The following is a 115,343-nucleotide window of genomic DNA, read 5'->3' as shown; positions in this document are numbered from 1 at the left end:
TGCGTATAGGCTGTTCAGGTAAAATATCTGGTCTTGATTGCCATTAGGCGCTTTTGATAAGGCAAGGTTAGCTTTATCCAGGTAATAATGTGCCGAATCCGGTTGGTCCAATAGGGTGTATAGTTCCCCCATGTTAATTTCGATACTTATATTGAAATAATCGTATTTGAATTTGTTTGATATCTTATAGGCTTCCTGAAAGCATTTGAGCGATTCATTATAATCTTCCCGCAGATAGAGACTGTTGCCTTTATTGTTATAGAAGAATACCTGTTCTTGTGCCAGTGCGCTGGCAATGGATTTCTCTGCGAGTTGAAAATAACGGTCGGCTTGTGGATAGTTGTTCAAGTAGGTGTATGTTTGCGCCAGCCCGGTATATATAGAGAAATATTCTCTTGGTGAATGGAGTGAATCTGCTACGGCGAGTGCTTTTAGATAGAAGTCGGCTGATTTAGGAAGATTGCCGTTGATGTTGTACATATCGGCGATATTGATACAGACGCTTATTAATTCGCCATGGTTATTTGCAAATTGCAGGGCATCGTAAGCGTGATGCAAACAAATCAGTGCGGAATCTATTTTGCTTTCAAACTGCAGGAGCATGGCATGATGATTCCAACACATGGCTTCCAATTCTTTCGCTTCCGGAGTTCGTTCACAAAAGCTCAAAACCCGCTGTTGGATAGGCCGGATACTTTCCGGCTTTCCTTCATAGTATAGACAAAAGCCGATAAACAGTTCAAGTTTATAGTAAGCTATGCTGTCCGTCAAGTGCTGTTGTGTGTGTGCGAATAGCTCTCTTATCTTTTGTGGATGGGTATAAATGGAATCGATTCGTGAGAGTACAATGCTGTCCACTGTTATCCTGTCTGTCGGTTCTATATTTCTTTTTTGTTCTGAAGTACATGCTAGAAATAAAAGTGCACAAATTCCTCCCACTATCATGTTCTTCATTGATTTGCTATTTTTCATGTTTTGAATTCCCTTATCTATTTGTTTACTGCAAAAGTAAACTAAAATTTTGTCTTTTATGCGGACGGTTGTTTGTGAAAACAATGAAATGCTGCTTATTTGGCTGGATTTAACGCTTAGTCGGTGAATAATAATGTTCGTTTTCCAGCTTATTTTTATATATACAAAGGTGATATGGAAGGTTTCTGTTAATAATGGGGGGATTCGGCAGGGTAGGTGTCTCGTGGTTCATATTTGCCCGAAATAAATAACAAAAGACTGCGCCAAACGTTTGTATCTGTTTTGAGATTGAGATACACGGATGACACAGTCTTATTGTGTGTGGAGACTTATTCTATAATCTGTCCTTTATAGAAATCCAGGATTTTAGTACAGAACAGATAATCATATTTGGCTTGCAGCCTGTCGGAAAGTGCTTTAGTCAAGTTCAACTTTGATTCATTGTATTCTACAAATGTAGCTTTACCATTGTTGAACTTTTCACTCATAAGGCGGAAAGACTCTTCATTGGCTTTCACTGCCACTTCACTGGAATTATATTTACTTTCTGCAGCCAAAGCGTTATACCAAGATTGTTGAATTTCCTTGTAGAGCGTTTTTTTAGCATTGTCAAGTTGCAGTGTAAGATTATTCTGCTGTAAGCGGGCTGTCCGTACTTTATTACGTGTAGAAAAACGGTTGAAGAGCGGAACACTGAGATTGAATCCTACATATTTATTCAGATTGTTTTTCATCTGATTGCCGAAACTTCCTTCCGATCTTCCGCTGACTGTATAATAATTACTTCCCAGACCGGCGCTGAAAGATAACTGCGGGTAGAAGCTGCTTTGGGCAATACGGATACTGTTGATACTACCTTGTAACCTGTATTCTGCGGATTTAATACTTGGCTTGTAGGCAAGTGCCTGTGTATAAATATCATCCGGTGGGGTGAGAGGAGAAAAATCCAATTCTTCTTTTGGATTTTCAAGGACGAATCCTTCCGGTGTCGGCAATTCCAAGAGTTGGCTGAGATCCAGCAATGATAATTTGTATTTATTGTCAGACTGTACGGCAGTCATTTCATCTTGTGCTACACGAGCTTGTGCTTCAGCTACTTCGGACGGAGATGCTTTGCCTACTCCGAAAAGTCCCTGAATACGTTTCAGTTGGTCTTTGCTCAGATTTACTTGATTATAAGCTACTTTACTTAATTCCAAGTTGAACAGTACCTGCAAATAGGCAGAGGTGACATTGATGGCAATATCTTCTTTGGCTTTGTTGAGGTCTTCAATAGTTGCTTTCAAGTCTAGTTTGGCTAGTGAATATTGGTTGGATAATTGCAAACCGGTAAATATAGGTATGTTTGTACCTAAGCTAAGGCTCGTGTTAGCACTGTTAATATCACTATATGAATTGTCTACCGGAGAAGCTGTACGTCCCCAACTCCAATTCTGACTGGCACTACCACTCAGATTCGGAAGACGTGCCCACTTGCTAGTATGTACATCTACCTTACTTATTTCGGCATCGTTAGCGGATTTGCGAATCCCTATATTATGCTCGATGGCGTAGTCGATACATTGCCGCAATGTCCATGCTTGCGGCGAGTTGTTGTCCTGTGCCTGAATGGAAGTTATTCCTATTCCTGAGAGCAGGAGCACTGATATGGTTTTACGGATTGTTTTCATAGAAGTCTATTATTTGTCTTTTTTCTCTGCGCCACGTATTTTGTCCTGTGCAGTTATTCCTTTCTTTATTTCTATCTTGATACCGTCGCTCATGCCGGCAGTCACCTGCGTGCGCTGGAACTTTTGTTGGGGTACGGAATCCGTCATGAGATATACAAAGGTAGAGTCTCCGCTAAATTCAATCGTACTTTCGGGCACGGCCAATACCTGATTGGCGCGTTGCAGCACGATTTCTGCATTGGCAGAGTAACCGGAACGAATCTGTACGGAATCCGGTACGGAAATAGCCGCCTTGATTTCAAACTGATTGGCTCCGTTTGTTTCTACTCCTTTCGGAGAGATATATTCCAAAATAGCGTTGAAAGTCAGATTCTGTAAAGCACCGATTGTAAGTTTTATCGGCATTTGTTCGTGGATACGTCCTACTTCGGTTTCATCAATGTTACCACGGAAAATCAGGTCATTCATATTGGCTACCGTCGCGATAGTCGTTCCGTCATTAAAAGTATTACTCATAATAACCGAGTTTCCCGCTTTTACAGGTACATCCAGTATCAACCCGTCAATCGTAGAACGAATCATGGTACTACTGAAAGATGCGCTGTTCTTGGTAATTCCTTCCTTTACGATTTCCAAATTATCTTTGGCAGTCTGTTTTTCTTCACGTGCCTGCTTTACGGCAACTTCACTTTTCTCGTACTCTTCCCGGCTGATTAATTGATCCTCATACAGCTTTTTAATACGGTTAAAGTCAGTCTCAGCCTGTGCCGCATTAATCTCTGCCAACCGTACACGGCTTTCAGCCGAGTTCAATTGCCCGAGTTCGGGGATAACTTTAACTTTGGCAATCACTTCACCTTTCTTTACGCTTTGTCCTGCTTCTTTGTACAATTCGTCGATGATACCGGAAATTTGCGGCTTGATTAAGATTTCGTCTCTCGGTTCTACCTTTCCGGTAGCTACGGTAGTCTTTTGCAAGTCTGTTATTTCCGCCTTCACTGTTTCATAAACAGTAATTTTAGGCTGCGATTTCTGATACAGGAATACGAACGTTCCAATAAGGATTACGGCAATGATTACCAATAATGCGATTTTCAGATACTTTTTCATGATTTTATTTATGATTTTATTATTTACAATTGAACTCCCTCACATTTCTGAACATCTGAACAACTTCCGGTTTACAATGATTTTCCAATCGTAAATCGTAAATTTTCCAATCGTCCAATCCCTCTACTCGTCGCGGATGGCCTCGATCGGCTTGATAGCCATAGCCCGATAAGCGGGTGCCAGTCCTGCCAGCATTCCTAGTGCAATCAACAAGGCACAAGTACCGATTGCCAGTCCGAAGCTGACTTGAAAATGAGAGTCACTACCGCCTGAGTTTACTCCCATTTCCAACAGTTGCAGTATCATGACGGCAAAGGAGATTCCACACATCCCCGCAATGGTTGTCAGCACCATACTCTCAGAGAGAATTTGCTGCATGATGTCTCTCGGTCGTGCTCCGATAGCCCGGCGGATACCAATCTCAGTAGTACGCTCTTTCACCGTTACCATCATGATATTCGATACGCCGATAGCACCGGCGAGCAAAGTTCCCAAACCGACCATCCAGACCAGTATATTGATGCCCGTAAATAAGTTATCAACCATGGAAAACATAGCTTCCGCATTCAGGTACATGACGGCCTGTTTGTCATTGGGAGCAATATAATGTGCCGCTTTGATAATCTCTTCCATTTTCGGTTGCAGGTCAGACACTTTGACTCCATGCTTTGCGGTAAAACAGATAACATCAATTCTTCCGCCCAAGTTGTACGTTTGCTGCATGGTGGTGAAAGGTAGGGTGACAGCTTCCGAAGCCCGTCCCTGTATGTTCATATCCCCTTCGGAAGAAGACATGCCGATGATCCGGTAATAAATTCCGTCTACACGTATGTATTTCCCGCACGGGTCTTCTCCTGCTTTGAAAAGACTTTCATAAACCCGTTTTCCGATGACACACACTTTGCGCGCTTCCTTGATATCTACATCATTGATAAATCTGCCATAAGCCATTTCCTGTGATTCGATGTGAAGGTAGTCGGGATACAGTCCTTTTACGCTGCAATCATATTTTTTATCTTCATATACGGCTTTCGACCCCCAACGGGCGATAGAAGGAGTAATGACTTCCACATCTTTGACTTGCGAACGCAGGCGTTCAATGTCGACAGCTTCCAAGTCCCACCATCTTCCTTTACGGAAACCTTTGTACGCCTCACCCGTTCTTTGTGAAGCAAGGAAACCGGAATTGGTGGCGAATCCTTCAAAGTTCTTTTTCATCATATCTTCCAATCCCTGCCCGCCGCCGATAAGGGCGACAAGCATGAAAATTCCCCAAAACACACCGAATGCGGTCAGCAGACTTCTTGTTTTATTTCTTGTGATGGTTATGAGGATTTCCTCACAGGTATCCATGTCTATTCTCATACTCTTAATCTGCTCTAAGTGCTTCGATCGGTCGGATGCTGACTGCTTTGCGGGCAGGGAACAATCCGGCTAACGTACCAGCTATTACTAATGTGAGTGTAGCCTGTATGGCAATTCTTATATCGACGGTAGGATTCAGGAAAACCGTTTCTGTCCACATTCCGGTATCCATAGTCTGATTTCCGAAAGCATTGTTCATCCATTCGGTCACCCCAATACCGGCTACCATGCCGATATATCCGAATATAGTAGTGATGGTGACACTTTCTACGATAATCAGCCAAAGGATAGAAAGAGGCTTGGCTCCCAGAGCCTTGCGGATACCAAATTCGCGGGTACGTTCTTTTACGGTAATCAGCATGATATTGGAAACCCCGACAATCCCGCTCAGCAACGTGAAGATACCAATTACCCAAATCGCTATGCGAAGCATACCCGAGCCCTTCTGCTGTTGCAAATAGTTGGTAAAACGATTCCATATCCAGATAGCGCTGTGGTCGGTCGGGTCAAAACGATGATTGGCTCCTATTACCTTGCGATAATGAGCTTCGAATGCTTCATTCGCTTCTATTGTCTCCAGATTTTTGGTTGTCATGATAAGGTTATTCAGCTTATCTCCTTTATTATAAATCGTTTGCAGGGTGGTAAAAGGAATATATGCATCGCTGTCTCCGCTGTCTCCCTTATCATTATAGAGCCCTACTACCTGATACACGACATTGCCTGCATTCACAAACTGTCCGATAGGCTCCGTGTGGGTTTTATCGAAAAGGATTTCCGCTGTTTTCTTGTGAAGTACGATTACTTTGCGCCGTTCCTTAATGTCAATCTCGTTGATGAAACGCCCTTTGAAGAGTTTCACAACTTCCACTTCCGTATGATTGGGGTATACGCCGGAAAGGCTCAGACTCACATACTCCTGTCCGAAACTGAGGTTTACTCCGCCTTGCCAGACAGTTGCTCCGGCTTTAATTACATGGTCGGGGAAATAACGGTCGGTGGCGTCCACATCTTTATTGTCCAACTGTACCCGTCTTCCTTCTTTCAGGCCATCATAAGACTTGCTCGTCCATCCCGGAAAAATCTTGATGGAGTTCATAGCCCGCTCGGAAGCCGATTCTTCGAATGCATGAATCAGCCCGTTGCCTGCACCCAGCAGGACGATAAGCATAAAGATACCCCATGCTACGGCAAATCCGGTGAGAAAAGTCCTCAGCTTGTTACGTTTGATGGTACTGTATATTTCTTGCCAAATATCAATCATGATAATGTTTGTATAGTAGGTGGTGGATTTTGATTTATTTCATAATGCCGTCCTTGCCGAAAGGAGAAGCGTCGTGGTCGATGTTATCCTCGATTCGTTCGATAATGCCATCTTTGATATGTATAATCTTGTCTGTTTGGTTGGCAACACCACTCTCATGGGTGACGACTATAATTGTCATACCCATCCGGTGCAAATCTTTCAGAATCTGCATCACTTCCACAGACGTCTTGCTGTCCAATGCTCCGGTCGGTTCGTCCGCCAGGATAATTTGTGGCTGGGTGATGAGTGCACGTGCGATGGCTACACGTTGTTTCTGACCGCCGCTCATTTCGTTGGGCATATGATGTGCCCAGTCTTTCAAACCCAGCCGGTTGAGATATTCCAGTGCAAGTGCATTTCTCTTTTTGCGACTTACCCCCTGGTAGAATAAAGGAAGTGCTACATTTTCTACGGCATCTTTAAAGGAAATCAGGTTGAATGACTGGAAAATAAATCCTATCATACGGTTCCGGTATTCGGCAGCTTTGGTCTCGCTCAGATTTTTGATAAGTACATTATTCAGATAATAATCTCCGGTATCGTAATTATCAAGGATACCTAATATATTAAGTAAGGTTGATTTGCCCGAACCTGACGCTCCCATGATGGAAACAAACTCGCCCCGTTCTATTTTGAGATTGATGCCTTTGAGCACATGGAGCGGTGCTCCGTTGTTGTAAGTCTTGTTGACGTTTGTAAGTTGTATCACAATTTCCTTTATTTAGTTTCTGTTTTCTTATGATTTTCTACTATTAGACGGCTGCAAGATACGAAAAGTTGCAAAGAGGGTGAACTTTTTTTGAAAAACATTTTGTAGACTCAATCTTCTTTACGTAATTTGTGTGCAGTAAACTTAATGATTAACTAACCCTTTTAAATAAAAGTATCATGAATTCAAACATGGAAAGACCCTACGTAGTAGGTATCGACATCGGCGGAACGAACACCGTCTTTGGAATTGTTGACGCACGCGGAACTATTATTGCCAGTAGCTCAATCAAAACTGCCGGTTATCCTACTGCCGAAGAGTATGCTGACGAAGTTTGCAAGAACTTGCTACCGTTGATTATCGCTAATGGTGGTGTTGATAAAATCAGAGGTATCGGTGTCGGTGCTCCGAATGGTAACTACTATACGGGAACTATTGAATTTGCTCCGAACTTGCCATGGAAAGGAATCCTTCCGTTGGCTGCTATGTTTGAAGAAAGACTGGGCATCCCTACTGCTTTGACAAACGACGCTAATGCTGCCGCTATCGGTGAAATGACTTACGGTGCTGCCCGTGGTATGAAAGACTTTATCATGATTACACTGGGTACCGGTGTAGGTAGCGGTATCGTTATCAACGGTCAGATGGTGTATGGACATGATGGTTTTGCAGGTGAATTAGGTCACGTGATTGCTCGTCGTGACGGTCGTATCTGCGGTTGCGGTCGTAAAGGTTGTCTGGAAACTTACTGCTCGGCTACCGGTGTAGCCCGTACTGCACGTGAATTCTTGGCTGCTCGTACAGACGGCAGCTTACTTCGTAACATTCCTGCAGAAAACATCACTTCAAAAGATGTATATGACGCAGCCGTACAAGGAGATAAACTTGCACAGGAAATCTTTGAATTTACAGGTAACATTTTGGGTGAGGCATTAGCAGATGCTATCGCGTTCTCCAGCCCCGAAGCTATCGTATTATTCGGTGGTTTGGCTAAATCGGGTGATTATATCATGAAGCCGATTCTGAAGTCAATCGACGATAACGTGCTGAATATCTATAAAGGCAAAACAAAATTACTTGTTTCCGAACTGAAAGACTCTGATGCTGCCGTATTGGGTGCCAGTGCTTTGGCTTGGGAACTGAAAGATATTAAGGAATAATATCAATTTTATAATAAAGGTAATGAAAATCCCTGGGAGCTATTGCTTTCGGGGATTTTTTTTGTCTCTGCCGGAAGAAGGTGTAGTGTACTGTATAAAGGGCTTGAGATGAAGATGAGTTTCGGCACCGAGAAACAACAGTTTCCACACCGAGGAAACAACAGTTTCTCACCGAGGAACAACTCCTTGGTCGGTGAGGTAAAAGCGCTGGGGTTAAATAGCCAATAAAAAAGGGAACTTCATATTGAATGAAGCTCCCTTTTTTATTTCGAATCTTAGAGTAACGCTTAGTTATTAACTCTTTTTTCTTTGATTCTAGCTTTCTTACCAGTAAGAGCACGCAGGTAGTACAATTTAGCGCGACGAACTTTACCTACCTTGTTCACTTCGATGCTGTCGATAGCCGGTGATTCGATTGGGAAAATTCTTTCTACACCGATAGTACCTGACATTTTACGTACAGTAAAACGTTTCTTGTCTCCATGACCGGCGATTTTGATAACAACACCACGGTACAACTGTACACGTTCTTTGTTACCTTCAATAATACGATATGCTACTGTTACAGTGTCTCCTGCTTTGAAGCTCGGGTGCTGTTTACCGGTAGCGAATGCTTCTTCTGCAATTTTAATTAAATCCATTGTTGTTATTATTAAATTGTTTCATCGTTACAACGCAACATACCAAGTATCTCGTCTCTTGACAGCGATTGCGCGAAAGCGGTGCAAAGTAACGAATTATTTGGCAGATAGCCAAATGTTTTTTGTATATTTGTAGCATATATAAAAATAACGAACATGAAACAGACTTATGTAAAGTATCTGATTGTGGCAGCATTGGCAGGTGGTATCCTGTTCACATCCTGCCGCACGACACGAGAGGCTACGGCTCACTATCAAGTGACGAAAGTAGAAGGTAGTATGATTAAGATTGACTCTGCCTGGGACGCTAATCCCGACAAAAAAACTACCGAGGTATTGAAACCTTATAAGGATAAAGTTGACGGGATGATGTATGAAGTCATCGGTACCAGCGAAATGAAAATGGATAAGGGCGGGCCTGAAAGTCTGCTTTCCAATCTCGTTGCAAGTGTCTTGCAGCAGGCTGCCACACCGACATTGGGGAAACCTGCCGATATGGGACTGGTGAATATGGGCGGATTGCGTAATATCCTGCCGAAAGGTGAAATCACTGTAAGTGAAATCTTTGAAATACTTCCTTTTGAGAACTCCCTTTGCATCCTGACAATGAAAGGCTCGGACATGAAACGGCTTTTTAAAGCGATTGCTTCTTTGCGCGGAGAAGGAGTGAGCGGTATCCGTTTGGAAATCACGAAGAAAGGAGAACTGCTGAATGCAACAATCGGCGGTAAACCCGTAGACGACAACCAGCTCTATACGGTAGCCACTATCGACTATCTGGCAGACGGCAACGGGCGAATGGATGCTTTCCTGCAAGCGGAGAAACGGGAATGTCCGGACGGCGCTACCCTGCGCGGATTATTCCTCGACTATGTCCGTAAGCAGACTGCCGAAGGCAAAATGATTACTTCCAAACTGGATGGACGCATTACCATAAAATAAAAAGGAGAATCTAAAAACATTGAATATGAAAAGAATTCAAATATCATTCCTGCTATGCCTTGCATTGAGCTTTGCTTTTTCCCTATTTGCGCAGGATACCAAAGAGCTTATACTTTTACAGACCAGCGACGTACATAGCCGCATCGAACCTATCAACCAGAAAGGTGACCGCAACTACGATGAAGGCGGATTTGTCCGCCGGGCTACTTTCCTCGACCAGTTCCGCAAGGAACATAAGAATGTCCTGTTGTTCGATTGCGGAGATATTTCCCAAGGTACACCTTATTATAATATGTTCCAGGGAGAAGTGGAAGTGAAATTAATGAATGAAATGGGCTACGAAGCCATGACTATCGGCAACCATGAATTTGATTTCGGCATGGATAATATGGCACGCCTTTTCAAAATGGCGAAGTTCCCGGTCGTTTGTGCCAACTACAACCTGGACGCCACTCCCTTGAAAGACATCGTAAAGCCTTATGTAATCCTCGAAAAATATGGCTTGAAGATTGGCGTATTCGGCTTGGGGGCTAAGCCCGAAGGTCTGATTCAGGCAAACAAATGCGAAGGAGTCGTTTATGAAAACCCTATCGAAGTATCGAATGAAATAGCAGCCTTGCTGAAAAAGAAAGGATGCGACGTAATAGTATGCCTGTCTCATCTGGGTATTCAGATGGACGAACGCCTGGTTGCGAAAACACGCAATATCGACGTGATTCTGGGCGGACATTCACATACCTTTATGAAAGGCCCGAAAACTTATTTGAATATGGACGGAAAAGAGGTGTCCATCATGCATACCGGCAAAAGCGGTGTGCGTGTAGGTCGTCTCGATTTGACTTTGAAACGTAAATGAAGATAATTCCCTCAATTTTAGCGATTTTATTTCTACTCTCAGCCGGACAGGTCACAAGTTCGGCTCAGAATACTAACACTGCCACTGTCGAACCACTGCTAGTTTATAAAGCTCTTCAGGATGAAGATTGCCGTCACTGGGTAGACTCGGTGATGAACAAACTCTCCTTTAAAGAAAAGGTGGGACAGTTATTTATCTACACCATTGCTCCGGTAGATACCAAGCGAAACCTGGAACTGCTGCGCGAAGCCGTCGATACCTATAAGGTGGGCGGACTTCTCTTCTCCGGTGGAAAGATGCAAACCCAGGTCGACTTGACAAACCGGGCGCAAAAAATGGCGAAAGTACCTATAATGATAACCTTCGACGGAGAATGGGGCTTGGCGATGCGTTTGCGCGGAACACCTGTTTTTCCGAGAAATATGGTACTGGGATGTATCCGTGACAATCAACTGATTTATGAATATGGGAGTGAAGTAGCCCGTCAATGCCGGCAGATTGGTGTACAGGTCAATTTTGCTCCGGTGGCGGATGTGAATATCAATCCCAAGAATCCGGTCATCAACACCCGTTCCTTCGGAGAAGACCCGATACAGGTAGCAGACAAAGTAATCGCTTACGCTTCCGGTCTGGAAGGTGGGGGAGTATTATCCGTATGCAAACATTTTCCCGGTCATGGCGATACTGATGTCGATTCGCATAAAGCACTTCCGGTGCTTCCTTTCACCCGCGAACGCCTGGACAGCGTAGAACTTTACCCTTTTAAGAAAGCAATTCGTGCCGGACTGGGCGGCATGATGGTGGGGCATCTGCAAGTGCCTGTTATCGAGCCGATAGGCGGACTGCCTTCTTCCTTATCCCGCAATGTCGTGTACGATTTGCTGACGGACGAGTTAGCTTTCAAAGGATTGATATTCACCGACGCACTTGCCATGAAAGGAGTAGCGGGCAACGGCAATGTCAGCTTGCAAGCACTGAAAGCAGGCAATGATATGGTACTGGCTCCGCGCAATCTGAAAGTAGAGGTTCCTGCCGTGCTCGAAGCCGTTGAAAAAGGAGAACTAAGTAAAGAGGATATTGAAAATAAATGTCGTAAAGTACTGACTTATAAATATGTATTAGGACTCAGGAAAAAGCCGCACATACAATTATCCGGTCTGGAACAGCGAGTCAACAGCCCTCAGGCACGTGATTTGATTCGTCGGCTGAACCAGGCGGCAATTACAGTTCTGAACAATAAGAATCATATCCTGCCACTTCATGCCGACAAGGCGCAGACGATTGCACTGCTCGAAGTGGGAAAACCGGGTGAAACGGAAGCATTAGCTAAGCAAATGTCCCGCTATACATCACTGGCGCGTTTTCGTCTCCGTCCCAATCAGACAGAAGAAGAAAATAAACGATTGCGTGATTCACTGGCTACTTATAAACGAATAGTCATAGCCGTAAGCGAGCAGCGGCTGTCTCCTTATCACCCGTTCTTTGCTAAGTTCGCTCCCGAAAGTCCGGCTATCTACCTGTTCTTCACTCCTGGCAAAATGATGTTGCAGATTCACCGTGCGGTGTCTCACGCTTCTGCCGTAGTGCTGGGACATAGCCACAATAGCGACGTACAGCGTCAGACAGCCGATATCTTATTTGCCAAAGCTACTGCCGACGGACGATTATCAGCAAGCGTGGGCGGATTATTCCCGACAGGTGCGGGAGTGACTATCACGCCAAAAACTCCTTTGCACTTCATCCCGGAAGAATACGGCCTTTCATCCGCTCTTCTTAAAAAGATTGACACCATTGCATTGGACGGTATTCAGCAGGGAGCCTATCCCGGTTGTCAGATAGTAGTCCTGAAAAACGGGCATGTCATGGTTGATAAGTCGTTCGGCACTTATACTGGAAAAGGAAGTCCCCGTGTCGAATCTACGGACATCTATGACTTGGCTTCCCTCTCCAAGACAACGGGCACTCTGCTTGCCGTCATGAAACTCTACGATAAGGGACGTTTCAATCTGGCCGATAAGATTTCCGATTATCTGCCGTTCCTGCAACGTACTGATAAAAAAGATATAACGATTCAGGAAATACTGTACCACCAGTCCGGGCTGCCGTCCTGGCTTCCTTTCTATCAAGAGGTTATTGATAAGGACAGTTACGATGGAAGGTTGTTCAGCGCACGCAAAGATGCGCAGCATCCGGTGCGGATTGGAACAACTACATGGGCGAATCCGAAATTCAAGTTTAAAAGCGAATACATCTCTCCTGTCAAAACCGGCGACTATACAATTCAGATTTGCGACAGCCTGTGGTTGAACCGTTCTTTCCGGAAAGTGATAGAAGAAAAAATAGTGGAAGCTCCGCTGAAACAGAAACGCTACGTATATAGCGATATAGGATTTATTCTGTTGGGAATGTTGGTAGAGCAACTGGCAGGTATGCCTATGGAAGCCTACTTGCAACGTGAATTTTACGAACCGATGGGGCTGGAACGTACAGGCTACCTGCCTTTGCGCCGTTTCGCCAAATCAGAAATTGTCCCTTCCAACAAAGACCGTTTTTTACGGAAAGAGACTTTACAGGGATTCGTTCATGATGAGGCTTCCGCTTTCTTCGGCGGACTTGCCGGAAATGCCGGACTTTTCTCTACTGCCCGAGAAGTGGCGCGTGTCTATCAGATGTTGCTGAATGGGGGAGAGATAGGCGGACAACGCTATCTGAGCAAAGAAACCTGCCAACTGTTTACGACAGAAGTGTCGAAGATAAGCCGTCGTGGTTTAGGATTTGATAAACCGGATATGGAAGACTCGAAGAAAGGAAACTGCGCGTCCGAAGCTCCTGCCGGAACCTACGGTCATACAGGCTTTACCGGTACGTGTGCTTGGGCAGACCCGGTGAACGAATTAGTCTATGTCTTTCTGAGCAACCGTATTTATCCCAATGTCACCAACCGAAAGCTGAACCAACTGCATATTCGTGAACGGATACAGGAAGCGATTTATGGTGCGATGAAGAAAAAGTAAGCAAGAAAAATAGGCACGGATTACACGGATAACACGGTTTCTAATTAATTGGAACCGTGAAATCCGCGTAATCCGCGCCTAAATATTTAAAAAAAGAAAGTAAAAGGCGGCTATATTAAAAAGTCACCTTTTACTTTTTTATTATTAACGTAATATTCTGATAGTTGCAATTCTTTTTTAGAACGATACACCCAGGCGGAAGCCGAAGTTGCTCAATCCGTCTACACTGTAATGCAGTACGTCAGCCTTGTTGGTACCATAGCTGTAGTACAAAGCAAAGTGCAAGCCCGGACCGTACACCCAAGGGAATACGTTGATACCCACTTCAGGAGAAGCATAGAAGCCCCAACTGTTTTCTCTTGCTTCAAGCATATTGAAGTTAGAGCGTACTTTCGCATATTCAGCACCGAGTTTAGCGCTGACATAAGGTTGGAAAGAACCGCCGCGGTTCCATTGGTAGCGTGCAGCAGCACCGAAAGGCAACTGGAAAATAGTATGTTGCTGGTCGGTAGTGACATCACCGTTTGCCATTTTGAATGTTTCACGACCTACATATTCGTGGTTGCTGTGGTAGTTGAGGAAAAGTCCCAAACCGATGTTCGGAGTTACGAAATAACCACCTTCGAAGTTCATACCCCAGCCACTTGCCTTGTCGGCAAAATGATTGCTTAGCGGAGCATTGAACTGCCAGTCGATATTGGCATATCCATTGTCTGATAACTGTGCCTTAGCCGGCATGGCGAAGGCGATGGCAATAGCCGCCAAGGCTACCACCTTGAAGTATATATTTTTTCTTGTTTTCATAACAGTTGTAGTTGATTATTTGTTAGTAAGATAAGGTGACTGAACGAATGACTGGTTGACAGCTTCCACAGCAAGAGTGCGGTTGATAGCTTTGGATCCAGTGTCAAATCCGGTCAGGTAGCTTGTCCATACAACAGGCAGTTTTTTGCTTTCACCTTGGTCGGCATTCAAGTTCACCATTTCTGTCAGGAATGAGTTGGTACTATAACTGTAAGTCACAGCATACGGGTAGTACCATCCGCCACCCCAGTTTCCGCCCCAGTAGTTCGGACCCCAGTAACCGGGATAACCCCACCACCATTCAGGTTGAGCGTAGCTGGTGAAATAATAAGTACTTGCGATGTAGCTTACTTGGATACCAAGGTCAGCATCTTCTTTCGTATCAGCGACTGCATACCCTCTGGCTTCCATGTTTTCCGTGTAAGCAGCCAGAATTTGTTCAGCGCCTTCTCCTTCGAGATATTCCGGTTCTTTACTATCACTGATCACCAGGATTTGAGGTGCCAGAAAGAATGTAGGAACTTTGAAGTCAGCTTTCTCGTCGTGGTTAGTGTACACCAGATAGTTGTCATCCAGCTTACCCATGTCCGGGTCTTTTTCGCAAGAAGCGAGTGCAAAGACCGCCAATAAAATAGGAATTAATTTCTTCATATCTTTATAATGTTTAGGTTATATAAAAATCATGCCCTGGTACCTTGGGGCTTTTGCAAGAAACAACAAGAAAAAAATAAAAAGGTTCGCTTGAAAAATAGTTTTGCCGGAAAATTAACATCTTTCTTTTCGCTCCCGCCATCAAAAAAGATGAGCAATCTGCCGATGGTTAGGCGGATTGCTCATCTTTTTATTGTTTACTGAAATTTGTTTGAAAATCTCTTGTTAAAACAGAGGTTTTAATAATTCCGGTATCTCCACTTTATCAAGTTCCAGTTCATTCACCCGTTGTTTGCCTGCCGGGGACAGGTGAAAATACATTTGCCGGCGGTCTTCGTTTCCGAGTGTCCGGACAATCAGTTCTTTTTCTTCCAGTATCCGAAGCATCTTCGATGTATGTGACGGGCTCAAGTCCGTTTGTTTTGACAGGTTAGTAGCCGTCATTCTCTCCGTAGAGCATTTGAGAGTACACAATATCATGGCCTCGTTCAGTGATATCCGGTAGACTTTTTCAAATGCAGATTCAAAGCTTGTCATGGCTCTGAATACATCTCGCATTGCACATATTGTTTTCATATCTTATTTGAATAAATTTTATTAGTTACTTCCGTTAAATAAACAGATTAACGTTGGCATTATCCGCTCGTTCCATATACGTTGCAACACCGCCGATGGTCACATCGTCCAGGAGTTCTTCTTGTTTTACTCCCATCACGTCCATCGACATCTGGCAAGCAATAAATTCCACTCCGTTCTCCAGAGCTTGTTGACGCAGCGATTCAAGTGAGTCGATTCCCTTCTCCTTCATGATATACCGCATCATTTTTCCACCTATTCCGCCCATGCTCATCTTCGAAAGTTTTAGCTTCTTAGAGCTTGACGGCAGCATCATACCAAACATTTTTCCAAAAATATCTTTTTCTACTTTCGGCTTTTGCAACTTCTTGATAACGTTCAATCCCCAAAAGGTAAAGAAGATTGTAACTTTCTGTCCCGTGGCTGCTGCGCCGTTAGCGAGTACAAAGGTAGCTAAAGCTTTATCTAAATCATCACTGAACATGATAAAAGTTTTTCCTTTGCCCTCACAAGTAGTAACAATATTGCATGATTTTGGTTCTCCTTTTTCAATAATAACGACAGATTTTCCACCGGATGCTTCTTTAGAAATCAGTTGATTACCAGTCGAACTGCACCATGCGGCGGCATCGCGCGGGAATCCCGGGTCGGTTGCCGTAATCTCCACCCGTTCGCCCGAAGCCAATCCGTCCATTGTTTTCTTCATTTTCAGAATTGGGCCGGGACATTGCAATCCGCAGGCATCTACCCGGATGGTTTTGGCGGCGGTGACGGTAGCGGCAGAAGTCTCTATTTCGCTTCCATTATCTTCGTGTATAATAATAGGAGCTGTGGCAGCACGATATGTCTTGAGCCCGCCCGAAAGATTACGTACCTTCTCAAATCCGTGTTGTATCAAGATGCGGTAAGCAAGATATCCCCGCAGTCCGACAGCACAGAACGTATAAATCATCCGGTCTTTCGGCAGTTCCGTCAGTCGGTCGCGCAGCTCATCCAACGGAATATTCACCGCTCCCGGCAAAGTACCTAAAGCAAATTCGTCCGAAGTACGGACATCCAGCAGGAATTTATTCTCCATCTCAATGTCTCGCAGTTCTCTCCAATAGACAGGGTTCGTTTTACCGGTGATAATATCCTCTGCCACATATCCCGCAAGGGCTACCGGATCTTTGGCGGAAGAGAACGGCGGTGCGTAAGCCTGCTCTACTTTCATCAAGTCATAGATTGTTCCCTCATGTTTGATGACAAGCGCGAGCTCGTCAATCCGCTTGTCCACTCCGTCATAGCCCACAATCTGTCCGCCATATAGCCGTCCCGTCTGTTTGTCGAAAGTAATTTTGATACTCATCGGCATGGCATCCGGGTAATATCCGGCATGGGAAGACGGATGAATGGTAGACGACATATAATCAATCCCTTCCACCCGCAGCCGCTTTCCGGGTAATCCGGTAGAAGCTACCGTCATATCGAAAACCTTGGCGATGGAAGTACCGATAGAGCCTTCATAAGGAATCTTCGATCCCAGTATATTATCCGCAGCGATACGTCCCTGACGATTGGCAGGCCCGGCAAGATAGTTAAGCCAGGGCTTTCCTGTAATCGGATGGCGATATTCAATCGCGTCGCCGATAGCATAAATAGATTCATCGGACGTCTGCAAATAATCGTTTACGGCAATACCGCCGGCAGGGCCGATAGTCAGTTCGGCAGCCCGTGCCAGATTCGTTTCCGGGCGTACACCGATAGATAAAATAACAATATCGGCAGCAATGGACTGACCATTCTTAAAGTTGACCTTCAATCCTTTTCCGTCCCGTTCGAAAGAAGCTACTGCCTGCTCCAAATACAGGTTGACTCCCTTATCCATCAAATGCTGATGTACCAGTGAAGCCATTGAGAAGTCAATAGGCGCCATCACTTGATTGCCCATTTCCACAATCGACACCTTCGCCCCCTGTGCATGCAGGTTCTCCGCCATTTCGAGTCCGATAAATCCGGCTCCTACCACTACCGCTTGCCGCGGAGCATGGCTGTCGATATATGCTTTGATTTTGTCCGTATCCGCAACGTTTCTTAGCGTGAAGATTCCGCTCAGGTCTATTCCCGGCAGGGGCGGGCGTACAGGAGAAGCCCCGGTTGATATTAACAACTTGTCGTAACTTTCCTCATACGTATCTTCACTGCTTTGCCGCACTGTGACCGTCTTTCTTTTCCGGTCGATAAAAATCACTTCATTCTCCGTCCGGACATCAACGCGGAAGCGTGTAGAAAATGCTTCGGGAGTCTGAACGAACAGTTTTTCACGTTCTTCGATGACTCCACCTATATAATAAGGTAAGCCGCAATTGGCATACGATATATACTTTCCTTTTTCCAAAAGGATGATTTCTGCTGACTCGTCTACTCGTCTGATTCGGGCAGCAGTGGTAGCTCCGCCTGCAACGCCTCCGATGATGATTATTTTCATATATTTATTAGTGTAAATAGTTTCCTAAGGAAATAACGAACTACGTAAGCAAAATGTTCATGGATTCATTGAAAAAACTTATATTTGCACACCCTGTTTTTCATTCTTCTATTTAATATAGACAAAATTGTATGAGTAAAATTCTTATTATTGACGATGAAGTCCAGATTCGCAGCCTTCTGGCTCGTATGTTGGGGCTCGAAGGGTATGAAGTATGTCAGGCAGGTGACTGTAAAACTGCTATCAAACAATTGGAAGCCCAGTCGCCCGACGTGGCTTTGTGCGATGTTTTTCTTCCGGACGGAAATGGTGTAGACCTGGTGTTGAACATTAAAAAGACAGCTCCCAATGTTGAAGTGATTCTTCTCACTGCCCATGGCAATATCCCCGACGGCGTGCAGGCTATCAAGAACGGTGCGTTTGATTATATAACGAAAGGAGACGATAACAATAAGATTATCCCCCTGATTAGCCGTGCCGTAGAAAAGGCGAAGATGAACGTCCGTCTGGAGAAACTGGAAAAGAAAGTCGGGCAGATGTATTCGTTCGATTCTATTTTGGGAGAGTCGAAAACATTGAAAGACGCAGTCCTGCTGGCGCAAAAGGTATCCGTGACAGATGTACCTGTATTGCTGACCGGAGAAACCGGAACGGGAAAAGAAGTATTTGCGCAAGCCATACATTATAATAGCAAACGGAGCAAACAGAATTTTGTGGCAGTCAACTGTTCCTCTTTCAGTAAGGAATTGCTGGAAAGCGAAATGTTCGGGCATAGAGCCGGTTCGTTCACCGGCGCATTGAAAGACAAGAAGGGACTTTTTGAAGAAGCCAACAACGGCACCATCTTTCTGGATGAAATCGGCGAGATGGCTTTCGAACTGCAAGCCAAGTTATTGCGTATTCTCGAAACGGGCGAATATATAAAGATAGGCGACACCAAACCGACACGGGTCAATGTACGTATCATTGCCGCCACCAATCGCAACTTGCAGGAAGAAATCAAGGCAGGGCGATTCCGTGAAGACCTGTTCTACCGCCTTTCCGTATTCCAGGTACATCTTCCTGCACTGCGCGAACGTGCGGGAGATATTAAAATCCTTGCCACCGCTTTCGCCAAAAGTTTCTCTGAAAAGCTCTCGTACGCAATCAATGAAATGACTCCCGCCTTTCTTCAAGCGTTGGAGCAACAACCCTGGAAAGGAAATATCCGCGAACTGAGAAACGTCATCGAACGCAGCCTGATCGTTTGTGAAGGCGGACGATTGGACGTCTGCGACCTTCCTTTGGAGATTCAGAACACTCACTATGAATGTTCGGACGATACGGCGGGCAGCTTTGAATTGGCTGCGATGGAGCGTCGGCATATTGCCCGTGTGTTGGAATATACAAAAGGGAATAAGACAGAGGCAGCCCGCTTGTTGAAAATAGGGCTTACTACACTGTATCGGAAGATAGAAGAATATAAGATATAGGTAAAATAAATGAATGCCCCGCGCTTCACAGCGCAGGGCATTAGCATACAAACAAACAAAAATAAAACACAGTGTGGTATTAGGGGTGACAGCTTCCTGATAGCTAAAGTGGGAATCCCTGAACTCTTTCTTGGGAATTAGCTATTGGTATACCGTCCCACACCATGTAGTTTGCGTGTATCCTTGATTTACATACAAGAAATCTCTTTGTGGCACATAGCAACTCAGTCCGCTATGTGTATGTATCGTAAAGCCGTATGCCAGTCCCGGAAGGAAGCTCGGCGTGGCGGCAGAATAAGTAACAATGTTCTTCCATAAGCCGTCCACATAGGTCTTTAATGCCGGATTGGCAGTCAGCAATGCTTCTTTAAGGTCGAAAAACAAGTGCCATTCGTTGCGGTTAAAACACTGCAAGGCGGAAATTGTTCCGGCGTCCGGCTCCCAACGTAGAAAAGCGGCACGCGCAAGCAGTGCCAGTTCTTCCAAATGTCCGGTTCGGACAACGCTGATAGTGGCTGAGCGGTAATCTCCCGTTTTGCCGTCCCATGCATTGAAATAGGCTTGGGCAAATTTTTCCAGTTCGGGTGTCGGCTGAAAGAGAAAAGGTAAGGCGGACGGATACACTTCCGTCATTCCCGGACTGACAATCTCCGTAGGCGAAGCGATGATAGCTTCCGTCTTGTCTTTCAGTTCATAAGCCACTTCCACACTTCCCATGTAGCAACCCTCGAAAAGGATAAAATCCCATTTCTTGTTGCCGGGCAGGGGCAGGGCAGAAGCAAAATCCGCTAATTCCATCTCATCCTCTCCGTCGGTGCCGACACTACGCGTCCCGGGTCGGTAGTCATAAGGCTCTTCCAAACCGCCTGCCGGCAACCATGCAGTTCCATGCGAAAACAGGATAAGCCCGTAGCTTGGGGCGGAATAGTTTTTCAAAATATCGTTCAACACTTGCTCCATCACTTCTGCTGAGGCGGAGTTTTGCGTCGTATAAGTTTTCAATACCTGTCGTGGATTCTCAGTGGCGGCACTGATTTCCAGCAGTTGGGGTGATACATTTCTGCGGTCATAATAGACAAACAGACGGTTTTGCGAATAATCGGCAGAGAGAAAACCGGCTGTAAGCGCTGTGATTTTTTGCTCTATTTCCGAAGATAAACTGTTGTCTCCGGCAAGATAGGCGATAATAATCCGTTGCGTGTCTTTTTCCTGCCGGGGATTGATAGGGTAGAGATACCCTTCGTCGTTGCACGAACTGAACAGCAGGCAGCAACAGCAAAAGAAAAATAACCGGTAACGGATAATAAACAATATGTGAAGTAAATATTTCACAAAGTAAGAGTTTGTTTGTAGCTTGAATTTGAAAAGATAAGAATATATAGCCGGGTAAGGCTATAATAGGACAATACCCGGCTATGGTTGTTGAGATAAAAAAGTGGGAATAATTAATTAGGAATAATGCTGCTCCAGTTGCTTCCTTCCATACCGGAATAAAGATCCTTGATGTCCTGGCTGGCATATACCAGTTTGCAATCAGCACCTGATGTTGCGAATAAAGGACCGAATGCGCTGCCAGTCTTGTTGATTGTCAGCGTCTTGCCGTTATTCATAATCAATTGGTACTTCGGCAGTCCGTTTGCATTTACATAAGGCAATGAACCGCCGTTTACTGTAGTGTTTACACTCGATTTGAAGTTGTTGTTGAATGTACCGCCGGTAATCAATGCTGCCGGGCTTGTTGCGTCCGTAGCGCCGATTACTGCAACTTCAGAGTTGTATGAACCACCGTTGAATGTAGCAGTTTCTTCTACAATAATGTCAACAGAATTGTAAGTTGTACCTGCGAATGTTACGTTTTTAGCAGTAATTTTTGTCGGCCAGCCGTTAGATACCACTTTCTCAATAGTAACATTAGCGCTGCTGGTTACTTCAAATTTCTGGATACTGGGCAAATCTAAAGTGATGTTGTTTGCCAGGCCTTCTAATACAACGTCTTCTCCGTCTTTCGTCAATGTCAGTTTGATGTCATTGGTTACATTACCTTTAAGAGGTGAGAAATCTGCCGGGTTGGGCACGTCCGTACCGCTCATGTTGATGACAGGTTTTGTTGCGTCAGCAGCAGAAGCCAGGTTCTTCATGTCAACGAGGTCTTGGATAACGAGGTCGAAGTTATCTTTGTTGATACCTGTAATGTCGATTGAGATTGCTTTACCGTCATCACCGCGTACCACTTTGACGTATGCGCCGTTTTGGTCACCTTCAGGGATGAAGTGCTCGTCAGTGCTTTGCTTCTTGTCGTCGTCAGTGATAACTACATTTTCAGTACCGCCGGTGAACTCGTCAACGATAGTAACTGTGCAGCTATATGCCTTGTACAGGTTCATCTTGATGATAGTGTGCGCGTTTGTTCTTACAGGAACGTTGCTTGCGTTGCGGATAGCTACCAGTTTGTAACCGTCTGCTTCGTCATTGATTGTAGTCAATGCGGCAGCGTCGGCAGTAAAGTCCGGAGTGCTTTCTACGTTGTAACCTTTGAAGCTCAAAGAGTAGGTAGCGTCTTTGCCGGCCGTTGCAGGGATAACGTAGTTCAGGTCGAAGATAGGATAATACTTATCGCCGTCTTTGTACCATTTTACGCCGTTTACGTCGTCAGAAGTGCTGGTAGCGGAAGCTACGTCGAACGGACGGTGGAAATAACTCTTGGTAGTCGGAGTTGCCGATACCGGAGCCTGTGTCAAAGCGTTGTAGCCGGTCGACAAGTTAGTCACTTCCATACCCAGGTATTCGAGGATATTTTCTTCACCAATGTTGTTCAAAGCGTCAGCCCATTCAGTCTTGTTGTCGTAGTCGGTCAAAATCAAGCTGATTTTAGCGAACTTACGGGTAGCTGTGATAGGAATTGCAGTTGAAATACTGTTATTTTCTGCTCCGTCTGCAATATTGTAAGTACCGTCTGCGTTCACGGTGAACTTGATAAGTCCGGTGTAAGCGTCGCGCGCTTCAGGAGTTTCAACGATAGGCATCAATCCGTCAGTGAATTCCAGTTCCGACACGCTGGCAAGGTTTTCAGTCTTCCAGTAGTAGTCGTTACGGTTCTCAGTGCTTGAAGAAGTCACCGATTTCGGAACGAAGTCTACCCATACCACAGCGGTATAGCTGTTTCCTGCCGCCAGGCGGAATTCAGGAAGATCAATATCGTTGCCGCTGGGAGCTTCTGTCAATACAGTTCTCACCTGAGTGTATGGAGAGGTTCCACCATTGGCGAATATCTGCAAAGTTGCACGTACATTCACCATGTCAATCATTTCAGTATCGGAGTCTTTCCAGTTAGACCATCCACCTTTTGAGAAATCCGTACCCGCATAAGTACTGATCGCATTCCCCATGTTAATTTTGAACGCTACAGGAGTCTGCTCACCTGTCACAACCTGCTGGTTGTCAACAAATGCATCGTCACCGCACGCCGTCATCATAGCTGTTGCAGCTATTAACGACCAGAATAAACTTTTTTTCATGCTTTAAAAAAAATTGGTTAATAATAAAAATGTATCACTGTTTGTAATAGTAAAGAGAATCTTTATGGGATATACTCTTTGAATGTCAATGGGTATATAGTCGCACCATCTTCCGGTTCTCCTGTCGCTCCTTTGATTAGCAGCATATAATTCGGGTTAGGCAGATTGATTGAGATAGAAGAATAATCCGCCGCATTGCTTCCGTAACGTTTGAATGTGACCGTCTCGCCTTCTGTCGCTGTTTCCGCTTCGATATGGAAAGATAAAGGAATCACGTCCGGCATCGGTACGGGCACCAATAGATAGTCGTGCAGCGCAAACGTCTTGTTAAAGGCGGAAACCTCTTTGGGATAAAGCGACATGGAGTTTGTCCTTGCTCCCGAAGCCGTTCCGGCCCATACGCTGAATCGGGTATATAGTGTATTCCCCGTTTCATATACAATCCGGATATTCTTCAGGCTTTCCGTCCATGCGCTACCGCTTGCGTCAGTCAGCTTCACCCACGGGAGAGACACTTTCACGAACGGACGTCTCAGCTTGATGGAAGTCAGCTTGTCTTCGTCTCCCTCCTTGATGTCCCCGTTCGCTTCGATGGTAAACGGTTCGGATTGTCCGGCATAAGCATCCTCTATGTTCGTGCCGTTGGCGGCTGCTTCTGCGTGCGCTGCTCCGATCACTTCGATGAGGCGTATATCATTCAATCCGTTCGATGTATTGTAAATCAAGTCCGTATCCGTTCCTGCCGCGATATAGTCCGCCCAGCAGATAGCCTTGTACGTGTCGTTGGGAGCCAGGCGCAAGTCGGGGAAAGTGATGGCGCCGGTCAGTCCGCTGTTGTCATCTATCAATTGGCGGGCTTGCGCCACGCGCAGGTTCGTAGTTGTTGAGTAAACCTCGATTTTGCAGCGCAGGCGATAACCCGCGGGCACTTGCTTGTCGCCGCCGGCACGGGTGACAATTCCGTAGTCCGTCGCTATTTCCGGTTCGTTCGCAGCCTTTGTGTCGACTGTTGCCTGTATCGAAATGCGGGTTTCCGGTGATTCGGACGGCTCTATATTCAAGGGCGATTCGTTGCTGCATGCCGCAGCGAGAAACGACAGCCCGAAACATACTGTCCGGAAATACTTCTGATGATTCATAAGCCTGTATTTTTTCATCTTATTCTATCCTTAAAATTATTCATTAATCAGGTATCACTATTTCTATTATTTCGTCGAAATCATCGTCGATACCCGGTGAACTGGGCTTGCGGACGGTCAGGAACGCGCCATATACCAATGTATGCTTGTTGCGTTGCATACGTATCTCCGCGTTGCCGCTCTTGTGTATGCTGCTTCCGTCTGCCGCGTGAGTTTCTACTATAATGTTATAATAGTTGTCCGTTCCGTCGCCCGGACCTATAAAGATGAGGTCTTCCGCCAGTTTGTATTCTTTCCCTTCCGTATGTATGCTTACGGGATGGTCGAATGCCGCGCCGGATTGCGAGCCGCTTGCCACTTGGCGGAACGTGTCGAACATCGGCGGTATCCACATCTGGTAATTCACTTTGGCAGTATGCGGCACAGGCGCGTCGGCTCCCTCTTTTTCAAAATACTCTTCCATATCGTTGGAAATCACCGTATATGTGCCGAAGGGGCGCAACAGTTCCAGTTCTTCCGTAAAGTCGAGGTCGTTTGCGTGAGAGTGCGGCACTCCGTATCCGCTGTAATCCCAAGTGGCGCTTCCGCTGAAAGCGTCTTTGGTGGCTCCCGCTCCGAACGGTTCCAGCATCTTGACGCTGCTGAGTGAAGCCACGTCGAAGTAAGGGTTCGAGGTTTGTCCGCTTGCCAATGGTTCAGCCCATGCCAACACGGCAATCTTTGTGGCAGGAAGGTCTACGTTCACTGTCTGGCTGTTGTTGCCTTCGTTCAGTGCGCCGCCGTTCACAATTTTGCGTTCCAGTTGCGTTTCCAGTCTGCCGTCATCGCCCATTGTCCAGAATTCCAGTACATAGCGCACCGATACATTGCTCGCGGTGCGTGTGTAGTTCGAATAAATAGGTTCGTTATCCCACGCCGTGTTGAATTTGAGCGTCAGTCGGGTGTGGCAGACGTGCGGATGCGCATCCAGGTAACAAAGGTCTTTCTTCTCACACGAACTCAGCAGTAGCAGGGAAAGTATCAACAGTGCCGCCGCAGATGCGGAAATCATTGTTGTTAACCTTTTACGTCGTATCGTCTCTTTCCGGTTTCCCCATTCAGACACGTTATATTTGTTATATAAATCCATAGTTTCAGTATCTTTTTCTATTCTCATAATCAGGTCCTCCTATGATTTAAAATCTCCAGACGAGTGAAGCCTTGATTTTGCTTGGTCCCCAATAGTTCTTGCCTTTATGCTCCTTGTACGCGTTGCATGGGTCGTACCAGAAATACTTGTCATATTTGAGACGGTTGTATCCGGCAGAGATGCCGAGGTCGAAATAGAGGCAGTCGAAACGGTTGAATTTGAAGATGTATCCGTAAGAGACACCCATTCCGCGGATGTTTCCCTGGCGTCCCGTGCTTCCGAATTTCACGTCATATTCACCGTAGAGTCCGTACAGTCCCCAGTAAGAACCCTGGAAAGAACGGTCGTCGCGTATATACATGCGCACTTCCGGTGATACGGATGCCACGTTGTAGCTGTTTCCTTTCGCTTTGCTGTCTTTCAGCCAGCGGTATGCACCTTCTACGGCGATAGAGTAGCGGTTGCCCAGGTATGCTTCCAGTTCGATGTTCGGGGTGATAAGCGCAGCCCACGAAGCGAGATTCGTTTTGATAGCCATAAACGGCGGGTCGCACCGGCAAGGTTCCGGTTCTTGTACTACCGGTTTCTGCGGGGTTCTTTTCACCGTATCCACCTCTACCACTTTTATCTCTTCCTTCACCACGGGCGGAGCAACCACAGGCACAATTTTTAGTAACTGTACACTGCTTGCGCTTCTCAGCTTCGGATAGAAAGTGTTCAGCATATAGCGGTAAGCGCCGCCGGGCAATTTCTTGAGGGCGATTTCCGGATCCGTTCCTTCGGGCGTATTGTTGAGAATATCCAGTATGCGGGCTTTCTCCTTCATATCACTCTTTTCGACCATGACACGCAGCTCGTTCCAGTTCTCCCCACCTGCCACTACTTCAAATAGTCCGGGCGCGAGTCCTGTCTTGGCTACCAGATAGTCTTTCAACACATCTGCTCTGGCTGCACTGAGCTTCATGTTCAGTGCCAGCGGACCTTCGGGGGATGCATATCCGATGATGCGGATGTGGTCGATGACGTACTCATTTTTGTCTATAATCTCTTGTACTCTGTCGATACATCGTTGTAGAGTACCTCTGTTGCCGTTGTATTCCAAATCAAGGTTACTTTTTCCTGTTTTGAAATGGATGTACCAGGCTTCCGGATCCTTTGTCAGCGAGTCGGCGGGGAGTATTTGTCCCCATGCGGCGCACGTCATCAGAATACTTCCGGCTAATAGGCATAGCTTTCGTCTTAAATATTCCATACTGGTTTTAAATTTTTGTTTCTCTGTGGTGTGCGCCGTTACTTTGTAGGTAACGGCACGTGCCGCCCCAGGCAGTCGGAAGCGTCCTCTGAGCGCGGTTGGCATGGATAAAAATACAAAAGGAGAGTCGCGCCACTGTGAGCACAGTTGCGTACGTTTAGTTTTCGTATCCAACACCCGGATACGACTGGAATATTTATGCGATAAAGTTGCTTGGTTTAGTTTAGGAAAGTTTTCATTTTAGCAAAATCTTTGCTTTTTTATAAAAACCTGCAAAAAAAATGTTAGTTTTGTTTTCTTATTTCAAATTCAATGCATATATTTGCCGAATCTTTCGTGTACCGTTACCTACAAAGTAATAGTCTATGTAAATAATTGAATTACAACAGTGTAGCTGTCGAATATTGATTTTTGCATCCTTTCTCGGCTTCTTTTTTAATGTAAGATATTATCATCCTGTTTGTCTTATCTATTTCCTTTTGCTCGAAGGCTTTTAAATACGTTTCCGTCACTTTCACGGACGAGTGTCCCAAGGCGTTGCAGATAACTCCTGTCGCACATTTCTTTTGATAGGCAGTTGTTGCCCATGTGTGGCGGGCTGTATAAGATGATAGCTTTTCTCCGAGATTCATTCTTCTTGAAAGCTCATTCAGCTTTCTGTTGAATCCTCTTAGTATAGCTTGATACAGTTTGTATTCTTCCTTACTTCCGAAGCCGTTTGTATTTTGCGTCTTCGGATTGTCCGGTAAGATAGATAATAGATAGGGTGACCTGGGATTCCGGTTGGCCAACTGGTTGATAAGCCGCATTGCTTCGGGAGTCACGTTCACGGTGATTACCCGTCCGGTCTTTTGTCTCTTATAGGTAAGGGTGTTCCCGTGCAGGTCGCATTTCCTCAGGCGGGCAAGGTCGATAAACGGCATTCCTCTTAATAAGAAAAGGAGTACGAACCATGACTGTGCTTCCCTTAGCGAGGGGAGTGTCTGGCGGGCAACAAGTATGTTTCCCATATGTCCGGGTGTCAGCGCGCGTTTCGTGTCTGCCCGTACACCGGTATATACACTGTCAAACAATCCCTGCTTCCATTTGAGCCGTCTCTCTTTGGTGGCTCTGTGATAAGTGGCGCGCAGCATACGCATATAGGTAGATACGGTATTCATGCTGAGCATGTTCTCAAATAGATACCTCTCGAAGCCCTGCAAAAGGACCGGAGTGAAAACTTTATCCAACTTCATTGTGCCTTTCTGTTTGCTACACCAATATTGCGATATAGCATTCAGGGTACTTTGATAAACGTGGGCTGTCCCATACCGCCCCTCGTTTTCCAGTCTTCGTATGACTGTCTCCATAAAACTTTTTAAATCATTCATAATTCCATTGTTTTTTCAATTAAAAACTGAAGGAACAATTGCAGACGTATGCTTCTTGTTTATTCGTTTGTGCAATCTTTGCATTTCAAAGTATTGTTTTAACCGTTATTTTTGTTTCTTGTATGCAAACCGTTATTCTTGTTTGTTCTTTTATCATACGCCCTTTTTTCCTTCGTTCCCCAAAGATAGGGATGGATTGGAAAAACGGAGTTTTCAATTTGGATTTTTGTATTTCTATCTGTATCATTCTGATTTGTAGGCTTTTTGTTTCTCGGCATACTATGGCTTTTAAATGTACTGAGAATCGTCCGGGCTTATGTTTCGAAATGATTTGTTTCGGCTTATGCAACATGATGCTTTACGTTCTTGCGGAAAGTGGAAGTCTTGTTTTAATATCGAATTATTACTTCTTTTGCTCTGTTGTATTTATAAAGTATGGGTTCGATGCCTTATCAAGTTATGTTAGTGCCCTTCTGTTGGCAGGCTCTTCCCATAAAAAGTTTTTTTGAGTTTTACCCTCATACTCTCATAAATCGTCTGAACCCCTTTATCCATCGTAGTTTCAGCTATGGGAGCAGGACTTTATATCTCCCTGATAGTAACTTTTACTCTCATACTGAATTTTTTACTTTTAATATATAATATATTTATAATCAGTATAATATGTATTTTCTTGTGATAAGTCAACATCTTCCATGTCGACTGCTTTTTGTGCTTTATTTGCTTCGTATAGCCTATAATTTTATGTTTGTCTCGGTTTCAAGTAGCTGTTTTTATCCTTTTTCTCCTATATATCATACGTTAACTCCTTATGTATTATATGTCGGTTCCTTATATATTATGTGTCAGCCTTTGTATATTGTATGTCAGCCCTTGTATATTGTATGTCAATCCTTAAGTATTCTTCTGTTTTCCCTGTAAGCATTCGGCCTTTTGCGTATTTCTCTCCAAGCTATAATAAAGTCAAAAGCCAGACATACTTCGTCTGGCTTTTGACTTTACTAAATTATCTTGTTTATCCTTTCCAATTAAATGGCAGTAAATCGGAGTAGTCGTTTTTCTCTTCTCTTTCTTTCTCCTGTACCCTGATCAACACGTCCTGCATCCATAGTTTTGGGTTCACCTTATTTTCCCTGCAACATCCCATCAGTGAAAAGAATATTGCCGCTGCATGTGCCGCCTCATGTGAACCGGAGAAAAGAGTGTTTTTTCTGTTCAAAGTCAATGGTCTTATAGAACGCTCCACCGGATTATTGTCAATGCAGAATTGTGCATCGTTGACATATCCGGACAGTTGTTCAAATCGTGTGTACATATAGAATATGGCCTTGGCAATAGGCGATTTCTCAACCGTATGTTCATATTCCTCCTTGCACCATTTTTCCAGTCCTTTGATAATAGGGTACGATTCTTCCCGGCGAAGCTTTACTACAGCCCCGCCTTCCAGATGTTCTATGCTGATTTTCTCCTCCACAGCATACAGTCTGCCTATTTGTTCAAGTGCATGCCTTGCTCTGGGAGGGTCATTTCCTTCCGCTTCCACAAACTTGCGCCTGACGTGTGCCCAGCAGCACAGGTGCAACTTTCCGGGTAGCGTGTCGAACTCGTCATATACTGCAAAACCGTCACTCTGTACCACCCGGACCTGTCCTGCCAGCAGTGTGTCTATTCCACTGCTGCCACGTCCCTTGTGATATTCAAAGAAGGGGGTATGGAACCGGGGCAGATAGAAGTTCCACATATACCCGCGGTGAAGGGCACCGGGACGGTCGCTTTCAAGTACGGGATGGGGCGTCTCATCGGCCATGACGTAATAACTGTCCTTGACCAGTTCACGAAGCTCATTATAGACCGGCTCCAGACGCTGTGCGGCGGCCATCATCCAGTTACTTACGGTGGAAGGACTCAGATGGATGCCTTCACGCTCAAAAATGTCCAGCTGTCTGTGCAGAGGCAGATGATCGTAATATTTGGCGGTAGCAATGTGGGACAGTATACTTTCCGACGCATTGCTGTGAGGGTGTGCCATTACGGGCATGGGAGCAGTCATGATACGACCGTCGGCAAGTCGGTATTTAGGGCGGATGATGCGTCTCACATAGAATCGCGCAGGGCTGACGGCATATTGTTCGCTCACTTCCTCCCCCAGCTTTGTCGCTCCCTCCAGGGAAAGACCTTCCGGCATGGGAATGATGATTTCCTCACGGGGAAGGGACGGGTCGATGGGCTTACGGGCGTGGGGAGTAATCTTTTGGGTGAAGCTCTTACGGAAACGGTTGTAACCATTCTCCGATTTGACAGATTTCTCAGCTATTTTCTGTTCTTCCGCTACCGGGTCATTGACATCGGACGGGGATTCGAAACAGATGCTCAATTGGCTGGCATCTTCGGGAAGATGACGTTTTTCACTGGATTTACCCCATAAACGGCGTGTCAAGTCAGCCAATTTCCATCTCAAGTCAGCTATGACGGCTGTACAGGCTGAGATTTCCCCGGCCTGGCGGGAATACTCCTGCAAAGAGGCTTCGTATTTTCTCTGAAGTTCCGCATGCTCCTTTTCAAGACGTTCACGTTCCTTGCGCAACTCTTCGTACTCTTCCAAAGTAAGGGTAATGACTGGTTCTTTCACTGTATATCCACTTTTTTATTATGTGGCAAAGTTATCAAAATAAAGCTGTACGGCTTATAGGACGGGAGATTACTTTTCAACTGTTTTCCGATACTTTTTAACAGTAAGCAGCTCATTCAGGCGATTCCAGGAAATTTGAAGAAAATCCCTCTTCCGTTCGTCCTTTTTCAAGAGGAAAGAACCGTGGTTCAGACGACGGCATTCCAGACGGTATTCATCGTCGCACCGATAAAGGATATGCAACCTGCTACGGGAACGGTCAAGAAAAATATGGCAGCTCTGCTCTGACACGTAAGAACCCGTGTGCCGGATGACCTCACCACAAAGACCGTCAATTCCTTTATGGAAATTACAACCTTGGGGATAAAGGTAATAAGACCAGAAAGGACTGCTACGGAAAAGACCAAGACCTAAAGGGAGAAGTAGGTCCTGAGGGGAATGGATACCAAGACTGGAAGCCGATACTTTATAACGACGACCACCATCAAATATGAAAAGAACAGAATCAAAATGATTAGACTCAGACAAGAGACTACGCAGCTTTTCACTTTCATTAGAAAATACTAAGACTGAACACATAATGGAGTAAGATAATTATGAAGTCACAAAGGTAGGAAGGAAAACAAGGGAAACAAACACGCACAAGGCCGAATACTTACTTTTCCCTTAATCATGTGAAAGGGCTCACAACTGTGAGCTTATATGTTCACAGTTGTAGACGTATTTATTTACAACTGTTAGCTTATTTGTTCACATCAGTGAGCCCTTGACAATGACTAAGGGAAGATATATAGATGCCTAAGGAAAGATGTCCGGATATTAGTGGGATGACCTCTTGATGTCTGCTTTGTGTGTTGTAAAGTACCGCTTGATACTATGTAATTAAGCGGTACATGACTTCATGTTTACCTTGAAATATGTTGCTGTTTAATGATTCTTTCGTTTCAGAAGTGTTACTTTTCTTATGAGAAATGCTTGATAAACGTATGAGAAATGCCCTGTTTTTAAGGTAAAATGGTGAAAAAAGTATGAGAAATACCGTATTTGATTTTATTTCTCATAGTGTTATCTGATTGATTAATATGTAATTATCCTGTAATTATGAGAATATGAGAAATGATTTTGCGAAATCATTTCTAGGAACCCCTAAGTTCAATTTATAAATGCGACAGCTGAGTGAGAATATAGTGTAGAAAAATATTTTTAGAGAGAAGCGGATGAAAAAACTCTTCATCTTGCTTCTCCCTTGGAATAAAGGTTGAGTTTAACTTATAAATGCGTTGCCTTTAAGCTGAAAAGGTTAATTGGGTGTATTTGAAAGTAGTTTGTGTATAACCAAAATAATTTTATGTCTCATGCTCATTTCTTTGTCAATATTGTTTGCTTGCTAAATATAAATTGCTACTTTTGTCGTAGTTTACTTTCTAGCGAAGAAAGTAAGTTTTTGATAGTTTTATTGAGAACGGTTATTTGTTACATTCATATATGAAAATCGGCTAATTTTTATTCGCGAATTGTAATAAGTGACGGGTCTCGCGCATCTTTTGTATATATAACCTTGTTATATACCCAATTGAGCGTGGGACTATCACTTATGTTCGCGAGGGGTCCTAGCCGATACCTATATATGACATGAGTAGATAGTTTCCACGTTCATTTTTTTATATATAAACCCTCGCACCATCGGGAACTGATGCGGCAACAAAACAAAAAGGCGATGGACATTGATTTTAAAGAAAACATCATCCGCTTGATGCAGCATCCCATCATGAGTAAACCCATTCATGAACTGACCAGTTCTGAACAGAGCCAGGCGTGTGAAATCCTTGAAAACCTGTATGAGTGCTCAATGGATGAAAACTGTACCCAGATAGACTATATCCAAATGTCCCGTCTGCGTTATGCCCTTGGTGAGCTGGCCTATGTTATGTGCAGTAATCCTGAACGTATAATTAGATATTTGCTTTTCTCTCTCCATTCCTTGGAGAAAGGTGGCATTGACTTGAGTCTAAACAAATGGGCAGAGCTGGTTAATTTGCGTCAATCTGCGGAGTAATGAAGTCAATCTTTGGAGCGATGAATACTTTGATTAGATTTGAATGAATTCAATAAAAACAATAAATTCAATAAATCCAATAATTTGAATAACTCTGAGTTGAATTGCGTAAATCGGATAAAATCATCCGTATGCGCCCGGATTCATAATTTTGTCGTACGTATGACATAATGATGAATCAGTTTTCGTAATCCTACCAGTGTATATGACGGAGGTCGCGAACCGGCAGACAGCTTGTGAAAGTAGTTTGTTTGGTTTGTCTCCTAGAGAGGATACCCAACTTTTCCCTTACGGGTATCCTCTTGTTTTTTATCCTAGCCTTTCTTGTCTGCAATAAATCTCCTTTGATTATAATAAGCCTTCTTAGTCTATTTTGTCTATAATAACTCTCCTTTGTCTACAATAATCTTTCTTTGTTTATGATAAATTCCTCTGGTATCTTTCTTTGTTTTTCTGTTTTCTAGTAGTCTTTTACTTCCCGCCATCTTTTTTCTCCTGCAATTTCCGTTCTTTTTTTTCTCCCCGGTCTTTATCTCTTCGCGCGCATTACGCGCACGTGTGAATATAATAAGGTGTACTTCCGTGTCCGTTCCCGCGCACACTCCGCCTTATATTAAAAAATATGTTCTACAACATCGTTATCAATCAGCCAGTTAGCATAAACATGCAAAAATAATTAGAAAAAAGCGTTGAATATATTTGGAGTATATCCCAAAACGGACTACTTTTGCACCCGCTTTCCAAGAGAAGAAAGCCTTGATAAAATGACTTAGTGATAAAGCGAAAGACAGCTTAAAAATAAGAACAAAAAACTTCCGATAAAGTTTGGAAGATATAACTTAAAGTTCTTATCTTTGCAGTCCGATTCGCAAAGAAAACGGTTTTAGCTTTTCTTTTATAATTATTCTTTCCCTTTCGCAAGAGAGCCTGAGAAACGAGTTAAAAAGAAAAACAAAAAAAACTTCCGAAAAAGTTTGGTAGTTAAAATTAAACCTCTTACCTTTGCACCCGCTTTTAAAACGAAAGCAACAAGTTCTTTGAAATATTGATAAACAATACAAGTAGTACAAGTTAAAAAATAGAACCGTCAATACTTGTTTCAAAAGTAGCAATACAAATGAAACACAGGCAATTGAAAAGAGTCAATAAATTTTGTACGGCATCCTGAACAGAGCAAAAACCTGCCTAACGGCAGATTAACAATACTTTTACAATGAAGAGTTTGATCCTGGCTCAGGATGAACGCTAGCTACAGGCTTAACACATGCAAGTCGAGGGGCAGCATTTTTCTAGCAATAGAAAAGATGGCGACCGGCGCACGGGTGAGTAACACGTATCCAACCTGCCTCATACTCGGGGATAGCCTTTCGAAAGAAAGATTAATACCCGATAGTATAGTTTCACCGCATGATGAGACTATTAAAGAATTTCGGTATGAGATGGGGATGCGTTCCATTAGATAGTTGGTGAGGTAACGGCTCACCAAGTCTTCGATGGATAGGGGTTCTGAGAGGAAGGTCCCCCACATTGGAACTGAGACACGGTCCAAACTCCTACGGGAGGCAGCAGTGAGGAATATTGGTCAATGGGCGATAGCCTGAACCAGCCAAGTAGCGTGAAGGATGAAGGCTCTATGGGTCGTAAACTTCTTTTATATGGGAATAAAGTTGAGTATGTATACTTTTTTGTATGTACCATATGAATAAGGATCGGCTAACTCCGTGCCAGCAGCCGCGGTAATACGGAGGATCCGAGCGTTATCCGGATTTATTGGGTTTAAAGGGAGCGTAGGTGGATTGTTAAGTCAGTTGTGAAAGTTTGCGGCTCAACCGTAAAATTGCAGTTGAAACTGGCAGTCTTGAGTACAGTAGAGGTGGGCGGAATTCGTGGTGTAGCGGTGAAATGCTTAGATATCACGAAGAACTCCGATTGCGAAGGCAGCTCACTAGACTGCAACTGACACTGAGGCTCGAAAGTGTGGGTATCAAACAGGATTAGATACCCTGGTAGTCCACACAGTAAACGATGAATACTCGCTGTTTGCGATATACAGCAAGCGGCCAAGCGAAAGCATTAAGTATTCCACCTGGGGAGTACGCCGGCAACGGTGAAACTCAAAGGAATTGACGGGGGCCCGCACAAGCGGAGGAACATGTGGTTTAATTCGATGATACGCGAGGAACCTTACCCGGGCTTAAATTGCACCTGAATATATTGGAAACATTATAGCCGCAAGGCAGGTGTGAAGGTGCTGCATGGTTGTCGTCAGCTCGTGCCGTGAGGTGTCGGCTTAAGTGCCATAACGAGCGCAACCCTTATCTTTAGTTACTAACAGGTCATGCTGAGGACTCTAGAGAGACTGCCGTCGTAAGATGTGAGGAAGGTGGGGATGACGTCAAATCAGCACGGCCCTTACGTCCGGGGCTACACACGTGTTACAATGGGGGGTACAGAAGGCAGCTACCTGGCGACAGGATGCTAATCCCAAAAACCTCTCTCAGTTCGGATCGAAGTCTGCAACCCGACTTCGTGAAGCTGGATTCGCTAGTAATCGCGCATCAGCCATGGCGCGGTGAATACGTTCCCGGGCCTTGTACACACCGCCCGTCAAGCCATGAAAGCCGGGGGTACCTGAAGTACGTAACCGCAAGGAGCGTCCTAGGGTAAAACTGGTAATTGGGGCTAAGTCGTAACAAGGTAGCCGTACCGGAAGGTGCGGCTGGAACACCTCCTTTCTGGAGCGATGTCGTTACAAATGACTTTCAGGTTCTGTTTTTATTGTACTACTGGTACTTGTTTATTTATAAAATATAGATCAACCATCTATAGATAATATAGATAGAGATAAACAAGAGAAAAACGAAGCCGAGTCTAACTAAGGTAGACAAGGTTGAACTAGTCCTATAGCTCAGTTGGTTAGAGCGCTACACTGATAATGTAGAGGTCGGCAGTTCAACTCTGCCTGGGACTACCAAGCTCAAGAATGAAGGAAAGCGAAAGCAAAAAGAAAAGCGAAAGCAAAAACAGAATTCTTGAATAACCTCTTGGGGGATTAGCTCAGCTGGCTAGAGCATCTGCCTTGCACGCAGAGGGTCAACGGTTCGAATCCGTTATTCTCCACTCTTTCTAGGAAACGGACACATAAGAACCGGAAACGGACAGGAAAAACGATCTTTGACATGATGATAACAAAAAAGTAAAATTTTAGTAAAGAGCTAAAAGTATATATCGAACCGTACGTAAGTTGCGTGTTTGTAGAATATCAGAGGTGGGATTCACTCTCAACTCTCCATTCTCAACTCTCAACTTGTAAACGTTTGAAAGAAAGTAAGCAAGGGCGCATGGCGGATGCCTTGGCTCTCGGAGGCGATGAAGGACGTGATAAGCTGCGATAAGCTTCGGGTAGGTGCAAATAACCTTTAATCCGAAGATTTCCGAATGGGACAACCCGGCATTCTGAAGGAATGTCATCCATCCTGGATGGAAGCTAACACAGGGAACTGAAACATCTTAGTACCTGTAGGAAAAGAAAATAATAATGATTCCCCTAGTAGTGGCGAGCGAACGGGGATTAGCCCAAACCATAGATGTTACGGCATTTATGGGGTTGTAGGACCACGATATCGCATGAAATTTAGTGAATAGAACGTTCTGGAAAGAACGGCCATAGACGGTGATAGCCCTGTATATGAAGCTAAACTAAGCGTAGTGGTATCCTGAGTAGCGCGGGACACGAGAAATCTTGCGTGAATCTGCCGGGACCATCCGGTAAGGCTAAATACTCCCGAGAGACCGATAGCGAACCAGTACTGTGAAGGAAAGGTGAAAAGAACTTCGAATAGAAGAGTGAAATAGTCCCTGAAACCATGCGCCTACAAGCGGTCGGAGCTTCGTAAGAAGTGACGGCGTGCCTTTTGCATAATGAACCTACGAGTTACTTTTTCCGGCAAGGTTAAGAATCTTGAGATTTGCAGCCGAAGCGAAAGCGAGTCTGAACAGGGCGATTAGTCGGAAGGAGTAGACGCGAAACCAAGTGATCTACCCTTGGGCAGGTTGAAGGTTAGGTAACACTAACTGGAGGACCGAACCGATAAGCGTTGAAAAGCTTCCGGATGACCTGAGGGTGGGGGTGAAAGGCTAATCAAACTTGGAGATAGCTCGTACTCCCCGAAATGCATTTAGGTGCAGCCTTGTGAGTTACTAATGTGAGGTAGAGCGACTGATAAGATGCGAGGGCTTCACCGCCTATCAAGTCTTGATAAACTCCGAATGCGCATTAGTTCTATCACAGGAGTGAGGGCATGGGTGCTAAGGTCCATGTCCGAAAGGAGAAGAATCCAGACCATCAGCTAAGGTCCCCAAATAATTGCTAAGTTGAACTAACGAAGTCAGATTGCTAAGACAGCTAGGATGTTGGCTTGGAAGCAGCCATTCATTTAAAGAGTGCGTAACAGCTCACTAGTCGAGGAGTTTGGCGTGGATAATAATCGGGCATCAAGCAATTTACCGAAGCTATGGGATCAGTAATGATCGGTAGGGGAGCATTCCACTCTGCGTCGAAGGTGAAGCGTGAGCTTTGCTGGAGCGTGTGGAAAAGCAAATGTAGGTATAAGTAACGATAAAGGGGGTGAGAAACCCCCTCGCCGAAAGACTAAGGTTTCCTGATCAACGCTAATCGGATCAGGGTTAGTCGGGTCCTAAGGCTCAGCCGAACGGTGAGGCCGATGGCAGAACAGGTTAATATTCCTGTACTACCTTAATGAGTGACGTGGAGACGGAGCAGTGATAGCGCCGCGGACTGACGGAATAGTCCGTTGAAGGGTGTAGACGTTGATTGTGGCAGGCAAATCCACCGCAAGAGTCGAACCTGATAGTATGGAGCGTTCTTCGGAACAATCCAATAGTGCGTGTAAGCATACTCCCAAGAAAATCCGCTAAACTTAATCATTAAGGTACCCGTACCGTAAACGGACACACGTAGTCGGGTTGAATATACTAAGGCGCTTGAGTGATTCACGGTTAAGGAACTAGGCAAATTGACCCTGTAACTTCGGGATAAAGGGTCCCTACGGCAACGTAGGGCGCAGAGAATAGGTCCAGGCAACTGTTTAACAAAAACACAGGGCTGTGCAAAATTGAAAGATTCGGTATACAGCCTGACACCTGCCCGGTGCTGGAAGGTTAAGAGGAGATGTCATCGCAAGAGAAGCATTGAATTGAAGCCCCAGTAAACGGCGGCCGTAACTATAACGGTCCTAAGGTAGCGAAATTCCTTGTCGGGTAAGTTCCGACCTGCACGAATGGTGTAATGATCTGGACACTGTCTCAACCGTGAGCTCAGTGAAATTGTAGTATCGGTGAAGATGCCGATTACCCGCGATGGGACGAAAAGACCCCGTGAACCTTTACTATAGCTTAACATTGAATTTGGGTAATTGATGTGTAGGATAGGCCGGAGACTTTGAAGCAGGTACGCCAGTATTTGTGGAGTCGCTGTTGAAATACGGCCCTTTGATTATTTGAGTTCTAACCCGTAGATGCGGGGACACTGTTTGGTGGGTAGTTTGACTGGGGTGGTCGCCTCCAAAAGTGTAACGGAGGCTTCTAAAGGTGCCCTCAGGACGATTGGTAACCGTCCGTAGAGTGTAATGGCATAAGGGCGCTTGACTGGGAGACATACAAGTCGATCAGGTAGGAAACTAGAGCATAGTGATCCGGTGTTTCCGTATGGAAGGGACATCGCTCAAAGGATAAAAGGTACTCCGGGGATAACAGGCTGATCCCTCCCAAGAGCTCATATCGACGGAGGGGTTTGGCACCTCGATGTCGGCTCGTCACATCCTGGGGCTGGAGAAGGTCCCAAGGGTTGGGCTGTTCGCCCATTAAAGTGGCACGCGAGCTGGGTTCAGAACGTCGTGAGACAGTTCGGTCTCTATCTATCGTGGGCGTATGAAATTTGCGTGGCTCTGACACTAGTACGAGAGGACCGTGTTGGACTGACCGCTGGTTTACCAGTTGTGCCGCCAGGTGCATCGCTGGGTATCTAAGTCGGGATTGGATAAGTGCTGAAAGCATCTAAGTACGAAGCCAGCCACAAGATTAGATTTCTTAGGGTCGTCAAAGACGATGACGTTGATAGGATGCAGGTGTAAAGGTGGTAACATCATAGCCGAGCATTACTAATTGCCCGTTCACTTTCTTTCGGACTTGTACGGGGCGCGATATATACGTTTAGCTATTGCTAATTTTACTTTTTCATCATGTCATAACCTTATTTAGGTGGTTATAGCACGAGGGTTCCACCTCTTCCCATTCCGAACAGAGAAGTTAAGCCTCGTCACGCCGATGGTACTGCGTAACAGTGGGAGAGTAGGTAGCCGCCATTTTTGAAGAAGCCCCTTGATTCATTAACGAATCAAGGGGCTTTCTGTATTTATACACTTCATGGTTCGCTAGATATACTTCGTATTTTCCTCTATATACTTTGTATTAGCACTGTTATGAATATATTTTTTAGACGCGGATGACACGGATTACGCGGATTATTTTATTGCGCAGCCTATTAAAATCCGTGTAATCCGCGTCATCCGCGTCAAAAGATATACCACAATAATTTATTCATTTCTGTACCGTATAACTTCTATATAACTTTTCAAAATAGCATAACCCTTCCAAAATGGTAGGGTATTTCTTTCCTTCTTATAACTATCTCTTCTTTTTATTATATTGTAAATCAATTCTTTACATCTATTTCCCATTTTCTGGCACACCTTTGGCATTATATCCGGCAAATAATTAGAATTATTAATCCATTTAAAAAGGTAAAAACATGGGAATAACATTATCATTTATTTTCTGCCTGTTGAGCGGCTTCGCTTGCTTTTGGCTATTTTGGAAATGTATAGATTGGTTTGAGAATATTTAAAAGAAAAGGAGAATTGACTTATGTACACAACACTATTTGTATTAGGCATTGTAATCTTCGGTTATTTGATGTATGTGCTCATCAAACCCGAAAAGTTTTAAGTTATACACAGTTTAAGGTAAAAGTATGAATACAGAAATTTTAGGTGTAGTTGCGCAGATTGCCTTGATGGTAATCCTTGCTTATCCACTGGGAAAATATATAGCCAAAGTCTACAAAGGAGAAAAGACTTGGTCGGATTTTATGGCTCCTATTGAAAGGGTGATTTACAAAGTATGTGGAATCAACCCTAATGAAGAAATGAACTGGAAGCAGTTCTTGAAAGCCCTGTTAATATTAAATGCTTTTTGGTTCTTTTGGGGGATGGTATTATTGGTTTCGCAAGGATGGTTACCTCTCAACCCGGATGGCAACGGACCACAGTCGCCGGACCAGGCATTCAATACATGTATCAGCTTTATGGTCAACTGTAACTTGCAGCATTATAGCGGTGAAAGCGGATTGACTTATTTTACACAATTGTTCGTTATCATGCTCTTCCAGTTTATTACTGCTGCAACAGGTATGGCGGCCATGGCAGGAATAATGAAGAGTATCGCCGCAAAGACGACAAAAACAATCGGTAACTTCTGGCAGTTCCTCGTAGTAAGTTGTACACGTATCTTGTTGCCGCTTTCTTTGATTGTAGGTTTTATCTTGATTCTTCAGGGAATGCCGATGGGATTTGACGGAAAGATGCAAGTAACCACTCTTGAAGGGCAGGAACAAATGATTTCTCAGGGACCTACGGCTGCAATTGTTCCTATTAAACAATTGGGTACGAACGGCGGCGGCTACTTCGGTGTAAACTCATCTCATCCGTTGGAAAATCCGACTTATCTTACGAATATGGTAGAGTGTTGGTCGATTCTCATTATTCCGATGGCGATGGTACTTGCGCTGGGCTTCTATACACGAAGAAGAAAATTGGGATATACTATTTTCGGAGTGATGCTTTTTGCCTATTTGGCAGGTGTCTGTATTAATGTGAATCAGGAGATGGGCGGCAATCCTCGTATTGATGCAATGGGAATCAGTCAGGATAATGGTGCGATGGAAGGAAAAGAAGTGCGGTTGGGAGCCGGAGCAACGGCTTTGTGGAGTGTGACTACTACTGTAACTTCCAATGGTTCAGTGAATGGTATGCATGATTCTACCATGCCGCTGTCAGGAATGGTTGAAATGCTGAATATGCAGATTAATACCTGGTTTGGCGGTGTCGGTGTAGGATGGATGAATTATTATACCTTTATCATTATAGCCGTCTTTATCAGTGGGCTGATGGTAGGGCGTACACCGGAATTTCTCGGAAAGAAAGTGGAAGCCCGCGAAATGAAAATCGCTACGATTGTCGCTTTGCTCCATCCGTTTGTAATATTGGTATTTACCGCTTTATCGTCTTATCTCTATACGCATCATCCCGATTTTGTACAAAGTGAGGGTGGTTGGCTGAACAACTTAGGTTTTCATGGATTGAGCGAGCAGCTTTATGAATATACTTCTTGTGCCGCTAATAACGGTTCGGGCTTTGAAGGCTTGGGAGACAATACGTATTTCTGGAATTATACTTGTGGTATTGTGTTGATTCTAAGTCGCTTTATACCTATCATCGGACAGGTTGCCATTGCCGGTTTGCTGGCTCAAAAGAAATTTATACCGGAAAGTGCCGGAACGTTGAAGACAGATACAGTGACTTTTGGAGTGATGACTTTTGCAGTTATCTTCATTATTGCCGCCCTGTCGTTCTTCCCGGTACACGCATTGAGTACGATTGCTGAACATTTAAGTTTGTAATTCTGAATTAGAGAAGATATGAAAAATAATAAATCAGCTTCTTTGTTTCCAAAGGAGCAAGTTATAGAAAGTCTGAAACAATCGTTCGTGAAACTGAATCCGCGAATGATGATAAAGAATCCGATTATGTTTACGGTAGAACTGGCTACGGCGGTGATGCTGTTCGTTACGCTCTACTCTATCGTAAATCCCTCGCAGGGGGCATTCGGTTATAACATTGCTGTATTTTTTATCCTGTTCATCACTTTGTTGTTTGCCAATTTTGCTGAAGCCATCGCCGAAGCGCGTGGTAAGGCACAAGCCGACAGCTTACGCAAGACTCGTGAAGAGACTCCGGCGAAGAAGGTGGAAGGAAGTAAAATCAGTATCGTAAGTTCTTCACAACTGAAGAAAGGCGATGTGTTTGTTTGCGAAGCCGGAGACGTAATCCCTTCGGATGGTGAAATCATCGAGGGGTTGGCTTCTATCGACGAGAGTGCCATCACCGGCGAATCCGCTCCGGTGATTCGTGAAGCAGGGGGAGACAAGAGTTCTGTTACGGGGGGTACGAAAGTGCTGTCCGACCATATAAAAGTAATGGTGACTACGCAGCCGGGAGAAAGTTTTCTGGATAAGATGATTGCATTGGTGGAAGGTGCATCCCGTCAGAAAACACCGAATGAGATAGCATTGACTATTCTGTTGGCAGGTTTCACACTCGTTTTCGTCATTGTGTGTGTGACGTTGAAGCCGTTTGCCGATTATAGCAATACTGTCATCACCATTGCTTCTTTGATATCTCTGTTTGTGTGTCTGATTCCGACAACTATCGGTGGACTCCTTTCCGCCATCGGTATTGCCGGAATGGATCGCGCACTTCGTGCGAACGTAATCACTAAATCCGGTAAAGCGGTAGAGACTGCTGGGGATATTGACACATTGCTGCTTGATAAAACGGGTACAATCACTATCGGTAACCGTAAAGCAACCCGTTTCCATACGGCTCCGAGTATCGAACTGCATGACTTTGTGGAAACCTGCCTGCTTTCTTCCCTCTCGGACGAAACGCCGGAAGGAAAATCAATCGTAGAACTGGGACGCGAATCGGGCATCCGTATGCGTAGCCTGAATACGGCAGGTGCACACATGATTAAGTTTACGGCGGAAACCAAATGTTCCGGTGTCAATTTGGCCGATGGCACTCAAATCCGTAAAGGTGCTTTCGATGCTATCCGTAAGATGGTGGAGAGTGCCGGAAATAAGTTCCCGAAGGAAGTGGAAGAGGTGATTTCTGCTATTTCAAACAACGGTGGTACTCCGCTGGTGGTGTGTGTAAATCATAAAGTAGTGGGTGTTATCGAATTGCAGGATATTATCAAACCGGGTATTCAGGAACGTTTCGAACGTCTGCGCAAGATGGGAGTGAAGACGGTGATGGTGACCGGTGACAACCCGCTGACTGCCAAATATATTGCAGAAAAAGCCGGAGTCGATGATTTTATCGCCGAAGCGAAGCCGGAAGATAAGATGGAATATATCAAGAAGGAACAGCAGGCGGGCAAACTGGTAGCAATGATGGGCGACGGTACGAATGATGCTCCGGCTTTGGCACAGGCCAATGTAGGAGTAGCTATGAACAGCGGTACGCAAGCTGCCAAGGAAGCTGGTAATATGGTCGATTTGGATAATGACCCGACGAAGCTGATTGAGATTGTGGAAATCGGCAAGCAGTTGTTAATGACGCGCGGCACACTGACTACATTTTCTATCGCCAATGATGTGGCTAAGTATTTCGCCATCGTCCCGGCCTTGTTTATGGTTGCCATTCCCGAATTGGCTGCTCTGAATATCATGCACTTGCACAGTCCTGAAAGTGCGATTCTTTCGGCCGTTATCTTTAACGCGATAATCATTCCGATTCTGATTCCGTTGGCTTTGAAGGGCGTGCAATACAAGCCGATAGGTGCAAGTGCCTTGCTGCGCCGCAATCTGTTGATTTACGGTGTGGGCGGCGTGATTGTTCCTTTTGTCGGAATCAAATTGATTGATTTATTGGTAGGTTTATTCTTTTAATAAAAAAACGATAGCAATGAAAACTTTATTGAAGTCATTAAAAATAACACTTGTTTTCTGTGTCTTTTTCTCTGTGTTCTATATCCTTGTTCTGTGGCTGTTTGCCCAGGTGGCAGGGCCTAATAAGGGAAATGCCGAAGTGGTTACATTGGACGGCAAAGTTGTGGGGGCTGCCAATGTCGGCCAGATGTTTACAAAGGATATTTATTTTTGGGGACGCCCTTCCTGTGCGGGCGACGGATATGATGCTACCAGCTCATCGGGTAGTAATAAGGGGGTGACGAATCCCGAATATCTGTCCGAAGTGGAAGCGCGTATAGATACTTTTCTGGTGCATCATCCTTATCTGAGCCGCCGGGAAGTGCCCGCCGAAATGGTAACGGCTAGTGCTTCCGGACTTGACCCGGATATAACTCCCGAATGTGCTTATGTACAAGTGAAGCGGGTGGCGCAGGCACGCGGGCTGACAGAGCACCAGGTGAAAGAGATTGTTGACAAGAGTGTGGAGAAACCATTTCTAGGTCTTTTTGGAACAGAGAAAGTGAATGTGCTGAAACTGAATATTGCACTTGAAGAAAGACATTGATAAGTGATGAACCATGAGCAGCGTTCCTGACCGAATCGTCCGGGTGCATTTCCGGCGATTCAAATAAAAACAGGGATGGACAGGGCGCTGCTCTTTTCTTAGAAACATAAAATAGAATTAGAAAAAAGAGTATGAAGAATTATTTAAGCAAAAAGTATTTTTCAGGAGCAGCCGTTGTGGCAGCTATATGTATGTTGACGGCAAATACGGCAAAAGCGCAAGAATTTACTGTACAGGGGGATATTGTCAGTTCCTATGTTTGGAGAGGGTATTATCAGGGCGGTGGTGCTGCCTTCCAGCCGACTTTAGGATTCGGTATCGGTAATTTCTATATCGGTGCCTGGGGTTCTACCAATTTCAATGGTGGTAAGAAAGAGCTGGATTTATCCGCTTCCTATACCTTCGGGGAGAATGGTCCCACGCTTTCTTTGACCGATTATTGGTGGAAAGGGGAAGCGGCTCCGTCAGATGAAAGGAATAAATATTTCAACTACAACGCGCACGAAACGAATCACTTCTTTGAAGCCGGATTATCTTATACCTTGCCGATAGAAAGATTCCCGTTATCTGTTGCCTGGTACACCATGTTTGCAGGTGCCGACAAGAGGTATGACGCGGAAGGGGAAGAGAAGAACAATTATTCTTCTTATGTCGAACTGAACTATCCGTTTGTGGTGAAATCCTGCAATCTGAATCTGACCTGTGGATTTTTACCTTATCAGACGAATACAATTTATAATCTTTCTAACAGTGGCTTCGCTGTCACGAACATAGCTTTAAAGGCCATGAAAGATATAAAGATTAACGATAAATTTTCATTACCTGTATTTGTCCAGGGTATTTGGAATCCACGATATGAAGATGTATATCTTGTATTTGGCCTGACTTTAAGGCCTTGAATTAAACTCATGAATTTTTAGTGTGTAGAGAACCCGTGGGAGTCGTGAAGATTGCCACGGGTTAGAATATAAAAAACAGATTAAAAAAATGGATGATAGAGAACAAAGTGTACAACATTTCCTCGATTTGATAAAAAAATCGCACCGGGGGAAGTTCAAGATTTACATCGGAATGATAGCCGGTGTAGGCAAGTCGTATCGTATGCTTCAGGAAGCGCATGAATTGTTGGAGAATGGGGTGGACGTTCAAATCGGCTATGTCGAAACTCATGGACGAGCCGGGACGGAAGCATTGCTGGAAGGATTACCTGTCATCCCACGGCGCAAAATCTTCTACAAGGGAAAGGAACTGGAAGAAATGGATCTGGACACAATCATCCGCGTGCATCCTGAAATCGTGATTGTGGACGAACTGGCACATACGAATGTGGAAGGAAGCCTGAATGAAAAACGGTGGCAGGACGTTATGGCTTTGCTGGACGAGGGTATCAACGTGATTTCGGCAATCAATATCCAGCACATCGAAAGTGTGAACGAAGAGGTGCAGGAGATTACGGGTATCGAGGTGAAAGAACGGGTGCCGGACAGCGTGCTTCAGGAAGCGGACGAAGTAGTGAATATCGACTTGACTGCCGAGGAACTGATTTCCCGCTTGAAAGCGGGAAAGATATATCGCCCGGAAAAGATTCTGATGGCGTTGAATAACTTCTTCCGCACGGAGAATATTCTTCAATTGCGGGAACTGGCGTTGAAGGAAGTGGCGCTACGGGTGGAGAAGAAGGTGGAAAATGAGGTGGTGATGGGAGTTGCCGTCGGTCTGCGGCATGAGAAGTTTATGGCTTGTATCAGCAGCCATGAAAGGACGCCCCGGCGGATTATCAGAAAGGCGGCGAAGTTGGCAACGCGGTATAATACTACTTTTATCGCCTTGTATGTCCAGACACCGAAAGAGAGCATGGACAGGATTGACCTGGCGCGTCAGCGTTATCTGCTGAATCATTTCAAACTGGTGGCAGAGCTTGGTGGGGAAGTGGTTCAGGTGCAGTCGAAGGATATTTTGGGGAGTATCGTCAAGGTTTGCAGGGAGAAGCAAATATCGACGGTCTGTATGGGAACTCCCAATCTGAGCTTGCCGTATGCCATCTGTTCTATACTGGGATACAGAAAGTTTTTAAATAATTTGTCGCAAGCTAATGTAGATTTGATTATACTTGCATAATATTAATCGCATGAACATTATGAATATTAAAACGAAACTGATTCTTGGCATCGGGATGCTGGCGGGAATGATTATTTTGCTGGTAACCCTTTCGGTTATTAATCTTCAAATTCTGACGGCAACGGAACCGGATAGCCCTGCTGCCATGCCCGGACTGGAACGTGCGTTACTATGGATTTCCATTACCGGCGGTATCTGTATCTTAACGGGACTTGCATTGCTCTATTGGCTTCCCCGCACCATCAGCAAACCGATTAAGGAACTGAAAGAGGGAATTCTTGAGATAGCCGATCATAATTATGAGAAGCGTCTGAATATGAGCGGTAATGAAGAGTTCCGTGAGGTAGCCGATAGCTTTAACCGGATGGCGGAACGCTTGGCTGAATACCGTGCCAGCACCTTGTCGGACATTCTTTCCGCGAAGAAATTCATAGAAGCGATTGTGAACAGTATAGACGATCCCGTCATCGGCTTGAATATGGAACGCGAAATTTTGTTTGTTAATGAGGAAGCCCTGAATGTGATGAACTTGAAACGTGAGAATGTAATCCGCAAATCGGCGGAAGAACTTGCCTTGAAGAACGATCTTCTCCGTCGTTTGATTCGCGAACTGGTGACGCCAAGCGAACAGAAAGAGCCTTTGAAGATATATGCGGATAATAAAGAGAGTTATTTTAAAGCGTCTTACGTTCCTATCATCAATACGGAAGCCGGGAAGGACGAACCGCGTAAACTGGGCGATGTCATATTACTGAAAAATATAACGGAGTTCAAGGAACTGGACTCAGCCAAGACTACCTTTATCTCCACCATCTCCCATGAACTGAAAACCCCGATTTCCGCTATCATGATGAGCCTTCAACTGTTGGAAGACAAGCGTGTAGGCGAATTGAACGAGGAACAGGAACAACTCTCAAAGAGCATCAAGGAGAGCAGCGAACGGTTACTTAGCATCACTGGCGAACTGCTGAACATGACTCAGGTGGAAGCCGGCAAACTGCAAATGATGCCGAAAATAACGAAACCGATTGAACTGATAGAATATGCCATCAAAGCCAACCAGGTGCAAGCGGATAAATTCAATATTCAAATCGAAGTGGAATATCCCGAAGAGAAAATAGGAAAGCTCTTCGTAGACAGCGAAAAGATTGCCTGGGTATTGACTAACTTATTAAGCAACGCCATCCGCTACTCCAAAGAAAACGGGCATGTTGTCATCGGAGCCAGACAGGAAGATACTGTCATCGAATTATATGTTCAGGACTTCGGCAAAGGTATCGACCCGCGCTATCACAAAAGCATCTTCGACCGTTATTTCCGTGTCCCCGGAACGAAAGTGCAGGGAAGCGGGCTCGGGCTGTCTATTTCGAGGGATTTTGTGGAAGCCCACGGTGGCACGTTGACGGTGGAAAGCGAACTGGGAAAGGGAAGCCGGTTTGTGATACGGTTGAAGGCGTAAGGTGAAACGCGTCGTTGGTGGTTTTATAAGAATAATAGGATAAAGGCTTTGTCTCCCAGTTCTTTTTTAAGAATCTGCTTGGCTCGCCGTTTATAGGCTTTTATCGCATCTTCCGTTGTGTCCATTGACAAGGCAATCTTGGCAATGGACTCTCCTTCCATGCTTTTGAGCATTACTTCCTTGTAATGTTCGGGCAATAAATCTATCGTTTGGTATAACTGTGAGATAACCTCTTCGTCAAGAATATATTCCTCGCCCGGCTCGACGGATTGCTCGACTTTATATTTCTCGAACTGCTGGTTGGTGCGTATTACGTTCAGGCACTTATTCTGAATACTGGTATATAGGTACGATTTCAAAGAGAGAATAGTATCAAAACTCTGTTTATTGTTCCAGATAGTCAGAAAAGTGTCTTGCACAATATCCTCTGCGAATTCAACTCCTATCATTTTCTCCGCAATACGCAATAAGGGCTTATAATAAGTGATGAAAAGCGCCCGGAATCCTTCAGGGAAGTCTGCCGCTATTTTTGAAATGATTACTTCATCGGGGTTAAGTCTTGCCATCTTTAAGTAAAAACCTTCTGTTATATCATACAGTGTTTATTCTCTTTTTTGCAAAGGTATAAGTATTATCCAACTTTGAACAAAATACATAAAAAATATTTTGATTCTATTCAAAAAAAAAGAAGTTACCGTTTTTTTTTGAAATAATGCGCCACTTTTCTTTCTCTTGTGTGTCTTTATTTATAGAAAGGAGACAAAATAATGAACAATCGTCATATTATTCATATCGCAGCATTAATCAGAAAAAGTATTTCGGGCGAAATTACTTTGGAAGAAAAGAGGCAGTTGGAAGACTGGTTGAATGAGTCTGCACGCCATCGTGAGCTGTTTGATAAATATAATAATCCTGATTTCCTGTCATCAATAGACTTTGGAAAAGATATGGTGGAATCTCAGGAAGCATATTCAAACTTTATGCAGCGCCTGAAACCTGCGAAACCGGTGCGTCGTATCGTCTGGAATAGATATGTTGCCGCAGCCGCATTGATAGCTTTTGTATGCGCGTCTGCCATATTCGTATATATGTATGACGGTGAAAAGCCACATTCTCCTTCGGAACTTGCTGTTGTAGACGTCCGACAAACGGATACCGTTCCGGCGGATTCGACAGACATACTCCTTATAACTGCCAGTGGAGAGAAAATTCCGGTGCAGAGTTCTCAAAAGATGTTGTCCGTGTCATCCGGGACTATAAGAATAGACGAACAGCCTATTGAAGAATATGCACAAATGAAGACCGCTCCTGCCGAAGTAGTATATAATACATTGAAGATATTGCGGGGAAAAAGATTCAAGATGCAGTTGAGTGACGGAACTCTCGTCTGGCTCAATGCAGATTCGGAAATCACCTTCCCAAGCAACTTTGACGAAAAAGAAAGAAAGGTATTGGCGAAAGGCGAACTCTTTTTTGATGTAACCGAAAACAAGTCGCAACCATTCATAGTGGAAACTCCTACCGGAAATATCCGTGTTTTAGGAACTGCTTTCAATATACATTGTTATGAGGATGAGGTGCCTATGACCACGTTGGTTCGCGGAAAGATAGCCTACTCTCTAGGGAAAGAATCAGTTATCCTGGCTCCCGGACAACAATGCAGGGTGGAAGATAATAAATTGTCTGTAAGAGAAGTGGACACCTACGAATATGTATCATGGATAGACGAAGTCCTTGTCTTTAAAGATAAGGAACTTGACGAAATACTGAGTACATTGAGCCGTTTGTATGATGTCGATATTTATTACGAAAATCCGGAACTGAAACGATTGCCGTTCACCGGTTCTTTCAAACAATATGAGCACTTGGATAAAATAATCCGAATGATAGAGGATTGTGGACTCATACGTATAAAACAGGATGGAAAGACGCTGACAATCAGTAAATAAACAGATAAGCAATCTTTTTACCATGCGATAAAACATCGTGTGGCGGGGACTAATATTCACTAAAAATAATACATTATGAAAATTTACTATCGAAACACCAACAAATGCAGGGACAACACCCGGGTTGAAATCTCTATGAAATTTACCAATTTCTTGTGCGATAAACACTATGAACTCACTATCATAAAACTGTAAATGAATATGAGCAATAAAATATCTTATGGTTTGAAATATCTGATAATAACCTTATTATTGTTCTGCAATGCTCCTTGGACAGCGGCGCAGCAACCTGCCCGGAAGGTGACCTTGAATTTGGAGAACGTATCTTTTGAAAATTGCCTGAAGGCAATAGAGAGACAAACACATTATACTTTCCTGTATAGGAAGGACTTGATAAATTTGTCAAAACCGGTCAGTTTCTCATGTAAGGATGAAGCTTTGACTGCCGTACTGGATAGTTTGCTTCCTTCACAAAATATTGCTTACCGGATTCAGGATCTTACTATCGTACTGACTCCCAAACAGGTAAGAAGCAAAAAGACCCCGACTCTTATACAGGGAAATATTGTCGATGAGAATAAAGAGCCGGTAATAGGTGCTTCTATCAAGATAAAAGGAACTACGCAGGGGACTATTACTGATATTGACGGAAACTTCAGCTTTGAAGCCTCTCTGGATGATAAGGTGATAATCTCTTATGTCGGATTGGAAACAATCGAACGGAAGATTGGCACGAAAGTCATGAATATCGTAATGAAGGATGATGCCGTGAGTCTTGGCGACGTGGTAGTCACAGGCTATCAGAAGATAAATCGCAAAATGTTCACCGGTTCTGCTTCAAAGGTCAATGCGGACGAAACTGTATTAAAGGGAAATCCCGATGTGACCAACTCCTTGCAAGGAAAAGTGGCAGGTGTGCAAATCACTAATGTTTCGAGCACTTTCGGTGCAAGCCCCGTACTTACTATCCGTGGAAACTCTTCTATCAACGGAACTAATAAGCCCCTGTGGGTAGTGGACGGCGTGATTCTGGAAGACTTGATGAGCGTAAGTGCTGAAGAACTGACATCCGGTAATCTTTCTACGTTATTGAGCTCGGGCGTGGCAGGTCTGAATCCCGAAGATATTGAAAGTTTCGAAATCCTGAAAGACGTATCCGCCACTTCTCTGTATGGTGCGCAAGCTATGAATGGAGTGATTGTCATCACTACCAAACAGGGCAAGAAAGACCGGTTGACTATCAACTATACCGGTAGTATCGCCTTGAAAGAGAAACCCGATTACCGTAATTTCAACATTATGAACTCCGATGATGAAATGTCAATCTATAAGGAGTTGGAACGTAAGGGTTGGATTGACATTACTACGGTGGCCCGCAGCGAAAACTTCGGTGCTATGGGGAAAATGTTTGATGAAATAACAAGGAAGAATATCAATTGGGGGCCGAATGGTTCTTTGAACGAAGATTTTCTGTCGGCTTATGCCAACAGTAATACAGACTGGTTCAATACCTTGTTTCATAATTCGCTGGTCAATCAGCATTCACTGAGCATATCCGGTGGTGGGGACAAGACTACTTTCTATGCTTCCCTGAGTTACTATACCGACAATGGAATGGCAGTCTCCTCTGATAAGGTGAACCGCTATACCGCTTCATTGCGCGGAACTTTCGCTGTATCTCCCAAACTGAATATAGGCTTGAAATTGTCTGCCAATATCCGTGACCAGAGAGTACCGGGAACGAAAGACCGTAACTTTGACACCTCTACGGGAGAATTCACCCGCGACTTTGACATCAACCCTTTCAACTATGCGCTCAACACCAGTCGTAGTATGCGTGCGTATGATTCAAACGGGAATCTTGAGTTTTTCCGCCGGAGCTTTGCTGATTTTAATATCTTGCATGAACTTCGTCACAATTTTGTTGACCTCACAGTGAAAGATATATCCACACAAATGGATTTGGAATACAAACCTCTGAAAGTACTGACCCTGAAAGGCTCTTTCCAATACCGTTCGGCAAATACATTGAGAGAACATAAAATCCATGAGTTCTCCAACCAGGCCGAGGCTTACAGGGCTGACTACTCACAAGCTATCATTGACAACAATCGTTTCCTGTTCCAAAATCCTTCTTTGCCTACCGCCAATCCGTATAGCATCCTGCCTGAAGGTGGATTCTACAATACCAATGAAGCGGATTTACGACATACTTACTTCAGAGCAACGGCGGACTACTCGCCGAAGTTAGGCTTGGATCATGTCGTGAATTTCTTTGCCGGATTTGAAGTCAATAAGGTGGACAGAAAAATGAGGCTGAACGAAGGCTGGGGATACCTATGGGATAAGGGCGGTGTCGTTGTGACTCATCCCGACCTGACTTATTATCTGAAAGAACAGGGGGAAGTCTATTATGATTATGCTGAAGGACGGGACAGAAGAATCTCTTCATTCATCAATTCCGCTTATTCCTTCAAAGGCAAATATATTGTAAACGCCGGATTCCGCTATGACGGCTCGAACCAGTTGGGTAGTTCGAGAGAAGCCCGCTACCTGCCTTCGTGGAATGTCAGCGCGGCATGGAATATGCACGATGAAGCCTTTATGAAAGGAATTTCGGAAGTGGTGAATACCCTGAAACCTAAAATCTCTTATGGTTATAACGGTATCATGGGGCCTTCTACTAGTGCGGAACTGGCTATTTATGCCAAACAAACGTTACGTCCTTCCGACAATGAAGTGTACAACGTCATAGAAGGCCTTAAAAACAAAGACCTCACTTGGGAGAAAATGTACGAGCTGAACCTTGGTTTCGAGGCCGGACTTTTCAACAATAGGATTATGATGGACTTTGCACACTATCGTCGTAAATCCATCGACTTGATTGATTATGTCAATACAGCCGGAATTGGCGGTCAGTCTATCAAACTCGGAAATATCGGCAACATGAAATCTTACGGTTTTGAATTTGCCATCAATTCAGTTAACATAAGTACGAAAGACTTTGACTGGAAAACGAGCCTGAACATCAACTTCCATAAGAGTAAGATTACCAAATTAAACAATTTCTCAAGAATGTCCACTGCCATTGCAAATACCGGTACGGCTATGTTGGGTTATCCTCAAAGAGGGTTATTCTCCGTTCGCTTTGCGGGGCTCGATGGTGAAGGTATCCCTACTTTCTACGGGGCAAACAATGAAATCGTTTATGATATGAATCTTCAGTCGCGCAACGATGTCGATAAAATACTGAAGTACGAAGGCCCGTTGGAACCTAAAGGTTATGGTGGCCTGACCAACACTTTCCGTTATAAAGACTGGACATTATCCTTCGGATTTGTTTATAAGTACGGTAATGTCATCCGTCTGGACGATGAGTTTTATCCGTTCTACGACGACTTCTCTTCTTTTCCGAAAGAGCTGAAAAACCGCTGGATTATGCCGGGCGACGAGAACCGGACTTCTGTTCCCGCCATTTTGGATAAACGGACTTATGACCGTATCGAAGGAAAATATACGTATCAAATGTATAACAAGAGCACCGAAAGAGTGGCGAAAGGTGATTTTATCCGTCTCAAAGACCTGAGCATCGGTTACCGATTCCCGAAAGAATGGCTCACAGGCACTTGCATACACAATGTGAACCTGTCGTTCCAGGCAACCAACCTGTGGCTTCTATACTCTGACAGCAAGTTGAACGGCATCGACCCCGAATTTTATCTTTCGGGCGGAGTATCTTCACCGGTATCGCGGATGTATACTTTTACAGTAAACTTAACCTTTTAAATAATAAACTCATGAAGTATTTATATATAAAAATAGCGGTCGTACTATCTGCTGTGGTGGCTCTTTCTTCGTGTGACTCCTTTCTGGATGAAACTCCCGATAACCGATTGCGCCTGAACAGCTACGAGACAATAGCGGAACTCGTTACCAATGCTTATCCCGAAGGAAGCGGCGTTTTCATGGAATGGATGAGCGACAATGTAGGGGCCGACCCTAAAAACATACAGCGTTCTGAAATGACACAGGCATACAACTGGCAGGACGTAGAACAGGAAGGGCAGGATACTCCTTCGTTCTACTGGAGCGGCAACTATAAAGCGATAGCACATGCCAATCAAGCCCTGGAGGCTTTGGAAGAAGTGAAAGAAAACAATCCCGGCTATAAGGACGCAATCCGTGGGGAAGCTTTGGCCTGCCGTGCTTTCGCGCATTTTATGCTGGTCAGTACCTTTGCAAAGAGTTACGACCCTGCAACAGCCGCGTCTGACAAAGGGATTGTCATAATGACGAAACCGGAAGAAAACCTGCTGGCTACCTACGAACGCAGTTCCGTACAGGAAGTTTACGACTTTGTAGAAAAAGACCTGCTCGAAGCCATCGAACTCATATCCGACCAGTATTATAAGAACTCCGGAAAGTACCACTTTAACCGTGCGGCATTGATGGCTTTCGCTTCGCGTTTTTTCCTTTTCAAGAAAGACTATGAAAAGGTCGAAAAGTACGCGACCGAACTTTTGGGTAACGACTATAATCCGCAGATGATACGTGATTACACGCAAGTCTATACCGGCACAACTTCCGAAATGATGGGACGAAAGTTTACGGCAGCTACTTTGCCGTCCAATTTGTTACTGATTCGTAAAGATGTACTCTATGGCTATAAGGGGTATGCGGGCTACCGCTTCAATCAGGATGTGTATAACAGTCTGGTGTTGTCGCAGAGAGATTTGCGGTTCTCCGTATCTTACAGCTATGGCGGAACTTCTTCATTTCTTCCCAAGTTCCAAAGGGATCTGATACGCAAGACTTCCCTGACGTCCTCTTCGGGGTATCCTTATGTCATCGAAGTTGCTTTCAGAGGTGAAGAAGTCTTTTTCAACCGTCTTGAAGCCTGGGCAATGATGGGAACAACCAAGTTGTCGCAATTTGAAAGCCAGTTCAGCAGATACCTGAAGGCCGTTTATGCCGGAACAGTGGATTATCCTATTCTATATCAGAATTACCAGCGATTCTATCCGGGAGTACCCGCAAACGAACTGCGTCTTAAAATGGTACTCGACGAGAAGCGTCGTGAGTTTGTGGAAGAAGGACTCAGGTGGTTTGACATTTGTCGTCATAAGTTGAGCGTCACGCATACTGACATAGCGGGGGGCACCCGTATTTTGCAACCCGATGATTCGAGGAAGGTTATTCAGATTCCCGAATCGGCGATTATCTATGGCGACTTGCAGCCTAATGAAAGAAAAAACATTTCCGAACCGGAAGCTCATTTAGTAATTCGTAACTAACATGCATATGAAAAGAAGTATATTATATATTTGTTGTTTGTCGCTCTGCTGTTTTATGTCGTGTTCCGATGACGAAAGTACGAACTATGTCCCCGAATCGAAAGAATTATCGACAGATGAAATCGATGTTTATTTTCAGGAGAACTTTCAGGAGAAATATGGCTCTACCGTTCGCTGGCAGTGGATTGATAAATATGTCGATATTAATTATATCGTCGCGCCGGCTATGCGCAAAGTGCTTATCCCGACAGGAGAAATGATTCGCCGTTTCTGGATAGAACCGTTTATTCTTGAATCGAAGGCGAGTGGCGAGTTTATCCGCAAGCATTTCCCGCCGGAGATTGTGTGCGTGGGCTCGGAACTGCGAAATGCCGACGGCACACGTACACTGGGTTATGCCGATGCCGGAGTACGCATTACCCTTACGGAACTGAATTATTTCGACCTGACAAACAGGGAATGGGTGATTCAGCAGTTGCATACCATGCATCATGAATTTTCGCACATCATCCATCAGACCTACAAGATGCCTAACGGTTTCAATAAAATCACCGAGGATACTTATACCGGGCAGGCATGGAAAGATATAAATACAAATGCGCAGGCCGAACTGATAGAAAAGGGCATCAGTTCTCCTACCACCCATGAGATAGATTCCGTAGCCCAAAATATGGCGATTCAGAGAGGAATGCTCACACCTTACGGAACTTCCTCGGAATTTGAGGATTTTGCAGAGTTCGTGTCGCTTTATTTATTGACGGAACCTGCCGTATTTGAGGAAACGTATATCGCGTCAGACCCCAAACGGACTTTCCTGGACGAAGGCAAAGCCAATATCGACAAGAAACTGGCTTTGGTGAAAGAGTATTACGTGAGTAACTTCTCGATAGACCTTACTCACTTGAGAGAAATCATCTTACAAAGGTTGAACGAAATAAACATGAAGTAAAATGAAGAATACAATGAAAAATATAATAGGTATTTTGTTACTTGCCGCAGGCTGTTACTCTTGTTCGGACAACGAGGTGGACAGCGTGTTCGACAAGACTCCCGAAGAAAGAATCGCGGCTGTGAAAGCAGAATACAAAAATATATTGGTTGAAGCGCCTCACGGTTGGAAAACCTATTTCGGAACCAGTGACAAATTGGGACGCTGGCTGATTCTCATGGATTTTGATGCCGATGGCAAGGTCACGATGAAATGTGATCCGGTCGACTATTATTATATAGGTGGTGTCAGTATTGAAGAGCCTGTGACGTATCGGGTCGATTACTCGCAGTTTCCCGAACTTGTATTCGAGTCTTTTTCGCAGTTCTCGGCTTGGAATGAGTTTTATGTAGATAGTGACGGTGACGGATATTTCGATAAATACGCCAGTCCCGAAACCCAGTTTATTTTTGATGCCTATCGGGATGGTAATCTCTATATGAAAGGAAAGACGAATATGGGAGTAGGAAAGAAACCGGAAGAGATAATGACTTTTGTTTTTGAACCGGCTTCGGAAGCGGACTGGACTCTCAATGGCATAGCCGACGTGAAGAAAGCGATAAACTACAACGAAAGTAAAGGTAAATATCAACGTTTGGAGTACAAAGGGGAGTTATTGGAAAGCCTGTTCCTTATCGACGCGGAATCGAGAGTGGTACTCTATATGTCAACGGAAATTGAGGGCAGCCAAATGCAGATTCTTCCTTTTTATATCACTCCGACGGGCTTTACACTCGTTTCGCCATTGAAGATAAAAGGCGTCGGGAATATACGGCAATTTGACGTGAGTCAGGATGGAACTGCCGTCACAGAGTCTACCCATCAGCAACTCCGCGTGGTATATACAGACAAAGTGCCGGCCGTGCAGCGGACTCCTTTCAGCATATTCGATAAACTTTATCTCGGTATTGAAGTCTACCACTCTACCGGTGACCCGATAGGACGCAACCTCAAAAAGTACTTCGATGACTTGCGACCGCCATATGCACCGATGGAACAGCACCTGAATGTGATTTACTTCGCTAAAAATATTGATAAGGATATGGGTAAGATTCCATTCAAATATGCGGAAGAGTTGACTATCATCTATGCCGACTCCGATCCAAGTTACTCGAGCAAGGACTTGTATGGCGACAATCCTACCTTTGTGCGCATCCCTGTTTCATTTGAAACATCTGCTGACAGAATGTGGATTATTTCATTGAAAGGCTCTGTTGAACAAGCGTTCCTGGACGCTTACCCCGATGATGCCGGGTATGCCAGAGACAAAGCGAAAGCAGCTCTACCTATGCTGTACAGATTGCTGAACGAGCGGGGATGGGGATTGTATGCGCAAGGTCTGGATACTAACAATCCAACCGTGAAAGTCGTTGACGAGGAAGATGTAGTGGGAAGTTTCTTTACTCTCTATCCGTATACGCAGACAGATGTAGATAGATAAATGTGGCACATCAGTAAAAAAGATAAAATATGAAGTATATAATATATAATTTGTGGATATTGATGTTTCTGTTTGCCTGTAGCGAATCGGAACAGGTGGAGTATTCAAAGCTCAGTGTCGGCTTTCAGAAAAGCAAGATTGATGTGGGCGAAAATACCGGTATACTTGAGATTCCCGTAGTCTTGTCGGGTGCTAATATGGATATGCCATTGCAAGTATCGGTTCAGGTGTCGGCAACCGATGGGGATGCCGTAGCGGGTGTTGACTATGAACTGATTGATACTCATCTGGCATTTGAAGTATGCGGACAGACTACATTGGAAGTCAAAATAATTGACAACGAAGAGGTGACGAATGACATCAAGACCTTTACGATAAGTCTTAAAGCTGACAATCCGGAAGTGAAATCCGAAATTTCCAGTATAAAAGTTTATATCATTAGTGATGATGTAGAGAAGGTTACCATGGCAGGGCATTACACACTTACAGTCCAAAGTTTTTTTGATGACAGCCAATTCTCATCTCTTCCGGGTGGGGTGGAAATAGTACAGGACTTGGATGACAGCAATAGGTATTACATGAAGAATATGGTCTTGGTTGCCGGAGATAATGTGTTGCCTTTAACACTGGCAGGTGATTTGTATTTTGTTGTTGGTAATGACGGGAATATATCAATACCCAGTCAGCAGAAAATTGGAGATTATGGAGCTGGCGAAGGATTTACCATTGGCCTGACGAGTGAAGGAGATCCAATCACTGACCCTATAAAAATAGAAAAGTCTGGTGACCGACTAGTCTTTAAAGTCGATGGATTTGCAGGTGCGTTCATTGATGATAATGACGAAATGGGTCTTTATTATGCCTTGAAAAATATAATTCTTGAGAAAGTAAACCATTAACGAATTCAGAAATATGAGATATAAAATTCTAAGATTAGCATCAGTGGCTTTCGCTATTCTATTGGTGGCGTGCCATGAACAAAGTGAATATCTTTTTGGAGCAGACTTCCCTTTGGTAGAGATAAGTGCCGATGCTGAAAATGAGGGTAACTTTACTCCGGAAGCTCAAACCGGTTATGGACTGCTCCGTTCCAACGCGCGTTGGAAAGCGGAGAGCCTGTCCGAATGGCTGACGTGTAATACGGTCACCGGAGAATATAATGATACGATTTATTTTTCCATCTCTGAGAATAAGGGAGATACACGTATTGGTCAGATTGTAGTCCGCAATACGATTGGTGAGGAGAGAGCGGATACATTGACTGTCAGGCAGCAGTGTGCTGTCAGCTTTATCCCTGATGGATATAAAATAAAGATTGAATCGGATGACCTGAAAGCACCTTTGTCCGGTGAATCTTTTGCCGAAGTAAAGTTTGAAGTGAACAGTCCTACCGCTTGGCGTGCATTTACCAAGGTAGCAGACGGATGGAGTACGGTAATGACGAAGAAAGGTGAAACATCGGGAAGCGGTTCGTTGATTGTGACTGAGAATGAAACAGTTGTTCCCCGTTCGATGTATATCTATGTCCAGTCAGTTGAGTTCCCGACACTGAAAGACAGTATTCTGCTTACACAATCCGCTCGTCCGTTGAAGTTGGAGATAATATCGCCTACAAATAAAAAAATCATGCTTGATGGTGCGGAATCACAATTCATATTCTCTGTCAACGGAGACGGAAAGTGGAAGATTGAAGACGCGCCGGGATGGGTTGAGCTGGAAAAAACAGAATATGAGGGTAATGCGAATGTATTTGTGAAAGTATCTGCCACTGGTACGGAACGCACGGCTCAATTGACTGTAAGGTCACTTGTACAAACCGATAAAACAGATGTACTGACCATAGAGCAGAAGAATATTCCTGATGGACGACTGAAAGACAGCTTGGCATTAGTTGCTATTTATCAGGCTACCAAAGGAGAAAACTGGAAATATACCTGGAAACCGGAACTGCCATTGTCTGATTCGAATTGGCCGGGAGTCTTTTTTGATACGATTGACGGTGAACTTCGTGTGGTGGATTTGAGTTTGTTGGATTATAATATGGAAGGAAGTCTGCCTAATGAAATCGGTTGGCTGACTGAAATCATCAAAATCAAGTTGCAACGGAATAAACTTTCAGGGCCGCTTCCTGCCAGCATCAACCGTCTGACAAACTTGACGCATCTTTATATCACCTCTAATCAGTTTAGCGGAGAGTTCCCGGATATTCCGAATCTGCAAAAGTTGACTTGGATAGAAATGGAATTTAATCGTTTCACGGGAGAATTTCCACCTGTATTCTCTTTATTACCCAAATTGTCAACCTTGAAGATGAAGTATAATAATTTCGACCCGAACACTTGTGTTCCTACTCGCTTCGGTGGTTGGAAGCTATCACTGTATATTAATCCGCAACGTGCTGTATATGGTGACGCAAAGACCGATTATAATTTGGTCGATTGTCCTAAGTAAAAAATAGCATTGTCTTATACTGGAATAGGCTTACACCGTTTTTCTTTAAGAAATGGTGTAAGCCTGTTCTATTTTTATTTATGTAAGTGGTATTAAGTTATATGTGCAGGAAAAGTAGTAACTTTGGTGCCTTATAAATGAAACACGATGAAAACAAAGACACTTGTATCCCCAATGATTGTCCTGTTGTTCTTTTATTGTTTGTTTTTTACAGCTTGTAAAAATAACACGGGCAAAGTTGCCACCGGGCAAACGGATATCTACGAATTGATGAAGAAGGCTGTCCGTGACAATGATACCAAAACATTTGATAGTCTGGTGAAATATATTCCTGACATTGATTCGTTGATGCCGATGGAAGGTGAAGATTTGGCTTATACCCTTCTTGGGTATGCTATCAAAAACAATAATTATGAGTTTACCGGGAAATTGATTGATGCGAAAGCCGATCTTGGCAAAGCATATGAAACGCTTTATTTTCTTAGGGATGCACTTTATCTTGCCATCGATTGTAAATCCGATTCTATTGTAGAATTGCTATTGGAGAAAGGTGCAGACCCGAATGAAAGGTATGATGAGAACGGAACAACGGCCCTTCTATTGAGTTGTAGTGATATGGAATGTAACAATATCTCTGAACTGTTGATAGACCATGGCGCATATATCAACGGATTGGCGGAAAAGGATAGTAGTTGGGTGAATGTCCCCAATGTCTATCCGCTTTTTGTCGCTATTAAAAGCTGCAATCTCGAAATTGCGGAATATCTTATAGGGAAAGGCTGCCGTCTCTCTTTGGGAGAAGTATCTGCTTTGGAACTTGCAGAAAACGAATGTCACGGTGAGCTTCTTGGTTTCATCAATCAATATATGTTGGATAACTACCGTTTGGAAGTGGATGAAAGTTGGTTTGGTGAATATGGATATACAAGCGATGCTGAGGGAGAGGACTGGCGGAATCAACATGCTTTTACGATAACTATTCGTCCAGATACTTGTATTTTTCAAGGAGCAGGCTATCAACTCTATTTTCAGGACTTATGTACTGTGGAGAATGCAAGGCAGGATACAATCGAACTCTACTATTATTATACGTTGGATGGGTCGAGTACAAACAGTCGTGAACCGTATCTCGGAAGGTTGTTTCGCAAGGATGGCAAGTATTATCTCAATAGTTCTGCATTGCGTGACGAAGCAATTAACAATACGGATGTAGAAATTGAAAAGGAAAAATGAAACTTTGTAGAAACCAAACATTATAACGTCTTTTAATTATCACATGGGCGTCAACTCTGCCAATTCCATGATGTCAAGCATTCTGAACCGACAGTTCTCGAATGTATCATGCCAGCTGCGATGAAAATGTCCGTAAAACCAATTTGTCACGTTGTGTCCGTTGGTAAATAGATAAGTGTGAAGTTTATCCATTGTCGCACGTTCTTCTGCAATGTCAACAAATAGAGTTTCGTCATTTTCTGACCATTTCTCCAACCCGATTTTGTTGATTGGCTCACAAAATATTGGTGCCGTATGGGTGATTACAGTATCAACAGAGTATCTTTTCGTTATTTCATTAAGAAGAATGTTATTATAAAACGGCTTTTCGTCAGCCCAATACAGATTGCGTGCAAATGGATTTGATGTTATATGTTGGTAGTTCGGGTTGCTCATCCGATAGGATCTGTCAATAGATATTGCTCCCCCTACACACAATATTGTGTGACCGCATGCTCGTATAATGGAGTAATCCGGAACGGTCATGAAACGGTTATGTGTTATCTGTTTGAAGGCAAAATATGCGGGGTTGTCATGATTCCCACGAACCAGAACAATCCAGTTATTGGATTTTGCAAGCCTTTCTCTGTTCTTTGTGTACGTATTCTCGTAAAAGTCCGGATGATTAAAACCGAATCCGCAGTCACCGGCCACAATAATGAGTGTATCGGTCATGCCGTATCTTACACAGCATTTGTGAATAAGCATATTAAAGTCACCGTGAATGTCACCCGACACCACAATGCTTTGAGCTTCAAGAAATGTGTATTCAGTTATCATACTGGCTTATGATTTAAATCCTTTTTCTCTCCAATATTTTATGAACATTTTTTCCAGACGTTCTTTAATTACATCCATTACTGTGGTAAATGGCGTTTGTTTTTCCCATTGAATTTTCTTCAGGAATGTCGTCCAACGGCTTAGCCTTGCTTTGTCTGTCACAAAATCTTCAGTAAATAGCTTTAAATCTGGGTTTGGTTGCAACTCGCGGTTGTCAAAAGTCGCTTTTATGGCATCATACAACACCGACTCATCAATTTCGCGTGTCGTCATAATCTGATAGCAATCAAAGAAATCCTTCATGCGACTGTTTGTTACATCTCGGTCAATCATCGTGTGAAACTTCTCGGCAATGACCGTTTCGATGGAATATGCCTGAATATTGATTGACGGCAGTGTTGGCAGAAGCAATGGAAAATCTATGGATGCAGGAGATGGTGTGACTACGTCACCGAAGCCAATATCCATTGTCATGTTATGTACAATAGTGTCCATGTGCGCTCTCACGTAAAAACGTGTGCCAGGATATTGCTTTTCTATCGTAATTGGTTCGGAAGTTAGGCTCTCGATATCAAAAGTTACACCATCTTCATCGCACTCTGTACTTAGAATTTCACAAAATACAGATTCAAGATGTTGACGGTCACGACTAATTTGCATTGCCATAAAGTCAATGTCAATGGTTGGACGTGTATCCAGACCATCCATAGCATAGAGCAGTGAACCGCCCTTTAACAAAAAATTGTCTTTATAACGACTCACTGATACTCTGTAAAGTAATCGCTCGTTAAAATACCGCGCGAGCAGATACATATATTGGTAACGGGTTTCGTTCATCAGATTGAGTAGCCTCGATTTAACCGATTTTGCATGATTCTTTGCCGATTTTTTCATTCCATTGCAATTTCAAGATAATTATTCAATACTTTAGCTACTCGAAGACGTTTTGCATAGTCGATAAGACGACTGAGATTACGTTCTTTCTTTCGGAGATAAGTTCTGATGATTTCAGCGCACAAGTCTGAACCAATTTTGTTCCGGTATTTTACCGCATCACATACGCTACGTTCAAGGTCAGTCATACGCACTTGGTAGTTGGACATTTCCACATTAACGATCCCAAATTTAAGGTTCTCGGCTTTCCAATAATACAGGCTTACCGGCAATATTGTAGGCAACACCACTTTTCGTTTGGCCTCGATTGCTATGCAAAACGATGGCGGCACGGTAGTTGTCAACTGGTAATGAGTCCATGCGCTATAAAGACATAGCACACCTTGTGGCACAATGCGCTCAACATCAATTATCGTATTAAGCATGGCTATCGGCACAGCATAGACACCTTGTCGTAATCTGACAAGTTCGCCACGTTCTACGGCACGCAATATCCGCTTGTACTCGGCGCGGTCGGTAATCTCATTCATCGTCACTACTCCGCCTTTGGTTGCCACTATCTCTGATATCTTCTGCATAGGCTTATTTACTGCACATTTATCGGCAAAGGTAATCATTTTATCAATGCTGGGTATAAATCTACGGATATTTTAAATATTATCCGTAGATTTATACCTACGGTGAATAACTTAGTGCAACCATATTAAAGGATTAGAAGGTAGGGAAGAAAAAAAATATATTGTTTGGCTCATTTTAGAACTAAGTTTTATTCATTTTTTGAATGAAAATGAAACTTTGTAGAGGTCAGACATTGTAACGTCTTTCAAAATATTTATATTTGCGGATAAGTTGAAACTAAAGAAACTATTGACAATAACATAATTAAAAAAACAGAATCAGATGAAACAGGACATGATTGTTATCCTTGACTTGGGTAGTCATGAGAATACGGTATTGGCTCGCGCCATCCGTGCGTTAGGAGTGTATAGTGAGATTTATCCTCATGACATCACAGTGGAAGAACTGAAAGCATTACCCAATGTAAAGGGTATTATAATCAATGGCGGACCGAACAATGTGATTGACGGTGTTGGCATTGATGTGAATCCGGCTATCTATACAATGGGCATTCCTGTCATGGCGGCCGGTCACGATAAAGCGGCTTGTGAAGTGAAACTGGCAGAATTTACGGACGATATTGAAGCTATTAAAAATGCTGTAAAATCGTTCGTTTTTGATACTTGCAAAGCTGAAGCTAACTGGAACATGACGAACTTTGTGAACGACCAGATAGAATTGGTTAAGCGTCAAGTAGGTGATAAGAAGGTGTTGCTGGCTCTGTCCGGTGGCGTGGACAGCTCTGTGGTAGCTGCTTTGCTTCTGAAAGCAATCGGTGATAATCTCGTATGCGTGCATGTGAATCATGGTCTGATGCGTAAAGGTGAATCGGAAGATGTAGTCGAGGTATTCAGCAACCAGTTGAAGGCAAATCTTATTTATGTAGATGTAACCGACCGTTTCTTGGATAAACTGGCAGGTGTGGAAGATCCCGAACAGAAACGTAAAATCATCGGTGGTGAATTTATCCGTGTGTTTGAAGAAGAAGCACGTAAGTTGGACGGTATCGACTTCTTAGCTCAGGGTACTATTTATCCGGATATTGTGGAAAGCGGAACAAAGACTGCTAAAATGGTGAAATCTCATCACAACGTAGGCGGTCTGCCCGACGACCTCAAATTCCAACTTGTAGAACCTTTGCGCCAACTGTTCAAGGATGAAGTTCGTGCCTGCGGCTTGGAACTGGGCTTACCTTATGAGATGGTTTACCGTCAGCCTTTCCCTGGTCCCGGTTTAGGTGTACGTTGTTTGGGTGCTATCACACGCGACCGTCTGGAAGCTGTACGTGAATCAGACGCTATCCTGCGTGAGGAATTCCAGATTGCCGGATTGGATAAAAAGGTATGGCAATACTTCACAGTAGTACCCGATTTCAAATCTGTTGGTGTACGTGATAATGCCCGCTCTTTCGATTGGCCGGTTATCATTCGTGCTGTCAATACGATAGATGCCATGACAGCCACTATCGAACCGGTTGAGTGGCCTGTCCTGATGAAAATCACAGATCGTATTCTGAAAGAAGTGAAGAATGTAAATCGTGTTTGCTATGATATGTCGCCGAAACCCAATGCGACTATAGAATGGGAATAAAAGAACTTTTTAAATGATATTTCGATAGCCTCAATTTTTTGTAAGTTGAGGCTATTTTTATTGTTCAACATTGGCTTCTGGTAGAAATGTAATTGAGGATTTCACTATGATTTCGCGAAGAAGTAAAAAAGAAAAAGGCACCCAAGAGTGGAAGCCTCTCAAATGCCTTATTCTTATCAAGTAGCGGGACCCGGGATTGAACCGGGGACCTCATGATTATGAATCATGCGCTCTAACCAGCTGAGCTATCCCGCCATCGTTTCTCGATTGCGGGTGCAAAGATAGATGTTTTTTCATAATCTCCAAAACAATTCAGTATTTTTTTTGTTTTTTTCTTTAGGAAAGGTTTTCATTTTCCCTATAAATAGGGAGTTTGAGGGCCAATAGTGAAAGAATAATTAAATAAAGTGTCTGATTTATACCGTGTATTCAGAAAAAAGTATTTATCTTGGCACACGTAAAAACAATTCGAAATTGCTATGAAAAAGGAAAAGATTCATTTGGAATATTTATTGAACGCAACTTCTAAAAATATTCTTTGGGGAGCCATTAGTACACCTACCGGGTTGGAGGACTGGTTTGCTGACAAAGTTATATCCGATGATAAGATAGTAGAGTTCCATTGGGGGAAGACTGAACAGAGAAAAGCTGAGATTACAGCTATTCGCGCTTTCTCTTTCATCCGTTTCCGTTGGCAGGATGATGAAAACGAACGCGATTACTTCGAAATCAAAATGACGTATAATGAACTGACAAGTGACTATGTATTAGAAATAACCGATTTCGCAGAGCCGGATGAGGTAAGCGATATGAAAGAATTATGGGAGTCACAAGTAGCTAAATTAAGAAGAACTTGTGGTTTTTAGTTAACTTTCAACTAAAAATTTTCGATGCTCCTTTTTTTGTGCTAATTTTGCGTCTTAAATGCACGAACCTATTAAGATGCTACGCATAAAGAAATTAGATATATTCATTGTAAAGAGCTTTTTCATGCTCTTTATAGGCACATTCTTCATTTGTCTGTTCATCTTTATGATGCAGTTCTTGTGGAGATATGTAGACGAATTGGTCGGAAAGGGATTGGAGATGAGCGTAATGGCTCAATTCTTCTTTTATTCCGCATTGACATTAGTGCCAGTATCGTTGCCGTTGGCAGTGCTACTGGCTTCTTTGATAACTTTCGGTAACTTCGGTGAGCGCTACGAATTGCTCGCAATGAAGGCTGCGGGTATCTCTCTGCTCAAAATCATGCGTCCGCTTGCCTTCTTTGTCTGCGGGCTGGTCGGTGTTTCATTCTATTTCCAAAATGTAGTTGGTCCTATTGCCCAGGCTAAACTGGGAACCCTGATTCTTTCGATGAAACAGAAATCCCCGGAACTGGATATTCCCGAAGGAGTATTCTATTCCGAGATAAAGGATTATAATCTGAAAGTTGCCAAGAAGAACCGGAAAACCGGTATGCTCTACGATGTCCTGATTTATAATATGAAGGACGGATTCGAAAATGCGCATATCATCTATGCGGATTCCGGACGTATGGAGATGACGGCTGACAAACAGCATCTCTGGTTGCATCTGTACAGCGGTGACTTATTTGAGAATCTGAAAGCACAGAGTATGAAATCGCAGAATGTACCCTATCGGCGTGAATCATTCAGGGAGAAACATACATTGATTGAATTTGACTCCGACTTTAATATGGCGGATGAAAGTATCATGAGTAATCAGTCCAGTGCCAAGAATATGACAATGTTACAGGCTTCCATCGACTCGATGAAAGTGCTGGGAGACAGCATCGGAAGGCAATATTACCGGGAAGTGGCCGAAGGAAATTTCCGCCCTTCTTACGGATTGAGCAAAGAAGATACGGTCAAAATCGAGAATGCGGATATTCAGGAGTATAATGTGGACAGTCTTTATGCTGCCGCATCGCTGACACAGAAGCAGAAGGTGTTATCTTCTGCCACTAGCCGTGCCGAAAATGTGTCCAGTGATCTTAGCTTCAAGAAATACACGATGGAAAATAATGACTATGCCATCCGGAAGCATAAGACGGAGTGGCATAAGAAGATTACGATTTCCCTTTCTTGTCTGCTATTCTTCTTTATCGGAGCACCCTTAGGCGGTATTATCCGTAAAGGTGGTTTGGGTATGCCGGTGATTGTATCGGTATTGGTGTTTATCATTTATTATATCATTGATAACACGGGTTATAAGATGGCGCGTGACGGTAAATGGATTGTGTGGATGGGGATGTGGACAAGTAGTGCGGTTCTCGCTCCGCTGGGTATCTTCCTTACTTACAAATCGAACAAGGACTCTGTGGTGCTGAATGCCGATGCGTATATTAACTGGTTTAAGAAGATTGCAGGAATCCGTAGCGTGCGTCATTTGTTCAAGAAAGAGGTTATCATTCATGACCCGGACTACGGACGCATACCGGGAGAACTGGAACAGCTTACGGCGGAATGTCAGGCATATGTTGCCCGTAATCAGTTGATGAAAGCACCGAACTACTTTAAGTTATGGATGGCAGGTGAGAAGGATGATGAAGTAATGGCTATCAACGATAGGCTGGAAGCATTGGTGGAAGAAATGTCCAATACCAAGTCGGCTACTTTGATAGGGGCATTAAACAATTATCCGGTGATTCCCGTTTCTGCTCATGTACGCCCGTTCCATATATATTGGCTGAATTTGGCTGCCGGGGTGATTTTCCCTATCGGGCTGTTTTTCTATTTCCGCATTTGGGCGTTCCGTATCCGCCTGGCGAAAGACATGGAACGAATTATAAAGAATAACGAACAAGTTCAATTCATCATACAGAAAATTAATAAATAATTGTTATGGAAGAGATTAAAATGGATAGAATAGAAGACGCGATTGCCGACTTCAAAGAAGGCAAGTTTGTCATAGTAGTAGATGATGAAGACCGCGAGAATGAAGGTGACCTGATTATTGCCGCTGAAAAGATAACTCCTGAAAATGTAAACTTCATGTTGAAACATGCACGTGGAGTGCTTTGCGCGCCTATCACTGTGTCCCGTTGCAAGGAACTGGATTTGCCGCACCAGGTGAGTGATAATACTTCCGTGCTGGGAACCCCTTTTACGGTTACTATTGATAAACTGGAAGGTTGTTCTACCGGAGTATCTGCTGCCGACCGTGCCGCTACCATTCAGGCATTGGCCGATCCTGCTTCCACACCGGCTACTTTCGGGCGTCCCGGACATGTCAATCCGTTGTATGCGCAGGAAAAAGGAGTACTCCGTCGTGCAGGACATACGGAAGCTACTGTTGACATGGCACGTTTGGCGGGACTTTATCCTGCCGGTGCTTTAATGGAAATCATGAGCGATGACGGTACGATGGCTCGTCTGCCCGAACTTCGCAAGATGGCGGACGAATATGACCTGAAACTGATTTCTATCCATGACTTGATTGCCTATCGCTTGAAGCAGGAATCAATCGTAGAAAAAGGTGTGGAAGTGAATATGCCTACCGAACATGGAATGTTCCACCTGATTCCTTTCCGTCAGAAATCGAACGGATTGGAACATATGGCTATATTTAAAGGTACGTGGAGCGAGGGCGAACCGATTCTGGTACGTGTTCATTCTTCTTGTGCTACCGGAGATATTCTCGGTTCACAGCGTTGTGACTGTGGAGAACAGTTGCATAAATCCATGGAAATGATTGAGAAAGAAGGAAAGGGCGTAGTTGTTTATCTGAACCAGGAAGGTCGAGGCATCGGTCTGATGGAAAAGATGAAAGCCTATAAACTTCAGGAAGACGGCATGGATACTGTTGACGCAAACATTTGCCTGGGACATCTTGCCGATGAACGCGACTATGGAGTAGGCGCACAGATTCTTCGCGAACTGGGAGTGCATAAAATGAGACTTTTGACAAATAATCCGGTGAAACGTGTCGGCTTAGAAGCCTATGGATTGGAAATAGTAGAAAATGTACCTGTTGAAACTGTTCCTAATCCGTACAACGAACGCTACCTGAGAACGAAGAAAGAAAGAATGGGGCATACTTTACATTTTAATAAGTAATTTGCCGATTTGTTTTCATATATCAAATATTATCGCTTATTTTGCAACGATTTTCACTCAACAACAATAAAATAGATACAAAATGAATCAATTATCAGATCGTTTGAACAGCTTGTCGCCGTCGGCGACGCTTGCCATGTCTCAGAAGAGCAACGAGCTTAAGGCACAAGGCGTTGATGTTATTAACCTAAGTGTAGGAGAACCGGATTTCAATACTCCTGACCACATCAAAGAAGCTGCGAAAAAAGCCATAGATGATAACTTCTCCCGTTACTCTCCAGTACCGGGTTATCCGGCTTTGCGCAATGCTATTGTTGAGAAACTGAAAAAAGAAAACGGTCTGGAATATACAGCCGCCCAGATTTCTTGTGCAAACGGTGCTAAACAATCTGTTTGTAATACGATCCTCGTATTGGTAAATCCGGGTGACGAAGTAATCGTGCCGGCTCCTTACTGGGTAAGCTACCCGGAAATGGTGAAAATGGCAGAAGGTACTCCTGTGATTGTTTCGGCGGGTATCGAACAGGATTTCAAGATTACTCCCGAACAACTGGAAGCTGCCATTACTCCGAAGACTAAAGCCTTGATTCTTTGCTCTCCGTCCAATCCGACGGGCTCTGTATATACGAAGGAAGAACTGGCAGGCTTGTCTGCCGTACTGGCTAAGTATCCGCAGGTAATCGTTATCGCTGACGAAATCTACGAACATATCAATTATATCGGCGCGCACCAGAGCATTGCCCAGTTCCCGGAAATGAAGGAACGCACAGTGATTGTGAACGGTGTATCAAAGGCTTACGCTATGACAGGATGGAGAATCGGTTTCATTGCCGGACCGGAATGGATTGTAAAGGCTTGTAATAAATTGCAGGGTCAGTACACTTCCGGACCTTGCTCTGTATCTCAGAAGGCTGCTGAGGCTGCATATGTAGGTACTCAGGAACCGGTGAAAGAAATGCAGAAAGCATTCGAACGCCGCCGTGACTTGATTGTGAAGTTGGCTAAGGAAGTTCCGGGATTTGAAGTAAACGTTCCACAAGGTGCTTTCTACCTGTTCCCGAAATGTGATGCTTTCTTCGGAAAGAGCAACGGCGACCGTAAGATTGCAGACTCGGACGACTTGGCAATGTACCTGCTCGAAGAAGCTCATGTAGCTTGTGTGGGCGGTGCTTCATTCGGCGCTCCTGAATGTATCCGTATGAGCTATGCTACAAGCGATGAGAATATCGTGGAAGCTATCCGTCGTATCAAAGAAGCATTGGCTAAATTGAAATAAGCGGTTTTTAGATAGAATAAAATAAGACAGTGGGCGGTTTCCGAGGAAGCCGCCCACTACTTTTTTGTCCGAGAGGAGAAAATAAAAAAAGGCTGCCTTCCGTGAAAAGCAGCCTATACTTTTTTGTAGATTGTATTATTCAGCCGGGTGAATAGCTTCAGACGGACAAACGTCTGCGCAAGTTCCACAGTCAGTACATACATCCGGGTTGATAGAATAGATATCACCTTCGGAGATAGCTTCTACCGGACACTCGTCGATACAAGTTCCGCAAGCAATACAATCGTCACTAATTACGTAAGCCATTTTTCTAAGATTTAAATTATTAGTACTAATTTCTTCCGCAAAAATAAGGCTTTTATTGATTGGTTGTTATGCTTCTATGATTAAATTGACTTAATTTGTACGTCTTCTAAATAAGCAACGTCCCTGTTATGTGCTATATTTTTCGTATTTTTGTGCTCAAATTACTAATATATAGCGATTATGCCTTTAAATTTACCCGATAAACTACCTGCGATAGAGCTATTGAAGGAAGAGAATATTTTCGTTATCGACACTTCCCGCGCTACGCAGCAGGACATTCGTCCGCTACGGATTGTGATTCTGAACCTGATGCCGTTGAAGATTACAACGGAAACGGACTTGGTGCGTTTGCTCTCGAACACTCCGCTTCAGGTGGAGATTTCCTTTATGAAGATTAAGAGCCACACGTCCAAGAATACGCCGATAGAACATATGAAGACGTTCTATACGGATTTCGACCAGATGCGTCACGAGAAGTACGACGGCATGATTATCACCGGAGCCCCTGTGGAACAGATGGACTTCGAGGAAGTGACTTATTGGGATGAGATTACGGAAATCTTTGACTGGGCACGTACGCATGTGACTTCTACCTTATATATATGCTGGGCAGCGCAAGCCGGATTGTATCATCATTACGGGATTCCCAAGTATCCGCTGGAAAAGAAGATGTTCGGCATCTTCGAGCATCGTGTATTGGAACCTTATCACTCCATTTTCCGTGGTTTTGATGATTGTTTCTATGTGCCCCACAGCCGCCACACGGAAGTGCGCCGGGAAGATATACTGAAAGTGCCGGAACTGACACTGCTTTCCGAATCAAAAGATGCGGGTGTATATATGGCGGTGGCGCGTGGCGGGCGTGAGTTCTTCGTTACCGGACATTCCGAATATTCTCCGTTGACGTTGGATACGGAATATCGTCGTGACGTGGATAAAGGCTTGCCGATAGACGTTCCCCGTAATTATTATGTGGACGATAACCCTGACAAAGGTCCGTTGGTGCGTTGGCGTGCTCATGCCAATCTGTTGTTCTCCAACTGGTTGAACTATTTTGTTTATCAGGAAACTCCTTACAATATTAATGACATTAAATGATAAAGCAGCGTAAAATAGAACTTCTCGCTCCGGCGAAAAATCTGGAATGTGGCATTGAAGCTATCAATCATGGTGCGGATGCCGTATATATCGGCGCTCCGAAATTCGGTGCCCGTGCGGCGGCAGTAAATTCCTTGGAAGATATCGCGGCATTGGTGCAGTATGCTCATTTGTATAACGTGCGTATCTATGTCACCGTCAATACAATTCTGAAAGAAGAGGAACTGAAAGAGACGGAAGAGATGATTCATGCCCTGTACAGGATTGGTGTGGATGCATTGATTGTGCAGGATATGGGGATTACGAAGCTGAATCTCCCGCCGATACCGCTTCATGCCAGTACGCAGATGGACAACCGCACTCCTGAGAAAGTGAAATTCCTTTGGGAAACAGGTTTCCGTCAGGTAGTGTTGGCGCGGGAGTTATCGTTGCGTGAGATAAAGAAGATACATGATACCTGCCCCGAAGTACCTTTGGAAGTGTTTGTGCATGGTGCGCTTTGCGTGAGTTATAGCGGGCAGTGCTACGTCAGCCAGGCTTGCTTCGGACGCAGCGCGAACCGGGGCGAATGTGCGCAATTCTGTCGCTTGCCTTTTAATCTGGTGGATTCGGACGGGAAAGTGATTGTGAAAGATAAACATCTGCTTTCTTTGAAAGATATGAATCAGAGTGACGAGTTGGAGCAGTTGCTGGACGCGGGAGCTTCTTCGTTCAAGATAGAGGGACGGTTGAAAGATGTGTCTTATGTGAAGAACGTCATGGCGGCCTATCGTCAGAAGCTGGATGCTATCTTTGCCCGTCGTCAGGAATATGTGCGGGCATCTTCGGGAACTTGCCGTTATGAGTTCAAGCCGCAATTGGACAAGAGTTTCAGCCGTGGATTTACGCATTATTTCCTGCATGGGCGTGATAAAGAGATTTTCTCTTTCGATACTCCCAAGTCATTGGGCGAGGAAATGGGAACGGTGAAAGAGATTCGCGGCAATTATCTGACAGTCGCCGGACTGAAATCCTTTAATAACGGTGACGGTGTTTGCTATATCGACGAACAGGGACGTTTGCAGGGATTTCGTATCAATCGTGTGGATAGTAATAAATTATATCCGCAGGAGATGCCTCGTATCAAACCCCGTACTACACTGTATCGCAATTTCGACCAGGAATTTGAACGTGTACTGTCACGGAAATCGGCTGAAAGAAAGATTGCTGTAAATATGTTGCTTGCCGATAATGAGTTCGGCTTTTCGCTGACATTGACCGATGAGGATGATAACAGCATCACGCTGGGGCTTCCTCTCGAAAAGGAATTGGCACGTACGCCGCAGACAGAGAACCTGAAAACACAGCTTGCCAAATTAGGGAATACACCTTTCGAAGCGAAAGAGATAGAAGTCTCATTTGCAGAAAACTGGTTTCTCCCCGCTTCGCTATTGGCTGATTTCCGCCGGTTGGCAATCGTTAAATTAATAGCTGCCCGCCAGATAAACTACCGCCAGGAGTTGGCAGTGTGGAAACAGACCAGTCATACTTTTCCTCAAACGTCATTGACTTATCTGGGAAATGTGATGAACAGCCGTGCGGCTTCTTTCTATGAAGAGCATGGAGTGCAGCGTGTTGCCATGGCTTATGAGAAAGAAGCGGTAGAAGATGCGGTACTGATGTTCTGCAAACATTGTTTGCGATATAGCATGGGATGGTGTCCTATCCACCAGCGGGTGCGTTCACCTTATAAAGAACCCTATTATTTGGTATCGAACGATGGCAAACGCTTCAGCCTTGAGTTCGATTGCAAGAATTGTCAAATGAAAGTAAAAGCGGCGCAATGAGAATAATTCATCGCAGAGGACGCGGAGGACACAGAGTTTCAGAGCTTTTTCCCGGAACCGGCTTTTTGAATGGTTGGTGGGAGAAGCTGTTTTCCTTTGTGTCCTTCGTACCCTCTGTGGTGATTCTGCTGTTTTTCTTCTCGTCTTGTTATTATGCTCGCCCCGACCTTTCTTCCGAAGAGATGTCGGAGAAAACAAAAGACTCTCTGAATTACCTTTATGAACGCCACTATACCTGGAACACGAATCTGGAATTAACGGAGGATTCCATCTCGTTGGAGTGCCTGCCTATCAAGGATACGTATATCAGGCTTTATCAGGGTGACCGTGTGGTCGTAGCCGAATTTGCCGTGCATCCTGCCGATAGTGTGGATAGTATTTGGGTGAAACTGGCACATACACAGGATGAACAGGGATGGATACGTGAGGTGGAACTGAAACAATCTTTTGTTCCTACGGATAGTATTTCGCAGGCTATCCATTTGTTCAGTGATACGCATGCTTCCTATTTTGTGGTTATCTTTGCGCTGTTTGTCGGTGTCTATCTGCTTCGCGCCTTCCGTCGGAAACAGTTGCAGATGGTGTATTTTAATGATATTGACAGTGCTTATCCGTTATTTCTCTGTCTGTTGATGGCTTTCAGTGCAACGGTATATGAGTCCATGCAGGTTTTTACACCGGAAACATGGGAGCATTTCTACTTCAATCCTACCTTGTCGCCTTTTAAAGTGCCTTTTATTCTTTCAGTCTTTTTGCTGAGTATATGGCTGTTTTTAATTGTCGCATTGGCAGTGCTTGATGATTTGTTCCGCCAGTTGACTCCGGCGGCGGCAATCTTTTATTTGTTGGGGCTGATGTCCTGTTGTATCTTCTGTTATTTCTTCTTTATTTTGATGGTTCATATCTATGTAGGTTATTTATTCCTTGCCTTTTTTGTTTTCGTTTTCGCGAAGAAAGTGCATCGGAATATCAGCTATAAGTATCGTTGCGGACATTGTGGGGAGAAGTTGAAGGAGAAGGGTGTGTGCCCGCATTGCGGTGCAATCAATGAATAATTCTATTATCTATTTCATTTCCGAATAACTTTTTATATGATGAATATCAGGGCTACTGAATTGAGAGATCTTCCTTCAGTAATGGAGATTTATGACTATGCCCGTGCTTTTATGCGTTCGACAGGGAATACAACTCAATGGATTGACGGCTATCCGTCCGAAGCATTTATCCGTCAGGAAATAGAAGACGGTCATAGCTTCGTATGCGCGGATGAGGAAGGCGGAATATTGGGAACTTTTTGTTTTATACTGGGGGATGACCCTACTTATCAGCATATTTATGAAGGAGCGTGGCTCAATGATGAACCTTACGGAGTAGTTCATCGGTTGGCGACGAACGGTTCAAGAAAAGGGGTGGCGGAAACCTGCCTGAACTGGTGCTTTGAACGTATGGCGAATATCCGGGTGGATACGCATCGGGATAATAAGGTCATGCAGCATATTTTGGAAAAGCATGGCTTCCAGCGTTGTGGTATCATTTATGTAAAGAACGGGACAGAACGTATTGCTTATCAGAAAATACGGACTATGGTTGTACGGGAATGAATGAATATTTGTTTTTCCCTACTGATTTGTATAAGTACCATCAACTTTTGATTCGTAAGTTCCACCGATTTCACTTTATAATTGAAATCCTTGTGAATAAGAAAGTTACGGGTGAAAGCGTGGGGTAAAATAAGGTGAAGCCTCTTGTTATTGCTTTCATCTATTGGAGTTGTTTATATCGGTTGTTGGGCATATAGCTCCAATGTGTCCGGCATATAGCTCCAACGTATTGGCCATATATGCCCAACGTGTTGAATCTATATATCCTGTAACTCAACTATTAATACCTTGCTATCAGATAGTTAATACTTGACGGCCAGGCTGTTAATATCTGACAGTTTATCTATTAATACCTGACGGTGAATTTGCTATAAGCATATTTCGATTAGCTATAAGCATATCCGGATTAGCTATAATGATATTTGTTTTAGCTCAAGGGATATTTTGAAAAATAAGGTGAAACCGATATTGAACGATTTCACCTTTACTTATTCCTCGCTTTCACCCGCTATCGCCTTATTCATCGGCATTTCAAGAACCAGGTGAAATCGATGAACCGCAGTCACACCTATGATGTTCGTGGAGTGCTGAGATATATTAGAACCGGCAGCGAAGGTCTACCCCGAACTGTACCGGACGTCCTTTCTGCATGAATCCTTTATTCATGGTTTCAAAATAGAAAGCGGCATAATCCTTATTCAAGAAATTGCGTGCCCAAAAGCTAATCATGGCATCGCCGATTTCGAGATTTGTTCTCCAGCTCAATGTGCCGTAGAAAGATTGGCTTACGTCATTCTGTTCTGTCCAGTAGATGCGTCCGGCAGCATTATAATTTGCCTGGAATACTACACGATCGAATATGGAGCGCGGACTACAAGTGATGGCATATTCTCCACTGATATTCAGGGTATGTTTGGGGACGAAAGGAACGTATTTACCATTGTAGTCGGCTTTTACTTTAAGGTTGCCTTCTTTGTCTTTTTCGTATTCTACATAATCTGTAAAGGTAGCATAAGTATATCCATAGCTTGCGTTCAAGCTTAATGCGTTAGTCAGGCTGGCACGGAGAGCGGCTTCGACGCCATAGCTACGGCTTTTTCCTGCATTGAGGGTCGTACGTCCTAATCCACTTTCTGCGAATTGGGAAATTTGTTGGTCATGCATATCCATGTAGAAAGCGGAAAGGTCTGCCCAAAGTTTGCCTTCCCAAAGAGTGAGGTGGCTTCCTACTTCGTAGTTCCATGAATATTCGGGTTTGTAGCGTGTCGCTTCTTTTACTTCGGGAACCTCGTCTTTAGTGGCATATTGGTCAATAATGGCGGCAAACCTAGAGAACTCATCGCTTTCTTTTATAGCATCTATCATCGAATTTTTTAAATCTCCACTGATTAGGTCAGAGAACATTTGTACGTTATAACCACCGGAACGATAACCTTTCGATACGGTTGCATATACATTATTCCCTTTTTTCCATTCGTATTGTAATGCGAACTTAGGGAGTAGTTGAACATAGTCATCTGATATTTTTCCGTCATAACCGGCATTTGCAAGCAGGTTTTTGGCTTCTATCGACACAGATGGCATCGGGGGGGGGAGTGCCATTTTCATACTGAAGTTGAAATCAGTAGGGTCGCTGACTGAAGTATACTTCATGCTCATTTTTTCGTAATCCAAGCGCAAACCAACAGTAAATGACAGCCCTTTCACGAAAAGGTCATTCAATGTCGACTGATGGAAAATTGCAGCATTCCAGACAGGAGTATCGAAGTCTCCGCCTACCAATATCGTAGGATTGTTAACTGTCAAATGTAAGTTTGGGGCTGTTGGACCCATATTGTCAAAAATACTGTTTACATTTCCTTCGATAACATTTTTCACTCCGTCTTCCCAAAATGTGACGGGCCCTTTGGTCGTTAATGTTTGATATAGACCGAAAGCTCCTGTTGCCCATTGCCACCTTTTGTTGGCTTTTGATTTGAACACAATTTCTTCGGAAATGGTATTTGATTTTTGCTTTTGTTCCAGTGTATAAATGGCCATTTCTGTGAAATCCTGGTCAAGGAACATACGGTCGTTCAGGTTTTGATAACCTGTGACAGCACTAAGAATAAAGTTTTTCGCTTGATATTCCAAATTAACTCCGGCATTCATTAATCCGCGGCGATAGCTGCTACGTTCGTTATATGAAATCTTGCCGATATAATCGGCCCGGTCTTCGGTCAATTCTTTACCTTTTTCTTTAGCGTTATCTATACCGTTCTGAGTGATTCCGGTGTAATAATAGGGATAGCCGCCCTGGTCGCTATACTCATAGCTAAGCGTCATGTCTATTTTCAGATTCGATGCCGGCAGATAGATACCACGGAAACGTCCGCCGCCGGCATTGCTTTTGTCGACCTTTTCGTTGTTTCGCGCTGAATTTTCAAAGAAGCCGCCCGTATGTTCGTAAAAGCCACCGGTAGAGAAAGCGAAACGGTCGGATATGCGGTGGTAATGCGTAAGTGAAACATTATAGTTGTTATAGGTTGCTGCTCCCATTCGTATATCGGTTCCCTGATAAGTGAAAGGAGATTTGGTGTGCACTTTGATAAGCCCGCCCATCGTGTTGCGACCATATAATGTTCCTTGCGGACCGCGAAGCACGTCGATACGTTCGATGTCGCAATAGTTGAAGTCGAATGCCGACTTGTCTATGTAGGGGATATTATCTACATAAAGTCCTACGGATGGGGTGTTGATACGTGAACCGATTCCACGGATATAGATGGAAGTGGTCAGTTTGGAACCATAGTCCGGGATAAATAAGTTGGGGACAATGCCCGTCAGGTTTTTTACGGAGTTGACCTGGTTGGCACGCATGTTCTCTTGCGATAAAACGGTGGCGGCTACAGGCAGGTCGCGCAGTTTACGGTTCTCTTTCGGAGTGGCGATTACTACCACTTCTTCTATGTCCACTACTTTCAGTGAGTCTTTTGGGAAATCTTCGGCCCATACAGTCCCTGTCGTCAGGAGAGCGAGGGCAAGCATCATATTCTTTGTCTTCATTCGCAGTTAATTTGTCTGGTGCAAAGTAACGGCAAATATATGAGTCGGGCAATCCTCATTTATTAGGATTATGACTTATTTTTTAAGGAATCAGATTCGGTCTGCTTCAATATACCCATTCATTACGGCGTAAATAGTCAATCCGGATACCGATTTGATTCCTAATTTCTCGGTGATATTCTTCCGGTGGGTGATGACGGTAGTCAGGCTGATATTCAGTTTGTCTGCTATTTCCTTGTTGATTAGTCCTTTGGTAATCAGTACAAGCACTTCTATCTCACGGGCAGATAAAATCTCTTGATGCGGTGTTACCGGGGGCATAGGCGGCATGTCTTTCATCGGATAACCGTCGTGGTGGGCGTGTTGATGGAGCTTTAATATGCTTTTCACCAATTCTTCTTCTGATTCGTGAATATTGAGTACAGGAACACCGGATAGTTGGAATTGCGGGCTGTCGCTTGCCAGTACGATGGTTTTCCGCTTCCGGGGAAGGAAGAAAGCGTTGTGCTCCACATAGATTTGTGCGGAAATAAAATAATGGGCATACATATCCGGAGTGTCATCCATTAGCTCGCTGAAACTATGGAAAGTACGTATGGTTGCCATGGGAATCATTTCCTCTAAAATACCTTTCAGACCAAGGCAAGTAAGGGTGTTTGATTCAACAATTGCTATTTCGGGTTGGGGCTTCATCAATTCGTGTGATTTTGATTAATGATTTAAATAATTAGCTGCCGCTTCCGCACATCGTTCGCCGTCTACTCCGGCAGAAACAATGCCGCCGGCATAGCCTGCACCTTCCCCGCAGGGGAATAGACCACGAACAGTTACGTGCTGCAATGTCTCTTTATCGCGTACGATGCGGACAGGAGAAGAAGTACGTGTCTCTACTCCAATCATCACCGCCTCATTGGTAAGGAAACCATGACTGCTACGCCCGAATTGCTGAAAACCGAGGGATAATCTCTTACTGATAAACTCCGGCATCCAGAAATGGAGTGGGGAAGAAATCAACCCCGGGGCATAAGAGGATTCGGGCAAGTCGTAACTTAATTTCTTACGGGTGAAATCCAGCATGCGTTGTGCCGGAGCCGTCTGTCGTCTGCCGCCTTGCAACCAGCACTGTCGTTCCAGTTCTTCCTGAAAGTGAAGGACGGGGAGAAGTTGAGAGTTGAGAGTTGAGAGTTGAGAGTGGTTGAGGGATGGGTTAAGGGCAAGTAGTTGCTCATTCTGTTGCGCAGCCAACTCTTCACTCTCCATTCTCCACTCTCCACTTATCAAATCTTCCGGTTGTATCTCTACAACCATTCCCGAGTTGCTCCAACGTGAACCACGGTTGGAAGGAGACATACCGTTTACTACTACTTGTTCCGGTCCGCTGGCGGCGGGGACAATGAATCCGCCGGGGCACATACAGAAGCTATACACTCCTCTGCCTTCCGCTTGGGTTACGAAACTGTATTCGGCAGCAGGCAGGTATTTTCCTCTTCCGTTCTTGTTATGATATTGTATTTGGTCAATTAGCATTGCCGGATGTTCCAGACGGACACCGACGGCAATTCCTTTTGCTTCAATTGTGACATCATTTGCTGCCAGCCAACGGTAAACATCTCTTGCCGAATGTCCTGTAGCCAGGATGACAGGGCCGAGAAATGTTTTTCCCGTATTCGTCTCGATGCCTTTAATTTCGTTGTTTCCGATGATTAGTGCATCCATTCGAGTTTCGAAATGGACTTCGCCACCACATTCGATGATTGTATTTCGCATATTCTCAATGACACGCGGCAGTTTGTCAGTCCCGATATGCGGATGCGCATCTGCCAATATCGCTGTGGATGCTCCATGTTGGGAAAATACATTGAATATCTTGTCTACATTTCCTCTTTTCTTGCTGCGGGTGTAGAGTTTTCCGTCCGAATAAGCTCCTGCTCCCCCTTCACCAAAGCTGTAATTCGATTCTGGGTTTATCGTATGCTCCCTGCTGATTTGTGCTAAATCCTTTTTCCGTTCGCGTACATCTTTTCCCCGTTCTACGATAATCGGGCGCAAACCGAGTTCGATAAGACGCAAGGCGGCGAATAATCCGCCGGGCCCTGCACCTACTACAATGACTTGCGGCTTTCCTTCTACATTATTATATATGGTATGTTCGTATTCGTCATCTTTGGGCATTTCATTGATGTAAACCTGTACCTTCAGATTGACAAATATAGTTCGTTGGCGTGCATCGATGCTCCGCTTCAGAATTCGGGTAGCATTGATATTGCGTGGGTTTATTCCTTTTTCTTCAGAAAGGTATTCTTTCAACCGTTGTTCGTTTGCTGCGATTTCGGGAAGGACGCGAAGTTGGTATTCTTGTATCATCTGATTCTTGTTGCTTTTGATTATAAAATGGATAAAACTGATATAGAATAAATCAATGTCTTATCCAAATAAGGCTCTGAACGCCTCTTCTACCTTTCTTACAGGTACTAACTCTATCTTTAACTTTTTCGTATCAATGCCCTGCAAATTGTATTTCGGCAACAGGAAACGTTTGAAACCTAATTTCTCCGCTTCTCCGATACGTTGCTCTATCCTGTTCACGGGGCGAATTTCGCCCGACAGTCCGATTTCTCCTGCCATACAGACTTCCGGTTCGATAGCCGCGTCCATATTTGAAGAAAGAATAGCGCTGATAACCGGTAGGTCGATAGCCGGGTCATTCACTTTCAGTCCGCCGGCTATATTCAGGAATACGTCTTTTTGTGCGAGCTTAAAACCGACACGTTTTTCGAGAACGGCCAGTAACATATTCATTCTTCTCAAATCGAAACCGGTTGCCGAACGCTGGGGATTTCCATAAACGGCGGAACTTACCAAAGCCTGTGTCTCAATCAGGAACGGGCGTATCCCTTCAATGGCAGAAGCGATAGCTACTCCACTCATTCCCTCGTGGTCTTGACTTAGCAATAGCTCCGAAGGATTGCTTACTTGACGTAATCCGTCCTGCCGCATTTCATAAATACCCAATTCTGCCGTACTACCGAAACGGTTCTTGATGCTGCGGAGAATACGATACATATAATGTTGGTCGCCTTCAAACTGGAGAACGGTATCAACGATATGCTCCAGCACCTTGGGGCCTGCGATGCTTCCTTCCTTATTAATGTGTCCGATAAGCAATACCGGTGTATGTGTCTCTTTGGCAAAACGGAGAATGGAAGCGGAGCACTCTCTAACTTGTGCAATACTTCCGGGAGACGATTCGATATTCTCTGTAGAAATAGTCTGTATAGAGTCGATGATGACCAAATCGGGATTCGTATTCTTGATGTGCACATAAATCTGTTCGAGTGAAGTCTCGCAGACGATAAGGCAATCACTGGAAACACCGGAAAGGCGGTCGGCACGAAGTTTCAGTTGGCGCGCGCTTTCTTCGCCGGATACATAGAGAATCCTTTTTTCCGGCATATGCAGTACGGTCTGCATGACAAGCGTCGATTTGCCGATTCCCGGCTCGCCGCCTATCAGGACTAGAGAACCCTGTACAAGTCCGCCACCCAACACACGGTTCAGTTCATCATCGTGCATGTCGATACGCGGTTCATCATCCGCTACTATTTCGCTGAGGATAACAGGCTTGGGTTTCTGTGTCTCAATGCCCGATACCGGTCGGCGGTTGGTCGGTTCTTTCCGTACGATTTCTTCTACATACGTATTCCATTCTCCACACGACGGACATTTACCCACCCATTTCGGTGAGTCTTGTCCGCAGTTACTGCATACATATACGGTCTTCTCTTTTGCCATTAGTCTCTTATTCCAGTAAAAATTGTACTATTAACCTGCTTTCGGAGCAAAAGTAAGTATAAATAGCCCAAAGCACAAAACAAATCTCATCGATTTTAATTCAATTATGTAAAGCAAATCACAATAATAACTATCTTTGTTGTGATAATCCACAAAATACCGTTCAATATGAATAGTTTGCATATAAAGAATTATAAGAACTTGGAAGATTTACAGATTAGTAAATTGGGACGTGTGAATTTGATAGCTGGTGAAAATAATGTAGGCAAATCTTCATTGTTAGAGGCTATTTCTATTCATCAATCTGGTGGTAGTCTTGAATGGATGAAACGATTGTTGGAGTTCCGTGGTGAAGCAGCAGATGAATATGTGGAGAATCATTTGCAAAAAGAAATGGATAGTTTTTTGTCTTTCCTTCCTAATTATGATGATGAACATAAGTTAGAACTACCTATCATATTATCGGATATGAAACAGAAGGTAGAAATTAGATTTGTGTATTATACCGAAACACGGGTAGTGGAAAATGGTTATGAGGGAGTAATACGTGCAGTTATTGAAAATTATAATCCTAAAAATTATTATGATAATATAGGTTTAGGGTTAGAGATTGCCACTTCCTTCGGACAAAAGATACTTTATACATTTAATGGGGTGGCTCCTCGTTTGCAAACAGAGCTATTGCAAAAGGTACAATATGTTCGGATGGGAGATCTTAATACAATTAATAATCCTTCTTTATTTGATAAATTAGCTCTTACTCCTTTGCAAAAAGAGGTTGTAAAAGCTCTGCGAATAATAGAATCCGATATTGCTGATTTGAATTTTTTGAAAGATGACAGACGGAAAAGTCGATTCACGCGAGAACGGAATGTGAATGCGGATGATCGTGTACCGTATGTTGTTTTTGAAGGCGAGTCAAAACCTCGTAGGTTGAGTTCTATGGGAGATGGGATAAATCGTATTTTGACAATCATTCTCGCCATGTTGAATGCTAAAGATGGAGTTTTGTTGATTGATGAATTTGAGAATGGACTGCATTATTCGATTCAGCAAAAATTGTGGAAGGTGATTTTTAGCTTATCTGCTTCACTCAATGTACAGGTCTTTGTAACAACCCATAGTCGTGATACGATTCGTGCTTTTGCTGCAGAAAATACAAAGAATGATGGAGCTTTTATTCGTTTGGAACGGCGTAAAGATAAAGTCGTGGCTGTGACTTATGACAATAATGAAGACTTAGATTTGGTATTGGAACAGAATATTGAAATCAGATAAAACGACAAAATGACTGACAGGCGAAGAGAAGAAGACTATACATTCAAGTTATTGGTGGAAGGTCCGGATGATTTGTTCGTAATAGCACGGTTAAGAGAATTGAATCATTTGGAGGATAATGTATTTATCAAACCATGTGGTTCAGTCGAGAAAGCGATAGAATTATTTCGAATTTTAATAGAAAAACAGGTTGCCGACAATCGGATATTAGGACTTGTGATTGATGCTGACTCAAATATAGCCGGGCGTTGGCAAAGAATCTCTCAAATATTGAATGAAAGCGGGAAATATAATGTGCCGGATGTACTTCCGGGTGATGGGTTAGTTCTTTCACCGAATGATTCGGAAGATACGAAAATTGGAGTTTGGGTGATGCCTGACAATCAATTAAACGGAATGTTGGAAGATTTTCTAGCTATGTTGGCTGTCAATGATAAGGATTTGTTGGATGAAGTCAATGCTACTTTGAGAATAATAGAAGAAAAAGGGGTAAGTAAATATAAATCAGTTCATAAGGCAAAAGCTCGTATTCACACGTTTTTAGCTTGGCAAGAAGAGCCGGGCGTTACTATGGGAAATGCGATTGCCAAAAGTTACCTGAGAGCTGATTCTGAACAGGCTGTTCTGTTTGTGACCTGGTTGAAATCGTTGTTTTCCTAGTTTATACATTATATATACAGACATAATTTGTTCAACGTACAAAACAAATTCATAGAAAATCTGTTCACTGCATAAAACAAATAAGGGGATTTACAGAGTAATCTCTCCCGCCATCGACCGGTTCATCCGGTCGCGCACCTCATCCGACGTATATCCGTGTCCCAACAAGAACATTAATTTAGTGACAGCCGACTCGGTCGTACTGTCATAACCGGAGACAACGCCTGCCTGCAACAACTGGTATCCCGTTTCGTAACGTTCCATCTCCACCATCCCTGCGCTGCATTGTGTCACATTGACAATCACAATCCCACGTGCGCTAGCTTGGCAAAGCCGTCGGATAAACCATTCTTTCCGGGGAGCATTGCCCGAACCGTACGTTTCGAGTATAACGGCTTTCAGTCCTTCTATATCTAAAGTAGCGGCTACCACATTCTCCTGAATTCCAGGGAATAGCTTCAATACCACCACGTTCGTATCCAATAAATAATGAGGTTTTAGTTCCCGTTCTTCCCCGTTCACATGAATCTGTACATTATTATATTTAATATGAATCCCCGCTTCCGCCAGTACCGGATAATTGAATGAGCGAAAAGCATTGAAGTTTTCGGCATTCATCTTTGTCGTGCGGTTGCCCCGCATCAAATGATTCTCAAAGAAAATGCAGACTTCCGGAACGAGCGCTTTTCCTTCTTTATTCTGAGCGATGGCAATCTCTATACTCGTCATCAGATTTTCCTTTCCATCCGTGCGAAGTACCCCGATAGGAAGTTGGGACCCCGTAAGAATAACAGGCTTGTCCAGTCCTTCCAGCATAAAGCTAAGTGCGGAAGCAGTGTATGCCATCGTGTCCGTACCATGCAGAATGACAAAGCCCTGATAACGGTCATAATTCTCATGGATGATGTGAACCAGCTTCCGCCACATATCCGGTTCCATGTCCGAAGAGTCCATAGGCGGGTCGAACTGATACGTATCAATCGGGAAATTGAATTTTTGCAATTCGGGGACATGCTTTTGGAGTTGTTCGAAATTGAAACTCTCCAATGCGCCTGTCACGGTGTTCTCAATCATTCCGATTGTTCCACCGGTGTATATTAACAATACGGAAGTATTTAATGGGCTCATAAGCTGATTTCTGCATTCGTTTTCGCAAATATAATAATATAAATGATATATTGATAGCAAAATGTCATAAAAGTGAAGAGGAATTACAAGGCGGAAAGAATGAGGAATATTCTTTTTATCAGAAAAAAACGGGAAAAAGTGATAGATTGAACGTTTTTATTATTACTTTTGCGACACTTATCAAAAACAAGAGTAGAAACAGGACTATGATGAAGTACTATCCACATACAGTCACATCGATGTGTACCATGACCCTTAGGGGTTGATGGATAGTTTTGTGTATCTACGTGATTCACGCCTGTATAAACAGGCAAAATTCAAATTCAATTTTATTCGTAAACAACCAATCGTTCTGTAAAATTATACACAGGGCATTGCATTTAAATAAGTATCTTCATGAAAGTAATGAAATTCGGCGGAACGTCCGTAGGTTCCGTGAACAGCATTTTAAGCGTAAAGAGAATCGTAGAGTCGGCCGACGAGCCGGTAATTGTAGTTGTTTCCGCATTGGGGGGCATCACTGACAAATTGATAAACACATCGAAGATGGCGGCAGTGGGAGATTCGGCCTATGAAGGCGAGTTCCGCGAAATCGTTTACCGCCATGTGGAAATGATTAAGGAAGTGATTCCTGCCGGAGAAAAACAAACTTCGTTGCAACGTCAGATTGGCGAACTGCTGAACGAGCTGAAAGACATTTTTCAGGGAATCTACTTGATTAAAGACCTTTCACCGAAGACATCGGATACAATCGTCAGCTATGGAGAGCGTCTCTCATCCATTATCGTTGCCGAACTGATTGAGGGGGCGGAATGGTTCGATTCGCGCACTTTTATCAAGACAGAAAAGAAACATAATAAACATACGCTGGATGCGGAACTGACTCATAAGCTGGTGAAAGAGGCTTTTGGGGCACTTCCGAAAGTGGCATTAGTGCCCGGATTCATCTCTTCTGACAAGATGTCGGGAGATGTAACGAACCTCGGTCGTGGCGGTTCCGACTATACGGCTGCCATTATTGCCGCAGCACTCGACGCTAATAGCCTGGAGATATGGACGGACGTAGACGGCTTTATGACCGCCGACCCGCGTGTCATCTCGACGGCCTACACGATTGCCGAACTGACTTACGTAGAAGCAACCGAACTTTGTAACTTCGGTGCGAAAGTGGTTTATCCGCCGACCATCTATCCGGTATGCCACAAGAATATACCTATTATAATAAAGAATACATTTAATCCCGACGGAGTAGGAACCATCATCAAACAGGAAGTTTCCAATCCGCACTGCAAAGCGATTAAGGGTATTTCTTCCATCAACGATACGAGCCTGATTACTGTTCAGGGACTCGGTATGGTAGGTGTAATCGGTGTCAATTACCGCATCTTTAAAGCACTGGCAAAGAACGGAATCAGTGTGTTCCTCGTATCTCAGGCTTCATCAGAAAACAGTACTTCCATCGGTGTCCGTAATGCCGATGCCGACTTGGCTTGCGAAGTGTTGAACGAAGAGTTTGCCAAAGAAATCGAAATGGGGGAAATCTCTCCGATTCTTGCGGAAAGAAACTTGGCTACGGTTGCTATCGTAGGTGAGAATATGAAGCATACACCGGGCATCGCAGGTAAACTCTTCGGTACACTGGGACGTAACGGTATCAACGTAATCGCCTGTGCACAGGGAGCTTCGGAAACAAATATCTCTTTTGTAGTCGATTCCAAATCCTTGCGCAAATCACTGAACGTCATCCATGACTCTTTCTTCCTGTCCGAATATCAGGTATTGAACCTTTTTATCTGCGGTATCGGTACGGTAGGCGGCAGCCTGGTAGAACAGATTCGTTGCCAGCAGCAAAAACTGATGATGGAGAACGGGCTGAAGCTTCATGTGGTAGGTATCATTGATGCAGCCAAAGCGATGTTCAGCCGTGAAGGTTTCGACCTTGCCAATTTCCGCGAAGAATTGCAGGAAAAGGGTAAGGACAGCAGTTTGCAGACTATCCGCGACGAAATAGTCGGCATGAACATCTTCAACTCCGTATTTGTAGACTGTACGGCTAGTCCCGATATTGCGTCACTTTACAAGGATTTGCTGGAGCACAATATCTCCGTGGTAGCCGCCAACAAGATTGCCGCTTCTTCGGCTTATGAGAACTACCGCGACCTGAAAACGATTGCCCGTCAACGTGGTGTGAAGTACCTGTTCGAAACAAACGTAGGTGCGGGACTTCCGATTATCAATACAATCAACGACTTGATTCATAGTGGCGACAAGATATTGAAGATTGAAGCCGTACTTTCGGGTACACTGAACTACATCTTTAATAAGATTAGTGCCGACATTCCTTTCAGCCGTACCATCAAGATGGCGCAGGAAGAACGTTATTCCGAACCGGACCCGCGTATCGACCTTAGCGGTAAAGACGTCATCCGTAAACTGGTGATTCTGGCACGCGAAGCCGGATACCGTATCGAACAGGAAGATGTAGAGAAGAACCTCTTTGTTCCGAACGATTTCTTCGAAGGTTCTCTGGATGACTTCTGGAAACGTGTGCCAAGCCTGGATGCTGACTTTGAAGCCCGTCGCCAAGTACTCGAAAAAGAGAATAAACACTGGCGTTTCGTTGCCAAACTGGAGAATGGGAAAGCCTCTGTCGGCCTGCAGGAAGTGGGAGCCAACCATCCGTTCTACGGCTTGGAAGGTAGCAACAATATCATCCTGCTGACTACAGAACGTTATAAAGAATATCCGATGATGATTCAGGGATACGGTGCCGGTGCCGGTGTGACTGCTGCCGGAGTATTTGCCGATATTATGAGCATCGCAAACGTTTAATGCCTTATGAAACATATTATCATATTGGGAGACGGAATGGCCGACTGGCCAGTGAAGTCATTAGGGGACAAGACGCTCCTGCAATATGCAAAAACGCCTTACATGGATAAATTAGCCCGCATGGGGCGTGTCGGACGGTTGAACACCGTAGCCGAAGGTTTTCATCCGGGTAGTGAGGTCGCCAATATGTCCGTATTGGGATATAATCTTCCGAAAGTGTACGAAGGCCGCGGACCGCTGGAAGCAGCGAGTATCGGTGTAGACCTGCAACCGGGAGAGATGGCGATGCGTTGTAACCTGATTTGCGTGGAAGGGGAGATTCTGAAGAATCACTCTTCGGGACATATCTCAACGGAAGAAGCAGACGTATTGATTCAATACCTGCAAGAGAAACTGGGCAACGACCGCGTGCGTTTTCATACGGGAGTCCAGTACCGCCATCTGTTGGTTATCAAAGGGGGAAACAAGGAACTGGACTGCACCCCGCCGCACGATGTGCCTTTGAAACCTTTCCGTCCGTTGATGGTGAAACCATTAGTGCCGGAAGCTCAAGAGACGGCAGACTTGATTAATGACCTGATTCTGAAATCACAGGAATTGCTGAAAGACCATCCGTTGAATCTGAAACGTATGGCCGAAGGCAAAGACCCTGCAAACAGCATTTGGCCTTGGAGTCCCGGTTACCGTCCGCAGATGCCTACCTTCTCCGAAACATTCCCGCAAGTGAAGAAAGGAGCGGTTATCTCGGCTGTAGACTTGATAAACGGAATCGGTTACTATGCAGGCTTACGCCGTATCGCGGTAGAGGGAGCCACCGGACTTTACAATACAAATTATGAAAACAAAGTAGCTGCCGCCTTGGAAGCCCTGAAAACGGATGACTTTGTTTATCTGCATATCGAAGCCAGCGATGAGGCGGGACATGAAGGAGACGTCGACCTGAAACTCCTGACTATCGAGAATCTCGATAAACGTGCCGTAGGCCCTATCTATGAAGCTGTGAAAGACTGGGACGAACCTGTAGCGATAGCCGTATTGCCCGACCATCCTACTCCTTGCGAACTTCGTACACATACTGCCGACCCTATCCCGTTCCTTATCTGGTATCCGGGTATCGAACCGGACGAAGTACAGACGTATGATGAAGTGGCGGCTTGTAGCGGTAGCTACGGTCTGCTGAAAGAAGACGAGTTTATAAAAGAGTTCATGAAATAACGCATCCGATTATGATTTATTATAGTACAAATAAGCAAGCGCCTAATGCTTCATTGCAAGAAGCAGTGGTGAAAGGGCTTGCTGCCGATAAAGGGCTGTTTATGCCTATGTCCATCAAACCGCTTCCACAAGATTTTTACGATTCGATTGAAAGCTTGTCCTTCCAGGAGATTGCTTATCGTGTAGCCGATGCTTTCTTCGGTGAGGATGTTCCTGCCGATACGTTGAAACAGATTGTGTATGACACTTTAAGTTTCGATGTGCCTTTGGTGAAAGTATCGGAGAATATCTACTCACTCGAACTTTTCCACGGTCCTACATTAGCTTTCAAAGACGTAGGCGGTCGTTTTATGGCGCGTCTGCTTGGTTACTTCATTAAGAAAGAAGGACAGAAGAATGTCAATGTGCTGGTAGCCACTTCCGGTGATACGGGAAGTGCGGTGGCTAACGGTTTCTTTGGTGTGGAAGGTATTCATGTATATGTACTTTATCCGAAAGGAAAAGTCAGTGAAATACAGGAAAAGCAATTCACCACATTAGGACAGAATATTACCGCCCTCGAAGTGGACGGAACATTTGATGATTGCCAGGCATTGGTGAAATCGGCTTTCATGGATAAGGAACTGAATGAACATCTTTCCCTGACTTCCGCCAATTCTATCAACGTTGCCCGTTTCCTGCCGCAAGCATTTTATTATTTCTATGCTTATGCCCAGTTGAAACATGCCGGAAAAGCTGATAATGTAGTAATCTGCGTTCCTAGCGGAAACTTCGGAAACATCACTGCCGGTCTGTTCGGTAAGAAAATGGGATTACCCGTGAAACGTTTCATTGCGGCTAACAACCGTAACGATATATTCTACCAATATCTGCAAACAGGCGAATACAACCCGCGTCCATCTATCGCAACCATCGCTAATGCCATGGACGTAGGCGACCCGAGCAACTTTGCCCGTGTACTCGATTTGTATAAAGGTTCTCATGCCGCTATCTCCGCCGAGATTTCGGGAACTACCTATACCGACGAACAAATCCGTGAAACTGTGAAAGAGACTTGGGAAGAACACCATTATCTGCTCGACCCTCATGGGGCATGTGGCTATCGTGCATTGGCAGAAGGTTTACAACCGGGCGAAACAGGTGTATTCCTCGAAACAGCCCATCCTGCCAAGTTCCTCGAAACGGTAGAAAGTATCATTGGTGAAACGGTAGAAATACCTGCCAAATTACAGGAATTTATGAAAGGTGAGAAGAAGAGCCTTCAGATGACAAAAGAGTTTTCAGATTTCAAGAGCTATTTGCTTTCACTATAGCCCATCTTAACAGACTGTTGCACAGAGTAATGTGAAGTATTGTCAGTCTATTGCAATGAAAGAATGATTCTCACCGCAATGAGAAAAAAATCTCATCACTATGAGTATTTTTTCTCATCGCAGTGAGAATTTTTTCTCATAGTGATGAGAATATCTTGAGAATAAATATCGGTTTACATAGAAGTTAGAAATACTAAATACTCTCCCGTGCACTGAATGGTAAAACGATTGTTTGTAGCCTCATTAAGAGTTCCTTGCCACCAATTCGTAAAGTCGCTAAGTGGATAAACCAATCCTTCCCCCTTTAATTCTTTTGCTCCGAAATTAATAATCGAAATCTGCTGTCCGGGATGCGACTCGAAAGTCTGCGTACCGTTTACAGGCATAAATACACCGTAGTCTGTAACTATCCTTACTTCCATGCCCTCTCTCATATACTCCATGAGCAGGCTGATATTTCCCAGCGTGTGGTCTTCCCGTTTTCCGGTAGCACCGACGATGGCAATCTTGCGGAATCCTTTCTCCTGCAGAAAGTGAACAGCTTTGGTTTGGTCATTCGTTTCCTGGTCGGCTATCTGATGTATAATAGGAGAGAAGCGTTCTTTATATTCCGGTGAAAGGGAGTCACCGTCACCGATAATTACGTCCGGTGTATGTCCACGGGAGATATATTCATTGGCTGCGCCGTCACAACAAGTTACGAATTTAGCTTCTTCCAACATTCGCAAAGGAAGAGGGTGAGTAGGATATTCACCGTTAGCCAATATCACGGCTTCGGGCGTATAGTGTTCGTTTATCATTGTATGCTCATTAATTTTTTCCATTTGAAGTAGCCAAAGATAGCTATAATGGAGTAAAGTCCGTATAAGGCAGAGGTAAAATAAAGGTCTTTATAAATATAAAGTCCGCAACAAACAATGTCTACAAGTATCCAAGCGAACCATTGCTCGATATATTTACGTGCCAGCATCCACATGCCGACAATGCTCAATGCCGTGGTGAAGCTATCCAGCCAGGGCACATTGCTGTCTGTGTATTCAATGAGTATCCAGGCAATGCCGATAAAGGCAACGATGAAGACCAGCAAAAGCGGAAGATAGCATTTCCACGGTGTATGCACGATAGGGAGAGCTTTCGGTTTATCATTGCCTGTTTCAGCATTGGCAGATTGATTCCGCTTTCCTTTCCGTTGTCCCCACATCCAAAAGAACCAGCCGTAGACGGCGGCAATCAGATAATAGATATTGATACCGAAATCTGCATACAATCCCGCTTCGTAATAGACGAAGATATAGATAGCAGGCATGATAATCCCCGCTATCCAAAGATAGATACTTGCCCGGTATTCCAACCAAAGGTAGACTAAACCGACAATCGTACCGAATATTTCAAGGAAATTCATTTCCATCATTCAAACCTGCTTAAAAACGGAAAGTAATATGTGCCAATATATTTGTGCCTGCCATCGGGTAGAAACGCGGGTCATGCTTTATCACATACGCCTTTGTCTTATCTCCGTTTTCGTAAAGGGCAACGCTTTGCGAGTATCCGTTCGTTTCATATTTTGTATCGAACAGGTTGTAAACGGTAGCTCCTATGGTAATTCCTTTTGTGTGACGGGTCTTAAAAGAATACGACGCACTGAGATGGTTAACAAAGTAGGCATCGAGCGAGTTTTCCTTTGTGCCGAAGTTGTCGAGATACTGGCGGCTGACATATTGAGACTGGAGAGAAATTTCCAGTCCGTTGCTGCCGAGAGTTATCAGGCTGTTTCCGATAAAAGAAGGAGAGAAGGCGATAGGAGAGTTTCCCCCTTTAATCGCAGTCTGCGTCCATAGATTATCAACGATTTCCCCATTCACCAGACTTTCATCATATACGTAACCCACATAATCCTTAATGCGGTTTTTACTCCATGTTCCGTTGATGTCCCAACGCAACCAGTCGTTGAATTTAGCGCCCAACGCCAACTCGATTCCCATTCGGTAACTGTCTTTCACGTTTTCCGCCATGGCTTCGCCTATATCATTGGTTTTCCCGTTTAATACTAATTGGTCGGTATAGTCCATATAATATAAATTGACACCTGCCGTAAACCATTCGTTGCGATAAGTGTATCCTAACTCATAATCCAGTAACTTTTCCGCTTTGGGATATTGGTCGAACATTCCGTCCGTATAGTTATTACGGGTAGGCTCTTTCTGTGCCACAGAAAAAGATGCGTAGGCACTGTGGTTGGAATTGATTTGCCAAAAAAGTCCGGCTTTCGGATTAAAGAAGCTGAAGTTCTCTCTGATGTCCAATCGTTGCAAGTGTTCAGGAGTTGCGGTATAGTCCCATTTATCATTATCTCCATCAATCGTATAATGAATATAGCGATATTGCAGGTCGGCATAAGCGCTTAATCCGCCGGTTAGCTGATAATTAGCTTTCAGATAAATGTTACCGTCTGTCTTTCCACCCTTATTACGATAATATTCATGTTCAGGGTCGAGCTGTTCAGTGTAGTTTTTCACCCATATCACTTTTCCATAGTGGTCGTTACTGTATCGGTTCAGACCACCACCGAAAGAAGCGTTTAGTTTCTCGTTCTGATAATTCAATGAGAAGATGCCGCCGCCGAAGTCGCTATCCACTAACTTTTGGCGGACAAGATTCGTTTTCTTCTGCGGCTCACTATTACTAGGGAGATAGAAAGGTTTCAATCCATATTCTTCAAGGCTGCGTCCGTTTTTGTATTCCTGATAATAGCCGAAACCATTGGTATAATGGAAAGCAATATTCAGGTTCCATGTCGGAGAGAAAATGTGATTAAGCAAAAGTTGATAGTGCGTCTGGCGGTAATTATCCATTTGGTCATCATAGAAACCGATGGGATTTCCTTTTCCTATATTGTCATCGAGGATGATTCCGTTCGGGTTGTATGTCCGGTTGTTCTCCAACTGCTCTTTGCTGATGCCGTCCCAGGCATGATAAGTCTTTTCTTTTCCACCGAAGGAAATAAACTTAACCGTTGTGTTTTCACCGAAATAACCGCCTTGTACGAAATACGATTTCAAGTCCGATGAGGCACGGTCGCGATAACCGTCACTCTGAATATTAGAGAGGCGTGCGTCGAATGCCCAGTATTTATTAATCAGCCCGGTTCCTACTTTTACCGTTTCCTTATGTGTATTGAACGAGCCATAAGAGCCGGAAACTTCCGCGTAAGGCTTGGAAGAGATACTCTGTGTACGCATATTGATGCTGGCACCGAATGCTCCCGAACCGTTGGTAGACGTTCCGGCACCCCGTTGAATCTGCATATCTTCCAGGGAAGAAGCGAAGTCGGGAGTGTTCACCCAGAAGATGGCGTGGCTTTCGGAGTCGTTCATCGGGATACCGTTGGCGGTGACATTGATGCGGGTAGCATCTGTTCCGCGTACGCGGATGGTGGTATATCCTACGCCTGCTCCCGCGTCCGAAGTGGTCAATACGGAAGGGGTGGTAGATAAAAGGAAAGGAATATCCTGTCCAAAGTTCTGTTTACTGATTTGCTCTCTTTTTACGTTGGTAAATGCCACCGGAGTTTTTGCCGTGGCACGGGTGGATACTACCTGCACTTCTTGCAGGTTTACAACTTTCATGCTATCTTTTGCACTCGTCTGTGCATAAACAGTGATGCCTGCACCTAATAAGGCGACGGCCATCAATCCAATTTTTTTCATCTTGCTTATTAATTAGTTCTCTACGCCGGCATTACCCGGTTCAGATTCTATGGGTATGTTCTCAGCCCGTCATGTTAAGGCACCCCTACCAGTGAATCGGTGACAAAATTACGGCTTTTGTAGGAGGAAAGCAAAAAAAACTTTTAGATTTACTAAAAACAATATAACTTTGCAGTTTGTTGAAATAACAAAACAACCGTTTATTCATTTAAATAACATATCAATTATGCTACTATTATTTCAAGCAACAGCAACACAAGTTGCGGACTCTACGCAAGTGGTCGCAGATAAATTAATGGAAGAAGCGATAGCTAATGCCGACGGCTTAGATAAATTATCGCTTATCACTCAACAGTTAATAGATTTTGGAATACGTGCCGGCGAACGTATCTTGATTGCGGTCATCGTTTTCATTGTAGGACGTTTCCTTATCTCGATGCTCAACAGGTTCATCGTGCGGCTGATGGATAAAAGAAAAGTCGATATAAGTATCAAGACTTTCGTCAAAAGTCTGGTAAATATTCTGTTGACTATCCTATTGATTATTTCCGTTGTCGGTGCGCTGGGTGTTGAAACGACTTCGTTTGCGGCTCTTTTGGCTTCTGCCGGTGTCGCTGTCGGTATGGCTTTGTCCGGCAACTTGCAGAACTTCGCAGGCGGACTGATTGTACTCTTATTCAAGCCTTACAAAGTAGGCGACTGGATTGAAAGCCAGGGAGTTTCGGGAACAGTGAAAGAGATTCAAATCTTCCATACTATTCTGACTACGGGAGATAACAAGGTGATTTATATACCGAACGGTGCAATGAGCAGCGGAGTAGTGACGAACTACAATACACAGACAACCCGCCGTGTAGAATGGATTGTCGGCATTGACTACGGAGAAGATTATAATAAGGTACAGCAAATTGTCCGTGACATACTGGCGGCTGATTCACGTATCCTGAACGAACCTGCACCGTTTATAGCTCTTCATGCGCTGGATGCCAGCAGTGTAAATGTAGTAGCTCGTGTGTGGGTGAACAGTGGAGATTATTGGGGAGTATATTTCGATATTAATAAGGCAATTTATGAAACCTTTAATGAGAAAGGCATCAATTTCCCATTCCCACAACTTACGGTACATCAGGGTAACTGATTATTGCATAGTATATAACCAAAAAGGAGAGGGCTTCACTGAAAGTGGGACTCTCTCCTTTTGGTTATAAAAAACTTGTCTGGTGTGATTAAATGGAATTTCTTTTATTTGATGCCGAAGTCCTCGACCAATTCGTATCTATCTTCTTTGATTCCCAGTACGTGGTTAATCTTTCTTCTCTTCTCAAGGTTTTTAAAGTAGTCTTCTACAACCTGATAGAGGTCAAAATTGGTAGTAGAACCGGCGGCTAAGTCGAGTGACTCCACCATCTTTTCTACGGCCTGATGGATTTTCTCTGCGTCTATCAGATGCAGTTCGTTGCTGTGTATTAAATATTTTTCCATGACTGCAATGTTTTAATGTTATATTGTTATAACGTTCCACAGTGACGGAAAGTTCATACACAAACCGCTGTATCTTAGATTTTGGCAAGTGCCTGTTCCAGGTCGGCAATCAAATCGTCAATATGCTCTGTTCCTATGGACAGGCGGACAGTGCCCGGATAGATTTCTTGCTCGACAAGTTCCTGCGCATTAAGCTGTGAATGGGTAGTACTTGCCGGATGAATCACGAGTGACTTAACGTCAGCAACATTGGCAAGCAATGAGAATATCTCCAGACTGTCAATGAAGCGGTGTGCCTCTTCCTGTCCGCCTTTCACTTCGAAGGTAAAGATGGAACTGGCGCCATTCGGGAAATAACGCTGATACAATGCGTGGTCGGGATGATTGGCCAATGACGGGTGGTTCACTTTCTTTACTTTTGGGTGATTGTTTAAGAAATTCACTACTTTCAGGGCGTTTTCCACATGACGTTCTACACGCAATGAAAGAGTTTCCAGTCCTTGCAGCAGGATGAAAGCATTGAATGGGCTGATAGTTGCCCCAGTATCACGCAGCAGAATGGCACGGATACGGATAGCGTAAGCGGCCGGCCCGGCAGCGTCTACAAAGCGTACTCCGTGATAGCAAGGGTCGGGTTCCGTGAGTTGCGGGAACTTGCCGGAAGCTACCCAGTCGAACTTACCGGAATCAACAATCACTCCACCTAATGAAGAACCATGTCCGCCAATGAATTTCGTTGCTGAATGTACTACGATATCTGCTCCATGTTCGATGGGGCGGATTAAATAAGGAGTGCCGAATGTATTGTCTATAATCAAAGGAATTTTGTGGCGGTGAGCTATTTCGGATACCGCTTCTATATCAATGATATTAGAATTCGGATTACCTAATGTCTCGATAAATACCGCTTTCGTATTCTCTTGGATAGCTTTTTCAAAGTTCGATAAATCGCTGGGGTCAACAAAAGTCGTTGTGATACCATAGCTGGGCAGGGTATGCGCCAGTAAATTATAACTCCCACCATAGATGGTCTTGGCTGCTACAATATGGTCGCCGGCACGAGTGATGTTCTCGAATGCATAAGTGATAGCGGCAGCACCGGAAGCGACAGCCAGACCCGCTACTCCACCTTCAAGGGCAGCTACGCGCTGTTCAAAAACTCCTTGGGTAGAGTTAGTCAGACGACCGTAGATATTTCCCGGGTCTTGCAGGCCGAAACGTGCGGCAGCGTGAGCCGAATTGTGGAATACATAAGAAGTAGTCTGATAAATAGGTACTGCACGGGCATCTGTTGCCGGGTCTGCCTGTTCTTGTCCTACATGTACCTGTAAAGTCTCGAAGTGTAAATTCTTTGTTGCCATAATCGTATGTTTTTGAGGTTTAATAATCTTCTTTATTTTCTTGCAAAGTTATGGATCGTGGGTTTATCAAACAATATATGATGAAAATATAGAAAATAATGCTATTTTTGTACGGTTGTGTAGAACGAATGATTTGCTTCATTCCTGAAATTTACCTTTTAGAAGAATATTATTCTATGAGTACATTAGAGAAACTGGATAAAGTAGATTTGCAAATACTCCGTACTTTGCAAGAGAATGCCCGTCTGACTACCAAAGAGCTGGCTGCGCGGGTGAGTTTGTCATCAACCCCTGTATTCGAACGTCTCAAACGTCTCGAAAGTGGCGGTTATATAAAGAAGTATATCGCCGTACTCGATGCGGAAAAGCTGAATCAGGGATTTGTGGTATTTTGCAGTGTGAAGCTCAGGCGGCTGAATCGGGATATTGCTGCCGAATTTACCCGAATCATACAGGATATTCCCGAAGTGACCGAATGCTATAACATATCGGGTAGCTATGATTACTTATTGAAGATTCATGCTCCCAATATGAAATATTATCAGGAGTTTATTCTGAATGTATTAGGCACGATTGATAGCCTGGGTTCGTTGGAAAGTACCTTTGTGATGGCCGAAGTGAAGCATCAATATGGGATACATATTTAGTGTCCCAAATTATGTTATACAGCAGACTTAACTTCTTTTTGCATATCCGTAGTTCCATTTAAGAGCAACATCCCTATTTTTAATCAAAAGCTGGAATGATATTTCAAATATGGAAAACATGTTGCCAAATATGGAAAATACAGAGCAAAGTCTGGAAAAAGCAGACGATAATTATAAAGTGCCTAATTTAGAAAAAGGCATTGCAGTGATTGAATACCTTTCTTCACGGGCGGAAGGGGAGACATTGCAGGAAATCAAGCAGGCGCTTGATATATCGCAGACTACTGCCTACCGCATCCTGAATACATTGGTACGTCTGGATTATCTTTCTTTTAGTGAAGATGCCAAGCGGTATAAGTTAACCCGGAAATTGCTGACACTGGGTTTCCGTGCGCTGAATGAACACAATTTGCTGGAAACAGTCCTGCCGCATCTGCGTGATTTGAGGGACAGGGTGAAAGAGACAGCCTGTTTCGGTGTATTGGGAGATGAAAAAGGTATTTTTATCGAACAGGCACGGGGACATCATGCGTTCTGCTTTGTATTGTCGCCGGGCAAACCTTTTGAGTTGCACTGCTCCGCACCGGGAAAAGCCATCATGGCTTATCTGCCCGTAACCGTCCGCAACCGTTATCTTTCTTATATGACTTTCCCCCGTTATAATTCCCGTACGATTACTTCACGGGAAGCTTACCTGGAAGAACTGGAAAAAGTTTATCAGCAGGGATATGCTTTGGATAACGAAGAAGAATTGAGCGGAGTGATTTGCGTGGGTGCACCTGTCCTCAATTATACGGGATACCCCTGTGGTTCTATTTGGATTTCAGGTCCCAAAGACCGTCTGACGGAAGAACAGTTGCGAAGCACCGTGCAGATTGTCAAGGAGATAGCCGGGCAGATTTCATCCGAACTGGGATACAGGAGAGTTTAAAAGATAACGTCCTAAAAACACAAGATACTATGATAAGGAACTTTTTACTAATTTGCTTGCTCGGCTGCGGCATATCTCTGGCAACGGCCGGAAATCCGCCTTTCTTTACCACGGGCACTGCCGTCAATGGAAAAGGAGAACTATTGATGACTCAAAAGGGAACAAAACGGCTGGATGTTTTTGCCGCTGACGGGAAAACTCTGCTCCGTTCGTATCCGTTCAAAGAGACTCCCACGGGGCTTTTACTCGATGGGGATATGGCATATGTAACTACTTTTGGGAAAACCGGACGGCTGGAAGTGCTGTCATTGAAGTCGGGACAAGTGGAAGCGGTGATTCCTACCGGTTCGGGAGCTTGCCATCCTGTATTTGATGCGGACAAGAAACATATATATGTATGCAATCAATTTGCCAATACTGTGAGTGAGATAGATGTTGTGTCGCGTAAAGTGGTGCGAAATGTGAAAGTCTTGCGTGAACCACTGTCTGCTATATTCAGTAAGGATGGACGATATATGTTTGTTGCAAACTTCTTGCCTGCGCAACGGGCAGACTTGGATGTAGTGGCAGCCTGTGTATCGGTAATCGATATGAAGAACTTCACCAAGGTGAAGGACATCCAACTGGCAAATGGTAGTAACGCTTTGAAGAATATGTGTATTACTCCTGATGGCAAGTATATTTATGTATCTCATAATTTAGGTCGTTTTATGGTACCTACTTCACAATTGCAGCAGGGATGGATGAATACAAGTGCCTTTAGTATCATCAATGTAGAAAAGCAGGAGTTTGAAGGAGCCGTATTGGTGGACGAGCCCGACCGGGGAGCTGCCGGTATATGGGGAATTGCTTGCGATGAGAAATATATCTATGCAACTCATAGCGGAACACACGAAGTCAGTGTCATCGACCATTCCCGGATGCTGAATAAATTTATGAGTTATGAGGATAAAAGTCGTTTGGACTACGACTTGACCTTTCTCTATGGCCTTCGCAAAAGGATTCCTTTGCAGGGCAACGGACCGCGCAATTTCCTGATTTCAAATAATAAACTGATTATTCCCACCTACTTTGCCGATATATTAAATATAGTGGATGTGAATACGCTGTCGGTAGCTGCCGTTAACATGAATATAGGACGTACCGAGACAAAAGAACAAAAAGGGGAGAAATACTTTAATGATGCCGGACATTGCTATCAAGGATGGCAAAGCTGTAACGGATGTCACCCCGGAGATGGTCGTACGGACGGTATGAACTGGGATTTAATGAATGACGGGGTGGGCAATCCGAAGAATTGTAAAAGTATGCTTTATAGTCATGTGACACCCCCAAATATGATTTCGGGTATTCGTGCCAAAGCCGAAATAGCGGTGCGGGCAGGTTTCCGCTATATCCAGTTTTATGAACCCGAAGAAGAAATGGCGGAATGTGTAGATGCTTATATGAAGTCTTTGCGTCCGGTTCCCAGTCCGTATCTGATAAACGGAGAACTGTCGGAGAAAGCTAAGGCGGGAAGGAAAGTCTTTGATAAGTTGAAGTGTGGCGAATGTCATAGCGGCCCTTTCTATACGGATATGAAAATGCACCGGATTGGTGAAGATATAGAATTTGAGAAAGGATGGGATACTCCTACGTTAGTGGAATGTTGGCGTACAGCTCCTTATCTGTTTGACGGGCGTGCTGCTACCATGCAGGAAGTGTTTGAAGTCCATAAACATGGAGTTGACAAAAAGGTTTCAAAGAAAGAAATAGAGGAATTGACCGAATACGTAAATTCCCTGTAAGAAGAAGGCTTATGAATTATTGCGATAAAATACATTACTCTCTGTATGTTGCTTCTGCCAATGATTTTTCGTCCATGATAGACGATTTATTATCGCAGTTGCCCGAAAAGGAGAGCATATTACGCCTGGTTTTGTTTGGTACGCCTGCTTTGGAAGAGGAATATGTCGCCTGGTGTCAGATTTTCAAGATGAAGGCACGCTGTTTTTTCGGAGATTGCGAGCCTGCACTTAGCTATGTCTCACAACCGGTACTGGATGCACCTTTAGTACTGGAAGTGCACAGTTACCGCCCCGATAGGAACGAACGGATTTCGTATCGTCGATATGAGGACATTTCTTATGTATTGGTAGAAAATGAATCGGGACGTTTCCTTTTTGCAGGCGGATTTCAAGGGGATGAATCCTGTACGGACAGAGAACAACAGTCGGCAGCAGCTTTCCGGCAGTTGAGAGGTGTGTTGGATAAGGAGTCATTTCCTGTCAGCAGTATTATTCGCCAATGGAATTATATAGAACAGATAACCGGATATGACGGAGCCGGTCAGCACTACCAGTCATTTAACAATGTGCGTACAGCGTTTTATGCGGAAAGCGACTGGTCGAAAGGGTATCCTGCCGCTACGGGAATCGGCATGAACCTGGGCGGCATTTTGATTGATGCAGATGCGGCGGTGTTTCATACGTCTGATGCTTTCGCCACTCCTATTGATAATAAATTGCAGGTTGCCGCCCATGCCTATTCTGAACAAGTGCTTGAAGAAGCCCGGCAGAAAAAGACTACTCCGAAGTTTGAACGTGCCAAGAGCATGACTTTTCATGACCGGCGTTTGGTCTATATTTCAGGAACAGCCGCTATACGCGGAGAAGAAAGTCTGAAAGGCGTCGGTCTGGAACGTCAGTTGCAGATTACGATGGAGAATATCGCCCAATTAATAGATGAAGCCCGTTTGGTGATGTTGCGTGTCTATCTGAAGAACAAGTCGGATTATGAGCTTGCAAGGAGGGGACTTGAAAGTTATGGACTGAATATTCCCGTATCCTATCTGCAAGCCGGCGTATGCAGGGAAGAACTATTGATTGAAATAGAAGGAATAGCGATAGAATAAATACGATACTAATATAAATAATAACAGATAAAAACGATGACTAATTTGAAAAAGTACACCAATGCCGATTTCTATAAGAATGGCGTGTTCCGGCAAGAGACTGCTATTGAAGCAATGAAGGAAATGTTTGTTCACTATAACATCCCTTTTACAGGATTTATGGCTGAGAATATGTGGGTAACGGACTTTGGCTTGGGAGATTTCGAAAATGTAGGTATGGGCGGTATCTTTTGGATAAACGACCCGACATACGGCTATTTCGCCCATGCCATTTATCTACTTCCGGGACAGATGATTCCTGAACATGCCCATGTGAAAACGGATTTCCCTGCCAAACATGAATCATGGATGGTAGAGAAAGGATGGGTTTACAACTTCTCTGAGATAGGAGAGACTACCCCGGACGCTCCGGCGGTTCCTGCCACGCATGGACCTGTTAAAAGCAAGAATTGTGTAAAACAGGAAGTAGGAGATATCTTGCGCTTGAAAGAAATGGAAACTTTTCACTTTATGATGGCAGGTCCGGAAGGAGCTGTTGTTTGTGAATGGGCCAACTACCATGATAATGCCGGACTGCGTTTCACTCATCCGACTGCTGCGTTATAAACTGAATATTTCGAATTAGCATAGATTCGACTGAAACAAACCACCATGAAAAACAAGTATCACACATTAGTGTTGTTTTTAGTATTTTCTCTACTGACTTCTGTGGCTGCGGCTCAACAGAAGAATACAGGAATAAATATTTCTGCAAAAGAAAAACAAGCGCAACGTATACACATGTTACAGAACGAACTGAAATGGCTGAATATGGAAGCCGTCCGGCTGGCATATGAGGATATGAAGCAGCTTGAAGGATTCGACGTTGTAAAATATCAGCCTGTCTTGACGGAGCTGGAACAACAAGTGAAGAAAGGATTCGGAAATATCTATAGCGGTGATGAGGCTGTTTTGGCAAATGCGGAAAAGGCGATAGCCAATAAGCGCACTATCTTGCTGGCTAATCCGTTACTGGATGGAGACAAAATTCTGACCGTCCGTTATAAATTAGGAAACAGAGACCGTCGGGCGATGGCTCCCGAACTTGGTACGCAGTCGAATAACTGGAGTAACCAGGAATCAGCCCGCCGTGCAGGCTTTGACGCAGATATTGTTGAATTGAGTAATTTGCGTAAGAATGTGCAGGTTCGTACGGTTTATAAACCTGCCAATACTTCCTCTATCGCTGATTTGAAATTGCATTGGGACGGGGAACGTGCGATGTTTACCCAAACCATGTCTGATAACCGCTGGAATGTATTTGAAGTGAAACTGAATGGTGGCGATTGTAAGAAACTGATTGATAATCCTGAACCGGATTTGGAGTTTTACGACGGTACTTATCTCCCGGATGGACGTATCATCGCCAATTCGAATATCGGTTATCAGGGAGTCCCTTGTGTCAATGGCAGTGACCCGGTAGGGAATATGGTGCTCTATACACCACAGAATAAAAATCTGCGTCGTCTGACATTCGACCAGGATGCCAACTGGAATCCGGTGATAATGAATAATGGGCGTGTGATGTACACCCGCTGGGAATACACAGACCTCACCCACTACTACACCCGTATCGTAATGAATATGAATCCTGACGGTACGGAACAAAAAGCACTGTACGGTAGTGGCTCGATGTTCCCCAACAGTACATTTGACGTGCAGCCCTTACCCGGTTATGGTTCCGCTTTTGTCGGTATTATTTCAGGGCATCACGGAGTGGCACGTTCCGGTCGTCTGATTCTGTTCGACCCGGCTAAAGCGCGTAAAGGAGCAGCCGGTATGTTACAGGAGATTCCTTACCGTAACCGGCCTGTCGTTGAAGAAGTGAAAGACAGGTTGGTAGATGGCGTGTGGCCACAGTTTATCAAGCCTTCCCCACTCAACGATACTTACTTCCTGGTCGCTGCAAAACTGGATAAGAATGATTTATGGGGAATCTATCTGGTGGATAAGTTCGATAACGTAACTTGCCTGCACAAGATGGACGGTGAAGGGTATATCAGTCCGATAGCCGTACGCAAAACTGTGACTCCGCCTGCCATCCCCGACCGGGTGAAGTTGGATGATAAGCAGGCAACCGTCTTTATACAGGACATTTATGAAGGCGAAGGTCTGAAGGGGATTCCGCGCGGAACAGTGAAGTCACTTCGTTTGCATGCTTATGAATATGCTTATGTACAGACACAATCCGACCATAACTGGCATGGTATCCAGTCGGGATGGGATATCAAGCGTATGCTGGGAACTGTTCCGGTAGAGGAAGACGGTTCGGTTATCTTTAAAATTCCTGCCAATACCCCTGTCTCCATCCAGCCTTTGGATAAGGACGGAGTAGCCGTACAGTGGATGCGCAGTTGGCTGACCGGACAACCGGGAGAGATTGTTTCCTGTGTAGGATGCCATGAAAACCAGAATCAGATTGTCATACCGAAACGTGTGATTGCTTCGCAAAAGGCACCGCAGGCTTTGACTCCCCCTGAAGGCGGTACCCGTTCGTTTACCTTTGACCTGGAAGTACAGCCGATTTTGGACCGTGCCTGCATCGCCTGTCATAACGGGGAAGGAAAAGCATTCGACCTGCGTGGCGGCAAGAAGGATAAGAAAGGATATGGAACATCTTACCTCAATCTTCATCCGTATGTACATCGTCAGGGTGGTGAAGGGGATATGGTAGTGCTTTATCCTTATGAATATCATCCGAATACCAGTGAACTGGTTCGTCTTTTAAAGAAAGGCCATTATAATGTGAAACTGACGGATGCGGAGTGGCGGAAAATTTATAACTGGATTGATTATAATGCCCCCGACAAAGGATATTTCAATGCCAATGTGCTGACGTCGTTCCCTTATCAGGGATACAATCAAATAGAACGCCGTAAACAACTGACCGATAAATATGCCGGTGGAGCCGGAGTGGATTGGAAAAAGGAAATAGCGGATTATGCCGGCCAACTGAAGAATAAAGGTGAAATACAACCGGTAATGCCGGAGAAAACCACCCCTGTGAAAGAGAAGGTACGGAAGGTAAAAGGATGGCCGTTTACTGCGGATAAAGTGAAGGAACTGTTAGCCGGTGAGAAAGAAACCGTCAAGGTATTGGAAATAGCGCCGGGTGTTCAAATTACATTTGTGCGTATTCCCGCCGGTGAGTTTGTTATGGGCAGTTACGAAGGTGAGCCGGATGCTTATCCTACCACTAAAGTGAAGATAGATAAAGCATTTTGGATGGGTGAACTGGAAGTGACCAATCAGCAGTATAACACTGTATTCCCGCAGCATGACAGTCGCTATGTAGACCAGCAATGGAAAGACCATGTAGTGCCGGGCTATCCTGCCAATAAACCGGAACAGCCTGTTATCCGGGTAAGTTATAATGATGCAATGGAATATTGCAGGATATTGAGTCAAAAGACAGGACTGAACATCACACTTCCAACCGAAGCACAATGGGAATGGGCTTGCCGTGGTGGTAGCGACCAGGACTTTTGGTTTGGTAATTTAAATGCTGATTTCGGTAAGAAAGATAATTTGGCCGATGTGACAACTAACAAGTTTGCTGTGATTGGAGTCGACCCGCAACCGATGTCGCCTGAATCATCCTGGTATAAGTATTATACCTTCCTTCCAAAGGCTGAGAATGTGGATGATGGCAGTTTGGTACAGGTAGGCGGAAAGAAATATGAAGCCAACCCATTCGGATTGTACTGCATGCATGGCAATGTTGCCGAATGGACGCGTTCGGATTATGTACCCTATCCGTATAAAGAGAATTCGAAAAAGGTTTCCGAATATAAAGTAGTTCGTGGCGGTTCGTATATTGAACGTCCGAAACATTCTACTGCCTACTCGCGTAAGGGATTCTATCCTTATCAATGCGTGTTCAATGTCGGTTTCCGTGTCATTATTGAAGATTAAGTGAGTATCTGAATGGGAAAAACAAATCTGAAAAGGCTGATTTCATCCTCAACAACTACGATTGTATTGTTGCTTGTTTATGGTACAGGTCTGGCAGCCGCCACTTTTATTGAAAAGTATCAAGGAAGTGAGGTAGCCAGGTCGATGGTATACTGTTCTCCTTTGTTTTTCCTTCTTCAATTTCTGTTGGTGCTCAATTGGCTGGCTGTCGCCATCCGGCAACATTCGCTGAAAATGCGAAAATGGGGAATGTTGGTGACTCATGGTGCTTTCATTATCATCCTGTTGGGAGCATTGGTTTCCCACCTTTACGGTGAAGAAGGTATTCTGCATTTGCGTGAGGGAGAGACGAGCAACCGCTTTGCCGTCCGTCATGCCGATGGAGTGACTTACCATACGCTTCCTTTTAGTATAGAACTGATGAATTTTACACTGACCCGCTATCCCGGTTCGTCCAGTCCGTCGGCCTATGAAAGCGAGTTGTTGGTACATATGGGGGAAGAGGTCATTTCTGAGCGGGTTTATATGAATAACGTGCTGGATGTGAAAGGTTATCGTTTCTTTCAGGCTTCTTATGACCAGGATGAACAGGGCACGGTGCTCTCTGTCAACCGTGATGTGGCAGGACGTACCATCACTTATACCGGATACGCTGTTCTGTTGCTTGGCTTGGTTTTATGCTTTGTGGATAAGCGTTCGCGGTTTATGCAGCTCGGTCGCAGACTGAAGGAATTACGTTGTTCTGTTCTCCTGATATTGTCAGTACTTTCTTCTTTATCAGTTTATGCCAACAATACTTCGACGCAAGCGACAGAAGTAGTCTTGAAGAACGTCATAAATGCCGGACATGCCGCCTGCTTCGGCGCATTGCCCCTTCAGTCGGGAAGAGGACGTGTACTTCCCGTCAACACTTTCTCGTCCGAAGTCTTACGGAAATTACATAAATCAGATACATTCGGTTCTTTAAATTCCGACCAGTTTCTGATTAGTGTCCTGGTAATGCCGGAGCTTTGGGCGCAAGTACCTTTTATTGCCGTTCCCGGAAAAGAATTGAGCGATTTCTATCATCTTCCCTCCGGGCAATGCGCCTATATGGATGTATTTGATGCCGATGGGAACTATAAATTGCAGGAAAAGCTTGAAGAAGCCTATGGCAGGATGTCTGCCGCGCGAACTCGTTTTGATAAAGAACTGATAAAGTTTGATGAACAAATCAATATCTTTCATCAGTTACTCGACTGGCAGTTATTAAATCTCTTTCCGAAAGAAGACGACCCGCAACATACATGGTATGCGCCGGGCGATGACTTGTCTGCGTTTTCGGGGAAAGATTCGATGTTCGTCTCCCGTATCCTGACCTGGTATGTCGAGGAAGTACAAACTTCTTTTCAGAGTGGCGACTGGACAAAACCGGATGAAATAGTAGGCATGATTTCTACTTATCAACAGGCAAAGAATAAGATAGAAGGTGTTACTCCCGAAAAGATGGAAGCAGAGATAAAGTATAACCGTTTGGATATATTCAGCCAGTGTAAGAAAGGATATTTGATTTTTGGCGGCTTGTTGCTGGTATCTGCTTTTGCTTCTTTATTCAAGCGTGTCCGTTGGATACGTTTGTCGGGTTGGGTGCTTTGTGTCGCTATTCTAGCCGTTTTCTTTTTCCATATGTACGGAATGGGAATGCGTTGGTATATCGCAGGGTATGCTCCGTGGAGCAATTCATATGAAACAATGGTGTATGTATCCTGGGCTACGGTTTTCGCAGGATTATTGTTTGCCCGGCGTAGTCTGCTGACCTTTGCCCTGGCTACACTGTTCGGTGGGACTATCCTATTTGTTTCGGGACTGAACTGGATGGACCCGCAAATCAATCCGCTCGTTCCTGTTCTGAAATCACCGTGGCTTATGTTTCATGTAGCCGTTATTGTGGGTGCGTACGGATTCTTTGGTATCAGTTGCCTGCTTGGATTAGTCAATCTGGTGATGATGAGTCTTAAAAAGTCGGTATTGATACAGCGAATAAAAGAATTAAGCATCATAAACGAAATCTCTCTCCTGATTGGGCTTGCCTTGATGACGATAGGAACATTTCTTGGAGCTATTTGGGCAAATGAATCATGGGGACGTTATTGGGGATGGGACCCGAAAGAGACTTGGGCACTGATTACAATGGTCGCTTACGCTATTGTCACCCATCTTCACTTGATGCCGTTCAGAAACAAGTTGTGGCTGTTCAATCTCTCTTCAGTGATTGCTTTCTATAGCGTGCTGATGACATTCTTCGGAGTGAATTATTTCTTGAGCGGTATGCATTCTTATGGTCAAAACGACCATGTAGGCGGCATATTTATCTATCTTTTAGCATCGGTATTTCTGGTGGTATTGCTTGGAATTCTATCTTTCATGGGAAAACAAAAACAGAATAATTAATCGAACGTAATGATGTATACTATGAAGAATCTCATATTATTATTTACTCTATTGTGTCTGTCACCGATTGTTCAGAGTAAGTCACCCAAACATTTGTTGTTGGGTGGCTCCGGTTGGAACAAAATTGCTATTATAAATAAAGAAACAAAAGAAATAGTATGGGAGTATCCTTTGGAAAAAGGATGGGAATGTAACTCGGTAGCAGCTACAAAAACAGGAGAAATCCTCTTTTCCTACTCCAAAGGAGCAAAAATGATAACCCGTGACGGACAGGAACTTTGGAACATTGCCGCTCCTTCGGGTTGTGAAATGCAGACTGCACGTATATTGCCTGACGGTAATGCGTTAATAGCCTGGTGTGGTCATCCGTCTACCATTTTAGAAGTAAATCCAAAAGGGGAAATTCTTTCGAAAACCGAATTTGAAACAGGTATCGAACGTCCCCATGCACAGTTCCGTCAAATAAATAAGAACAAAGAGGGAAATTATCTCGTTCCTTTATTTGCTACTTCTGAAGTGCGCGAAATTGCATCTGACGGTAAACTGCAGAATACTGTAAAACTCTCCGGTACTCCTTTCTCCACTGCTTTCCTGAAGAATGGCGACTATTTGGTAGCTTGTGGGGATGCTCACTGTTTCGTGCAACTGGATGCTACCTCGAACAAGATTATCCGTCAGGTAAATGCCAATGATATAGACGGGGTGCAACTATTTTTTGTAGCTCAACTCTTCCCCTTGAAAAAAGGCGGACTTTATATTTGCAACTGGCAAGGGCACGACCGTGAAGCCGATAAGGGTAAACATCCCCAATTGGTAGAGATTGATTCAAACGGTAAAGTGGTATGGCAACTGAATGATAGAGTTAAATTCGGTATGATTTCTTCAGTTTGTCCAATCAGAAGATAGAATTATTGCAACGCGAGCAGTGGTAAAGAAAGATGTTCTCCTTGATACGATAATGAACGTAGACTTTAAGCGGATTCGCTTAAAGTCTACCTATAAAATAAAGTCCAAATAATTATTTCTGTTTATTACTTCAAATGAAGCATCCGAATATGCGGTTGTGAAAGCGGCTGGTGCAGAAGGTTTCTTATCTCCCCATTTAAATTCAAATGCCGAAAGCTTTTCCGATGACTCTTCAATCAAATCAATTTCTTGATTGTCGTAAGTACGCCAGAAGTAGAACTCTTTTGCTTGAGTTCGGTTATAACGCATCTTGATTCGCTCGCTAATCAGATAATTCTCCCATAAAGCTCCAACATCCTGACGGACAGCTAACGGATTAAAATTGCCAATGATGGCATTTCGAATTCCATTATCATAGAAATACCACTTTCCTGCTTTTACCACTTCTTTCCTTAGATTCCGCGAATAGGCTCCCAAGCGGTAAATAACAAAAACTTTCGACAGTAGGTCCAGGTATTTCTCAACCGTATTCTTACTCATGCCTAATTGTCGTCCAAGTTCATCATACGAAACCTCGCTTCCCATTTGAAAGGCGATTAATCGCAGAAGTTCTCTCATTTTACCGGAATTCTTCAAGCCGTCAATTGCCAGAATATCTTTCAATAGATAAGCACCAACAATATCCCGGAGATAATCTGTTTTGCGTTCAAAACTTTCCAATGTTACTACTTCAGGATAAGAACCATATATGAGGCGGGATTCTAAATTGCGCTTTGTTTCCAGGGCATTTTCTATTTGATCTATTTCTTTCTGCGAAAAAGGATTCAAATGGAACTGCGTTGAACGTCCCACTAATGGCTCGCCTGCTTTGTTGAGCAGATCGAATGACGATGAGCCACTGGCAATTACCCTTATCCCGTCAATCTCATCTACAATCAATTTCAACTTAGAACCAATATCCGGAATGTTCTGAGCCTCATCAATAGCAAGTAAATCTATACCTTCAAGTAGATGTTTATAGTTGGATATACTACGTTCACCCAGCAAAGAGATTGTATCATAGTCCTCTCCGTTGAGCAGCATTGTTTTGCCTTTGAATGTTTTAATTAATTCGCGCATAAGAACGGTTTTACCAACTCGTCTTGCGCCAAAGAGCAGAATTACTTTACCTGATTCTATTCGCTCCGATATTTTATCCTGTAGAATTCGTTTGATTGTCTCCATATCTACTTGTTTTGCAGCAAAGGTAGTAAAAAGAATCTCCATACTGACGATTTTTCTATTAAATTCGTCAATAGAATGACGAATTTAATAGAAGGTAGCGGGTAGATTTTATTTTAACCTTTCTCCTTTTACCTGTTTTGTTGAGTAATAAACAGCGTATAGGGACGATTGATAGTCTGTTTTTTTGTGATGGCTGAGGTGAAATATCAGTATGGGGTACATATTTAGGCTATCCTGAATAACCATGATGATTTTTATATTCTTGTGATTGTGTATTCTAAGAATTATCACGTACATTTGTTCTGAGTTATAAACCTTATTCTTTGAATGTAATGAAACGGCAACTCTGTAAATAGCTTCGCCCATATGGATTGTGAACAATAGAAAAGTAAAAGTCTGTTGTCCCAACTCTTTGTGACTTCACATAAGTCACAAGTTATTTCATTATTCTATTTTGGAAATCCTATTAAAGAAGCTATTACACAATGAATACGAAAATATATCCCCGTACCAATGATTTTCAGACTATCTATCTGAATACAGTAATAAAGAACCCTGCTATTATTGTAGGTGATTATACGATATACAACGATTTCGTGAATGACCCGGTTCTTTTTGAGAAGAACAATGTTTTATATCATTATCCAATCAACAAAGACCGGTTGATAATAGGAAAATTCTGTTCCATTGCTTGTGGGGCTAAATTCCTTTTCAACAGTGCAAACCATACATTGAGCTCTTTATCCAACTATACATTTCCTATCTTCTTTGAAGAATGGAATTTAGATAAAAAAGAGGTTGTCTCAGCTTGGGACAATAAAGGCGATATAGTGATTGGTAATGATGTTTGGATAGGTTATGAGGCTGTTATTATGGCGGGAGTACATATTGGGAATGGAGCAATTATTGCATCAAGGGCAGTGGTAACGAAAGATGTTCCCCCTTATACGATAGTGGGCGGAACGCCCGCCAAAGAGATTCGGAAGCGTTTTGATACAAATACAATTGCTTTATTGCAGGAATTGCAATGGTGGGATTGGAGTTTTGAAAAGATATCCGAATGTTTACCTTATATAATGGGTGGGAAGATTGAAGAATTAATGCAAAAATAAACAATATATGAATTTAATAATAGAACTTGGAACCTCTGCTGATATAGATGAATTGGAAAGGCTATATGACGAGTTGAACGATTACTTGGCAACTACGGTTAACTACCCCGGATGGATAAAAGGAATCTATCCGGTTCGCGAAGATGCAGTTGCCGGTGTGAATGATAACAGCCTTTTTGTAGCAAGATGTGATGGCAAAATTGCGGGATCGGTCATTCTGAATCATCAGCCGGAAGAGGCTTATGAGAACATCAAATGGAAAATAGATGTAGATTATAGCCACATCTTTGTGGTACGTACTTTTGTTGTGCACCCTTCTTACTTGCAGAAAGGTGTTGGGCGTGCGTTAATGGAGTATTCATTGGACTTGGCTCGAAGTACGGACATGAAATCTATTCGGCTGGATGTCTATGAGAAGAATCTACCTGCTATCTCATTATATGAGAAATGCGGATTTGAGTATGTTGATACGGTAGATTTAGGATTGGGACATTACGGGTTGAATTGGTTCAAACTATATGAAAAGATGGTCTGAATCCTCTTTAGTGGAATTGACATATAGGTCTATTTCTTTTTTGATAAAACCTTTGATGATATAATAGAGTAGAAGCTCCAATGTTATCTATAGAATATAGATGCTGCCGGAGCTTCCATAGATTTCTTCTCTGGCAAATTAAATAATACTTTTCTTCATTTCAAAAACAATATCTTTGACACATACATTTTCCGATAGGCTTAATAAGTACCGGATGGAATTTAACAAATCACTGGGTTGCACCATTTCTTCATCTTTAAAAGGAGTTCCTGCCTTTTTCGCCATATCGGTATTGACCCATCCGGGACAAAGGGTAGTGACCCGTATTCCTAATGGGGGTAATTCACGATATAAAGATTCAGCCAATCCGAGGAAAGCAAATTTTGTAGAACCGTAAATACCACCATCAGCGAAACCGTATTTTGCTGCACGGGATGCGATATTAAATATATATCCGCTTTTCTGTACTTTCATTATCTCTGTCACAGTTTTCAGTATTCCATATTGGGCGATTACATTAATTTCCATAATCTTCCTAAAGTTATCAACGGGTTCACTTAAAGAACCATCCATGAACATTGCTGCTGCATTTACCAATATATCAATGGCACCGTATTTTTGATTGATACGTTTAATTTCGGTATCAACTTTCGTGCAATCTGTAATGTCTAGCGGCAATACGACAGGTTCTTGTATATTCCTGTCCGGTTGCATGATTTCATCATGTATCTTCTCTAAGTTCTGTTTGTTTCGGGCTACTAATACAACCCGATAGCCATCAGTTGCTAACCCCGCTGCAATAACAGCACCGATACCTTGACTTGCTCCTGTAATAATAGCTAATCCTTTTTGCTTTTCCATGACCTGAATTTAAATGAGTTTATTAATTATGATATAAGAAATAGAGTGACGATATGAGGATAAAAAAAGAAGCCTCGGAATATTCCAAGGCTTCTTGCTTATTATTTGTTTTTGCACATTCTGTTTGATATCTTCGTAACAGTCACAGTAGACAGGACTAATCTTTTTGATTTTAGCCTTTTCCTTATAAATACGTTGAAATATAGGGAAACTAAGGTAATACATGCATTCAGACTGTTTCATCAGTTGTAATTTCATGTGCAAAAGTAGGAATATATTGTTGAATGAGAAAATGTTTGAATTGATTTTTGCTTATTATATGTAACTTTGTAACTCTAAAAAATGTATGAATCTAAAAGTTTTATCGTAATGGATAAAAGTATATTCGGCTATAATATGAATAGAATAATTATTTTGTTGATTTCATTGATAATATCGTTACAAGGATTTTCACAAACAGAGTTTACTACCTGTCTGTTTGATGCTGAAAGAAGTAGAGTTATACCGATAGCTGTTTATCAGCCGCAGAAAGTAAATTCAAAAACAAAAGTTATTATATTCAGTCACGGTTATGACGGGAATAAAAACAGTAAGTCCAATCAATCTTATTCCTATCTGACACGTTTTCTTGCAGAAAAAGGTTTTTATGTGATTAGTGTACAACATGAGTTGCCTGATGACCCTCTTTTGGCAATGGAAGGTGATTTTATGCAAACTCGTATGCCGAATTGGGAACGGGGTACTGATAATATACTATTTACGATTCAGGAATTTAAAAAGCTAAAACCACAATTAAATTGGGATGACCTTGTATTAATAGGACATTCTAACGGTGGGGACATGACAATGTTGTTTGCAAGTAAATATCCACAATTGATAAGTAAAGCTATATCAATGGACCATCGTAGAATGATTATGCCAAGAACACAAAAACCTCAATTATATACATTAAGAGGTTGTGATTATGATGCGGATGCGGGAGTGCTGCCCACCGAACAAGAACAGCAACAATTCCATGTGAAAATTATCAAACTAGATGGAGTTACGCATAGTAATATGGGAGAGAATGGAACGGAAGAACAACATAACCTTATCAATTGGCATGTCTATGAATTCCTGACAAGGAAATAGCTAGAATAAAACAATAATATCTGCTTATGTTTAAACAATAAAACTAGTATTTCAAAAAGGTATTCATTGGAAAATACTTGATGGTATCCAACTTTTATCTGCCTGTCTTCAACCGGAAAGCCTGTTTTTCTTGTAACTTTGCAGCCGATTTTAGAAAAAGAAGTTTGGAATGATAAATAAATACGAGGAACGGCTGGGAACAGAACGTATGTTGCCGCTTGTTTTTAAGATGGCACTTCCAGCAGTAGCTGCGCAGTTCGTTAATTTGCTATATAGTATTGTCGACCGTGTATATATCGGACATATTCCGGGCATCGGAACCGATGCATTGGCTGGTGTAGGAGTAACTACTTCTCTCATTATTCTGATATCTTCTTTTTCAGCAATTGTAGGCGGTGGCGGTGCACCATTAGCTGCCATCGCACTCGGACAAGGGGACCGTTTGCGTGCCGGCAAAATATTGGGAAATGGTTTTGTCCTTTTAATAATATTCACCCTGCTTACTTCTTTCATCGCATATACATTTATGGAACCCATTCTCCTTTTCACGGGAGCTTCGGAAAATACATTGGAATATGCAGTGGATTATCTTTCCATTTATCTGTTGGGGACTATATTTGTAGAAATATCAACAGGATTGAACAGCTTTATTAATGCACAGGGGCGTCCTGCCATTGCTATGTTTTCGGTTCTAATCGGTGCTTTACTGAATATAATTCTTGACCCTATTTTCATCTTCTGGTTTGATATGGGGGTGAAAGGAGCGGCTCTGGCTACGGTGCTTTCACAGGCTTGCAGTGCTGCGTGGGTACTGACTTTCCTTTTTTCCAAACGTGCCTCTTTGCCTTTGGAAAAGCGTTATATGAAATTGGACAGGAAAATAATACTTGCTATATTGGCTTTAGGAGTATCTCCATTCATAATGGCTAGTACGGAGAGTTTAGTTGGTTTTGTACTTAATAGTAGCTTGAAAGAATTCGGCGACATCTACATTAGTGCATTGACAATTCTGCAAAGTGCGATGCAGTTTGCCAGTGTACCATTGACGGGATTCGCGCAAGGATTTGTACCGATAATAAGCTATAACTATGGACATGGTGACAAACAGCGTGTAAAAGACTGTTTCCGTATTGTATTGATAACCATGTTCTCTTTCAACTTGATATTAATGCTTTTCATGATTCTGTTCCCTTCAACGGTAGCTTCCGCTTTTACAAGTGATGAAAGGTTGATTGAGACTGTTCGTTGGACGATGCCTGTATTCTTGGGTGGCATGACTATTTTCGGATTACAGCGTGCCTGCCAGAATATGTTTGTAGCATTGGGACAGGCTCGGATTTCTATTTTTATTGCTTTGTTGCGTAAGGCAATTCTATTGATTCCACTAGCATTGATATTACCGCATTTCATGGGAGTGACAGGTGTATATGCGGCTGAGGCTATATCCGATGCGACAGCAGCAATATGCTGTACTCTGTTATTCTTTTGGCAGTTCCCCAAGATTCTAAGAAAAATTCAAAGGAATACTCAACGTGCAAATTAATACCGGATAAGATTCGAAAGAACTGTTATTTACTGAAAAAACGACCTTTCTTAAAAACGGAATATTTAAACTGCCAGGAAATCAATATAACCAATGGACTGATGGAAAAGAATAGAAAAACTCCGGCATTTACTAATACT

Annotated in this window: 83 protein-coding genes, 3 tRNA genes, 3 rRNA genes, 1 pseudogene and 1 riboswitch (1 of these 91 cut by a window edge); of the genes and pseudogenes, 53 read left to right on the top strand and 37 right to left on the bottom strand. The window is 43.8% G+C overall.

All coding sequences use genetic code 11. The annotated features are described in order from the left end of the window. The 6 genes from BacF7301_RS01375 to BacF7301_RS01350 form a co-directional block, all read right to left on the bottom strand. Positions 1-954 carry the 5' end (the start) of a tetratricopeptide repeat-containing sensor histidine kinase gene (locus BacF7301_RS01375; protein ID WP_167959633.1) on the bottom strand. The gene continues 1,059 nt to the left of window position 1, outside the view, so 954 of the gene's 2,013 nt are visible here — the first part of the coding sequence; it begins with the start codon at positions 952-954; its stop codon lies off the left edge, out of view. A 347-nt stretch (positions 955-1,301) separates the two neighbouring features. Then, positions 1,302-2,642, bottom strand: a complete 1,341-nt coding sequence (locus BacF7301_RS01370; protein ID WP_167959632.1) for a TolC family protein — start codon at positions 2,640-2,642, stop codon at positions 1,302-1,304. 9 nt (positions 2,643-2,651) lie between these two features. After that, entirely contained in the window at positions 2,652-3,752 is a 1,101-nt protein-coding gene (locus BacF7301_RS01365; RefSeq protein ID WP_167959631.1) for an efflux RND transporter periplasmic adaptor subunit, read from the bottom strand. Between the two features lie 123 nt (positions 3,753-3,875). Further along, positions 3,876-5,117 (bottom strand): ABC transporter permease, encoded by a 1,242-nt coding sequence (locus BacF7301_RS01360; protein ID WP_167959630.1) that lies wholly within the window; start codon positions 5,115-5,117, stop codon positions 3,876-3,878. Between the two features lie 4 nt (positions 5,118-5,121). Further along, positions 5,122-6,381, bottom strand: coding sequence for an ABC transporter permease (locus BacF7301_RS01355; RefSeq protein ID WP_167959629.1), 1,260 nt, complete (start codon positions 6,379-6,381; stop codon positions 5,122-5,124). A gap of 34 nt (positions 6,382-6,415) precedes the next feature. Beyond that, the gene (locus tag BacF7301_RS01350) at positions 6,416-7,132 is read right to left on the bottom strand and encodes an ABC transporter ATP-binding protein (RefSeq protein WP_167959628.1); all 717 of its coding nucleotides are present in this window, start codon (positions 7,130-7,132) and stop codon (positions 6,416-6,418) included. A 179-nt stretch (positions 7,133-7,311) separates the two neighbouring features. Here BacF7301_RS01350 and BacF7301_RS01345 point away from each other — a divergent pair, with 179 nt between their 5' ends. Then, a complete protein-coding gene (locus BacF7301_RS01345) occupies positions 7,312-8,292 on the top strand; it encodes an ROK family protein (RefSeq protein WP_167959627.1) in 981 nt (326 codons plus the stop codon). 287 nt (positions 8,293-8,579) lie between these two features. Here the strand turns inward: BacF7301_RS01345 and rplS are convergent, their stop codons facing one another. Beyond that, on the bottom strand, positions 8,580-8,933 hold the full coding sequence (gene rplS / locus BacF7301_RS01340) for a 50S ribosomal protein L19 (RefSeq protein WP_167959626.1): 354 nt from the start codon (positions 8,931-8,933) through the stop codon (positions 8,580-8,582). Between the two features lie 156 nt (positions 8,934-9,089). Between rplS and BacF7301_RS01335 the strand changes: the two genes are divergently transcribed. Genes BacF7301_RS01335 through BacF7301_RS01325 form a run of 3 tightly spaced genes read left to right on the top strand, consistent with a single transcriptional unit; the run spans position 9,090 to position 13,745 of the window. Continuing rightward, on the top strand, positions 9,090-9,875 hold the full coding sequence (locus BacF7301_RS01335) for a 5'-nucleotidase C-terminal domain-containing protein (protein ID WP_167959625.1): 786 nt from the start codon (positions 9,090-9,092) through the stop codon (positions 9,873-9,875). 25 nt (positions 9,876-9,900) lie between these two features. Next, positions 9,901-10,731, top strand: coding sequence for a bifunctional metallophosphatase/5'-nucleotidase (locus BacF7301_RS01330; protein ID WP_167959624.1), 831 nt, complete (start codon positions 9,901-9,903; stop codon positions 10,729-10,731). Further along, on the top strand, positions 10,728-13,745 hold the full coding sequence (locus BacF7301_RS01325; RefSeq protein WP_167959623.1) for a serine hydrolase domain-containing protein: 3,018 nt from the start codon (positions 10,728-10,730) through the stop codon (positions 13,743-13,745). Before BacF7301_RS01330 ends, BacF7301_RS01325 begins: the two co-directional genes overlap by 4 nt. Before the next feature lie 177 nt (positions 13,746-13,922). Here BacF7301_RS01325 and BacF7301_RS01320 read toward each other — a convergent pair whose 3' ends face one another. From BacF7301_RS01320 to BacF7301_RS01305, 4 genes are all read right to left on the bottom strand, one after another. After that, a complete protein-coding gene (locus BacF7301_RS01320) occupies positions 13,923-14,549 on the bottom strand; it encodes a porin family protein (RefSeq protein WP_022138548.1) in 627 nt (208 codons plus the stop codon). 15 nt (positions 14,550-14,564) lie between these two features. Next, positions 14,565-15,200 (bottom strand): DUF4136 domain-containing protein, encoded by a 636-nt coding sequence (locus BacF7301_RS01315; protein ID WP_167959622.1) that lies wholly within the window; start codon positions 15,198-15,200, stop codon positions 14,565-14,567. 225 nt (positions 15,201-15,425) lie between these two features. After that, on the bottom strand, positions 15,426-15,776 hold the full coding sequence (locus BacF7301_RS01310; protein ID WP_167959621.1) for a MarR family transcriptional regulator: 351 nt from the start codon (positions 15,774-15,776) through the stop codon (positions 15,426-15,428). A 34-nt stretch (positions 15,777-15,810) separates the two neighbouring features. Further along, a complete protein-coding gene (locus BacF7301_RS01305; protein WP_167959620.1) occupies positions 15,811-18,243 on the bottom strand; it encodes an FAD-dependent oxidoreductase in 2,433 nt (810 codons plus the stop codon). 131 nt (positions 18,244-18,374) lie between these two features. Here BacF7301_RS01305 and BacF7301_RS01300 point away from each other — a divergent pair, with 131 nt between their 5' ends. Next, entirely contained in the window at positions 18,375-19,715 is a 1,341-nt protein-coding gene (locus BacF7301_RS01300; RefSeq protein ID WP_167959619.1) for a sigma-54-dependent transcriptional regulator, read from the top strand. A gap of 141 nt (positions 19,716-19,856) precedes the next feature. Here the strand turns inward: BacF7301_RS01300 and BacF7301_RS01295 are convergent, their stop codons facing one another. The 8 genes from BacF7301_RS01295 to tnpB form a co-directional block, all read right to left on the bottom strand. Further along, complete coding sequence (locus tag BacF7301_RS01295; RefSeq protein ID WP_167959618.1) at positions 19,857-21,047, bottom strand: clostripain-related cysteine peptidase; 1,191 nt, start codon at positions 21,045-21,047, stop codon at positions 19,857-19,859. Positions 21,048-21,160: 113 nt separating this feature from the next. Further along, a complete protein-coding gene (locus BacF7301_RS01290; protein WP_167959617.1) occupies positions 21,161-23,230 on the bottom strand; it encodes a DUF6562 domain-containing protein in 2,070 nt (689 codons plus the stop codon). 62 nt (positions 23,231-23,292) lie between these two features. Beyond that, on the bottom strand, positions 23,293-24,369 hold the full coding sequence (locus BacF7301_RS01285) for a DUF6562 domain-containing protein (protein WP_245208307.1): 1,077 nt from the start codon (positions 24,367-24,369) through the stop codon (positions 23,293-23,295). A gap of 43 nt (positions 24,370-24,412) precedes the next feature. After that, entirely contained in the window at positions 24,413-25,525 is a 1,113-nt protein-coding gene (locus tag BacF7301_RS01280) for a DUF6562 domain-containing protein (protein ID WP_245208306.1), read from the bottom strand. A 19-nt stretch (positions 25,526-25,544) separates the two neighbouring features. Next, on the bottom strand, positions 25,545-26,750 hold the full coding sequence (locus BacF7301_RS01275) for a DUF3575 domain-containing protein (protein WP_167959615.1): 1,206 nt from the start codon (positions 26,748-26,750) through the stop codon (positions 25,545-25,547). A gap of 380 nt (positions 26,751-27,130) precedes the next feature. Beyond that, positions 27,131-28,120, bottom strand: a complete 990-nt coding sequence (locus BacF7301_RS01270; protein WP_167959614.1) for a tyrosine-type recombinase/integrase — start codon at positions 28,118-28,120, stop codon at positions 27,131-27,133. A 1,015-nt stretch (positions 28,121-29,135) separates the two neighbouring features. Further along, positions 29,136-30,749 carry an IS66 family transposase gene (gene tnpC, locus BacF7301_RS01265; protein ID WP_167959613.1) on the bottom strand — a complete coding sequence of 538 codons (1,614 nt, stop codon included), beginning with the start codon at positions 30,747-30,749 and terminating at the stop codon, positions 29,136-29,138. A 69-nt stretch (positions 30,750-30,818) separates the two neighbouring features. After that, positions 30,819-31,328, bottom strand: a complete 510-nt coding sequence (gene tnpB / locus BacF7301_RS01260; protein WP_073347688.1) for an IS66 family insertion sequence element accessory protein TnpB — start codon at positions 31,326-31,328, stop codon at positions 30,819-30,821. 1,138 nt (positions 31,329-32,466) lie between these two features. Here tnpB and BacF7301_RS01255 point away from each other — a divergent pair. From BacF7301_RS01255 to BacF7301_RS01195, 13 genes are all read left to right on the top strand, one after another. Then, a complete protein-coding gene (locus BacF7301_RS01255; RefSeq protein ID WP_167959612.1) occupies positions 32,467-32,805 on the top strand; it encodes a hypothetical protein in 339 nt (112 codons plus the stop codon). Positions 32,806-34,015: 1,210 nt separating this feature from the next. Continuing rightward, positions 34,016-35,540 (top strand): 16S ribosomal RNA (locus tag BacF7301_RS01250). Positions 35,541-35,702: 162 nt separating this feature from the next. Continuing rightward, positions 35,703-35,779: transfer RNA gene (locus BacF7301_RS01245), tRNA-Ile, on the top strand. 72 nt (positions 35,780-35,851) lie between these two features. Then, positions 35,852-35,925 (top strand) — tRNA-Ala (locus BacF7301_RS01240). Between the two features lie 201 nt (positions 35,926-36,126). Then, a 23S ribosomal RNA gene (locus BacF7301_RS01235) occupies positions 36,127-39,008 on the top strand. Positions 39,009-39,080: 72 nt separating this feature from the next. Then, positions 39,081-39,191, top strand: a 5S ribosomal RNA gene (gene rrf / locus BacF7301_RS01230). Together the 16S, 23S and 5S rRNA genes with 2 tRNA genes alongside form the textbook arrangement of a ribosomal RNA operon. Positions 39,192-39,750: 559 nt before the next feature. After that, on the top strand, positions 39,751-39,831 hold the full coding sequence (locus BacF7301_RS26080; RefSeq protein WP_167967072.1) for a potassium-transporting ATPase subunit F: 81 nt from the start codon (positions 39,751-39,753) through the stop codon (positions 39,829-39,831). 25 nt (positions 39,832-39,856) lie between these two features. Continuing rightward, a complete protein-coding gene (kdpA, locus tag BacF7301_RS01220; protein WP_167959611.1) occupies positions 39,857-41,563 on the top strand; it encodes a potassium-transporting ATPase subunit KdpA in 1,707 nt (568 codons plus the stop codon). Positions 41,564-41,581: 18 nt separating this feature from the next. Beyond that, positions 41,582-43,615 carry a potassium-transporting ATPase subunit KdpB gene (gene kdpB / locus BacF7301_RS01215; protein ID WP_167959610.1) on the top strand — a complete coding sequence of 678 codons (2,034 nt, stop codon included), beginning with the start codon at positions 41,582-41,584 and terminating at the stop codon, positions 43,613-43,615. A 16-nt stretch (positions 43,616-43,631) separates the two neighbouring features. Further along, on the top strand, positions 43,632-44,201 hold the full coding sequence (locus tag BacF7301_RS01210; protein ID WP_167959609.1) for a K(+)-transporting ATPase subunit C: 570 nt from the start codon (positions 43,632-43,634) through the stop codon (positions 44,199-44,201). Between the two features lie 131 nt (positions 44,202-44,332). Continuing rightward, entirely contained in the window at positions 44,333-45,100 is a 768-nt protein-coding gene (locus BacF7301_RS01205; protein ID WP_167959608.1) for a hypothetical protein, read from the top strand. Between the two features lie 88 nt (positions 45,101-45,188). Further along, complete coding sequence (locus BacF7301_RS01200; RefSeq protein ID WP_167959607.1) at positions 45,189-46,319, top strand: sensor protein KdpD; 1,131 nt, start codon at positions 45,189-45,191, stop codon at positions 46,317-46,319. A 19-nt stretch (positions 46,320-46,338) separates the two neighbouring features. Beyond that, on the top strand, positions 46,339-47,778 hold the full coding sequence (locus BacF7301_RS01195) for a sensor histidine kinase (RefSeq protein ID WP_167959606.1): 1,440 nt from the start codon (positions 46,339-46,341) through the stop codon (positions 47,776-47,778). A gap of 23 nt (positions 47,779-47,801) precedes the next feature. Here BacF7301_RS01195 and BacF7301_RS01190 read toward each other — a convergent pair whose 3' ends face one another. Then, the gene (locus tag BacF7301_RS01190; protein WP_167959605.1) at positions 47,802-48,344 is read right to left on the bottom strand and encodes an RNA polymerase sigma factor; all 543 of its coding nucleotides are present in this window, start codon (positions 48,342-48,344) and stop codon (positions 47,802-47,804) included. A 201-nt stretch (positions 48,345-48,545) separates the two neighbouring features. Here BacF7301_RS01190 and BacF7301_RS01185 point away from each other — a divergent pair, with 201 nt between their 5' ends. From BacF7301_RS01185 to BacF7301_RS01150, 8 genes are all read left to right on the top strand, one after another. Next, entirely contained in the window at positions 48,546-49,727 is a 1,182-nt protein-coding gene (locus tag BacF7301_RS01185; RefSeq protein WP_167959604.1) for a FecR family protein, read from the top strand. A 201-nt stretch (positions 49,728-49,928) separates the two neighbouring features. Continuing rightward, complete coding sequence (locus tag BacF7301_RS01180) at positions 49,929-53,513, top strand: SusC/RagA family TonB-linked outer membrane protein (RefSeq protein ID WP_167959603.1); 3,585 nt, start codon at positions 49,929-49,931, stop codon at positions 53,511-53,513. A gap of 11 nt (positions 53,514-53,524) precedes the next feature. Then, positions 53,525-55,021 carry a RagB/SusD family nutrient uptake outer membrane protein gene (locus BacF7301_RS01175; RefSeq protein ID WP_167959602.1) on the top strand — a complete coding sequence of 499 codons (1,497 nt, stop codon included), beginning with the start codon at positions 53,525-53,527 and terminating at the stop codon, positions 55,019-55,021. A gap of 7 nt (positions 55,022-55,028) precedes the next feature. After that, on the top strand, positions 55,029-55,970 hold the full coding sequence (locus BacF7301_RS01170) for a substrate import-associated zinc metallohydrolase lipoprotein (RefSeq protein WP_159436742.1): 942 nt from the start codon (positions 55,029-55,031) through the stop codon (positions 55,968-55,970). Positions 55,971-55,983: 13 nt separating this feature from the next. Continuing rightward, complete coding sequence (locus BacF7301_RS01165) at positions 55,984-57,450, top strand: DUF4302 domain-containing protein (protein ID WP_167959601.1); 1,467 nt, start codon at positions 55,984-55,986, stop codon at positions 57,448-57,450. 29 nt (positions 57,451-57,479) lie between these two features. Next, positions 57,480-58,349 (top strand): Calx-beta domain-containing protein, encoded by an 870-nt coding sequence (locus BacF7301_RS01160; RefSeq protein WP_167959600.1) that lies wholly within the window; start codon positions 57,480-57,482, stop codon positions 58,347-58,349. 13 nt (positions 58,350-58,362) lie between these two features. Further along, a complete protein-coding gene (locus BacF7301_RS01155) occupies positions 58,363-59,901 on the top strand; it encodes a BACON domain-containing protein (protein ID WP_167959599.1) in 1,539 nt (512 codons plus the stop codon). Positions 59,902-60,048: 147 nt separating this feature from the next. Further along, positions 60,049-61,134, top strand: coding sequence for an ankyrin repeat domain-containing protein (locus tag BacF7301_RS01150; RefSeq protein WP_167959598.1), 1,086 nt, complete (start codon positions 60,049-60,051; stop codon positions 61,132-61,134). A 39-nt stretch (positions 61,135-61,173) separates the two neighbouring features. On the opposite strand, the gene BacF7301_RS01145 is transcribed toward BacF7301_RS01150, so the two are convergent. From BacF7301_RS01145 to BacF7301_RS01135, 3 genes are read right to left on the bottom strand one after another with little or no spacing between them, the layout of a single operon-like run. After that, positions 61,174-61,953, bottom strand: coding sequence for a metallophosphoesterase (locus BacF7301_RS01145; RefSeq protein WP_167959597.1), 780 nt, complete (start codon positions 61,951-61,953; stop codon positions 61,174-61,176). A gap of 6 nt (positions 61,954-61,959) precedes the next feature. Beyond that, positions 61,960-62,847, bottom strand: coding sequence for a nucleotidyl transferase AbiEii/AbiGii toxin family protein (locus tag BacF7301_RS01140; protein ID WP_167959596.1), 888 nt, complete (start codon positions 62,845-62,847; stop codon positions 61,960-61,962). Then, a complete protein-coding gene (locus BacF7301_RS01135) occupies positions 62,844-63,425 on the bottom strand; it encodes a type IV toxin-antitoxin system AbiEi family antitoxin domain-containing protein (RefSeq protein ID WP_167959595.1) in 582 nt (193 codons plus the stop codon). Before BacF7301_RS01135 ends, BacF7301_RS01140 begins: the two co-directional genes overlap by 4 nt. A gap of 322 nt (positions 63,426-63,747) precedes the next feature. Between BacF7301_RS01135 and guaA the strand changes: the two genes are divergently transcribed. Continuing rightward, positions 63,748-65,055 (top strand): glutamine-hydrolyzing GMP synthase, encoded by a 1,308-nt coding sequence (gene guaA, locus BacF7301_RS01130; protein WP_167959594.1) that lies wholly within the window; start codon positions 63,748-63,750, stop codon positions 65,053-65,055. Positions 65,056-65,236: 181 nt separating this feature from the next. On the opposite strand, the gene BacF7301_RS01125 is transcribed toward guaA, so the two are convergent. After that, positions 65,237-65,310 (bottom strand) — tRNA-Met (locus BacF7301_RS01125). Positions 65,311-65,534: 224 nt separating this feature from the next. Here BacF7301_RS01125 and BacF7301_RS01120 point away from each other — a divergent pair. The 4 genes from BacF7301_RS01120 (at position 65,535) to BacF7301_RS01105 (ending at position 70,392) form a co-directional block, all read left to right on the top strand. Further along, positions 65,535-65,921, top strand: a complete 387-nt coding sequence (locus BacF7301_RS01120) for an START-like domain-containing protein (protein ID WP_167959593.1) — start codon at positions 65,535-65,537, stop codon at positions 65,919-65,921. Positions 65,922-65,997: 76 nt separating this feature from the next. Next, the gene (locus tag BacF7301_RS01115; protein ID WP_167967071.1) at positions 65,998-67,896 is read left to right on the top strand and encodes an LptF/LptG family permease; all 1,899 of its coding nucleotides are present in this window, start codon (positions 65,998-66,000) and stop codon (positions 67,894-67,896) included. Positions 67,897-67,901: 5 nt separating this feature from the next. Further along, positions 67,902-69,116, top strand: a complete 1,215-nt coding sequence (locus BacF7301_RS01110; RefSeq protein WP_167959592.1) for a bifunctional 3,4-dihydroxy-2-butanone-4-phosphate synthase/GTP cyclohydrolase II — start codon at positions 67,902-67,904, stop codon at positions 69,114-69,116. A gap of 82 nt (positions 69,117-69,198) precedes the next feature. Beyond that, positions 69,199-70,392: a pyridoxal phosphate-dependent aminotransferase gene (locus tag BacF7301_RS01105; protein WP_044653813.1), complete on the top strand. Its 1,194-nt coding sequence runs from the start codon at positions 69,199-69,201 to the stop codon at positions 70,390-70,392. 135 nt (positions 70,393-70,527) lie between these two features. Here BacF7301_RS01105 and fdxA read toward each other — a convergent pair whose 3' ends face one another. After that, entirely contained in the window at positions 70,528-70,698 is a 171-nt protein-coding gene (fdxA, locus tag BacF7301_RS01100) for a 4Fe-4S ferredoxin (RefSeq protein WP_002559159.1), read from the bottom strand. Positions 70,699-70,878: 180 nt separating this feature from the next. Here fdxA and metA point away from each other — a divergent pair, with 180 nt between their 5' ends. From metA to BacF7301_RS01080, 4 genes are read left to right on the top strand one after another with little or no spacing between them, the layout of a single operon-like run. Then, a complete protein-coding gene (gene metA, locus BacF7301_RS01095) occupies positions 70,879-71,796 on the top strand; it encodes a homoserine O-acetyltransferase MetA (RefSeq protein WP_167959591.1) in 918 nt (305 codons plus the stop codon). After that, positions 71,793-73,622, top strand: coding sequence for a peptidase U32 family protein (locus BacF7301_RS01090; RefSeq protein WP_167959590.1), 1,830 nt, complete (start codon positions 71,793-71,795; stop codon positions 73,620-73,622). The genes metA and BacF7301_RS01090 overlap by 4 nt, the downstream gene beginning before the upstream one ends. Continuing rightward, positions 73,619-74,677, top strand: a complete 1,059-nt coding sequence (locus BacF7301_RS01085) for a zinc ribbon domain-containing protein (protein ID WP_245208305.1) — start codon at positions 73,619-73,621, stop codon at positions 74,675-74,677. The genes BacF7301_RS01090 and BacF7301_RS01085 overlap by 4 nt, the downstream gene beginning before the upstream one ends. A gap of 36 nt (positions 74,678-74,713) precedes the next feature. Then, positions 74,714-75,223 carry a GNAT family N-acetyltransferase gene (locus tag BacF7301_RS01080; RefSeq protein ID WP_209319488.1) on the top strand — a complete coding sequence of 170 codons (510 nt, stop codon included), beginning with the start codon at positions 74,714-74,716 and terminating at the stop codon, positions 75,221-75,223. A 597-nt stretch (positions 75,224-75,820) separates the two neighbouring features. Here BacF7301_RS01080 and BacF7301_RS01075 read toward each other — a convergent pair. From BacF7301_RS01075 to radA, 4 genes are all read right to left on the bottom strand, one after another. Beyond that, positions 75,821-78,268 carry a TonB-dependent receptor gene (locus BacF7301_RS01075; protein WP_167959589.1) on the bottom strand — a complete coding sequence of 816 codons (2,448 nt, stop codon included), beginning with the start codon at positions 78,266-78,268 and terminating at the stop codon, positions 75,821-75,823. Between the two features lie 90 nt (positions 78,269-78,358). Next, positions 78,359-78,961 (bottom strand): response regulator transcription factor, encoded by a 603-nt coding sequence (locus BacF7301_RS01070; protein ID WP_167959588.1) that lies wholly within the window; start codon positions 78,959-78,961, stop codon positions 78,359-78,361. A gap of 18 nt (positions 78,962-78,979) precedes the next feature. After that, entirely contained in the window at positions 78,980-80,632 is a 1,653-nt protein-coding gene (locus tag BacF7301_RS01065; protein ID WP_167959587.1) for an NAD(P)/FAD-dependent oxidoreductase, read from the bottom strand. Positions 80,633-80,692: 60 nt separating this feature from the next. Continuing rightward, on the bottom strand, positions 80,693-82,060 hold the full coding sequence (radA, locus tag BacF7301_RS01060; protein WP_167959586.1) for a DNA repair protein RadA: 1,368 nt from the start codon (positions 82,058-82,060) through the stop codon (positions 80,693-80,695). Positions 82,061-82,228: 168 nt separating this feature from the next. Between radA and BacF7301_RS01055 the strand changes: the two genes are divergently transcribed. After that, entirely contained in the window at positions 82,229-83,338 is a 1,110-nt protein-coding gene (locus BacF7301_RS01055; RefSeq protein ID WP_167959585.1) for an AAA family ATPase, read from the top strand. 9 nt (positions 83,339-83,347) lie between these two features. Next, complete coding sequence (locus tag BacF7301_RS01050) at positions 83,348-83,998, top strand: DUF3226 domain-containing protein (protein ID WP_167959584.1); 651 nt, start codon at positions 83,348-83,350, stop codon at positions 83,996-83,998. A gap of 90 nt (positions 83,999-84,088) precedes the next feature. Here the strand turns inward: BacF7301_RS01050 and BacF7301_RS01045 are convergent, their stop codons facing one another. Then, positions 84,089-85,126 (bottom strand): asparaginase, encoded by a 1,038-nt coding sequence (locus tag BacF7301_RS01045; RefSeq protein WP_167959583.1) that lies wholly within the window; start codon positions 85,124-85,126, stop codon positions 84,089-84,091. A gap of 396 nt (positions 85,127-85,522) precedes the next feature. Here BacF7301_RS01045 and thrA point away from each other — a divergent pair, with 396 nt between their 5' ends. From thrA to thrC, 3 genes are read left to right on the top strand one after another with little or no spacing between them, the layout of a single operon-like run. Further along, a complete protein-coding gene (thrA, locus tag BacF7301_RS01040; protein ID WP_167959582.1) occupies positions 85,523-87,958 on the top strand; it encodes a bifunctional aspartate kinase/homoserine dehydrogenase I in 2,436 nt (811 codons plus the stop codon). A gap of 6 nt (positions 87,959-87,964) precedes the next feature. Further along, the gene (locus tag BacF7301_RS01035) at positions 87,965-89,173 is read left to right on the top strand and encodes a cofactor-independent phosphoglycerate mutase (protein WP_167959581.1); all 1,209 of its coding nucleotides are present in this window, start codon (positions 87,965-87,967) and stop codon (positions 89,171-89,173) included. Positions 89,174-89,184: 11 nt separating this feature from the next. Further along, positions 89,185-90,486 (top strand): threonine synthase, encoded by a 1,302-nt coding sequence (gene thrC / locus BacF7301_RS01030; RefSeq protein ID WP_167959580.1) that lies wholly within the window; start codon positions 89,185-89,187, stop codon positions 90,484-90,486. 173 nt (positions 90,487-90,659) lie between these two features. Here the strand turns inward: thrC and BacF7301_RS01025 are convergent, their stop codons facing one another. The 3 genes from BacF7301_RS01025 to BacF7301_RS01015 are packed head-to-tail and all read right to left on the bottom strand — an operon-like array spanning position 90,660 to position 94,193. After that, positions 90,660-91,286, bottom strand: coding sequence for a thiamine diphosphokinase (locus tag BacF7301_RS01025; RefSeq protein ID WP_167959579.1), 627 nt, complete (start codon positions 91,284-91,286; stop codon positions 90,660-90,662). Further along, on the bottom strand, positions 91,283-91,894 hold the full coding sequence (pnuC, locus tag BacF7301_RS01020) for a nicotinamide riboside transporter PnuC (RefSeq protein ID WP_167967068.1): 612 nt from the start codon (positions 91,892-91,894) through the stop codon (positions 91,283-91,285). Before pnuC ends, BacF7301_RS01025 begins: the two co-directional genes overlap by 4 nt. 13 nt (positions 91,895-91,907) lie before the next feature. Beyond that, the gene (locus tag BacF7301_RS01015; RefSeq protein WP_167959578.1) at positions 91,908-94,193 is read right to left on the bottom strand and encodes a TonB-dependent receptor; all 2,286 of its coding nucleotides are present in this window, start codon (positions 94,191-94,193) and stop codon (positions 91,908-91,910) included. Continuing rightward, positions 94,194-94,290: riboswitch (TPP riboswitch) on the bottom strand. It lies immediately after the preceding gene. A 129-nt stretch (positions 94,291-94,419) separates the two neighbouring features. Between BacF7301_RS01015 and BacF7301_RS01010 the strand changes: the two genes are divergently transcribed. Next, a complete protein-coding gene (locus BacF7301_RS01010) occupies positions 94,420-95,331 on the top strand; it encodes a mechanosensitive ion channel family protein (RefSeq protein WP_167959577.1) in 912 nt (303 codons plus the stop codon). A gap of 104 nt (positions 95,332-95,435) precedes the next feature. Here BacF7301_RS01010 and BacF7301_RS01005 read toward each other — a convergent pair whose 3' ends face one another. Next, entirely contained in the window at positions 95,436-95,675 is a 240-nt protein-coding gene (locus tag BacF7301_RS01005) for a hypothetical protein (protein WP_167959576.1), read from the bottom strand. Positions 95,676-95,749: 74 nt separating this feature from the next. Next, the gene (locus tag BacF7301_RS01000; RefSeq protein ID WP_167959575.1) at positions 95,750-97,036 is read right to left on the bottom strand and encodes an O-acetylhomoserine aminocarboxypropyltransferase/cysteine synthase family protein; all 1,287 of its coding nucleotides are present in this window, start codon (positions 97,034-97,036) and stop codon (positions 95,750-95,752) included. Positions 97,037-97,212: 176 nt separating this feature from the next. Between BacF7301_RS01000 and BacF7301_RS00995 the strand changes: the two genes are divergently transcribed. The 8 genes and pseudogenes from BacF7301_RS00995 to BacF7301_RS00960 all read left to right on the top strand — a co-directional run bounded on the left by BacF7301_RS00995 (position 97,213) and on the right by BacF7301_RS00960 (position 108,797). After that, positions 97,213-97,683 (top strand): Lrp/AsnC family transcriptional regulator, encoded by a 471-nt coding sequence (locus tag BacF7301_RS00995; RefSeq protein WP_022139980.1) that lies wholly within the window; start codon positions 97,213-97,215, stop codon positions 97,681-97,683. Between the two features lie 130 nt (positions 97,684-97,813). Continuing rightward, a complete protein-coding gene (locus tag BacF7301_RS00990) occupies positions 97,814-98,614 on the top strand; it encodes an IclR family transcriptional regulator (protein ID WP_245208304.1) in 801 nt (266 codons plus the stop codon). Positions 98,615-98,643: 29 nt separating this feature from the next. After that, on the top strand, positions 98,644-100,401 hold the full coding sequence (locus BacF7301_RS00985) for a YncE family protein (protein ID WP_167959573.1): 1,758 nt from the start codon (positions 98,644-98,646) through the stop codon (positions 100,399-100,401). A gap of 11 nt (positions 100,402-100,412) precedes the next feature. Then, positions 100,413-101,507, top strand: coding sequence for a chorismate transformation FkbO/Hyg5 family protein (locus tag BacF7301_RS00980; protein ID WP_167959572.1), 1,095 nt, complete (start codon positions 100,413-100,415; stop codon positions 101,505-101,507). A gap of 30 nt (positions 101,508-101,537) precedes the next feature. Beyond that, positions 101,538-102,113: pseudogene (locus BacF7301_RS26145) on the top strand (cupin domain-containing protein); the annotation flags it as partial. A 45-nt stretch (positions 102,114-102,158) separates the two neighbouring features. Further along, entirely contained in the window at positions 102,159-105,461 is a 3,303-nt protein-coding gene (locus BacF7301_RS00970) for an SUMF1/EgtB/PvdO family nonheme iron enzyme (protein ID WP_167959570.1), read from the top strand. Positions 105,462-105,473: 12 nt separating this feature from the next. Then, complete coding sequence (locus BacF7301_RS00965; RefSeq protein ID WP_167959569.1) at positions 105,474-107,891, top strand: cytochrome c biogenesis protein CcsA; 2,418 nt, start codon at positions 105,474-105,476, stop codon at positions 107,889-107,891. Positions 107,892-107,912: 21 nt separating this feature from the next. Then, the gene (locus BacF7301_RS00960) at positions 107,913-108,797 is read left to right on the top strand and encodes a beta-propeller domain-containing protein (RefSeq protein WP_167959568.1); all 885 of its coding nucleotides are present in this window, start codon (positions 107,913-107,915) and stop codon (positions 108,795-108,797) included. A gap of 90 nt (positions 108,798-108,887) precedes the next feature. Here BacF7301_RS00960 and BacF7301_RS00955 read toward each other — a convergent pair whose 3' ends face one another. After that, the gene (locus BacF7301_RS00955; RefSeq protein WP_167967067.1) at positions 108,888-110,021 is read right to left on the bottom strand and encodes an ATP-binding protein; all 1,134 of its coding nucleotides are present in this window, start codon (positions 110,019-110,021) and stop codon (positions 108,888-108,890) included. 485 nt (positions 110,022-110,506) lie between these two features. On the opposite strand from BacF7301_RS00955, the gene BacF7301_RS00950 reads away from it, so the two are divergent. Both BacF7301_RS00950 and BacF7301_RS00945 read left to right on the top strand, forming a co-directional pair. Continuing rightward, the gene (locus tag BacF7301_RS00950; protein ID WP_167959567.1) at positions 110,507-111,133 is read left to right on the top strand and encodes a CatB-related O-acetyltransferase; all 627 of its coding nucleotides are present in this window, start codon (positions 110,507-110,509) and stop codon (positions 111,131-111,133) included. Between the two features lie 7 nt (positions 111,134-111,140). Continuing rightward, positions 111,141-111,668, top strand: a complete 528-nt coding sequence (locus BacF7301_RS00945) for a GNAT family N-acetyltransferase (RefSeq protein WP_167959566.1) — start codon at positions 111,141-111,143, stop codon at positions 111,666-111,668. Positions 111,669-111,806: 138 nt separating this feature from the next. On the opposite strand, the gene BacF7301_RS00940 is transcribed toward BacF7301_RS00945, so the two are convergent. After that, positions 111,807-112,529, bottom strand: coding sequence for an SDR family NAD(P)-dependent oxidoreductase (locus BacF7301_RS00940; RefSeq protein ID WP_167959565.1), 723 nt, complete (start codon positions 112,527-112,529; stop codon positions 111,807-111,809). A gap of 396 nt (positions 112,530-112,925) precedes the next feature. Between BacF7301_RS00940 and BacF7301_RS00935 the strand changes: the two genes are divergently transcribed. Both BacF7301_RS00935 and BacF7301_RS00930 read left to right on the top strand, forming a co-directional pair. Further along, positions 112,926-113,660: an alpha/beta fold hydrolase gene (locus BacF7301_RS00935; RefSeq protein ID WP_167967066.1), complete on the top strand. Its 735-nt coding sequence runs from the start codon at positions 112,926-112,928 to the stop codon at positions 113,658-113,660. A gap of 169 nt (positions 113,661-113,829) precedes the next feature. Beyond that, positions 113,830-115,203, top strand: a complete 1,374-nt coding sequence (locus BacF7301_RS00930) for an MATE family efflux transporter (protein ID WP_167959564.1) — start codon at positions 113,830-113,832, stop codon at positions 115,201-115,203. Positions 115,204-115,343 lie beyond the last annotated feature (140 nt).

The organism is Bacteroides faecium (genome assembly GCF_012113595.1).
GTDB lineage: Bacteria > Bacteroidota > Bacteroidia > Bacteroidales > Bacteroidaceae > Bacteroides > Bacteroides faecium.
Note: the sequence above shows the minus strand (reverse complement) of the source record. Positions and strands in the feature narration are given on the sequence as shown.

Excerpts from the sequence above, each read along its gene's own strand:
- BacF7301_RS01080 (WP_209319488.1), top strand. The coding sequence starts at position 74,714 with ATGATGAATATCAGGGCTACTGAATTGAGAGATCTTCCTTCAGTAATG.
- BacF7301_RS01310 (WP_167959621.1), bottom strand. The coding sequence starts at position 15,776 with ATGAAAACAATATGTGCAATGCGAGATGTATTCAGAGCCATGACAAGC.
- BacF7301_RS01305 (WP_167959620.1), bottom strand. The coding sequence starts at position 18,243 with ATGAAAATAATCATCATCGGAGGCGTTGCAGGCGGAGCTACCACTGCT.
- BacF7301_RS00995 (WP_022139980.1), top strand. The coding sequence starts at position 97,213 with ATGAGTACATTAGAGAAACTGGATAAAGTAGATTTGCAAATACTCCGT.
- BacF7301_RS01270 (WP_167959614.1), bottom strand. The coding sequence starts at position 28,120 with ATGAATGATTTAAAAAGTTTTATGGAGACAGTCATACGAAGACTGGAA.
- BacF7301_RS01345 (WP_167959627.1), top strand. The coding sequence starts at position 7,312 with ATGAATTCAAACATGGAAAGACCCTACGTAGTAGGTATCGACATCGGC.
- kdpA (WP_167959611.1), top strand. The coding sequence starts at position 39,857 with ATGAATACAGAAATTTTAGGTGTAGTTGCGCAGATTGCCTTGATGGTA.
- BacF7301_RS26080 (WP_167967072.1), top strand. The coding sequence starts at position 39,751 with ATGTACACAACACTATTTGTATTAGGCATTGTAATCTTCGGTTATTTG.
- BacF7301_RS01035 (WP_167959581.1), top strand. The coding sequence starts at position 87,965 with ATGAAACATATTATCATATTGGGAGACGGAATGGCCGACTGGCCAGTG.
- BacF7301_RS01155 (WP_167959599.1), top strand. The coding sequence starts at position 58,363 with ATGAGATATAAAATTCTAAGATTAGCATCAGTGGCTTTCGCTATTCTA.
- BacF7301_RS01105 (WP_044653813.1), top strand. The coding sequence starts at position 69,199 with ATGAATCAATTATCAGATCGTTTGAACAGCTTGTCGCCGTCGGCGACG.
- BacF7301_RS00930 (WP_167959564.1), top strand. The coding sequence starts at position 113,830 with ATGATAAATAAATACGAGGAACGGCTGGGAACAGAACGTATGTTGCCG.
- guaA (WP_167959594.1), top strand. The coding sequence starts at position 63,748 with ATGAAACAGGACATGATTGTTATCCTTGACTTGGGTAGTCATGAGAAT.
- fdxA (WP_002559159.1), bottom strand. The coding sequence starts at position 70,698 with ATGGCTTACGTAATTAGTGACGATTGTATTGCTTGCGGAACTTGTATC.
- metA (WP_167959591.1), top strand. The coding sequence starts at position 70,879 with ATGCCTTTAAATTTACCCGATAAACTACCTGCGATAGAGCTATTGAAG.
- BacF7301_RS00950 (WP_167959567.1), top strand. The coding sequence starts at position 110,507 with ATGAATACGAAAATATATCCCCGTACCAATGATTTTCAGACTATCTAT.
- BacF7301_RS01065 (WP_167959587.1), bottom strand. The coding sequence starts at position 80,632 with ATGATACAAGAATACCAACTTCGCGTCCTTCCCGAAATCGCAGCAAAC.
- BacF7301_RS01370 (WP_167959632.1), bottom strand. The coding sequence starts at position 2,642 with ATGAAAACAATCCGTAAAACCATATCAGTGCTCCTGCTCTCAGGAATA.
- BacF7301_RS01325 (WP_167959623.1), top strand. The coding sequence starts at position 10,728 with ATGAAGATAATTCCCTCAATTTTAGCGATTTTATTTCTACTCTCAGCC.
- BacF7301_RS01190 (WP_167959605.1), bottom strand. The coding sequence starts at position 48,344 with ATGGCAAGACTTAACCCCGATGAAGTAATCATTTCAAAAATAGCGGCA.
- BacF7301_RS01120 (WP_167959593.1), top strand. The coding sequence starts at position 65,535 with ATGAAAAAGGAAAAGATTCATTTGGAATATTTATTGAACGCAACTTCT.
- BacF7301_RS01330 (WP_167959624.1), top strand. The coding sequence starts at position 9,901 with ATGAAAAGAATTCAAATATCATTCCTGCTATGCCTTGCATTGAGCTTT.
- BacF7301_RS01050 (WP_167959584.1), top strand. The coding sequence starts at position 83,348 with ATGACTGACAGGCGAAGAGAAGAAGACTATACATTCAAGTTATTGGTG.
- BacF7301_RS01335 (WP_167959625.1), top strand. The coding sequence starts at position 9,090 with ATGAAACAGACTTATGTAAAGTATCTGATTGTGGCAGCATTGGCAGGT.
- BacF7301_RS01320 (WP_022138548.1), bottom strand. The coding sequence starts at position 14,549 with ATGAAAACAAGAAAAAATATATACTTCAAGGTGGTAGCCTTGGCGGCT.
- BacF7301_RS01075 (WP_167959589.1), bottom strand. The coding sequence starts at position 78,268 with ATGAAGACAAAGAATATGATGCTTGCCCTCGCTCTCCTGACGACAGGG.
- BacF7301_RS00945 (WP_167959566.1), top strand. The coding sequence starts at position 111,141 with ATGAATTTAATAATAGAACTTGGAACCTCTGCTGATATAGATGAATTG.
- BacF7301_RS01315 (WP_167959622.1), bottom strand. The coding sequence starts at position 15,200 with ATGAAGAAATTAATTCCTATTTTATTGGCGGTCTTTGCACTCGCTTCT.
- BacF7301_RS01165 (WP_167959601.1), top strand. The coding sequence starts at position 55,984 with ATGAAAAATATAATAGGTATTTTGTTACTTGCCGCAGGCTGTTACTCT.
- BacF7301_RS01285 (WP_245208307.1), bottom strand. The coding sequence starts at position 24,369 with ATGAATCATCAGAAGTATTTCCGGACAGTATGTTTCGGGCTGTCGTTT.
- BacF7301_RS01175 (WP_167959602.1), top strand. The coding sequence starts at position 53,525 with ATGAAGTATTTATATATAAAAATAGCGGTCGTACTATCTGCTGTGGTG.
- BacF7301_RS01090 (WP_167959590.1), top strand. The coding sequence starts at position 71,793 with ATGATAAAGCAGCGTAAAATAGAACTTCTCGCTCCGGCGAAAAATCTG.
- BacF7301_RS01205 (WP_167959608.1), top strand. The coding sequence starts at position 44,333 with ATGAAGAATTATTTAAGCAAAAAGTATTTTTCAGGAGCAGCCGTTGTG.
- BacF7301_RS00955 (WP_167967067.1), bottom strand. The coding sequence starts at position 110,021 with ATGGAGACAATCAAACGAATTCTACAGGATAAAATATCGGAGCGAATA.
- BacF7301_RS01160 (WP_167959600.1), top strand. The coding sequence starts at position 57,480 with ATGAAGTATATAATATATAATTTGTGGATATTGATGTTTCTGTTTGCC.
- BacF7301_RS00980 (WP_167959572.1), top strand. The coding sequence starts at position 100,413 with ATGAATTATTGCGATAAAATACATTACTCTCTGTATGTTGCTTCTGCC.
- BacF7301_RS00935 (WP_167967066.1), top strand. The coding sequence starts at position 112,926 with ATGAATAGAATAATTATTTTGTTGATTTCATTGATAATATCGTTACAA.
- rplS (WP_167959626.1), bottom strand. The coding sequence starts at position 8,933 with ATGGATTTAATTAAAATTGCAGAAGAAGCATTCGCTACCGGTAAACAG.
- BacF7301_RS01210 (WP_167959609.1), top strand. The coding sequence starts at position 43,632 with ATGAAAACTTTATTGAAGTCATTAAAAATAACACTTGTTTTCTGTGTC.
- BacF7301_RS00940 (WP_167959565.1), bottom strand. The coding sequence starts at position 112,529 with ATGGAAAAGCAAAAAGGATTAGCTATTATTACAGGAGCAAGTCAAGGT.
- BacF7301_RS01185 (WP_167959604.1), top strand. The coding sequence starts at position 48,546 with ATGAACAATCGTCATATTATTCATATCGCAGCATTAATCAGAAAAAGT.
- BacF7301_RS00985 (WP_167959573.1), top strand. The coding sequence starts at position 98,644 with ATGATAAGGAACTTTTTACTAATTTGCTTGCTCGGCTGCGGCATATCT.
- BacF7301_RS01025 (WP_167959579.1), bottom strand. The coding sequence starts at position 91,286 with ATGATAAACGAACACTATACGCCCGAAGCCGTGATATTGGCTAACGGT.
- BacF7301_RS01000 (WP_167959575.1), bottom strand. The coding sequence starts at position 97,036 with ATGGCAACAAAGAATTTACACTTCGAGACTTTACAGGTACATGTAGGA.
- BacF7301_RS01140 (WP_167959596.1), bottom strand. The coding sequence starts at position 62,847 with ATGAAAAAATCGGCAAAGAATCATGCAAAATCGGTTAAATCGAGGCTA.
- BacF7301_RS01115 (WP_167967071.1), top strand. The coding sequence starts at position 65,998 with ATGCTACGCATAAAGAAATTAGATATATTCATTGTAAAGAGCTTTTTC.
- BacF7301_RS01055 (WP_167959585.1), top strand. The coding sequence starts at position 82,229 with ATGAATAGTTTGCATATAAAGAATTATAAGAACTTGGAAGATTTACAG.
- BacF7301_RS01135 (WP_167959595.1), bottom strand. The coding sequence starts at position 63,425 with ATGCAGAAGATATCAGAGATAGTGGCAACCAAAGGCGGAGTAGTGACG.
- BacF7301_RS00970 (WP_167959570.1), top strand. The coding sequence starts at position 102,159 with ATGAAAAACAAGTATCACACATTAGTGTTGTTTTTAGTATTTTCTCTA.
- BacF7301_RS01255 (WP_167959612.1), top strand. The coding sequence starts at position 32,467 with ATGGACATTGATTTTAAAGAAAACATCATCCGCTTGATGCAGCATCCC.
- BacF7301_RS01085 (WP_245208305.1), top strand. The coding sequence starts at position 73,619 with ATGAGAATAATTCATCGCAGAGGACGCGGAGGACACAGAGTTTCAGAG.
- BacF7301_RS01200 (WP_167959607.1), top strand. The coding sequence starts at position 45,189 with ATGGATGATAGAGAACAAAGTGTACAACATTTCCTCGATTTGATAAAA.
- BacF7301_RS01275 (WP_167959615.1), bottom strand. The coding sequence starts at position 26,750 with ATGGAATATTTAAGACGAAAGCTATGCCTATTAGCCGGAAGTATTCTG.
- BacF7301_RS01180 (WP_167959603.1), top strand. The coding sequence starts at position 49,929 with ATGAGCAATAAAATATCTTATGGTTTGAAATATCTGATAATAACCTTA.
- BacF7301_RS01170 (WP_159436742.1), top strand. The coding sequence starts at position 55,029 with ATGAAAAGAAGTATATTATATATTTGTTGTTTGTCGCTCTGCTGTTTT.
- BacF7301_RS01005 (WP_167959576.1), bottom strand. The coding sequence starts at position 95,675 with ATGGAAAAATATTTAATACACAGCAACGAACTGCATCTGATAGACGCA.
- BacF7301_RS01015 (WP_167959578.1), bottom strand. The coding sequence starts at position 94,193 with ATGAAAAAAATTGGATTGATGGCCGTCGCCTTATTAGGTGCAGGCATC.
- BacF7301_RS00960 (WP_167959568.1), top strand. The coding sequence starts at position 107,913 with ATGAAGAATCTCATATTATTATTTACTCTATTGTGTCTGTCACCGATT.
- thrA (WP_167959582.1), top strand. The coding sequence starts at position 85,523 with ATGAAAGTAATGAAATTCGGCGGAACGTCCGTAGGTTCCGTGAACAGC.
- BacF7301_RS01110 (WP_167959592.1), top strand. The coding sequence starts at position 67,902 with ATGGAAGAGATTAAAATGGATAGAATAGAAGACGCGATTGCCGACTTC.
- BacF7301_RS01355 (WP_167959629.1), bottom strand. The coding sequence starts at position 6,381 with ATGATTGATATTTGGCAAGAAATATACAGTACCATCAAACGTAACAAG.
- BacF7301_RS01045 (WP_167959583.1), bottom strand. The coding sequence starts at position 85,126 with ATGAGCCCATTAAATACTTCCGTATTGTTAATATACACCGGTGGAACA.
- BacF7301_RS00990 (WP_245208304.1), top strand. The coding sequence starts at position 97,814 with ATGGAAAATACAGAGCAAAGTCTGGAAAAAGCAGACGATAATTATAAA.
- BacF7301_RS01280 (WP_245208306.1), bottom strand. The coding sequence starts at position 25,525 with ATGAGAATAGAAAAAGATACTGAAACTATGGATTTATATAACAAATAT.
- BacF7301_RS01150 (WP_167959598.1), top strand. The coding sequence starts at position 60,049 with ATGAAAACAAAGACACTTGTATCCCCAATGATTGTCCTGTTGTTCTTT.
- BacF7301_RS01195 (WP_167959606.1), top strand. The coding sequence starts at position 46,339 with ATGAATATTAAAACGAAACTGATTCTTGGCATCGGGATGCTGGCGGGA.
- kdpB (WP_167959610.1), top strand. The coding sequence starts at position 41,582 with ATGAAAAATAATAAATCAGCTTCTTTGTTTCCAAAGGAGCAAGTTATA.
- BacF7301_RS01365 (WP_167959631.1), bottom strand. The coding sequence starts at position 3,752 with ATGAAAAAGTATCTGAAAATCGCATTATTGGTAATCATTGCCGTAATC.
- BacF7301_RS01360 (WP_167959630.1), bottom strand. The coding sequence starts at position 5,117 with ATGAGAATAGACATGGATACCTGTGAGGAAATCCTCATAACCATCACA.
- tnpB (WP_073347688.1), bottom strand. The coding sequence starts at position 31,328 with ATGTGTTCAGTCTTAGTATTTTCTAATGAAAGTGAAAAGCTGCGTAGT.
- radA (WP_167959586.1), bottom strand. The coding sequence starts at position 82,060 with ATGGCAAAAGAGAAGACCGTATATGTATGCAGTAACTGCGGACAAGAC.
- pnuC (WP_167967068.1), bottom strand. The coding sequence starts at position 91,894 with ATGGAAATGAATTTCCTTGAAATATTCGGTACGATTGTCGGTTTAGTC.
- BacF7301_RS01300 (WP_167959619.1), top strand. The coding sequence starts at position 18,375 with ATGAGTAAAATTCTTATTATTGACGATGAAGTCCAGATTCGCAGCCTT.
- BacF7301_RS01070 (WP_167959588.1), bottom strand. The coding sequence starts at position 78,961 with ATGAAGCCCCAACCCGAAATAGCAATTGTTGAATCAAACACCCTTACT.
- BacF7301_RS01010 (WP_167959577.1), top strand. The coding sequence starts at position 94,420 with ATGCTACTATTATTTCAAGCAACAGCAACACAAGTTGCGGACTCTACG.
- BacF7301_RS01145 (WP_167959597.1), bottom strand. The coding sequence starts at position 61,953 with ATGATAACTGAATACACATTTCTTGAAGCTCAAAGCATTGTGGTGTCG.
- thrC (WP_167959580.1), top strand. The coding sequence starts at position 89,185 with ATGATTTATTATAGTACAAATAAGCAAGCGCCTAATGCTTCATTGCAA.
- BacF7301_RS00965 (WP_167959569.1), top strand. The coding sequence starts at position 105,474 with ATGGGAAAAACAAATCTGAAAAGGCTGATTTCATCCTCAACAACTACG.
- BacF7301_RS01290 (WP_167959617.1), bottom strand. The coding sequence starts at position 23,230 with ATGAAAAAAAGTTTATTCTGGTCGTTAATAGCTGCAACAGCTATGATG.